General features: G+C 70.4%; 87 protein-coding genes and 1 pseudogene. 59 read left to right on the top strand and 29 right to left on the bottom strand.

Annotated elements, in window-relative coordinates; genetic code table 11:
- Window positions 1-30: 30 nt before the first annotated feature.
- Window positions 31-1,287: an erythromycin esterase family protein gene (locus ACFWX1_RS09760; RefSeq protein ID WP_378385705.1), complete on the bottom strand. Its 1,257-nt coding sequence runs from the start codon at window positions 1,285-1,287 to the stop codon at window positions 31-33.
- A gap of 208 nt (window positions 1,288-1,495) precedes the next feature.
- Here ACFWX1_RS09760 and ACFWX1_RS09755 point away from each other — a divergent pair, with 208 nt between their 5' ends.
- Window positions 1,496-1,981, top strand: coding sequence for an SRPBCC family protein (locus ACFWX1_RS09755; RefSeq protein WP_378385703.1), 486 nt, complete (start codon window positions 1,496-1,498; stop codon window positions 1,979-1,981).
- Here the strand turns inward: ACFWX1_RS09755 and ACFWX1_RS09750 are convergent, their stop codons facing one another.
- From ACFWX1_RS09750 to ACFWX1_RS09740, 3 genes are read right to left on the bottom strand one after another with little or no spacing between them, the layout of a single operon-like run.
- Window positions 1,982-2,980, bottom strand: coding sequence for a methyltransferase (locus tag ACFWX1_RS09750; RefSeq protein WP_378385701.1), 999 nt, complete (start codon window positions 2,978-2,980; stop codon window positions 1,982-1,984).
- Window positions 2,981-3,014: 34 nt separating this feature from the next.
- Window positions 3,015-3,338 (bottom strand): GerW family sporulation protein, encoded by a 324-nt coding sequence (locus ACFWX1_RS09745; RefSeq protein WP_378385699.1) that lies wholly within the window; start codon window positions 3,336-3,338, stop codon window positions 3,015-3,017.
- Between the two features lie 59 nt (window positions 3,339-3,397).
- Entirely contained in the window at window positions 3,398-4,672 is a 1,275-nt protein-coding gene (locus ACFWX1_RS09740) for an MFS transporter (RefSeq protein WP_378385697.1), read from the bottom strand.
- A 109-nt stretch (window positions 4,673-4,781) separates the two neighbouring features.
- Here ACFWX1_RS09740 and ACFWX1_RS09735 point away from each other — a divergent pair, with 109 nt between their 5' ends.
- The 13 genes from ACFWX1_RS09735 (at window position 4,782) to ACFWX1_RS09675 (ending at window position 18,959) form a co-directional block, all read left to right on the top strand.
- On the top strand, window positions 4,782-5,573 hold the full coding sequence (locus ACFWX1_RS09735) for an IclR family transcriptional regulator (protein ID WP_378385695.1): 792 nt from the start codon (window positions 4,782-4,784) through the stop codon (window positions 5,571-5,573).
- A 125-nt stretch (window positions 5,574-5,698) separates the two neighbouring features.
- A complete protein-coding gene (locus ACFWX1_RS09730) occupies window positions 5,699-7,276 on the top strand; it encodes an ABC transporter substrate-binding protein (protein ID WP_378385693.1) in 1,578 nt (525 codons plus the stop codon).
- A 22-nt stretch (window positions 7,277-7,298) separates the two neighbouring features.
- Window positions 7,299-8,261, top strand: coding sequence for an ABC transporter permease (locus tag ACFWX1_RS09725; RefSeq protein ID WP_378385691.1), 963 nt, complete (start codon window positions 7,299-7,301; stop codon window positions 8,259-8,261).
- Window positions 8,258-9,136 (top strand): ABC transporter permease, encoded by an 879-nt coding sequence (locus ACFWX1_RS09720; RefSeq protein ID WP_378385689.1) that lies wholly within the window; start codon window positions 8,258-8,260, stop codon window positions 9,134-9,136. The genes ACFWX1_RS09725 and ACFWX1_RS09720 overlap by 4 nt, the downstream gene beginning before the upstream one ends.
- Window positions 9,133-10,710: a dipeptide ABC transporter ATP-binding protein gene (locus tag ACFWX1_RS09715; RefSeq protein WP_378385687.1), complete on the top strand. Its 1,578-nt coding sequence runs from the start codon at window positions 9,133-9,135 to the stop codon at window positions 10,708-10,710. Before ACFWX1_RS09720 ends, ACFWX1_RS09715 begins: the two co-directional genes overlap by 4 nt.
- On the top strand, window positions 10,707-11,690 hold the full coding sequence (locus ACFWX1_RS09710; RefSeq protein ID WP_378385685.1) for a Gfo/Idh/MocA family protein: 984 nt from the start codon (window positions 10,707-10,709) through the stop codon (window positions 11,688-11,690). Before ACFWX1_RS09715 ends, ACFWX1_RS09710 begins: the two co-directional genes overlap by 4 nt.
- A complete protein-coding gene (locus ACFWX1_RS09705) occupies window positions 11,687-12,409 on the top strand; it encodes a creatininase family protein (protein ID WP_378385683.1) in 723 nt (240 codons plus the stop codon). The genes ACFWX1_RS09710 and ACFWX1_RS09705 overlap by 4 nt, the downstream gene beginning before the upstream one ends.
- Window positions 12,406-13,170, top strand: coding sequence for an amidohydrolase family protein (locus tag ACFWX1_RS09700; protein ID WP_378385681.1), 765 nt, complete (start codon window positions 12,406-12,408; stop codon window positions 13,168-13,170). Before ACFWX1_RS09705 ends, ACFWX1_RS09700 begins: the two co-directional genes overlap by 4 nt.
- Window positions 13,167-14,279: a mandelate racemase/muconate lactonizing enzyme family protein gene (locus ACFWX1_RS09695; protein WP_378385679.1), complete on the top strand. Its 1,113-nt coding sequence runs from the start codon at window positions 13,167-13,169 to the stop codon at window positions 14,277-14,279. Before ACFWX1_RS09700 ends, ACFWX1_RS09695 begins: the two co-directional genes overlap by 4 nt.
- Window positions 14,276-15,151 carry an amidohydrolase family protein gene (locus ACFWX1_RS09690; protein ID WP_378385677.1) on the top strand — a complete coding sequence of 292 codons (876 nt, stop codon included), beginning with the start codon at window positions 14,276-14,278 and terminating at the stop codon, window positions 15,149-15,151. The genes ACFWX1_RS09695 and ACFWX1_RS09690 overlap by 4 nt, the downstream gene beginning before the upstream one ends.
- Window positions 15,148-15,912 (top strand): amidohydrolase family protein, encoded by a 765-nt coding sequence (locus ACFWX1_RS09685; RefSeq protein WP_378385675.1) that lies wholly within the window; start codon window positions 15,148-15,150, stop codon window positions 15,910-15,912. Before ACFWX1_RS09690 ends, ACFWX1_RS09685 begins: the two co-directional genes overlap by 4 nt.
- The gene (locus tag ACFWX1_RS09680) at window positions 15,909-16,841 is read left to right on the top strand and encodes a dihydrodipicolinate synthase family protein (RefSeq protein WP_378385673.1); all 933 of its coding nucleotides are present in this window, start codon (window positions 15,909-15,911) and stop codon (window positions 16,839-16,841) included. The genes ACFWX1_RS09685 and ACFWX1_RS09680 overlap by 4 nt, the downstream gene beginning before the upstream one ends.
- A gap of 27 nt (window positions 16,842-16,868) precedes the next feature.
- Window positions 16,869-18,959: a hypothetical protein gene (locus tag ACFWX1_RS09675; protein WP_378385671.1), complete on the top strand. Its 2,091-nt coding sequence runs from the start codon at window positions 16,869-16,871 to the stop codon at window positions 18,957-18,959.
- Between the two features lie 3 nt (window positions 18,960-18,962).
- On the opposite strand, the gene ACFWX1_RS09670 is transcribed toward ACFWX1_RS09675, so the two are convergent.
- The 3 genes from ACFWX1_RS09670 to ACFWX1_RS09660 all read right to left on the bottom strand — a co-directional run bounded on the left by ACFWX1_RS09670 (window position 18,963) and on the right by ACFWX1_RS09660 (window position 20,466).
- Entirely contained in the window at window positions 18,963-19,193 is a 231-nt protein-coding gene (locus ACFWX1_RS09670; RefSeq protein ID WP_378385669.1) for a hypothetical protein, read from the bottom strand.
- 48 nt (window positions 19,194-19,241) lie between these two features.
- On the bottom strand, window positions 19,242-19,550 hold the full coding sequence (locus ACFWX1_RS09665; protein ID WP_378385667.1) for a hypothetical protein: 309 nt from the start codon (window positions 19,548-19,550) through the stop codon (window positions 19,242-19,244).
- 133 nt (window positions 19,551-19,683) lie between these two features.
- A complete protein-coding gene (locus tag ACFWX1_RS09660) occupies window positions 19,684-20,466 on the bottom strand; it encodes a BTAD domain-containing putative transcriptional regulator (RefSeq protein ID WP_378385665.1) in 783 nt (260 codons plus the stop codon).
- A gap of 218 nt (window positions 20,467-20,684) precedes the next feature.
- Here ACFWX1_RS09660 and ACFWX1_RS09655 point away from each other — a divergent pair, with 218 nt between their 5' ends.
- From ACFWX1_RS09655 to ACFWX1_RS09635, 5 genes are all read left to right on the top strand, one after another.
- The gene (locus ACFWX1_RS09655; protein WP_378385663.1) at window positions 20,685-21,110 is read left to right on the top strand and encodes a hypothetical protein; all 426 of its coding nucleotides are present in this window, start codon (window positions 20,685-20,687) and stop codon (window positions 21,108-21,110) included.
- Between the two features lie 117 nt (window positions 21,111-21,227).
- Window positions 21,228-22,166, top strand: a complete 939-nt coding sequence (locus ACFWX1_RS09650; protein WP_378385661.1) for a hypothetical protein — start codon at window positions 21,228-21,230, stop codon at window positions 22,164-22,166.
- 37 nt (window positions 22,167-22,203) lie between these two features.
- Window positions 22,204-23,364, top strand: a complete 1,161-nt coding sequence (locus ACFWX1_RS09645) for a hypothetical protein (RefSeq protein ID WP_378385659.1) — start codon at window positions 22,204-22,206, stop codon at window positions 23,362-23,364.
- 135 nt (window positions 23,365-23,499) lie between these two features.
- Window positions 23,500-25,065: a methionine--tRNA ligase gene (locus tag ACFWX1_RS09640; RefSeq protein ID WP_378385657.1), complete on the top strand. Its 1,566-nt coding sequence runs from the start codon at window positions 23,500-23,502 to the stop codon at window positions 25,063-25,065.
- A 116-nt stretch (window positions 25,066-25,181) separates the two neighbouring features.
- A complete protein-coding gene (locus tag ACFWX1_RS09635) occupies window positions 25,182-25,385 on the top strand; it encodes a hypothetical protein (protein ID WP_378385655.1) in 204 nt (67 codons plus the stop codon).
- Between the two features lie 9 nt (window positions 25,386-25,394).
- Here ACFWX1_RS09635 and ACFWX1_RS09630 read toward each other — a convergent pair whose 3' ends face one another.
- The 5 genes from ACFWX1_RS09630 to ACFWX1_RS09610 form a co-directional block, all read right to left on the bottom strand.
- Window positions 25,395-26,582 carry an NAD(P)/FAD-dependent oxidoreductase gene (locus tag ACFWX1_RS09630; protein WP_378385653.1) on the bottom strand — a complete coding sequence of 396 codons (1,188 nt, stop codon included), beginning with the start codon at window positions 26,580-26,582 and terminating at the stop codon, window positions 25,395-25,397.
- Entirely contained in the window at window positions 26,579-26,905 is a 327-nt protein-coding gene (locus ACFWX1_RS09625; RefSeq protein ID WP_378385651.1) for a bifunctional 3-phenylpropionate/cinnamic acid dioxygenase ferredoxin subunit, read from the bottom strand. The genes ACFWX1_RS09630 and ACFWX1_RS09625 overlap by 4 nt, the downstream gene beginning before the upstream one ends.
- A 125-nt stretch (window positions 26,906-27,030) precedes the next feature.
- A complete protein-coding gene (gene betA, locus ACFWX1_RS09620) occupies window positions 27,031-28,713 on the bottom strand; it encodes a choline dehydrogenase (protein ID WP_378385649.1) in 1,683 nt (560 codons plus the stop codon).
- A gap of 19 nt (window positions 28,714-28,732) precedes the next feature.
- The gene (locus ACFWX1_RS09615; protein WP_378385647.1) at window positions 28,733-30,295 is read right to left on the bottom strand and encodes an amino acid permease; all 1,563 of its coding nucleotides are present in this window, start codon (window positions 30,293-30,295) and stop codon (window positions 28,733-28,735) included.
- 39 nt (window positions 30,296-30,334) lie between these two features.
- Complete coding sequence (locus tag ACFWX1_RS09610; RefSeq protein ID WP_378385645.1) at window positions 30,335-31,801, bottom strand: aldehyde dehydrogenase family protein; 1,467 nt, start codon at window positions 31,799-31,801, stop codon at window positions 30,335-30,337.
- Between the two features lie 203 nt (window positions 31,802-32,004).
- On the opposite strand from ACFWX1_RS09610, the gene ACFWX1_RS09605 reads away from it, so the two are divergent.
- From ACFWX1_RS09605 to ACFWX1_RS09590, 4 genes are all read left to right on the top strand, one after another.
- Window positions 32,005-32,580, top strand: coding sequence for a TetR/AcrR family transcriptional regulator (locus ACFWX1_RS09605; protein ID WP_378385643.1), 576 nt, complete (start codon window positions 32,005-32,007; stop codon window positions 32,578-32,580).
- Window positions 32,581-33,303: 723 nt separating this feature from the next.
- Complete coding sequence (locus ACFWX1_RS09600; protein ID WP_378385641.1) at window positions 33,304-34,389, top strand: S-(hydroxymethyl)mycothiol dehydrogenase; 1,086 nt, start codon at window positions 33,304-33,306, stop codon at window positions 34,387-34,389.
- Window positions 34,389-35,018, top strand: coding sequence for an MBL fold metallo-hydrolase (locus ACFWX1_RS09595; RefSeq protein ID WP_378385639.1), 630 nt, complete (start codon window positions 34,389-34,391; stop codon window positions 35,016-35,018). Before ACFWX1_RS09600 ends, ACFWX1_RS09595 begins: the two co-directional genes overlap by 1 nt.
- A 46-nt stretch (window positions 35,019-35,064) precedes the next feature.
- The gene (locus tag ACFWX1_RS09590) at window positions 35,065-36,183 is read left to right on the top strand and encodes an aromatic ring-hydroxylating dioxygenase subunit alpha (RefSeq protein ID WP_378385786.1); all 1,119 of its coding nucleotides are present in this window, start codon (window positions 35,065-35,067) and stop codon (window positions 36,181-36,183) included.
- 2 nt (window positions 36,184-36,185) lie between these two features.
- Here the strand turns inward: ACFWX1_RS09590 and ACFWX1_RS09585 are convergent, their stop codons facing one another.
- On the bottom strand, window positions 36,186-36,833 hold the full coding sequence (locus ACFWX1_RS09585) for a GntR family transcriptional regulator (RefSeq protein ID WP_378385637.1): 648 nt from the start codon (window positions 36,831-36,833) through the stop codon (window positions 36,186-36,188).
- Between the two features lie 59 nt (window positions 36,834-36,892).
- Between ACFWX1_RS09585 and glyA the strand changes: the two genes are divergently transcribed.
- The 10 genes from glyA to ACFWX1_RS09535 all read left to right on the top strand — a co-directional run bounded on the left by glyA (window position 36,893) and on the right by ACFWX1_RS09535 (window position 49,564).
- Window positions 36,893-38,203, top strand: a complete 1,311-nt coding sequence (gene glyA / locus ACFWX1_RS09580) for a serine hydroxymethyltransferase (protein WP_378385635.1) — start codon at window positions 36,893-36,895, stop codon at window positions 38,201-38,203.
- Complete coding sequence (locus ACFWX1_RS09575; protein WP_378385633.1) at window positions 38,200-39,429, top strand: sarcosine oxidase subunit beta family protein; 1,230 nt, start codon at window positions 38,200-38,202, stop codon at window positions 39,427-39,429. Before glyA ends, ACFWX1_RS09575 begins: the two co-directional genes overlap by 4 nt.
- Before the next feature lie 16 nt (window positions 39,430-39,445).
- Window positions 39,446-39,724, top strand: coding sequence for a sarcosine oxidase subunit delta (locus ACFWX1_RS09570; RefSeq protein ID WP_378329788.1), 279 nt, complete (start codon window positions 39,446-39,448; stop codon window positions 39,722-39,724).
- Window positions 39,721-42,570 carry an FAD-dependent oxidoreductase gene (locus ACFWX1_RS09565; RefSeq protein ID WP_378385631.1) on the top strand — a complete coding sequence of 950 codons (2,850 nt, stop codon included), beginning with the start codon at window positions 39,721-39,723 and terminating at the stop codon, window positions 42,568-42,570. Before ACFWX1_RS09570 ends, ACFWX1_RS09565 begins: the two co-directional genes overlap by 4 nt.
- Entirely contained in the window at window positions 42,560-43,153 is a 594-nt protein-coding gene (locus ACFWX1_RS09560; RefSeq protein WP_378385629.1) for a sarcosine oxidase subunit gamma, read from the top strand. The genes ACFWX1_RS09565 and ACFWX1_RS09560 overlap by 11 nt, the downstream gene beginning before the upstream one ends.
- Before the next feature lie 6 nt (window positions 43,154-43,159).
- Window positions 43,160-44,020, top strand: a complete 861-nt coding sequence (purU, locus tag ACFWX1_RS09555) for a formyltetrahydrofolate deformylase (protein ID WP_378385627.1) — start codon at window positions 43,160-43,162, stop codon at window positions 44,018-44,020.
- Window positions 44,021-44,053: 33 nt separating this feature from the next.
- The gene (locus ACFWX1_RS09550; protein WP_378385625.1) at window positions 44,054-46,519 is read left to right on the top strand and encodes an FAD-dependent oxidoreductase; all 2,466 of its coding nucleotides are present in this window, start codon (window positions 44,054-44,056) and stop codon (window positions 46,517-46,519) included.
- A 33-nt stretch (window positions 46,520-46,552) separates the two neighbouring features.
- A complete protein-coding gene (locus ACFWX1_RS09545; RefSeq protein WP_378385623.1) occupies window positions 46,553-47,173 on the top strand; it encodes a cyclodeaminase/cyclohydrolase family protein in 621 nt (206 codons plus the stop codon).
- A complete protein-coding gene (locus ACFWX1_RS09540) occupies window positions 47,170-48,021 on the top strand; it encodes a bifunctional 5,10-methylenetetrahydrofolate dehydrogenase/5,10-methenyltetrahydrofolate cyclohydrolase (RefSeq protein ID WP_378385621.1) in 852 nt (283 codons plus the stop codon). Before ACFWX1_RS09545 ends, ACFWX1_RS09540 begins: the two co-directional genes overlap by 4 nt.
- A gap of 127 nt (window positions 48,022-48,148) precedes the next feature.
- Window positions 48,149-49,564: an MFS transporter gene (locus tag ACFWX1_RS09535; protein ID WP_378385619.1), complete on the top strand. Its 1,416-nt coding sequence runs from the start codon at window positions 48,149-48,151 to the stop codon at window positions 49,562-49,564.
- A 5-nt stretch (window positions 49,565-49,569) separates the two neighbouring features.
- Here the strand turns inward: ACFWX1_RS09535 and ACFWX1_RS09530 are convergent, their stop codons facing one another.
- Together ACFWX1_RS09530 and ACFWX1_RS09525 are read right to left on the bottom strand one after the other, a co-directional pair.
- Window positions 49,570-50,547, bottom strand: coding sequence for an aldo/keto reductase (locus ACFWX1_RS09530; protein ID WP_378385617.1), 978 nt, complete (start codon window positions 50,545-50,547; stop codon window positions 49,570-49,572).
- A gap of 2 nt (window positions 50,548-50,549) precedes the next feature.
- Window positions 50,550-51,350, bottom strand: a complete 801-nt coding sequence (locus ACFWX1_RS09525) for an SDR family oxidoreductase (RefSeq protein ID WP_378385615.1) — start codon at window positions 51,348-51,350, stop codon at window positions 50,550-50,552.
- 305 nt (window positions 51,351-51,655) lie between these two features.
- Between ACFWX1_RS09525 and ACFWX1_RS09520 the strand changes: the two genes are divergently transcribed.
- From ACFWX1_RS09520 to ACFWX1_RS09495, 6 genes are read left to right on the top strand one after another with little or no spacing between them, the layout of a single operon-like run.
- A complete protein-coding gene (locus ACFWX1_RS09520; protein WP_378385613.1) occupies window positions 51,656-58,030 on the top strand; it encodes an SDR family NAD(P)-dependent oxidoreductase in 6,375 nt (2,124 codons plus the stop codon).
- A gap of 5 nt (window positions 58,031-58,035) precedes the next feature.
- Window positions 58,036-62,109, top strand: coding sequence for a beta-ketoacyl synthase N-terminal-like domain-containing protein (locus ACFWX1_RS09515; protein ID WP_378385611.1), 4,074 nt, complete (start codon window positions 58,036-58,038; stop codon window positions 62,107-62,109).
- Window positions 62,106-62,405 (top strand): phosphopantetheine-binding protein, encoded by a 300-nt coding sequence (locus tag ACFWX1_RS09510; RefSeq protein WP_378385609.1) that lies wholly within the window; start codon window positions 62,106-62,108, stop codon window positions 62,403-62,405. The genes ACFWX1_RS09515 and ACFWX1_RS09510 overlap by 4 nt, the downstream gene beginning before the upstream one ends.
- A gap of 4 nt (window positions 62,406-62,409) precedes the next feature.
- Window positions 62,410-63,195, top strand: coding sequence for an alpha/beta fold hydrolase (locus ACFWX1_RS09505; RefSeq protein WP_378385607.1), 786 nt, complete (start codon window positions 62,410-62,412; stop codon window positions 63,193-63,195).
- Window positions 63,192-64,328, top strand: coding sequence for a glycosyltransferase (locus ACFWX1_RS09500; protein ID WP_378385605.1), 1,137 nt, complete (start codon window positions 63,192-63,194; stop codon window positions 64,326-64,328). The genes ACFWX1_RS09505 and ACFWX1_RS09500 overlap by 4 nt, the downstream gene beginning before the upstream one ends.
- Window positions 64,329-64,330: 2 nt before the next feature.
- Window positions 64,331-64,753, top strand: coding sequence for a DUF302 domain-containing protein (locus tag ACFWX1_RS09495; RefSeq protein ID WP_378385603.1), 423 nt, complete (start codon window positions 64,331-64,333; stop codon window positions 64,751-64,753).
- A gap of 483 nt (window positions 64,754-65,236) precedes the next feature.
- On the opposite strand, the gene ACFWX1_RS09490 is transcribed toward ACFWX1_RS09495, so the two are convergent.
- Window positions 65,237-66,496, bottom strand: a complete 1,260-nt coding sequence (locus ACFWX1_RS09490; RefSeq protein WP_378385601.1) for a DUF222 domain-containing protein — start codon at window positions 66,494-66,496, stop codon at window positions 65,237-65,239.
- A 206-nt stretch (window positions 66,497-66,702) separates the two neighbouring features.
- On the opposite strand from ACFWX1_RS09490, the pseudogene ACFWX1_RS09485 reads away from it, so the two are divergent.
- From ACFWX1_RS09485 to ACFWX1_RS09475, 3 genes and pseudogenes are all read left to right on the top strand, one after another.
- Window positions 66,703-67,150: pseudogene (locus ACFWX1_RS09485) on the top strand (helix-turn-helix domain-containing protein); the annotation flags it as partial.
- Window positions 67,069-67,767 carry a class I SAM-dependent methyltransferase gene (locus tag ACFWX1_RS09480; RefSeq protein ID WP_378385599.1) on the top strand — a complete coding sequence of 233 codons (699 nt, stop codon included), beginning with the start codon at window positions 67,069-67,071 and terminating at the stop codon, window positions 67,765-67,767. The pseudogene ACFWX1_RS09485 and the gene ACFWX1_RS09480, both read left to right, overlap by 82 nt.
- A gap of 72 nt (window positions 67,768-67,839) precedes the next feature.
- Window positions 67,840-68,364: a DUF6228 family protein gene (locus tag ACFWX1_RS09475; RefSeq protein WP_378385597.1), complete on the top strand. Its 525-nt coding sequence runs from the start codon at window positions 67,840-67,842 to the stop codon at window positions 68,362-68,364.
- A 2-nt stretch (window positions 68,365-68,366) separates the two neighbouring features.
- On the opposite strand, the gene ACFWX1_RS09470 is transcribed toward ACFWX1_RS09475, so the two are convergent.
- A complete protein-coding gene (locus ACFWX1_RS09470; protein ID WP_378385595.1) occupies window positions 68,367-69,218 on the bottom strand; it encodes an ABC transporter permease in 852 nt (283 codons plus the stop codon).
- A complete protein-coding gene (locus ACFWX1_RS09465) occupies window positions 69,218-70,159 on the bottom strand; it encodes an ATP-binding cassette domain-containing protein (RefSeq protein ID WP_378385593.1) in 942 nt (313 codons plus the stop codon). The genes ACFWX1_RS09470 and ACFWX1_RS09465 overlap by 1 nt, the downstream gene beginning before the upstream one ends.
- 278 nt (window positions 70,160-70,437) lie before the next feature.
- On the opposite strand from ACFWX1_RS09465, the gene ACFWX1_RS09460 reads away from it, so the two are divergent.
- The 13 genes from ACFWX1_RS09460 (at window position 70,438) to ACFWX1_RS09400 (ending at window position 81,820) form a co-directional block, all read left to right on the top strand.
- Window positions 70,438-70,809 (top strand): DUF6801 domain-containing protein, encoded by a 372-nt coding sequence (locus ACFWX1_RS09460; protein ID WP_378385591.1) that lies wholly within the window; start codon window positions 70,438-70,440, stop codon window positions 70,807-70,809.
- 257 nt (window positions 70,810-71,066) lie between these two features.
- The gene (locus tag ACFWX1_RS09455) at window positions 71,067-71,837 is read left to right on the top strand and encodes a hypothetical protein (protein ID WP_378385589.1); all 771 of its coding nucleotides are present in this window, start codon (window positions 71,067-71,069) and stop codon (window positions 71,835-71,837) included.
- Window position 71,838: 1 nt separating this feature from the next.
- Window positions 71,839-72,642 (top strand): MlaE family ABC transporter permease, encoded by an 804-nt coding sequence (locus ACFWX1_RS09450; protein ID WP_378385587.1) that lies wholly within the window; start codon window positions 71,839-71,841, stop codon window positions 72,640-72,642.
- A 4-nt stretch (window positions 72,643-72,646) separates the two neighbouring features.
- Window positions 72,647-73,486 carry an MlaE family ABC transporter permease gene (locus ACFWX1_RS09445; protein ID WP_378385585.1) on the top strand — a complete coding sequence of 280 codons (840 nt, stop codon included), beginning with the start codon at window positions 72,647-72,649 and terminating at the stop codon, window positions 73,484-73,486.
- Window positions 73,483-74,706, top strand: coding sequence for an MCE family protein (locus tag ACFWX1_RS09440; RefSeq protein WP_378385583.1), 1,224 nt, complete (start codon window positions 73,483-73,485; stop codon window positions 74,704-74,706). Before ACFWX1_RS09445 ends, ACFWX1_RS09440 begins: the two co-directional genes overlap by 4 nt.
- On the top strand, window positions 74,703-75,719 hold the full coding sequence (locus tag ACFWX1_RS09435) for an MCE family protein (protein ID WP_378385581.1): 1,017 nt from the start codon (window positions 74,703-74,705) through the stop codon (window positions 75,717-75,719). The genes ACFWX1_RS09440 and ACFWX1_RS09435 overlap by 4 nt, the downstream gene beginning before the upstream one ends.
- Window positions 75,716-76,726: an MCE family protein gene (locus ACFWX1_RS09430; RefSeq protein ID WP_378385579.1), complete on the top strand. Its 1,011-nt coding sequence runs from the start codon at window positions 75,716-75,718 to the stop codon at window positions 76,724-76,726. The genes ACFWX1_RS09435 and ACFWX1_RS09430 overlap by 4 nt, the downstream gene beginning before the upstream one ends.
- On the top strand, window positions 76,726-77,730 hold the full coding sequence (locus ACFWX1_RS09425) for an MCE family protein (RefSeq protein ID WP_378385577.1): 1,005 nt from the start codon (window positions 76,726-76,728) through the stop codon (window positions 77,728-77,730). The genes ACFWX1_RS09430 and ACFWX1_RS09425 overlap by 1 nt, the downstream gene beginning before the upstream one ends.
- Window positions 77,727-78,710, top strand: a complete 984-nt coding sequence (locus tag ACFWX1_RS09420; RefSeq protein WP_378385576.1) for an MCE family protein — start codon at window positions 77,727-77,729, stop codon at window positions 78,708-78,710. The genes ACFWX1_RS09425 and ACFWX1_RS09420 overlap by 4 nt, the downstream gene beginning before the upstream one ends.
- Window positions 78,710-79,816: an MlaD family protein gene (locus ACFWX1_RS09415; RefSeq protein ID WP_378385574.1), complete on the top strand. Its 1,107-nt coding sequence runs from the start codon at window positions 78,710-78,712 to the stop codon at window positions 79,814-79,816. The genes ACFWX1_RS09420 and ACFWX1_RS09415 overlap by 1 nt, the downstream gene beginning before the upstream one ends.
- A 14-nt stretch (window positions 79,817-79,830) precedes the next feature.
- On the top strand, window positions 79,831-80,346 hold the full coding sequence (locus ACFWX1_RS09410) for a hypothetical protein (RefSeq protein WP_378385572.1): 516 nt from the start codon (window positions 79,831-79,833) through the stop codon (window positions 80,344-80,346).
- Between the two features lie 14 nt (window positions 80,347-80,360).
- Complete coding sequence (locus ACFWX1_RS09405; RefSeq protein WP_378385570.1) at window positions 80,361-81,083, top strand: hypothetical protein; 723 nt, start codon at window positions 80,361-80,363, stop codon at window positions 81,081-81,083.
- Window positions 81,080-81,820, top strand: a complete 741-nt coding sequence (locus ACFWX1_RS09400) for a hypothetical protein (RefSeq protein WP_378385568.1) — start codon at window positions 81,080-81,082, stop codon at window positions 81,818-81,820. Before ACFWX1_RS09405 ends, ACFWX1_RS09400 begins: the two co-directional genes overlap by 4 nt.
- Before the next feature lie 2 nt (window positions 81,821-81,822).
- Here the strand turns inward: ACFWX1_RS09400 and ACFWX1_RS09395 are convergent, their stop codons facing one another.
- From ACFWX1_RS09395 to ACFWX1_RS09375, 5 genes are all read right to left on the bottom strand, one after another.
- Complete coding sequence (locus ACFWX1_RS09395) at window positions 81,823-82,191, bottom strand: hypothetical protein (RefSeq protein WP_378385566.1); 369 nt, start codon at window positions 82,189-82,191, stop codon at window positions 81,823-81,825.
- A 296-nt stretch (window positions 82,192-82,487) separates the two neighbouring features.
- Complete coding sequence (locus tag ACFWX1_RS09390; RefSeq protein ID WP_378385564.1) at window positions 82,488-83,723, bottom strand: helix-turn-helix domain-containing protein; 1,236 nt, start codon at window positions 83,721-83,723, stop codon at window positions 82,488-82,490.
- Between the two features lie 77 nt (window positions 83,724-83,800).
- Window positions 83,801-84,991 (bottom strand): helix-turn-helix domain-containing protein, encoded by a 1,191-nt coding sequence (locus ACFWX1_RS09385; RefSeq protein WP_378385785.1) that lies wholly within the window; start codon window positions 84,989-84,991, stop codon window positions 83,801-83,803.
- A gap of 333 nt (window positions 84,992-85,324) precedes the next feature.
- A complete protein-coding gene (locus ACFWX1_RS09380; protein WP_378385562.1) occupies window positions 85,325-86,317 on the bottom strand; it encodes an alpha/beta fold hydrolase in 993 nt (330 codons plus the stop codon).
- A 415-nt stretch (window positions 86,318-86,732) separates the two neighbouring features.
- The gene (locus ACFWX1_RS09375) at window positions 86,733-87,953 is read right to left on the bottom strand and encodes a PucR family transcriptional regulator (protein WP_378385560.1); all 1,221 of its coding nucleotides are present in this window, start codon (window positions 87,951-87,953) and stop codon (window positions 86,733-86,735) included.
- Between the two features lie 301 nt (window positions 87,954-88,254).
- Here ACFWX1_RS09375 and ACFWX1_RS09370 point away from each other — a divergent pair, with 301 nt between their 5' ends.
- On the top strand, window positions 88,255-89,448 hold the full coding sequence (locus ACFWX1_RS09370; protein WP_378385558.1) for a helix-turn-helix domain-containing protein: 1,194 nt from the start codon (window positions 88,255-88,257) through the stop codon (window positions 89,446-89,448).
- On the opposite strand, the gene ACFWX1_RS09365 is transcribed toward ACFWX1_RS09370, so the two are convergent.
- The 3 genes from ACFWX1_RS09365 to ACFWX1_RS09355 are packed head-to-tail and all read right to left on the bottom strand — an operon-like array spanning window position 89,391 to window position 91,822.
- Entirely contained in the window at window positions 89,391-89,939 is a 549-nt protein-coding gene (locus ACFWX1_RS09365; RefSeq protein ID WP_378385556.1) for a GtrA family protein, read from the bottom strand. The genes ACFWX1_RS09370 and ACFWX1_RS09365 overlap by 58 nt on opposite strands.
- A 43-nt stretch (window positions 89,940-89,982) precedes the next feature.
- On the bottom strand, window positions 89,983-91,212 hold the full coding sequence (locus ACFWX1_RS09360; RefSeq protein ID WP_378385554.1) for a lipase family protein: 1,230 nt from the start codon (window positions 91,210-91,212) through the stop codon (window positions 89,983-89,985).
- A gap of 31 nt (window positions 91,213-91,243) precedes the next feature.
- Entirely contained in the window at window positions 91,244-91,822 is a 579-nt protein-coding gene (locus ACFWX1_RS09355; RefSeq protein ID WP_378385552.1) for a hypothetical protein, read from the bottom strand.
- Between the two features lie 497 nt (window positions 91,823-92,319).
- Between ACFWX1_RS09355 and ACFWX1_RS09350 the strand changes: the two genes are divergently transcribed.
- Window positions 92,320-93,555: a DUF6801 domain-containing protein gene (locus ACFWX1_RS09350; RefSeq protein WP_378385550.1), complete on the top strand. Its 1,236-nt coding sequence runs from the start codon at window positions 92,320-92,322 to the stop codon at window positions 93,553-93,555.
- A 65-nt stretch (window positions 93,556-93,620) separates the two neighbouring features.
- Complete coding sequence (locus ACFWX1_RS09345) at window positions 93,621-94,754, top strand: DUF6801 domain-containing protein (RefSeq protein ID WP_378385548.1); 1,134 nt, start codon at window positions 93,621-93,623, stop codon at window positions 94,752-94,754.
- On the opposite strand, the gene ACFWX1_RS09340 is transcribed toward ACFWX1_RS09345, so the two are convergent.
- The 3 genes from ACFWX1_RS09340 to ACFWX1_RS09330 form a co-directional block, all read right to left on the bottom strand.
- Complete coding sequence (locus tag ACFWX1_RS09340; RefSeq protein WP_378385546.1) at window positions 94,744-95,532, bottom strand: trypsin-like serine peptidase; 789 nt, start codon at window positions 95,530-95,532, stop codon at window positions 94,744-94,746. The genes ACFWX1_RS09345 and ACFWX1_RS09340 overlap by 11 nt on opposite strands.
- A 217-nt stretch (window positions 95,533-95,749) precedes the next feature.
- Window positions 95,750-96,778: a sensor histidine kinase gene (locus tag ACFWX1_RS09335; RefSeq protein WP_378385544.1), complete on the bottom strand. Its 1,029-nt coding sequence runs from the start codon at window positions 96,776-96,778 to the stop codon at window positions 95,750-95,752.
- 17 nt (window positions 96,779-96,795) lie between these two features.
- Window positions 96,796-97,455, bottom strand: coding sequence for a response regulator transcription factor (locus tag ACFWX1_RS09330; RefSeq protein ID WP_378385542.1), 660 nt, complete (start codon window positions 97,453-97,455; stop codon window positions 96,796-96,798).
- A gap of 101 nt (window positions 97,456-97,556) precedes the next feature.
- Between ACFWX1_RS09330 and mptB the strand changes: the two genes are divergently transcribed.
- Window positions 97,557-98,783, top strand: a 1,227-nt coding sequence (mptB, locus tag ACFWX1_RS09325) for a polyprenol phosphomannose-dependent alpha 1,6 mannosyltransferase MptB (RefSeq protein WP_378385540.1), incomplete at its 3' end; no start/stop codon positions are given.

Below are 98,783 nucleotides of genomic sequence, written 5' to 3'. Positions count from 1 at the left end.
TCCCCGGGGTGGGGCGCACACGGCACTCGCTCAGCCGACCTCCTTGAGAAAGGCGATGCCGTCGGTTTTCTCGAAATGTCCGGGGTCGAGCGGGAAGTAACCCGGGTGGACCGGCGTTTCGACACGGGGCGCCGGAGTGACACCCGCCTTTCGCAATGCCTCGGCCAGCCGCGAAGAGTCGATGAGGTACCCGTTCTCCGGAAGTGACGCCAGCACGCCTTCGAGGGTGTCCTCTCGCGGCGAGCCGAGGCCGTGCGCGGGCGCGCTGCCCACGGCCATGGCGATGAAGGCGTACCGATCGTGCAGCCGCGTACCGGCGAGCGCGCCCGCGCTCCACCAGTCCAGTACCCGCCCGCCCATGGTCATCCTGCTCTTGTCCCGTTGCAGGTGGAGGTTGTGGGCGAACACCATGGCAGGCCCCCGCCGCTGCTGTTCGTCCACAATGGATTCGAGATTCGCGGCCATCATGCCGTCACGCAGGCTGGTCAGCCGGGTCAGCCGTGCGGGCGAGGGATCGGCCATCGCCGCGTGGTAGCGGAGCAGGCCCGTGGCCGTCCTGGCGTACAGCTGTGCTTCCCACCACGCGGTGGGTGAGGTCGCGGCGAGCAGGTGCGGGGATTCCGTGTGGCACAACGCCTGCAGGTCGTCGGCGATCAGGCGCAGCTTGGCGACGTCCTCGGAGGAGCCGACCGAGGCCGCGGGGTCGTACATCGCCGCCGGATCGGTCCAGCGCTCGTCGGCGCCGGCGAGTCGTTCGATGGTTTCGGCGGTGCAGGGCAGCAGCGCGGGATCGACGTGTGCCGCGAGGTAGCCGTGGAGTGCGGTGAGCGCCTGTCGCGGGCCGGCGGCGCCGGTGATCTCCGTCGGCGCGTCGAAACCATAGAACCGCAGCCGGTCTTCGTCCGCGCGGCCCTGGTTGTGGTCGCGCATCCAGCGGACGAGTTCGCGGTTTCCCGCCGCGGCGCCGAAACCGTGACTGAAACCGTCCCGCATGACGTCGTCGAGGTTTCCGGTTCCGCCGGCGACGAACCGGTCGACGATCATCCCCGCCAGGCAGTCGCTCTCCAGGGCGATCGACCGGTACCCCTCGTACTCGGCCAGGTGCCGGAACAGCCGGTTGCGCAGCAGGAGAAACGATTCCTCCCCGTGCAGGGGCTCGCCGAAGCCGAGCAGGCGAGGGCGGGTGGTGAGCGAGGGCAGGAACTGGGCCAGCACGGCTCCGATGTCGGTGCCGTGGCCTTCGGCGAAGGCCCAGCCGGCGTCCTGGATCGAAGGGCCAGAGGTCATCTCGAATCCTGTTCTTCTCGGGGTTCTGCGATGCCTTCGACCGTATCGTTGAACTATAAGTATAAACTTTCTTCGCTTCTCTGGTGGCTGACGCTGACCAACCCTCAACAGCGGGGCGAGGCTTGAGGTCAGGTGACGTGTTCTCCCGCGTTGCGGCGCCGGGCCGCGCGTATTGTCGCGTGCCGGGGCCGCTGGTTACTTTTCCCGGGTGGATCCGACGATTTCGCGCAGTGTGTACGTCGCCGCCGAGCCGCGAGCCGTGTGGTCGATGGTGACCGACCTGCCGCGGATGGGGCGCTTCAGCCCGGAGAACGCGGGCGGCGCCTGGGTCGGTGGTGCCACCGGACCCGCGCTCGGTGCGAAGTTCCGCGGCACCAACCGCAACGGTGCCAAGCAGTGGTGGACGCGGGTCACCGTCATCGCCTGCGAACCGGGTCACTGGTTCGCCTTCGACGTGCGCAGCCCGTTCGGGATGCGGGTTTCCCGCTGGGCCTACCAGCTCACCCCGGCCGAGGGCGGCTGCGTGCTCACCGAGCACTGGTACCGGGTCGGCAACTGGTTCGTCCGCCGGTTCCTCGGCCCGAAGGTGACCGGCCGCGCCGACCGGCCGGGGTTCAACGCCGGCTCCATCGAGCACACCCTGGCCGCGGTCAAAACCCTTGCCGAAGCGGCGAAACCGGTGAGTCCTTCCTGATCAGCCGGTGCGGCGGAATTCCAGCAGGCAGCGCTGGCCGGTCAGGTCGGTCACGGCGTCGAGCACCAGCCCGTGGGCCGCGGCGAGAGCCCGGAACTCGTCGACCCGGCGCTCGCGGCCGCCGAAGATCACGAGCATGGCCAGGTCGAACTCGGTGTCGGCGTGCCGTCCGCCGACCGGTTCGATGACCAGCACGCGGCCGCTCCGGGGAACGGCTTCGACGCAGCGAGCCAGGATCCGGTGCGCGTGCTCGTCGTCCCAGTCGTGCAGGATGTCGCACAGCAGATAGGCATCCGCCCCGGCGGGAAGCGGATCGAAGAAGCTGCCCGCGGTCACCTGGGCACGGTCCCCGACGTCGTGCGTGGTGAAGGTGCGGAGGGCTTCGGTCGCGGTGGGATCGACGTCGAGGAGGTGCCCGCGGAGCCGGGGATGCGCGGCCAGGATCGCGGCGAGGAGCGTGCCGTGGCCACCGCCGACGTCGACGATGGCGGGGAAGCGATCCCAGTCGTAGCCGGCCACGATCCCCGGGATCTGGGTGCGGAAGCGGTCGGTCATCTGCTGGTCGAAGGACGCGCGGAGACCGGGATTCCCGGCGAGGTCCGCCCAGAAATCCTGGCCGTAGCGCCGTGCGTAGCCGCCATCGCCGGTGGTGACGCTGTGCAGGAGTTCGGTGAACGCCAGCTCGGCGCGGCCGCCTGCCATGTCCAGGTGCAGGAAGTTGGTGAGGCCGTTGCCGGCGTCGGTGCAGAGGGCCGTCCCGTAGCCGGTCGTCCGGTAGCCGGTGGGCGTGTGCTCGACGACTCCGAGGGTCGCGAGATGGCCCAGCAGGAGACCGAGCGCGACCGGTGACACGCCGGATTCCGTCGCGACCTGCTCGGTGGTGGCGCCGTCACCGCGCAGCCGGTCCGGCAGGCCCAGTGTCACCGCGACACGCAGCGCCATCGGCGTGGCGAGTCCGGCCAGCTTCCGGATTTCGGCGATGTCGTCGTGTTCCGTCACGAAGATCAACGATGCCAGGCCGGTCAACCGGAAATCAGCCGCGTTTCGCCCGCACGATGCTCCGGTGGGCGAGCAGGCAGGTGATCACGGCGGCCCCGGCGGTGGTCACCAGCCGGGTCACGTCGACGGCCGGCACCCAGCGGACCCGGCCGCGTTCGACGACGAAGGCACCGACCGGCCGCGCGAAGTACCCCAGGCCGAGCCCCTCGCCCTCCGGGAGGTCCTGTCCGCCGCCACCGCCGCCGAACACCCGCGCCGCCGGGATCACGGTCACCTCACCCTGTTCGACCGGCTCGCCGAAGACGGCCCGCGCCGAAACCGCCGTGCGCAGGGTAGTCATCAGATCTTCGAGTTTCATCGCCCACCTCCCGAGCGGGCGAGCTTAGCGCCCGGCGGCACGTTTTCGCTGCCGCCGGATCACGTCGTCACGGGTGGAGCGACGTCGGCGGAGTCGGTGTAGGCCCGCTCGACGGTGGCGCGGTCGAAGACGTGCCAGGTCGCCGCGGTCACGATCGCGGCGACCACGAATCCCGCCCAATACGGTGTGGTGAGGCCGAACTTCGTCGCGACAACGCCGCCCAGCAGCGCGCCGGCGCAGTTGCCGCCCGCGATGACGAACAGGCTGGTGCTGCCGACCCGGCCCAGCATGCCGGGCGGGGTCAGGCGCTGCTGCAGGGAATTGCCGACGATGCTCCACAGCGATCCGTGCATACCGAACAGGAAGAGCACGAAACCGATGAACCAGGCGTTCCGCGAGGCCGCGAGGGCGAGGTGGGTCCCGGCCTCGACGACCAGGCCGAGCCGGAGCGTCCAGGTGGCGGTGACCCGGCGGATGATCCGGTCGCCGACGAGCGAGCCGAGCACGCCGCCGACGGCCATGCAGGTGAACAGCAGGCCGTAGCCGACCGAATCGAGCCCGAGCCGCTCCCTGGCGAGCAGGACCAGGACGGCGGTCGCCGCGGTGAGGGTCAGGTTCAGCAGGCCGATCAGCGTCACCATCGTCCGCAGCAGCCGCTGGCCCATCAGCCAGCGGAACCCCTCGGCGAGTTCCCGGCGTACCGACCGCGGTGGCGCGACGGCTGCCGTGTCCGGGGGACGCCGTTCGGCGCGGTAGACGCCGGTGACGAGAGCGATCAGGATCGCGCTCACCGCGTACGTCGCCGCGTTGACGAAGAACGGGATGCTCGCCGCGACGACGAACAGGAAACCGCCCAGCGGGCCCGCGATCATGTGCTGCATCAGCGTGACGCCGCCGAGCAACCAGCCGTTCGCCCGGTCGAGGCGGGCACGCGGGACGACCGAGGGGAGCATCGCCCTGCTCGCCGAGCGGAACACGACCTCGCCGGTGTTGACGACGAACAAAACCGTGTACAGCAAGGGAATTCCGCTGGTGCCGGTGGCGATCGCGACGGCCAGCACGAGCAGCGCGGCGACCCGGGCCCAGTCGATCACGATCATCAGCCGCCGCCGGTCCACCCGGTCGACCAGCACACCGCCGGGCAGCGCGAACAGCAGCCACGGCAACCAGGACACCGCGGCCGCGGCGGACACCACCAGCGGGTCGTTCGTGCGCGACGCGACGAGCAAGGGCGCGGCGACGGTCGCCAGGCCGCTGCCCAGCGCCGACGTCGTGCTCGCGGCCCACAGCCTGGCGAAGCGCCCGCCCAGCCGCGCCGTCCCCTCCCCGGTCACGAGATCGACGCTAGCAGGGCCCGGTGCCGCTCACCGGAGGTTTCTCTGTCGGCGGACACGTAGTATCCCTATTCCGAAAACGGCTTCGGGAATACGAAGGATCGCGGTGATGGGGATGGCAGCGGGCAAGGGGACGCCGGAGCGGCCGGCCTCGCCGTCGGCGGACCGCGTTCTGACGGTGCTGGAAACACTGGTCGCGGCCGAGGGCGGGCTCACCCTCACCGCGCTCGCGAAGGCGACGGACATCTCGCTCGCCACGTGCGCGTCGGTGGTCTACACCCTCGAACAGCGGGGCTACGCCGCACGCCGGGTGGTCGGCCGCAGTCATTTCTGGCGGCCGACGATGCGGCTCTACGACCTCGGCGCGTCACTCGTCCGGCAGGGGGATCTCGCCGGCATCGCGGGTCCGCATCTGCGAGTGCTCGCCGACGAGCTGAAGATGCCCGCGCACGCCGGAGTTCTCGACGGCGCGTCGGTGGTGTACGTCGCGAAGGCGGCGACGTCCGGGTTCATCCAGTTCGACACCTATCCCGGCAAGGTGTCGCCGTTCAACCTCACCGCGCTCGGCCGCGCGATCGCCGCGCACCTGCCCGAAGCGGACCTCGAGCCGCTGCTTTCCCGGCTGACGCCCGGCACCGGACCCAAGGCGAAAAGGCCGACGCCACGGGCGTTCCGTGCCCAGCTCGCCAAGGTGCGCCAAGCGGGTTACGCGGTGGAGGACGAAGAGGAAGAGGCCGGGATCGCCTGTGTCGCCGCACCGGTTTTCAACGCCGAAGGCCGGGTCGTAGGTTCGATCGGGGTCACCGGTTTCTCCCGCGAACTCGTGAAGCGGCGTCTCGCCACGGCGGCGGGACTCGTGGTCGGCCAGGCCGGGGAGATCTCCGCGGGACTCGGCTTCTGAACCGGTGCCGAACCAGTACGGCCTTGCGTCGCCGGACGCGGGCGGCTTACTCTTTTTCAGCTGGCAGAAGATATTTTCGAAATGGCGAGAGTTTCCCGGAGCGGCGTCCCTGTGTGGAGGTAGCTGTGCGGGCACAACGTGGTTTCGCTGTCCTGGGTGTGTCGGTGGCCGTCGCGGCCGTGCTCGCGGCGTGCGGTGGGGGTGGTCCGGGCGGGCCCGAGGTCACGGCGTCCGCGAAGAGCGGGCAGGGCGCGATCAAGGACGGCGGCACACTCGTGTACGGCCAGACCGACGGCGTGACCCAGCTCGATCCGAACAAGATCTCCAGTGCCGCGCAGACCCAGTTGCAGACGTTGCTGTGGAACGGGTTGACGAGGTGGGCGCCGGACAACTCGGCGCGCCCCGACCTCGCCGACTCGTGGACGCACACCCCGGACTTCCGGCAGTGGACCTTCCGGCTGCATCCGGGAGTCCAGTACCACAACGGAAAACCGTTTACCGCCGGGGCGGCGAAGAAGAACTTCGACCGGGTGCTGGCCCCGGATTCGACGGCGCAGGTGGCCGCGAAGATCGCCATGGTCTCCAAGGTGACGGCGCCGGACGACACCACGCTGGTGCTCGACCTGAAGTCCCCGAATCCCGAACTCGCGGTCGATGTCATCGACGTCAAGATGACCGATGTCGACGACATCGCGAACGTGAACAGCACGGCGAACGGCACTGGTCCGTACAAGCTCAAGGCGTTCGTCCCCGACCAGACCGTGGACCTGGTGCGCAACGACGCCTACTTCCGGGGCAGGCCCCATTTCGACGGCGTCCGGATCGCCCGCTACGCCGACGCCACCGCGGCGCAGACGGCGGTGCGCTCCGGCGACCTCCAGGTACTCGGCGCGGTCGCGCCCGACACGGTCAAGAACCTCGCCACCGGCGGCCGCCAGCTGCTCACCGCCGCCGAACCGGCCGGGTACGTCGTGTGGGAGCTGGACACCACGTCCCCGCCGTTCGACAAACCCCAGGCGCGGCAAGCACTTTCGTACGCGGCGAACCGCGCGGTGATGATGGACGCGGCGTACGTCGGCTACGGCGTCCCGGCACCGGGGAACGTGCCGGTCAACCCGAAGAACCGGTTCTACGACGCGGCCTTGCCCGCGCAGGGGTTCGATCTCGAGAAGGCGAAGCGGCTGTTCGCCGAGGCGGGTGTCCACGAGGGGAGCACGCTGGTCTTCTGGACCAAGGCGGGCAGCAACCCGGAGTGGACCACGATCGCGCAGATCCTGCAGGAGGACCTCAAGAAGATCGGGATCGGCCTCGACATCCGCAGCACCGAGAACAGCACGTGGAGCGCGAAGTTCTACCCCAAGGGCAAACGGTACCCGAACACGATCGCGGCCAACTACGTGTCCTTCACTCCGCTGCCCGACGCCTATGCGTTGTCCTGGTTCGCGGGCCGATCTGGGACCTGTGAGTGCAACTGGGTGGCCCCCAGGGAATACGACGACGCCGTCGCGGTCGTCGAGTCCACAGGGGACGGTCCGGCGCGGGACGCGGCGTTCCGGACCGCTCAGGAGGTGCTGAACCGGGAGAGCCCGGTCGTGGTCCTCGGCAGCACCGCGTTTTTGTCGGTGGCCGCCGCTAACGTGCGTGGTGCCTGGGTTCAGGCCGAAGGAACGCTGCATCTGGAGGAAGCCGGGTTCGCGGCGTAACACGTACGGAGAGGGGGCGGCGATGGGCAGGTACATCCTGCGGCGCGCGGGCGTCAGCGCGCTGATGCTCGTCGGCGTGTCCGTGCTCGTCTTCGTGGTGCTGCGCCTGCTCCCCGGTGATCCGACGGTGACGAAAGTCGGTGCGGCGCAAGGCATCGACCCGAAGGCACTGCTGCGGCTGCGCACCGAGCTCGGGCTGGAGGACCCGCTGCCGGTGCAGTACTGGCACTGGATCACCGGTCTGCTCACCGGTGATCTCGGCCGGTCGTACTTCAGCCAGTTCGACGTCGGCACGCTCATCGGGCAGCGGCTGGGCCCGACGCTGGAACTGTCCTTCGCCGGCGTGCTGCTCGCGGTCGTGCTCGCGCTGGTCCTGTCGGTGCTGCCGACGATCCTGCGTGGTCGCTGGCTGGGCCGTCTCGTCGGCGGGTACACCACGCTGGGCATGGCGGCTCCGCCGTTCGTGTTCGGGATCGTGCTCATCGCACTGTTCGTCGTCAAGCTAGGCTGGCTGCGCAACGAAAACTACGTCGCCCTTTCGGCGGACTTCGCGGGCAATCTCCGGGTGCTGCTGTTGCCCACGCTGACGCTGGGCATCTGCCTGTCCGCCCCGCTGATCCGGTACCTGCGCGCCACACTGTCCGAAGTGGAGGATTCGCGGCACGTCCGCACCGCGGCCGGCAAGGGCCTCCGGCGGCGGGCGGTGGTGCTGCGGCACGTGCTGCCGAACGCGTTGCTGCCCGCGCTGACCTCGCTGGGCGTCACCGTCGGGCAGGTGCTCTCCGGCGCGGTCGTGGTGGAGTTCGTCTTCCGCTGGCCGGGGCTCGGTTCGCTGATCGTGGACTCGGTGTACAAACGGGACTACGCGGTCATCCAGAGCACGGTGCTGTTGCTGGCGGCGGTGTTCGTCCTGGTGAACCTTCTCGTCGACGTGCTGTACGGCGTCCTCGACCCACGGCTGCGAGTGGGGGAGGCGGTGGCGTGAGCACTCTCGATCTGTCCGATATGGACGGTGTCGGCACCGCGGGTCGCGGTGTCCTGCGCCGGTTCCTGGCCCGGCCACCCGCCGTCGCGGCGCTGGCGGTGCTCGGTGTGTTCGTCCTGCTCGCGATCATCCAGCCGTTCGCACTGGCCTCTCCGACGCGGATCGAGGCGCGGAACAAGTTCGCGGCGCCGAGTCTCGCGCATCCGTTCGGCACCGACGAACTGGGCCGGGATCTGCTGTCCCGCGTCGCGCAGGCCGGTCAGCTGTCGCTCGGGTTCGCGGCGGGCGCGACGGCGGTCGCGATGGTGCTGGGCGTCGCGTGGGGGATCCTCGCCGCGGCCCGGCCGGGCTGGCTCGACGAGGTGCTGATGCGCGTCGCCGAGGCCGCGCTGGCGATCCCGACGTTGCTGTTCGCGCTGGTGTTCGTGGCGGCGTTCGGGTCGGGCATCCTGGCCATGACGATCGTCGCCGGGCTGCTGATGTCCCCGCTCACCGCGCGGATCACGCGGTCCGCGGTGCTCGCCGAGCTGAAGGCGGAGTACGTGCACGGGCTGGCCGCGGTCGGCGCGTCGCGGCTCCGGATCCTGTTCGCCGAAGTACTGCCGAACGCGGTCCCGGCCCTGCTGGCGCAGGCCTCGCTCAACGTCGCGACATCCCTGATGCTGGAGGCCACGCTGAGCTTCGTCGGGCTCGGCATCCAGCCGCCCGACGCCTCGTGGGGCACCCTGCTGAAGGTCGGCTACGACCGGCTGTACGAGTCGGTCTGGTACCCGCTGATGCCCGCGTTGCTGATCATCGCGGCGATCGCGGCGCTGAACACCGTCGGCGACCAGCTCCAGCGCACGCTGCGGAGCAGCTTCCGGAGCGGCCGATGACGCACGAAGTGCTGCGGCTGGAAGAGCTGTCCGTCGGCGTGCGCGGGCGGCCGATCGTGCACGAGGTGAACCTGACGCTGCGTTCGGGCGAGCGGGCGGCGCTGGTGGGGGAGTCCGGGAGCGGCAAGACCATGACGGCGCTGGCGGTCCCGCGGCTCAACCCCGCGGGCGTCACGGTCACCGGCGGCCGGATCCTGCTCGACGGCGCCGACCTGACGGCCGCGAGCGAACGCGAACTGGAAGGAGTGCGGGGCCGCCGGATCGCGATGGTCTACCAGGATCCGTTGTCCTGCCTCAATCCCGTGCGCACGATCGGTGCGCAGCTCGCCGAGGCGATCCGCGCGCACCGGGACGTCCCCGCCGGGGAGGCCCGCGCTCACGCGGTCCGGTTGCTGGAGGAGGTGGGGGTCCCGGACGCGGCGAAGCGGGTTCGGGACTATCCGCACCAGTTCTCCGGCGGGATGCGGCAGCGGGTGATGATCGCGATGGCGATCTCGTGCGAGCCGGACGTGCTCATCGCCGACGAGCCGACCACCGCGCTGGACGTCACCACCCAGGCCAGGGTCCTGCGGCTGCTCGGCACGCTGGCCGAACGGCGGGGGATGGCGGTCCTGTTCATCACGCACGACCTCGCGGTGGCTTCGGCGCTGTGCCAGCGGATCCACGTGATGCGGGCGGGCCGGATCGTCGAATCGGGCGGGCTGCGGGAGGTGCTCGCCGCGCCGCGGCACGAATACACCCGGCAGCTCGTCGGCTCGGTGGTCACCCTGGACGCGGCCCCGGCGAAGGCGCGCCCCGCGGCCGACGACGTGCTGGTCGAGGCCGACGGGCTGGTCCGCCGGTTCGGCACCGGGGTCACGGCCGTGGACGACGTGTCGCTGAGCGTCCGGCGCGGGGAGACCTTCGGGCTGGTGGGGGAGTCGGGGTCGGGCAAGTCGACGCTGAGCAGGCTGCTGCTCGGCCTGGACACCCCGACGGCGGGTTCGGTGCGGTTCCGCGGCACGGATCTGGCCTCGCTGCGGCGGAGCGATCTGCGGCGCCTGCGCCGGGAGATGCAGATCGTCCTGCAGGACCCGGTCGGCTCGCTCAACCGGCGCAAGACCGTCGAGCACATCGTCGGGCTTCCCCTGCTCGTCCACCGGAAGGCGGCGAAGCGGGAGCTGCGGCGGCGGGTGGCCGAACTGCTGGACCTGGTCGGGTTGCCCGCGTCGTTCGCGGGCCGTTATCCGCACGAGCTGTCCGGCGGTCAGTGCCAGCGGGTGAACATCGCCCGCGCGCTCGCCCCCGAGCCGTCGTTGCTCGTGCTGGACGAGGCGGTCTCGGCGGTCGACGTGGTGATCCAGGCGCAGATCCTCGAACTGCTCCGCGAACTCCAGGCCCGGCTCGGGCTGACCTGCCTGTTCGTCTCCCACGATCTCGCGGTGGTGCGGTACCTGGCGCCGCGGCTCGCGGTGATGTACCGGGGCCGGATCGTCGAAACCGGTACCAGGGAGGAGATCTTCGGCGCACCGAAGCACGCCTACACCCGGTCGCTGATCGCCGCGATCCCCGCGCTCGAGGGGGTGACGGGATGATCGGCGTGGCGCTGGTGGGGCTCGGGGACATCGCCCTGCGGGCGCATCTGCCCGCCCTGCTGCGGAATCCGGACGTCGAGGTGGCGGCGCTGGTCGATCCCGACCCGGCCCGTCGGGCGCTCGCGGCGGCGCACGCCCGTGCCCCGGTGGCGAAGGACGTCCGTGCCGTGCTCGGCGATCCGGCGGTGCGGGGCGTGGTGCTGGCGACGCCGCCGTGGGCGACCACGGAGTTGATCACCCAGGTGGCCGCGGCGGGCCGGTACGTGCTCGCCGAAAAGCCGGTCGCGACGTCGCTCGAAGCGGCGAGAACGCTCCTCGAACTACCCGAGGAGCAGCGGCGACGCGTCCAGGTCGGCCTCACCTACCGGCACGATCCGGCGCTGGAGCTGCTCGGCGACTGGCTGCGATCCGGCTTGCTCGGCACGCCGCTGCTCGTCCGCACACACATCTACGACGAACGACGCGACCCGGCCGACCCCGCGCACGCCCGGCGCATCGAGGAAACGCTGCGGCACGGGCTGCCGCTGGTCCACGAGGGCGCGCACGTCTTCGACTGGTTCCGCGTGCTCTTCGGCCCACCCGAGGGCGTCGACGATGCCTGGACGCTGGCCACCCGGGACGGCCTGCCCGCGCCGAACCTGTGCGGGGCGCGGCTGCGCTATCCACAAGGGACGGTCGTGCTGGCCGAGTTCGGCTGGCTCACCGACGCGCCGCCCCGGTGCGAGATCAGCGTCCTCGGCGATCGTGGCCACGTCCTGCTGGACGGGCGGACCTTCGAGATGGAGCTCAGCACCGAAAGGGGTGTCGAACGGTTCGGCTTCGAACCGGACCGGACGACGCGGTGTTTCGACCGGCAGCTGGCCCGGTTCGCCGAGCTGATCACCGGCGTACGCGACGAAGCCGTCCCCGATCTCGAAGCTGGTGTCGCCACGCTCGTCCTCGCCGAACGCATCACGAAGCTCCTGGAGGGACGACGATGACGCTGCTGTTCTGGGCCGAAAGCACCCGCGAGGAACTGCGGGAAGCGCTGCCGGAAAGCCTGGTCGTGCTGCCCATCGGCGCGACCGAGCAGCACGGCCCGCATCTGGCCACCGGGACCGACGCCGCGATCGTCAAGACGATCTGCCGCTTCGCCGTCGTCCGCGCGGCCGATTCGGCGCGGCTCGTGCTCGCGCCGGCGCTCCGGTTCGGTGTGTCGGACCATCATCTGCCGTTCGGCGGAACGTTGTCGCTGTCCCCGGAGACCGCGATCGGCGTGCTCACCGACCTGGCCCGGTCCATTGCAGAGTGTGGCGGGCGCAGGCTGGTGATCGTCAACGGCCACGGCGGGAACAGGGGCGTGGCCCAGGTGGCCGCGGCGAAGATCGCCTCCGCCTGCGACATGACCGTGTCGGTGATCCACTACTGGGAGCTGATCGCGGACGGAGGAGGCACGCCGATCCCCGGGCACGCGGGGGAGTTCGAAACGGCGATGCTGTTCGCGCTCCGGCCGGAGTTCGTCCGGCGACGACGGCCGAGAACACTGCCGGATGAGTCCGATGTGGACGGTGTAGAGGTGCACGAGGCCGCGGCGTGGCGGCGGATCGACGGCTACACCGACGATCCCACGCGGGCGACGCACGAGCGGGGGATGGAGTGGCTGGACGAATGCCTCGGCGCGCTGGCCGAACGGCTGATCGCACTGGCGAACCGGCCATGATCGACTTCCACACCCACACCCCCGCGTGGCACACCGGCACCTGGCTCGGCGGCACCGAGTTCGGCCCGCCCGAGTTCCTGGCCTTCCTCGACACCGCCGGCATCGACGCCGCGGTGCTGCTCGCCCACGACGGGCTGTTCAACGCCACCCCCGAGTCGAACGACGAACTGGCCGCGTTCGCCGCCGCGGACCCGGCCAGGATGATCGGCTTCGGCACGGTGAACCCGCGGCACGCGAACGCGGTGGACGAAACGCGCCGGTGTTTCGCGGAACTGGGCCTCGGCGGGCTGAAACTGCATCCGTGGCTGCAGGGCTTCAGCATGCACGAGAAGGCGCTGGACCCGATCTGCGAGGTCGTCACCGAGGCGGGCGGCATCCTGCTCTCGCACGACGGCACCCCGCCGTACTCGACACCCGCGCAGATCGCCGCGCTCGCCCGCCGTCATCCCGCGCTGCCGGTCGTGCTCGGCCACGGCGGGCTGCACGACTGCTGGCGAGAGGCCCTCGTCGTGACGTGCGAAACCGAAAACCTGTACCTGTGCCTGTGTGGCACTCCGCCGTACGCCGCCCGGCGCATCCTCGCCGCCGCGCCGCCGGGCAAGGTGCTGTTCGGCACGGACGCCGGGCTGTCGGACAAGGCCGGGCAGGACTACGCCGTCGCCAGGGTCGCCGAGATCGACGGCTGGGGCATCACCGAACGGCAGCGCGAGGACATGCTCGTGCACAACCCCCGGCGCCTGCTGGGAGGGAGGCTCCGGTGAAGCCCCATACGGCCAGGATCGCGGCGGTCCAGACCGCCCCGGTGACGATGGACGCCCATCCCGATCTCGTGGTGCACGGGGCGAAGGGAGCACACGACCGGTCGGATTTCCTCCTGGTCCGGGTCGTCACCACCGACGGCGTCGAAGGATACGGCGAGGTCAGCGCGACACCGCTGTGGAGCGGTGAGGACGGCGTGAGCGCGCGGCACTTCATCGCGCAGCTGCTCGCGCCCGCGCTGCTGGGCAGGCCGCTGGCGCCGGTGGGTGCGCTGGAGTCCATTATGGACACGGTGCTCGCGGCGAACCCGTTCACCAAGGCCGGAGTGTCGATAGCGCTGTGGGACGCGTTCGCGCGCACGCTCGGCCTCCCGCTGTCCGTGGCGCTCGGCGGCCCGTACCGCGACGAGGTACCGATCAAGCTGTCCCTCTCCGGCGATGGTGACCGCCTGGACAAGGCGTACGAAACGGCGTCACGAGCGGGATTCCGCGCGTTCAAGGTCAAGGTGGGGCTCGGTGTGCCGGGAGATCTGGCGCGGATGGCACGGGCACGCGAACTGGCCGGGCCGGACGCGTTTCTGGGCATGGACGCCAATGGCGGCTGGAGCCGGGCCGAGGCCGGGGCGGCGCTGCGCGGGCTGGCGGAGTCCGGCCCGGCCTTCATCGAACAGCCGGTCGCGCCCGGCGACCTGGCGGGCATGGCGGCTCTCCGCTCGGCAGGCTTGCCGGTGGTGGCCGACGAGGCGGTGTTCGGCACCGGCGACCTGCTGCGGCTCGCGCGCGCGGACGCGGCCGACGTGGTCAGCGTGTACGTCGGGAAGGCGGGCGGGCCCGGTCGCGCGGTCGCGCTGGCGCGGCTCGCCGAGGCGTCCGGTCTCGACGTCCTGATCGGCTCCAACGGTGAGCTGGGCATCGGCGCGGCAGCACAGCTCCACGTGGCGTGTGCGTTACCCCGGCTGTCGGCGTTCCCCTCGGACATCATCGGGGCGCATTACTACGCCGAGGACGTCCTGGCGGAACCACTGGACAGCGACGGCACCCGGGTCCGGCTCGGCGACGGCGCCGGGCTGGGTGTGGTGCCCAGGAACGACCTGCGCGGGAGGTTCACGTGATCGTCGACGTCCACACGCATACCCCGACCCACCGGGACGCGGTGCCGGAAAGCGAACGCCGGGTGTACGAGAACTGGCGTACCGACCGGCCGGTGACGACCACGAACTCGTGGGCCGATTACGACACCGCGATGGCCGAAGCCGACGTCGCGATCGTCTTCAACATCGCGGTGGACGATCCCGAAACCATGACAGGGCTACCGTACCCGCCGGAGCGCACCAACGACGCGACAGCGGAGTTCGTGGCCGCCGACCCGGCCCGCCGCATCGGGTTCCTCTCGGTGAACCCGTTGCGGGACAACGTCTTCGAGGAGACCGAGAGGTGCAGGGAACTCGGCCTCGCCGGGGTCAAGCTCGGCCCGAACTACCAGGACTTCGATCCGCTGGGGGAGCCCGCGCTGGCCTTCTACGCCTACTGCGAGCGGCACGGGCTGCCGATCCTGTTCCACCAAGGCGCGTCGCCGATGCGGCACGCGCCGCTGCGCTACACCTATCCGCTGGTCACCGACGAGGTGGCGCTGCGGTTCCCGGAACTGCGGATCGTCATGGCGCATATGGGACATCCGTGGGGCACCGAGACCGTGGTGACCATCCGCAAGCATCCGCACGTGTACGCGGACGTGTCCTCGATCTACCTGCGGCCCTGGGTGTGCTACCAGTCGCTGCTGGCCGCCGTCGAATGGGGCTGTACCGGGAAACTGTTGCTGGGCAGCGATTTCCCGATCGCGGACACCGGCGAGGCGATGGCCGGGCTGCGCCGGGTCAACGACATCCTCGCAGGCACGAAGCTGCCCCGGGTGCCGGAGGAGACCATCGAGCGGATCATCCACGCGGACGCGCTCGGCGCGCTCGGGCTGGAGGTTCCCTCGTGACTCCCGTCATCGACGCGCACGTCCGGCTCGGCACCGGCCGCGAGGTCGCCCTCGACGCCGAAACCCTGTTGTCCACTATGGACAGTATCGGCATCGACCGGGCCCTGATCGCCCCGGACGAACGGTGCACCGCGGTCGCCAACGCCGAGGGCAACGACGTGGTGACCCAGGCGGCGCGGGAATCCGGCGGGCGGTTGTCCGCCTACGCGGTGGCGAACCCGTGGCGGGGCGCGGCGGCGCTCGCCGAGCTGGCACGAGCGGCCGAGGCGGGTGCGGTGGCGCTGGCGGTCGACCCGGTGCTGCAGGGCTTCGACCTGCTCGACGGGCTCGTGGACCCGCTGCTCGCGTTCGCCGCCGAGCGCGGCTGGTTCGTCTACGTCCGCACCGGCACCCCGCCGAGCGCGCTCCCGCTCCCGCTGGCGAGTCTTGCCCGGCGGCATCCCGGCGTGCGGTTCCTGATGGGCCGCAGCGGTGCCACCGACTTCTGGATCGACGCCGCGCCTGCGCTGTGGTACGCGCCGAACCTCTACGCCGACACGGCGTACGCACCGTGGGACACCGTGCTCAGCGAGTTCGCGCGAGACCCCGGGATCGGGACATCACGGGTGATCTTCAGTACGGATTCCCCTTATACCGTCCCGAAAACCGAGGTGACCCGAGTACGGGACTGGACCATCGGCGAGGACGAGCGCGCGGCCGTGCTCGGCGGGACGCTGCTCGGCTTGCTCGGGGCAGCGCAGCGAAGGGAGGAGCGCCGATGACCGCCACGCAGGCACCGCCGGTGCGGGGAGTCTCGCCGGTGTTGCAGGTGCCCTTCACCGAGGACGGCGCGGTCGACGTCCCCGGCTTCCACCGGGTGGTGCGGCATGTGCTCGGCACCGGCGTGACCAGCGTGATGTTCCCGGGCTTCGCCTCGGAGTTCCACAAGCTCGACGAGTCCGAGCGCACCCGGCTCACCGCGATCCTGCTGGCGGAGACCGCGGCGGCGGACGGCGTCTCCGCGATCATCGCGGTGCAGGACCACGCGACCCGGCTGGCGGTCGCCAGGGCCCGCGCCGCGGTGGACGCGGGCGCCGACCTGGTCAACCTGCTGCCGCCGCATTTCCTCGCCCCGTCCCGGCGGGCGATCCTCGAGCACGTCGGCGCGGTGCTGGCCGCGGTCGCGCCGACCCCGGTCGTGCTGCAGTACGCGCCGTCCGAGACGGGCACCAGCCTCGACGGCGCGGCACTGTCCGCACTGGCCCGCGAACACCCGAACCTGCGGCTGGTGAAGGTCGAGGCCAGCCCGCCCGGCGCGTTGATCGCCGAACTCGCCGCGGGTGATCCACCACTGCCCGCCGTGGAGGGGTATGCGGGTGTGCAGCTGCCCGACGCGTTCCGCCGCGGCGCGGTCGGGACCCAGCCCGGCTGCTCGTTCACCGAGATCTACGTCGAGATCTGGCGGCGGTTCGCCGGCGGCGATCACGCCGGCGGGGACGAGCTGCACCGGCGGCTGCTGCCCTACATCTCGTACTGGATGCTCGACCAGGAGCTGATCATCGCCGCGGAGAAGCTGATCTCGGTGCGGCGCGGCCTGTTCGGGAGCGCTCACTGCCGCGAGCCGGGGCACCGGCTCGACGGCGAGGAGACCGCCATGGTCGGCCGGTTCCTCGCCGAGTTCGAAGACCTGTTGCCCCCACTGGATTTCTGAGAGGTACCGACCAGGCTGGAGGAAACCATGCGCGGTCCCCACCGTACGTCGACACTGGCTCTCCTACTCGGCTCGTGTGTGGCGCTCGCCCTCACGGCGTTCGCGCCGGCTGTGGCGGCCCAGCCCGATCCGGGCACCCGGCGGGTCAAGGCCGCTTCACTGGCCGAAATCCGCCGGTCCGTGGTGCCCGAAGGCGGGATCAAGGCGGCGATGACGGGCGGGAACACCGTCTACGCCGACGTCCGGGAGCGGAATCCCCGCGCCGACGGCTACCGGCACATCGACTCGCCGCGGCTCGTGGCGAAGCTGAGACGCGAGGGCCTGAACACCTACGTCTACGGGATCTGGGATTCGCCGACGGACTGGGACGACCTGCGCACCGAGTTCGCTCCCGCGGCCGCCGCCGCGGGCATCAGGATCTGGGTGTACGTCGTTCCGCCGTCGGAGTGTTTCGACGATCCGGTCCCGTCCCGCAGCGGGCGGTGTTCGCGACCGTACAAACTGGACTTCGTCCGCTGGGCGAGCGAGATCGCCCAGCTGTCGGTGCGGTACCCGAACGTGGTGTCGTGGGCGATCGACGACTTCATGATCGGCGAGAACAGCAAGCTCTTCACCCCGGAGTACATGCACAAGATCGTCGACGCGCAGGACGCGGTCAACCCGAAACTGGGGTTCTACACGACCGCCTACTACTCGGACGCGATCAGCCCGGCGTTCTACGAGCGCTTCGCCCCGTTCATCGACGGCATCGTGTACCCGTACCTCGGCTTCAACAGCAACACCCAGGACCCCACGGCGGTCAAGCCGAACCTGGACGCCATAGTGGCGCAGGCGGCACCTCGCGACATGGGAGTGCTGTTCCTCTTGTACACCAACAGATTCCTGGACGCCGCGTTGCCGCCCGACGAGACGTACGTGGCCGCGTCGATCGAGGCGGCCATGCCCTACGTGCGGGACGGCCGGATCCTCGGGATCAACAACTACGGCCTGCCGCTGGGGGACAAGCCGAACATCACGGCGGGCAACAGGGCCGCCCACGGCATCGGCAGGCTGAGCGTGGCGCTCGCCTCCTTCAGCGGGACCAAGCCCGGGGATTACGCCGGAGCCGAGCAACGCGTGCGAGTCGACGAAGCGGCGCCCCGCAAGTCGTTGTCCTTTGTGGACTACGACGGCTATTACGGTAACCTCGGCGGCGCCGGCCACCACTTCAAGCAACTGCTCGTCGATGGGGCCGTCGCCTGGGAATCCGATGTCGCCGATCCGGGCGGGTTCGGCTGGGTACGGCACACCGTGGACCTGACGGAAGCCTTACGGGGCAAGACATCCGCGACCATCGTGCTGCGGATCCTCGACAAGAACGGCGTCGGCGACTTCCCGCTCGACGTCGGCTTCGACGACGTCACCGGTGAAGGCGTCGAGGTGGTGAACGGCGGTTTCGAGGGTGACCGCGGCTGGAAGCTCGTCGCCGACAACCACGCGCTGCTGCCGTCGTTCGACCGCTACGCCAAGGATCGCCCGGCCCGGATCCGGGAGGCCGTGGCGACGACGTTGCGCGGGCTGCCGTTCGTGAACCGGCCCTTCCCGCCGGAACCGCCGACGCGCGGCTACCGCACCGACAACAGCGCGATGTACGGCGACGGGAGGCTCAGTTTCTCCGTCCCGGAACGGACTCCGACGAAGGCGGGCGCCTGCGCTTCGGCGAGCCAGCTCGTCACGGTGGACAAGGGCTCGGCGCGGTACGAGGTGTCGTTCTGGGACCACGACCAGTACGCCAAGACGCCGGTAGCGCAGGGCCATTTGTTCAAGCGCGTGCTGGTGGACGGCAACCTCGTCTACGACCACGACGTCGCCGACTGGTGGGCGGGGCTGTGGATGAACGGCGAGTCCGCGCAGGGCCCGATCGACGTCACCGAGTTCGTACGGGGCAAGGACAAGGTGACCTTGTCGTTCCAGCTCTGCACCGGCACCCCGGCGGCCGACCTGGCCATCGACGTCGGAGTGGACAACGTCGAAACGATTGGGCTCGCGGTGCGCAATCCCGGTTTCGAAACCTCCGGCGGATGGACGCTGAAAACCGAAGATCCCGCGGTGACCCCGGCCATCAGGATCGTGCGCTGAGGATCAGGGGTTCCGCTCACCCTCGAGGCGGGCCTGCTCGGTCAGTTCCGGGTAGGCCTCGCCGTCCTCGGGATCCTCCTGGAGCAGGGAAATCGACCACGGGATGGGGCACGGCGGAGTGTGGCCGGGGTCGGGACACAGCATTCTCGCGATGCGTTCCCTGATCTCCTCGGCCTGCCGCCGGGTGGTGTGCATCCCCAGCCGGATTTCCCAGATGCTTGCTTCTTCGGACATCCCCTACCCCATGGTTGAACGGGGCGAGCCGGGCTCGCCCCGCCGACGTTACCAGGTCCGCTTGGCGTCGCAATGACGCTTGTAGTGTCCCTGCGGGACCGGGACGTTGCGCTTGGCGTCCTTGATGGCGTCCTCCCGGGTCTTGCCCACGCCGTCGGCACGCTCGTACCCCGTGACGTGGTTGTCGCTGATGCGCACGATCTGGCACTGCACGGTGGCGTGCCAGGTCTTCAGGATGCCGGCCCCGGTTTCCGGGGCGGCCGGTGCGAGCGTGCCCGCTGACGCGGCCGGTGCGGCGAGCCCGCCGATCGCGAGCGCGAGAGCCCCGGCGATCAGCCCGTTGCGAAGCATTTTCACGATGGTTCCTCCTTGTCGGTGTGGTGTCCGGGCACCTCCGACCTTTGCAGCCCGGCCGGCCGCCGGGGACCGTTGGCAGTGCGATTGGCAGTCCGCTGGCAGCTGTGGCGTCCACTGTGGACGGAATAGCGGGTCACCGGGAAAGGAGCTGGGGCACCTCCACGGCGGGCGCGGCCACCCGGCCGGACAGCGGTGCGGACAGAGGTGCGGCCAGCGTCGGGTCCGCGGCGAGGATCTGCCGGTGCAGCTCGCACAGCCGGGCTTCGGGATCGACACCGAGGTTCTCGAGCAGATGGGTGCGGATCCGCAGGTAGTGGTTCAGCGCGTCGGCGACGCGGCCCGACCGGTAGAGGGCCAGCATGTACTGGGCCGCCACCCGTTCGTCCAGCGGGTACTCCGCCGTGCGGGCCGACAGCCCGGCCACCAGGTCTTCGCCGTGCCCCAGCCGAAGCAGCGCCTCCGTGTAGTCCCCTTCGGCGTTCAGCCGGGCCTGGTGCAGCCGGTTGCGCTCGACCTCGGCCCATTCCCCGCCGAGCCCGGTCAGCGCGTCGCCCCGCCACAGGCCCAGCGCCTCCGCCAGCAGCTCGGCGACTCTGCGATCGTGCCCGGCACACGTGTGGGCGGCCGCGCACAGGTCGTGGAAGCGCTGCCGGTCGATCGCCGCCGGGTCGGCCGCCAGCAGATAGCCGCCCGACCGCCGGACCACGCTCACCGCGTCCAGCCCGGCGAGCGCGTGCCGCAGGCGGGACAGGTAGTTCGACAGTGTCGCCCTCGCGCGCAACGGCGGGTCCTGCCCCCAGACCCGCTGGATCAGCCGATCGACCGACACCACGTGATCGACGTCCACCGCCAGCGCGGCCAGCACACACCGTTGTCTCGCCGGCCCCAGCTCGATCGCGCGGTCATCGACGGACACGCCGAATTCCCCCAGAAAATGAAACTTCACCATCTCAGCCACCCCCTGTCGCCGATACCTCCCAAGGCTTGGATACCGGACCTGGCCTGCGCGTTGTAGAAACCTGGCGATGGTTCACACGATCGGTGGCACACCATTGCCTCGGTGTCCGGGCGCCGCGCGCGATCCCCCCCGCGGGCGGTTTTTACGCGGATACCTTGATGCGAGGGAGAAAATCGATGCCGAGTTCGAGGAATACCGTGCTGGCGGCGATCTTCGCCGTCTGTGCCATGGTGGGTGGTGCGCTGCTGGCGCCCGGTGTCGCGGGTGCCGCACCGGCTGTCACCGGTCCCGATGCGGCGCGACCGGCCGCCGCGACGGCGAAATCGCCGCTCTGCGTCGCACCGGACCGTGGCTGGGTCCTGTTCTACCAGCACTCCGGATGCGGGGGCGCGTATCAGGGCTGGGCGAGATGCGGGAGACACGACTTCACCGGTGCGATGTTCCGCGGGGCCAGTTCGTACTGGGACAACCAGACCGGTGGTGCGTACGCGGACGTCTACGACGGCGGGGGTCTCGCCTTCACCACGCATCCGCAGACCGGTATCCGTGACGTCGCCTGGTGGGAGAACGACCGGAGCGAATGGGCCATCCTGCGCTGCTAGTACTTCCCGGCCGGGCCGCCTCCCGCGGCCCGGCCGGGCGGCGCGCCCCTTCGTCGCGGTCCACAAAGGACTCCATGGAAACGTCCCGCCCGAGTCGCCGATCATCAGGAGCGAGTCATGTCCAGTGCCATCGCCCTCCGCGTCGTCGCGTTGTCGTGCTCGCTGGTGCTGGCCGTCGGCGGCGGCCAGGCGTCCGCGGCGCGGCAGGCCACCGCGGGCGGTGCCGTCGATCCCGACCGGACGGTGTATCCGCTGGACGCGTTCGAACTCACCGAACCGGAACTCCAGGTCGCCGGTGGCGCGCGGTATCTGCTGACCCGTGAATGCGTCCACCGGTTCGGCGCCGGACTACCGGCGCGGCATCAGGGCCGCCTCGGCGCTTCGCGTGCCGACCGGTACGGCCTCGCCGACGAGGTCACCGCCCGGACCTGGGCGTACTCCCTCGATGCGCCGCCGAGGACGACACCGCCGTGGGAACTGGAGATCGACAGCAGGTCGTCCCTGTACCCGATCGTCAACGGCGTGGACGCCGACGGGCATCCCGCGCGGCTGACCGGCTTGCCGGACGGCGGATGCCGGGCCGCCGCGAACCGGGTGCTCGAACGGGACACCGGGGCCGTGGGCAAAAGCCCGGTTCCCGAACTCGACCGCCGGGCCTGGCAGGCGTCCCGGCAGGACCCGGCGGTGCGGGAGGCCGCCGACGGCTGGAAACGGTGCATGGCCGGGGCCGGGCTCGGCTACGCCGATCCGGTCGAAGCGCCGTACTTCCACTGGTTCGCGAAGAGAATGGCGGCCAACCCGCGTCCGTCCGAGGAACAGCGCAGGGACGGGATCCGGCCGACCGGCGAGGAACGCCGGGCCGCGCTCGAAGACGTCCGGTGCAAACGCGATTCGGGATTCCTCGTGGTGTGGGTGGCCGCGGACCAGGCCGCGCAGCGGAACCTGGTCGTCGCCGAGCGGGAGCGGCTGACCGCTTACCGTCATGCACTCGACCGTTTGGTGCACAACGCGACGCAGGTCCTGGCCGCCGGGGACGCCGCCGCGGCCGGTAATTGAATCGCCGTGCTCCGCGCGTTCTCCTAGCCTGTTCGGCGTGCGTGACGGTTCCTTCCCCTTGCTCTGGCTCCACGGCCCGTCCGGCGTCGGCAAGTCCACGGTGGCCTGGGAGATCTTCACCGAACTGAGCCGTTCCGGGGTGCGGACCGCGTATGCCGACATCGATCAGCTGGGTCTCTGCTATCCGGCGGACGGCGAGGATCCGGGCAACGACCGGCTCAAGGCGGCGAATCTCGCGGCGGTCTGGCCGGTCCTGCGGGACGCGGGCGCTCGCTGCCTGGTGGTGTCCGGAATTCTCGGCACCTCCGACGCTGTTCGCGCGTATGCCGATCGTATGCCGGGGATCGCGTTGACGTTGTGCCGCCTGCGTGCGGACGAGGCGGAGCTGCGAAACCGGATCGTCGCCCGGGGCTGGCAGACGCAGCTCGCGGACGCGGCCGTCCGGCATGCCGAGGCGCTCGACCGCGCCGGCGCCGGTGAGCTGTGTGTCGACACCGATGGACTGTCCGCAGTGGACGTCGCCCGGCTGGTGCGCGCGAAGACCGGATGGCCCGGACCCGCCGCCGAGATCACGAGCCCGGCGGCGGTCCGGGCCCACTCGTCTACAGTGGACGAAGCGGACGCGCCGATGTTGTGGCTCTGTGGTGCGCAAGGAGTGGGCAAGTCCGCCGTCGGCTGGGAGATCTTCGCCGATCTCTTGCGCTCAGGCGCCAAGACCGCGTACGTCGACTTGGGACAGCTCGGTTTCCACCGGCCCGTTCCGGACGACGACCCGGACAACCACGCTCTCAAGGCACGGAGTCTCGGTGCACTGTGGGCGAACTTCCGCGCCGCCGGTGCGCGAGGCTTGATCGTCACCGGCGGGGTCACCGACCCAGCCACCGTCGGCCGGTATGCCGCCGCGGTACCCGGCACGAAGCTGACGTTGTGCAGACTGCACGCCAGTCCCGCGGAGCTGACCGAGCGGATCCTGCGGCGCGGGCGCGGCGAGGGACCGCCGATCCCCGGTGACGAGCTGAAGGGCCTGCCCGCCGAAGCCCTGCACCGGCTCGCGGAGCGGGCCGCGCGCGAAGCCGACGAGCTGGACCGCACGGGGATAGGCGACTTCCGCGTGGACACCGACGACCTGCCCGCCGGGGACGTGGCGCGGCTGGTCCGCGCGAAAGCGGGGGAGTGGCCGGGACCGGTCATGCCGTAAACCGGTGGCCGGACGACGCCGAGTTCGCTAACCTGACGCCATGACGTCCGCCCGTACCGCCATGATGCCCCGCTCCCGGGGCCGGTAGAACGCGCGGACGATTCGTCCGAGGCCCTGTCCAAGGGGCCTCGCCGGATGTCGGAGCCCCGTGTCCACCCGGAGGTTCCGATTCCCCGCACCTACATCACCACCACCATCCCGTACGTCAACGCGCGGCCGCACCTCGGCTTCGCGCTGGAACTCGTCCAGGCCGACGTGCTCGCCCGGCATCGGCGCCGCGAGGGCGACCGGGTCCGGCTGCAGACCGGCACCGACGACAATTCGCTGAAGAACGTGCTGGCCGCCGAGGACGCGGGCGTGCCGGTACGGGAGTTCGTCGACCGCAACGCTGCGGCGTTCGTCGCGCTCCGCGAACCGCTTTCCCTTTCCACCGACGATGTTCTCCGCACGAGTCACGATCCTCGCCATCGCGTCGGGGTCGAACATTTCTGGCGTGCCTGCGCCGACGCCGGGGACTTCTACCGCCGGTACTACGAGGGCCTGTACTGCGTCGGCTGTGAGCAGTTCTACGCGGAGTCCGAATTGGACGGTGGACGCTGTCCGGAGCACGACGTCGCGCCCGAGCACGTGGCCGAGGAGAACTGGTTCTTCCGGCTTTCCCGCTATACCGGGCAACTGCGCGATCTCGTCACCAGCGGCCGGCTCCGGATCGAACCCGCGCAGCGGCGCAACGAGGTGCTCGGTTTCCTCGCCGGCGGGCTGGAGGACTTTTCGATCTCGCGCTCGGCGGAGCGGGCGCGCGGCTGGGGCATCCCGGTGCCCGGCGATCCCGGTCAGGTGATCTACGTGTGGTGGGACGCGCTCGGCAACTACCTCACCGCGCTCGGCTACGGCTCCGGTGGTACCGGGCACCAGCGGTGGTGGCTCGATTCCGACCGCCGGATTCACCTGGTGGGCAAGGGAGTTCTCCGGTTCCACGCGATCTACTGGCCTGCCATGCTGCTCTCGGCGGGCCAGCCGCTGCCGACCGACATCGTCGTGCACGACTACCTCACCCACGACGGCCGCAAGATCAGCAAGTCCGCCGGGAACACCGTCGATCCGGCCACCTTGGCGCGGGAGTGCGGTACCGACGCCGTCCGCTGGTGGCTGCTGCGGGAGGTGCCCCGTGTCGGCGACGCCGATTTCACCCACGCCAGGCTCGTGGCCAGGGCGAACGACGAACTCGCCAACGGACTGGGCAATCTCGTCCACCGCGTGGTCGCGATGGTCCACCGCTACCGGGCCGGGGCCGTTCCGCACGGGGGTCAGGAACCGGACGCGGAACGCCTGGACCACGCGTGCCGGGTGGCGCGGGCGGAGGCCGGAAAAGCCTTGGCGGAGTTCGATTTCCGGAACGCCACCGCGGCGGTCTGGGCGATCGTCGACGAGGCCAACCGCTTCGTCAACCAAGCCAAGCCGTGGGAACTGGCGAAGGCCGAACGCGAGGGCGCTGCCCCCGGCGCGCTCGACGCCGTGCTGGCCACGCTCGTGCGGGCGTGCCGGACGGTGGGCGAGGAACTGGCGCCGTTCCTGCCGGACGCGGCGGCACGGGTGACCGAGGCCTGCGCCGAACGGGACGGACGGCTGCCCGCGGCGTCGCCGCTGTTCCCGCGCCTCGCCGACGCCGACGATGGAACACTTGCGCAAGCGTTTGACTGATAGGGGTGACCTGGGGTTTACTGACGGGGCGGAACGTCGACCGGAGGAGGTGAGGGCCATGAGTCCGGAACACAGTCTCGGCTCACCCGCATCCCTCGAACCTCCGGGAGGTCATCATGACCATGACTACTCTCTTCCGCATCGCACAGCGCGGTAGCCGGGGCGACGGCTTTGCCCCCATTGCCCCCGCCGTCGCTCCGGCGCCGCGGCAGTCCATCGAGCGGCCCGCCGGGCGTCCGCCGCTGCGGATGACCTGGCGACCGGTGACCGACGAGCACGGCAAGCGTGTCCTGCGCGCGAGCTGGCACGCCGGACGGTGAGTTCAAGCGTCAGGCGACCGGTGCGGGCGGCCGGAGCGCCTGGCGCTTGAGCCGGTTGAACAGCTTCACGTTGTTCAGCGCGAACACCCCGACGGTGACGCCGTCCCGTTCGAAGGTCGCCACGAAGGAGGAATCCTCCGTGGTCCCTTCGACGAGGACGAGCTTGTCCCCTGGCGCGGGGTGCCCGGCGACCTGGATCCGGCCGCCGTACTGATCGGACCAGACGTACCCGCTCGCCGTGTAGCCCCGGATCGTCTGCCCGGCCAGCAGGTTGGCGATCGCGACACCGGCCTGCTCGGTCGCGTTCGTCCAGTGCTCGTGCCGCAGCCGCTGTCCGGCTTCGCCGCCGGCGTACTGCGCGACGTCGCCGATCGCGACCACGTTGGGCAGCTTGGTCACCAGCCCGTGGTCGGTGTGCACGCCGTTGCCGATGGTCAGCCCCGAGCCGATCAGCCAGTCGGCCGCGGGCGACATGCCGATGCCCATCACGACGACGTCCGCGGGCAGGTGCCCGCCGTCGGCGAGGTCGACCCCGGTGACCCGGCGGCCCCGCGGTCCATTGTCCACTGTGGTCAGTCCACTCACGACGGATCGGCAGCGCAGCCGGGTGCCGTGCTCGGCGTGCAGCCGGGCGCAGACCGCGCCCAGTTCGGGGCCGAACACCCGGGACAGGGGAGCGTCGAGGGCCTCCAGCACGGTGACGTCGAGGCCGAGGCCCCGGCAGGTGGAGGCGACCTCGGCGCCGATGAACCCGGCCCCGGCCACCACGACCCGAGGTGATCCGGCCAGCTCGGCACGCAGCCGCAACGCGTCGTCGAGGGTGCGCAGCACGTGCACCCCGGCGATGCCCTCGGCGCCGGGAAGCGTGCGGGCCCGGCCACCGGTCGCGATGACGACGCCGTCGGCGAAGATCTCCTCGCCGTCGGAAAGCGTCAGCCTGCCGTTGGCCGGGTCGAGCCGTTCCGCCCGGACACCGAGCCGGTAGGTGACGCCGAGCTCGTCGTCGGCGTCGAGCAGGTCGAGTGACTCCCGGTCACTCGTCCCTGCCAGGAACTCCTTGGACAGCGGCGGCCGGTCGTAGGGCCGGTGCGGCTCTTCGCCGACCATGACCACGTCGCCCTCGAAGCCCTGGCCACGCAGTTCCTGGAGCGCGCGGGCGCCGGCCAGCGACGCCCCCACGATCGCGACGCTCTTCACGCCGCGTCCTCCTGGCTTTCCGCCGCCTCGGTCCGGACGTAGATGACGCCCTCGTCGACCACGACGGAGTAGGTGCGCACCGGCTTCTTCGCGGGGAGGCACGAAGGCATGCCGGTGCGCAGATCGAAGAGGGCGGCGTGGAGGGGGCATTCCACGAAGCAGCCTTCGAGCCAGCCCTCGGAGAGGGAGGCGTCCTGGTGGCTGCACGTGTCGTCGATGGCGTACAGCTCACCGTCGGCGTTGAACACCGCGATGGGCACGGCCCCGGGGATCCTCACGGATTCCCCGGGGGGCAGTTCGTCCACCGTGCACGCGCGCATCATGTCGGACCTCCGGGATGTGCCGGGCTGAAGTTCGGGGGAGCGGTTGAGTTGCACTGTGCTGAGTTGCGGACTGCGGAACTCGAACCGGGATACGCAACAAGTTTGAATCCCGTGTCAGGATCTCGTCAAGAGCTACGGCCAGGTAGTTTCGACGAGTTTTCGTGGCGGTAGAAGGGCTGCTTGATCGGGGACAGGGGAGTGTTGCCGAGGATCAGATCCGCGGACTTCTCGGCGGTCATCATCACCGGGGCGTAGATGTTCCCGTTGGGGATGTAGGGCATGACGGAGGCGTCGGTGATCCGCAGCCCCTTGAGGCCGTGGACGCGCATGGTCTCCGGGTCGACGACCGACCGGTCGTCGACGCCCATCTTGGCGGTGCACGAGGGATGCAACGCCGTTTCGGCGTCGCGCGCGACCCAGTCGAGGATCTCCTCGTCCGTCTCGACGCCGGGCCCCGGCGAAATCTCGCCGCCGTTGTACGCGTCGAGGGCGGGCTGGTTGAGGATCTTCCGCGCCACCCGGACCGCCTCCACCCACTCGCGCCGGTCCTGCTCGGTCGACAGGTAGTTGAAGCGCAGTGCCGGGTGCTTGCGCGGATCGGTCGAGGTGATCTTGACCGTGCCGCGGGTGTCGGCGTACATCGGCCCGACATGCACCTGGTAGCCGTGTCCCGCGGTCGGCGCCGAGCCGTCGTAGCGGATCGCCACCGGCAGGAAGTGGAACATCAGGTTCGGGTAGGCGACCTCGTCGTTGCTCCGGACGAACCCGCCGCCCTCGAAGTGGTTGGTGGCGGCCGGGCCGGACCGCAGGAACAGCCACTGCGCGCCGATCTGCGGCCGCTTCCACTTCGCCAGCGACGGCATCATCGACACCGGCTGCTTGCAGGCGTACTGGATGTACACCTCGAGGTGATCCTGCAGGTTCTCGCCGACGCCGGGCAGGTCCGCGACGACGTCGACGCCCAGCTTCTCCAGCTCGGCGGCGTTGCCGACGCCGGAGAGCTGGAGCAGCTGCGGGGTGTTGATCGCGCCGCCGCACAGGATGATCTCCTTGCCGTACACCTCGGAGGGTGCGTGGCGCCCGTGTGCGTATTCGACGCCGATCGCGCGGTCGCCGTCGAACAGGATCTGCGAGACGAACGCTCGCGTGTGGACGGTGAGGTTGGGCCGGTGCATGACCGGCCGCAGGTACGCCCCGGCCGCCGAAAGCCGCCGCCCGCGCCGGACGTTGCGGTCGAACGGGGCGAATCCCTCCTGCCGGTAGCCGTTGACGTCGTCGGTGCGCGGGTACCCGGCCTGCTCGGCGGCGTCGAAGAACGCGCCGAACAGCGGGTTGGTGGCCGGGCCGCGTTCCAGCTCCAGCGGTCCGGAATGGCCGCGCCACGGCCCGTCCGGGGCGTCGGCAAGGCAGTTCTCCATCCGCTGGAAATACGGCAGGCAGTGCGCGTAGTCCCAAGTGGACATTCCGGGATCGGCGGCCCAGCGCTCGTAGTCCAGCGGGTTCCCGCGCTGGAAGATCATCCCGTTGATGCTGCTGGAACCACCCAGTACCTTCCCGCGGGCGTGGTAGATCCGGCGGCGGTTCATATGCGGCTCGGGCTCGCTGCGGTAGCCCCAGTCGTAGAACCGGCTGCCGATCGGGAAGGTCAGCGCCGCGGGCATGTGGATGAACACGTCCCACGGGTAGTCCGGGCGCCCGGCTTCGAGGACGAGGACCTTGTTCGCCGGGTCCGCGGACAGCCGGTTCGCCAGCGCGCTGCCCGCCGAACCGCCGCCGACGATGACGAAGTCGTACTGGGTGGAACTCATCGGGTGATTCCTCCTGGAGCTAGGGAGCGAGCGGTTCGGGAACGGCCTCGCCGGTGTGGGCGGCCGCCCAGCGCTTGCGGCGGACGTAGAGCAGGACGCCGCCGACCACGACGATCAGGCCGGTGACGAGCACCGCGCCCCACTGGAAGTACCAGTGGTCGTTGCCGTAGACCTCGGCACGCGGCCAGATCAGGTTGACCGTCATCGCGGCGCCGTAGAGCACGGCGATCGCGTTGACGAGCGTGCCCCAGCGGCCCAGCCTGAAGTACGGGCCGTGGCCGGGGCGGGGCCACTGACCGCGCAGGCGGCGCAGCAGCATCGGGCCGGTGACCATCAGGTACGGGATGTAGAACAGGATGATCGCGGTCGAGGTCAGCACGAAGAACGCGCGCTGGTTGCCGAGGTTGATCAGCAGGACGCCGATGGTGAGCGCGCCGGTGATCAGCGCGGGCACGATCGGGGTCTTCGACTTCGGCGACACCCGGGAAAGCGCTTTCGAGAACGGGAGCCGGTTGTCGCGCGCCATCGCGAACGTCATCCGGATCGCGGCGGTCTGCACCGCGAGGCAGCACACCGTGATGGCGATCGCCGAGCAGATGAGGAAGGCGTTGCCCAGTCCGTTGCCGAGCGTGCTCTTGAGCAGGTACGGCATTCCGGACGTCGAGAGCTCTTCGGCGTCGATGTTGCCGACGGCCATCATCCCGAAGAGCATCACCAGCCCGCCGACGACGAACGACGCCGTGATCGCGCGCAGGATCGCCCTCGGCGCGTGCTTGCGCGGCTGGGTCGTCTCCTCGGCCAGCGAGCCCGCGGTGTCGAAGCCGTAGAAGACGTACGCGCTCATCAGCGAGGCGACCAGGAACGCGCCGAGGTAACCGAGGGAATGGCCGCCGCCGGTGTCGTGGGTCTGGAACACCACCTGCGGTCCGCGCTTGATGTGCACGGCCAGCGCGATGATGAGCAGGATGACCGCGGTCAGCTCGACCGCCACCCCGAAGTTGTTGATCTTCGCCATGAGCTTGACGCCGATGACGTTGACGACGGTGGCGAACACGACCAGGCCGAGCGCCAGCAGGATCGCGTTCTTCGCGCCGCCGGGTGTGCTCGTCAGTCCGGCGTCCGACGGGCTCCCGACGATCTGGAACACCTGGGAGACCTGGGGGAGGATGATCTGGTAGGCCACGGCGACCGCGCCCGCGGTCACGATGGCGCCGATGATCATGATCCAGCCCGCCATCCACGACGTCGCGGGTTTCGCGATCTGCTTGGCCCACTGGTAGACCGACCCGGCGAGCGGGAACTGCCCGGCCAGTTCGGCGAAGCACAGCGCGACGGCCAGCTGGCCGAGGAACACGATCGGCCAGGTCCAGATGAAGGCGGGGCCGCCGGAGCCGAAGCCGAAGAAGAACAGCTGGAACACCCCGGTCATGATCGAGATGTAGCTGAACCCGGCGGCGAAACTGGAGAAGCCGCCCAGCGAGCGTTCCAGTTCCTGGCGGTAGCCGAACTTCGCGAGTTCGGAGCTGTCGGCGGCTGATGCGTTCTCGGACGGGGTATTCGGGGGCTTGGAGCGTGTCGTCATGGCCACGTCCTCGGTGGTGGGGGACTTCGGGAGCGGGCGTCAGCCCTTGAACCAGCGCTGCGGTGCCGGCGCGATGTTGTGGTAGACGTGCTTGGTTTCGCGGTACTCGTCGAGCCCGGACGGGCCGAGCTCCCGGCCGATGCCGGATTTGCCGAAGCCTCCCCACTCGGCCTGGGGCAGGTAGGGGTGGTAGTCGTTGATCCACACCGTGCCGTGCCGGAGCTCGCCCGCGACGCGTTGCGCGCGCGAGGCGTCCGACGTCCATACGGCCCCTGCCAGCCCGTAATCGGTGTCGTTCGCCAAGGCCACGGCTTCGGTCTCCGTGCGGAAGCGCTCCACGGTGACCACCGGGCCGAACACCTCCTCTCGCACGACCGCCATGTCGGCGGTGCAGTCACTGAAAACGGTGGGACGCAAGAAGAATCCGTCGCGCAGCGCGGGGTCCTCCGGCCGTGAGCCGCCCGCGCGCAGCACCGCGCCCGCCGCGAGCGCGTCCGCGATGTGCCGCTCGACCTTGGCCCGGTGCCCGGCCGAGACCAGCGGACCGGTCTCGGTCTCCGGATCGAGGCCGCTGCCGAGCCGGATGCGGTCGGCCCGCGCGGCGAGTTCGGCGACGAACCGGTCGTGGATCCCGTCCTGCACGATCAGCCGGGATCCGGCCGAGCAGACCTGTCCCGAATGGACGAACGCGGCGGCCAGCGCGTAGTCGAGCGCGGTGTCGAAATCGGCGTCGTCGAAGACCACGTTCGGGTTCTTGCCGCCGAGTTCCAGCGCCACGCGCCGGACGCCCTTCGCCGCCGCGGCCATGATCTTCTCGCCGGTGGCCAGGCCGCCGGTGAACGAGATCAGGTCGACGCCGGGGTGTTCGGTCATCGCCGCGCCGACCCGGCCCGGCCCGAGCAGGAGGTTGACCACGCCCGGCGGGATGCCGGCCTCTTCGAGCAGCGCGACGAGCTTGATCGTGGTCAGCGGGGTGACCTCGCTCGGTTTGAGCACCAGCGTGTTGCCCGCGGCCAGTGCCGGGGCGACCTTCCAGGACATCTGGAGCAGCGGGTAGTTCCACGGCGCGATCAGCGCGCACACGCCGACCGGCTCGTGCACGATCCGGCTGACGACGGTGGCGCTGCCCGCGTCGACCACCCGTCCGGCGTCCGCGTCGGCGAGCCCGGCGTAGTAGTGGAAGACGGCCGTGACGTCGTCGACGTCGATACGTCCTTCGGCGATCGTCTTGCCGGTGTCGAGGCTTTCGGTGCGGGCCAGTTCGTCGCGGTCGCGGACCAGGAGTTCGGCCACGCGACGCAGGATCCGGCCGCGCTCGGCGGCGCTGGTCCGCCGCCACGGGCCGTCGTCGAACGCTCTTCTCGCCGCCGTGACCGCCGTGTCGACGTCGTCGGGGCTCGCGACGGCGACGGTGCAGAGCACTTCGGCGTTGAAGGGATTGAGCACGTCGGAGCGGGTCCCGTCGGAGGATTCGGACCAGTTTCCGTCGAGGTGGAGGTCTTTCATGCGGCCTTCCCGTCGGTGAGCGCTGCGGCCGTGGGACTGAGTGGATGTGACAGGCAGCACATCGAGTGCGTACATTTGTACGCGAAGCATGTACGTATGTCCACATCGCGGGGCGGGGCAATTTCCGCACCGGGCGTCGTGCGACGATCACCGCCGGTGGCTCGACGGCCGCCGAAAACCGCGAGGGAGCTGGGGCCGGGACGATGGCGAAGATCGAGGAGAACGGGCGGAAGCGGCTGCGCGGGCCGAACGATCCCGATCGGCGGGCGAGGATCGCGCGGGCGGCCATCGCCGTCGTCGCCGAGCGGGGGATCGACGGGCTCACGCACCGGGCGGTGGCCAAGGTGGCCGACGTCCCGCTCGGGTCGACCACCTACCACTTCGCGACGCTGGACGATCTGCTGGAAGTCGCGCTCAACGAAGCCGCCGACAACAACGTGCGGCAGCTGCGGGAGTGGGAGAAGGGCCTCGACCCGGACGCCGATTTCGCCGTCGAGCTGGCCGCGCTGGTGATGAGCTATCTCGAAGACGCGTCCCGGCACACGATCGTCGAATACGACCTGTACGTCGCCGCCCTGCACCGGCCGAGGCTGCGCCCGGCGAGCGCGGCCTGGGACAACGCGCTGATCCAGTTCTTCGGCTCCCGCACCGATCCGCTCACCGGCCGCGTGCTCGCGGCGATGTTCTGCGGCCTGGTGATGCAGGTCGTCCTGGCCGACCCGTCGCCGACCCACGCCGAGATCGAAGCGCTCTTCCGCCGCGCCATCGAAGGCCCCTGACCGCCCGCGCCCCGGTGAGCCGAGGGACGCCCTGGGTGCGTTGGCCGCACCGAGGGACGCCCTTGGTGCATCCAACGCACCGAAGGCGTCCCTCGGTGCGCGGGCTCGGCGCATGATCCGGCGGCGCCCGTGTCCCGAACGACGCGTTGAGGACGTTCAGCGTCTCGAACGGAGCGTTCGAGACGTGTCAGCGCGGCGGCAGTGCGCCAAGGTGATGTCCCGAACGACGCGATGGGGACGTTCAGTGTCTCGAACGGAGCGTTCGCGGCGTGCCTGGCAGCGGGTGGTCCGTGAGGAGCCGTCCCGGACGACGCGTTGAGGACGCTCAACGTCCCGAACGGTCCGTTCGGGACGGCCGCCCGTCGCCCGCGCTCCGGTGAGCCGAGGGACGCCCTGGGTGCGTTGGCCGCACCGAGGGACGCCCTTGGTGCATCCAACGCACCGAAGGCGTCCCTCGGCGCATCCCCAGCCGCGGTACCGCAAACCGTTACCGCCGGGTAGTTCTGCTCCGATCGTGGCTCGCCGGAAAACGCGTCTTGACACCGGCCTGATGCCCAGTCATCGTTTGTTTCCGATAGGGCAACCCCGTGCGTAATACGCAACTCAATCCCGAACTCGATCATCCCCGCAGCTCCTGATCCCGCCGGCGCGGCCGTCCCGGGAGACGGCGTGCTGCCCGTTCCCGACCCGGTACGTCCGGACCCGTGGAGAGGAGAAGAGCCTGTGCCCCAACAGGTTCGTGGCGTGGTGGCGCTCAAGCAGGGCGCGCCAGTGGAAGTGGCCGGCATCGTGATTCCCGACCCCGGTCCCGGCGAGGCGGTGGTCCGGGTGCAGGCCTGCGGGGTCTGCCACACCGACCTGCATTACCGCGAAGGCGGCATCAACGACCAGTTCCCGTTCCTGCTCGGGCACGAGGCCGCCGGCGTCGTCGAGTCGGTCGGCGACGGGGTCACCGATCTGGCCGTCGGCGACTTCGTGGTGCTGAACTGGCGTGCCGTGTGCGGTGTGTGTCGGGCCTGCAAGCGCGGCCGTCCCTGGTACTGCTTCGACACGCACAACGCGAAGCAGCCGATGACGCTGACCGACGGCACCCCGTTGTCCCCGGCGCTCGGCATCGGCGCGTTCGCCGAGAAGACCCTGGTCGCCGCCGGGCAGTGCACGAAGGTCGACCCGAACGTGCCGCCCGAGGTCGCGGGCCTGCTCGGCTGCGGCGTGATGGCCGGGATCGGCGCCGCGATCAACACCGGCCAGGTCGGCCGCGGCGATTCGGTGGCCGTGATCGGCTGCGGGGGTGTCGGCGGGGCCGCGATCGCGGGGGCGCGGCTGGCCGGTGCCCGCGAGGTCATCGCGGTCGACATCGACGACGCGAAGCTCGCCAAGGCCGTCGAACTCGGTGCCACGCAAAGGATCAACGCGAAACAGGCCGATCCGGTGGAAGCCATTCGCGAGCTCACCGGCGGCCACGGCGCCGACGTCGTGATCGACGCGGTCGGCAGGCCGGAGACGTTCGAGCAGGCGTTCTACGCGCGCGACCTGGCGGGCACCGTCGTGCTGGTCGGGGTGCCGACCCCGGACATGCGCCTGGAACTGCCGCTGGTGGACGTCTTCTCGCGCGGCGGCGCGGTCAAATCGTCGTGGTACGGGGACTGCCTGCCCAGCCGGGACTTCCCGATGCTCGTCGACCTCTACCGCCAGGACCGCTTGCCGCTGGGCGCGTTCGTCAGCGAGACGATCGGGCTCGGCGACGTCGAGAAGGCGTTCGCGAAGATGCACCACGGCGAAGTCCTGCGCTCGGTGGTGATCCTCTGATGGTCGCGCGGACCGACCTCGTCCGCACTTCGGGCGAGTTCACGCTCGACGGCGGCACATTCGAGGTGGAGAACAACGTCTGGATTCTCGGCGACGACACCGAATGCCTGGTGATCGACCCGGCACACGACCCCGAGCCGGTGCTCGACGCGATCGGCACGCGCACGGTGTCGGCGATCGTCTGCACGCACGCGCACAACGACCACATCAACGCCGCCGTCCCCCTGTCCGACAAGGCCGGTGCCCCGATCCTGCTGCATCCGGCGGACCGGGAGCTGTGGGACGCCGTGTATCCGGACCGCGCACCGGACCGGTCGCTGTCCGACGGCGAGCGGCTCACCGTGGCCGGGCTCGACGTCCACGTGCTGCACACGCCGGGACACACCTGGGGCGGTGTCAGCCTGCACGTTCCCGAACACGGCTGGCTCTTCTCGGGCGACACGCTGTTCCAAGGCGGCCCCGGCGCCACCGGAAGGTCCTATTCGGACTTCGAGGTCATCATCGCCTCGATCACGAACCGGCTGCTCGTCCTCGACGGCGCCACCACTGTCCACACCGGACACGGGCCGACCACGACCATCGCCGCCGAGGCCCCGCACCTCGGCGAGTGGATTGCCCGCGGCCACTGACCGACTTCCCGCCACCGAGAGGAGCTTCGTGGTGACCAGCACCGACCTGCCCCGCACCGGGCTGCCCCCGAGTCTCATCGCGACCCTGCCCGGCCACTACTACACCGACCGCACCATCTTCGCGCTGGAGCAGGCGCGGATCTTCGAGACGTCGTGGTTCTGCGCCGTGCGCAGCGCCGACTTGCCGGCGCCGGGCACCTTCGAGACCGTCCAAATCGGACGGGAGAGCGTGCTGATCTCCCGGGGCCGCGACGGGAAGCTCAACGCCTTCCTCAACGTCTGCCGTCACCGTGGCGCCCGGTTGTGCACCGAGGAGAGCGGCTCGGTCAAGCGGTCCTTCCAATGCCCGTACCACGCCTGGACCTACGGGCTCGACGGCAAGCTGATCGCCGCGCCCAACCTCACCGGGATGCCGGACATCGACCGCACCGAGTACGGGCTGACCCGCCTGCACCTGCGCGAGTACCTGGGCTACGCCTGGGTGTGCCTCGCCGACGATCCGCCGTCCTTCGAGACCACCGTGATGGCCGACATCAACGGCCGTCTCGGCGGCCCGGACGAGATCGCCGCGTACAACATCGACGAGCTGGCACTGGGCCGCCGGATCGAGTACGACGTGAAGGCGAACTGGAAACAGATCATCGAGAACTTCATGGAGTGCTACCACTGCGCGACCATCCATCCGGAGCTCACCGAGGTGCTGCCCGAGTTCGCCGACGGATACGCCGCGCAGTACTACGTCGGCCACGGCGCCGAGTTCGGCGAGGAGGTCCAGGGCTTCACCGTGGACGGCAGCGCCGGCGTCGAGCGGTTGCCCGGGGTGGGGGAGCACCAGGACCGCCGGTACTACGCGATCACCGTCCGGCCGCAGGTGTTCGTCAACCTGGTGCCGGATCACGTGATCGTGCACCGGATGTTCCCGCTCGCCCCGGATCGCACGATCGTGCGCTGCGACTGGCTGTACCTGCCCGAGGTCGTGGAGTCCGGAAAGGACCTCACCCGCTCGGTCGAGCTGTTCCACCGGGTGAACCAGCAGGACTTCGACGCGTGCGAGCGCTGCCAGCTGGCGATGGACTCGCGTTCGTACGCCAAGGGCGGGGTGCTCGTGCCGAGTGAACACCACATCGGCGAGTTCCACGACTGGGTCAAGGCGCGGCTCGCGTAACGCTAGATGAGGGCGCGGATGGCGCGTTCGAAACCTTGGACGTGCTCCAGCGTCAGCTCGGCCGCCTTGTCCGCGTCGCCCTCGATGATCGCGGTCAGCAGCGGGACGTGTTCGTCGACGTGCCCCGCCATGCTCCGCAGGCGGGGCACGAAGACGCACCAGATCCGCGTGGCCAGGTTGTCGTAGCGCAGCAAGGTGTCTTCGAGGAAGGGATTGTGCACGCAGCGGTAGACCGCGCGATGCACGCTCAGATCGGCTTTGAGGAGGTCGGCGTTGTCTTCAGTCGGTTCCGTGGCGTCCAGCTCCGTGCGCAGGATACGCAGCGCCTCGCGTTCGGCGGCCGAGGCGCGTTCGGCTGCCGCGGCGGTGGCCATCGGCTCCAGCGTCCGGCGCACCTCGGAGATGTGCGCGAGATCGGAGATGTTGACCTCGGTGGCGAACGTGCCGCGGCGCGGGAAGGCCACGACCAGCCGCTCGGTTTCGAGCCGCTTCAACGCTTCCCGGATCGGGGTGCGGCCCATGTCGAGGGCATGGCCGAGCCCCTCCTCGTTGATCGGCTCTCCCGGTTTGATGTCGAGCATGACCAGGCGATCACGGATGTGGAGGTAGGCCTTCTCGGCGAGGGAGGGGCTGTTGACCTGTGTGTTCACGCGAGCTAGTCTACACGACGACTGATATACCAGTAGTCGACCAGCAGAACAGGATTCCCATGACTGCGACGATCGACAGCCGCCGCGCGGTGCTGAACCGCTCGCTGGCGGAGTACGACCCGGCCGTGGCCGAGGCGATCAACGAGGAACTCGCCCGGCAGCAGGGCACGCTGGAGATGATCGCCAGCGAGAACTTCGCGCCGGGCGCGGTGCTCGAGGCCCAGGGCTCGGTGCTGACCAACAAGTACGCGGAGGGCTATCCGGGCCGCCGCTACTACGGCGGGTGCGAGCACGTCGACGTCATCGAGCGGCTGGCGCTGGAGCGGATCAAGGCGTTGTTCGGCGCCGGTTTCGCCAATGTGCAGCCACATTCCGGCGCGCAGGCCAACGCCGCCGCGATGGCCGCGCTGCTCGAGCCGGGTGACACGATCCTCGGCCTGTCGCTGGCGCACGGCGGGCACCTCACCCACGGGATGCGGATCAACTTCTCCGGGCTGCTGTACGAGGTCGTCGGCTACGAAGTGTCCACTGAGGACTTCCGGATCGACATGGCCGAGGTCGCCCGGCTGGCGCGGGAGCACCGGCCGAAGCTGATCATCGCGGGCTGGTCGGCCTATCCCCGGCAGCTGGACTTCGCGCGGTTCCGCGAAATCGCCGACGAGGTGGGCGCGTACCTCATGGTCGACATGGCGCATTTCGCCGGGCTGGTCGCGGCCGGGCTGCATCCGTCGCCGGTGCCGCACGCCCACGTCACGACGACGACCACACACAAGACGCTCGGCGGCCCACGTGGTGGCGTGATCCTGACCAACGACGCGGCACTGGCCAAGAAGGTCAACTCGGCGGTGTTCCCCGGCCAGCAGGGTGGTCCGCTCGAACACGTCATCGCCGCGAAGGCCGTCGCGTTCAAGATGGCCGCCGAACCGGAGTTCGCGGAACGCCAGCAACGGACGTTGCGGGGCGCGAAGATCCTCGCCGAACGTCTGCTCGCCGAGGACGCCGCCGCGGCGGGCGTCTCGGTGCTGACCGGCGGCACCGACGTCCACCTGGTCCTCGCCGATCTCCGGAATTCCGATTTGGACGGTCAACAGGCGGAGGACCGGCTGCACTCGGTCGGGATCACCGTGAACCGCAACGCCGTCCCGTTCGATCCCCGGCCGCCGATGGTCACCTCCGGCATCCGGATCGGCACCCCGGCGCTGGCGACGCGCGGCTTCGGCGACGACGAGTTCCGCGAGGTCGCCGACATCATCGCCACCGCGCTGCTCCCGGCGTTCGACGACGCGGTCGCGGCCGCGCTGCGTGCCCGGGTCGCTGCGCTCGCGGACGCTTTCCCGTTGTACTCGCACCTGCAGGAGGCCGCGCGATGACCACCCCGCCCGGGGCACATCTGCCCGAGCACCCCGACTTCCTGTGGGACAACCCGGATCCCGCGCGTTCGTACGACGTCGTGATCGTCGGCGGCGGCGGGCACGGGCTCGCCACCGCGTACTACCTCGCCAAGGTGCACGGCATCACCAACGTCGCGGTGCTGGAGAAGGGCTGGCTCGCGGGCGGGAACATGGCCCGCAACACCACGATCATCCGCTCCAACTACCTGTGGGACGAGAGTTCCGGGATCTACGAGCACTCCCTGAAACTGTGGGAAGGACTCGAAGAGGATCTCGGCTATCCGATCCTGTTCGATCAGCGTGGCGTGCTGAACCTCGCGCACAGCCTCCAGGACGTCCGCGACAGCGTCCGGCGCGTCAACGCGAACAGGCTCAACGGGATCGACGCCGAATGGGTGGACGCCCAGGGCGTCAAGGAGATCTGCCCGATCGTCAACATCTCGCCCGACGTGCGGTACCCGGTCATGGGCGCGACCTTCCAGCCCCGCGCCGGGATCGCCAAACACGACTACGTGGCTTGGGGCTTCGCCCGCGCGGCGGCCGAGCTGGGGGTCGACCTCATCCAGAACTGCCAGGTCACCGGGATCGAGACCAGCCAGGGCCGGGTCACCGCCGTGGAGACGACGCGGGGCCGGATCGCGGCGGGCAAGGTCGCGCTGTGCGCGGCCGGGCACTCCGCGGTGCTCGCCGCGATGGTCGGCCTGAAACTCCCGGTGACCTCGCATCCGTTGCAGGCACTGGTGTCCGAGCTGCTCGAACCCGTGCATCCCACGGTCGTCATGTCGAACGCCGTGCACGTGTACGTTTCGCAGGCACACAAGGGCGAACTCGTGATGGGCGCCGGGATCGACAGTTACAACGGCTACGGTCAGCGGGGTTCGTTCCACATCATCGAACAGCAGATGTCCGCCGCGCTGGAGCTGTTCCCCGTTTTCGCCAGGGCACATCTGCTGCGCACGTGGGCGGGCATCGTCGACGTCACGCCCGACGCGTCGCCGATCGTCGGGCTCACCCCGGTCTCCGGGCTGTACCTCAACTGCGGCTGGGGGACCGGCGGGTTCAAGGCCACCCCCGGCGTCGGCGACTGTTTCGCGCACACCGTCGCGAAGGACAAGCCCCATCCGTACGCCGAGCCGTTCACCTTGGACAGGTTCACGACCGGTGCCCTCGTCGACGAACACGGCGCCGCCGCCGTCGCCCACTGAGCCACTGGAGTTCGCTGTGCAACTGATTCCCTGCCCCTGGTGCGGGCCCCGCGAGGAAGCCGAGTTCCACTACGGCGGCCAGGCCCACGTGGCGTATCCGGAGGACCCGTCGGCGTTGTCGGACGAGGAATGGGCGCGGTACGTCTTCTTCCGCGACAACCCCGCCGGGCCGTTCGCGGAACGCTGGAGCCATTCCGCCGGCTGCCGCCGCTGGTTCAACGCCGTCCGCGACACCTCCTCCCACGAACTCCTGGCGGTCTACCGCCTCGACGAAGCCCGGCCGGTGATCTCATGACCGCTCCCTTCCGGCTGCCCTCGGGCGGCCGCATCGACCGCGACACCCCCGTCGAGTTCCTCTTCGACGGTCAGGTGCTCACCGGCTACCGGGGTGACACGCTGGCGTCCGCGTTGCTGGCCCACGGCATCCACCGGATCGCGACCAGCGTCAAGTACGGCAGGCCACGCGGCATCATGGCCGCCGGGGTCGAGGACGCGAACGCGCTGGTGCAGATCGAAAAGCCGTTCCCGGAGCCGATGCTGACGGCCACCACGGTCGAACTGCACGACGGTCTCGTCGCCAGGGGGCTGCCCGGCCAGGGCAAGCTCGCCGAGGAGCCCGATCCCGCGCGGTACGACCACAAGCACGTCCACTGCGACGTCCTGGTGATCGGCGCCGGGCCCGCCGGGCTCACCGCCGCGCTGGCGGCCGCACGCGGCGGGGCCCGCGTGGTGCTGGTCGACGACCAGCCCGAGGCGGGCGGATCGCTGCTCGGTTCGAACGAGTTCCTGGACCTCGAGCCCGCGCAGGAGTGGATCCGCGGTGTCGTCCAGGAGCTGTGGTCGCTCCCGGATGTCCTGGTGCTGGAGCGCACGACGGCGTTCGGCGCCTACGACGACGGGTTCTTCCTCGCGCTCCAGCGGCGGACCGACCACCTGGGAACGATCTCGGAAACCGTTGCCCGACAACGCGTTTGGCGTATTCGCACCAAACAGGCCGTGCTCGCCACCGGCGCGCACGAACGCCCCGTGGTGTTCGAGGGCAACGACCGGCCGGGCATCCTGCTCGCCGCGTCCGCCCGTACGTACCTGCACCGCTACGGCGTCGTGCCCGGCCGCCGGGCCTTGCTGTTCACGACCAACGACAGCGCCTACGCCGCCGCGATCGACCTTGCCGACGCCGGTGTCGAGATCGCGGCCGTCGTCGACGCGCGACCCGAGGCGCCGGCCGGGTGGGCCGCCGAGTGCGCCGAGCGGAGTATCGACGTCCATTGTGGACATTTCGTCGCCGGGACCTCGGGCACGGACCGGGTGTCCGCGGTCGAGATCGCCGCACCCGGTGGTGCTTCTTCGACGCTTTCGTGTGACACGCTATTGGTCTCGGGCGGCTGGAACCCGGCCGTGCACCTGTTCAGCCAGGCGCGCGGAAAGCTGGAGTACGCGCCCGCGCTGGGAGCGTATGTTCCGGCCGAGTCGCTGCCCGCGCTGCGTGTCGCCGGGTCCGCCGCAGGGGTGCTCGACCTGGCCGGATGTGTGCGGCAGGGACGCGAGGCGGGAGACGCCGCCCTCACCGCGGCCGGGTTCGGCGTGGCCGCGGACTTCCCGCTGCCGGTGTCCGACGCGCGCCCCGAACAGGTCGCGACCGCGATCCTGTGGAAGGTTCCCGACGGACGGTCCCTTGTGGACGATGACACGCGGTTCGTCGACCTCCAGCGGGACGCGACCGTCACCGACGTCCTCCGCGCGACCGGTGCCGGGCTGCGCTCGCTGGAGCACATCAAGCGGTACACGACCATCGGCACCGCCCACGACCAGGGCAAGACGTCCGGCATGATCGCGGCAGGCATCGTCGCCGACGAACTCGGCACGGACCTCGCCCACGGCAGGCCGACGACGTTCCGCCCGCCCTACACGTCGGTGCCGTTCGCCGCGCTCGCCGGGCGTGATCGCGGGGAGCTGCACGATCCGGTGCGGGTCACGGCGATCCACCCGTGGCATGTCGCGCACGGCGCGAAGTTCGAGGACGTCGGGCAATGGAAACGGCCGTGGTACTACCCGCGTGCCGGGGAAGGCATGCACGAGGCCGTCCTGCGGGAATGCCGCGCGGCTCGTGAAGGCGTGGCCATGATGGACGGTTCCACGCTCGGCAAGATCGACCTCCAGGGCCCGGACGTCGGCACGTTCCTCGACCTGCTCTACACGAACATGATGAGCACCTTGAAGGTCGGCCGGATCCGATACGGCGTGATGTGCGGCGTCGACGGCATGGTGATCGACGACGGCACCGTCATCCGCGTCGCCGAGGATCGCTGGCTGGTCACCACCACGACCGGCAACGCGGCCATGATCCTCGACTGGATGGAGGAATGGCTCCAGACGGAATGGCCGCACCTCACCGTTTTCGCGACCTCGGTGACCGAGCATTGGGTCACCGTGCCGCTGGTCGGGCCGCGATCCCGTGACGTGCTGGCCGCCGTGGCGCCGGATCTCGACGTCAGCAACGACGCCTTCGGGTTCATGACCTGGCATGACGCCGAGGTAGCCGGGATTCCGGCCCGCGTGTGCCGGATCAGCTTCTCCGGTGAGCTGGCGTACGAGATCAACGTCAAGTCGTGGTACGGCGTCGCGCTGTGGGAGGCGCTGATGTCGGCGGGGGAGCCGTACGGGATCACGCCGTACGGCACCGAGACGATGCACGTCCTGCGTGCGGAGAAGGGCTACCCGATCATCGGGCAGGACACCGACGCGACGCTGACCCCGCAGGATCTCGGCATGTCCTGGGCGGTGTCGAAGAAGAAGGCCGACTTCATCGGGAAGCGGTCGTTCGCCCGCGCCGAGAACCAGCGTCCCGACCGGAAACAGCTCGTCGGCCTGCTGCCTGCCGATCCGTCCGTGCTGCTGCCGGAAGGCGGGCAGGTGATCGAATCCGACCACCTGCCGGAGCCGCCGGTGCGCATGCTCGGCCACGTGACGTCGAGCTACCGCAGCGCCGCGCTGGGACGGACCTTCGCGCTGGCCGTGGTGCGGTCCGGACGCGAGCGGATCGGTTCGACGCTGTACGTGCCGGTGGGTGACGGGGTGGTCCCGGTGACGGTCACCGATTCCGTGCTGTACGACAAGGAAGGGGCCCGTCGTGACGGTTGAGACCCTGCGGCGTTCGCCGCTCGCCGAGCAGGCCACGCGGTTCGCTTCGCTCTCGCCCGCGTTGCGGGTCGCGGAGGAGCCGTTCCTGACACAGCTGACCGTGCGCGTTCGCGATGACGCCGCGATCGCGCGGCTGGGCGCGGCGCTGGGCGTCGCACTGCCCGTCACGCCATGCACGTTCACCCGCGGGCCGGGAGCGGTGGAGATCTGCTGGCTGGGGCCGGACGAATATCTCGTGCTCGGTACGCGTCCGGAGCTGGAAGACGTGGTGCGCTCGGCGCTGGGCGACGCACCGGGCGCGGTGGCCGACGTGTCGGGACAGCGGACGCTGGTCACGCTGTCCGGGCCGCGGGTCCGGGACGTGCTCGCGCACGGCTGCTCGGTGGATCTGCATCCGAACGTCGCGGTGACCGGGACCTGCGTGCAGACGCTGCTCGCGCGGACCGGCATCGTCCTGCTGGTGCGTGACGCCGCGCGCGACGAGTTCGCCGTGCTGGTCCGCTCGTCGTTCGCGGCCTACTTCGGTGCGTGGCTGATCGACGCCGCGATCGAATACGTCCCCTTCTCCGGCGATCAGGAGTGAATTCCCGTGGCACAATCCTTCACCCTGACCCTCAAGTGCCCCGAGCGATCCGGCATCGTGCACGCGGTGACGGCGTTCCTCGTCGGCCGGGGCTGCGACATCGTCGAGCATCAGCAGTTCGATGACGACGTGCGGGGCTTCTTGTTCCTCCGCACCTCCTTCACCTGCCCCGGCGACGGAACCGACGAGACCACAGTGGACGGTCTCGCTCAGGATTTCGGCCCGGTGGCACGGGAATTCGCGATGGAGTTCGAGTTCTCCGACGGACGCCCGGACCGGATCCTGGTGATGGTCTCGAAGTTCGGGCACTGCCTCAACGACCTGTTGTTCCGCTGGCGGGCGGGCAGCCTCGGCGCGGACATCGCGCTGGTGGTGTCCAACCACGAGGACCTGCGGCCGATGGCGGAGGCCGCCGGGCTCCCCTTCGTACACGTGCCGGTCACGCCGGAAACCAAACCCGAGGCGGAGCGGCGGCTGCTCGAACTGGTCGACGAGTACCAGGTCGACCTCGTCGTGCTCGCGCGGTACATGCAGGTGCTGTCCAACGACCTGTGCCTCAAGCTCCAGGGCCGGGCGATCAACATCCACCATTCGTTCCTGCCCGGCTTCAAGGGCGCCAAGCCCTATCACCAGGCGTACGACCGCGGCGTCAAATACGTCGGCGCGACCGCCCACTACGTCACGCCCGACCTCGACGAGGGCCCGATCATCGAGCAGGAGGTCCAGCGCGTCGACCACAGCTACGGTCCTCGCGCGCTGGTGACCGTGGGCCGCGACGCGGAGGCGCTGGCGTTGTCCCGCGCGGTCCGCTGGCACTGCGAACGCCGAGTCCTGCTCAACGGCAACAGCACCGTCGTCTTCCGCTGACCCATCCCCGAACTCCGACCCAGGAGGATTCCCATGACCGCATCGCCTCGTGTCGTGATCATCGGCGCCGGGATCGTGGGCGCCAACCTCGCCGACGAGCTGACCAGCCGGGGGTGGGCCGACGTCACGGTGCTCGATCAGGGCCCCCTCCCGCTGACCGGCGGCTCGACCTCGCACGCGCCGGGGCTGGTGTTCCAGACCAACGCGTCCAAGACGATGACGGAGTTCGCGCGGTACACCGTCGAGAAGTTCTCCACGCTGGAAGTCGACGGGCTGCCGTGCTTCAACCCCGTCGGCGGGATGGAGGTGGCGACGACGCCAGCGCGCTGGGAAGACCTCAAGCGCAAGCACGGCTGGGCGACGTCGTGGGGCATCGGGTCCCGGCTCATCGACCCGGACGAATGCCTCCGCCGCTATCCGCTGCTGGACGTCGGCAAGGTGTTCGGCGCGCTGTACGTGCCGACCGACGGGCTGGCGAAGGCCGGCCGCGCGGTCGTCGCCCTGACCCGCCGGGCCGAGGAGCGAGGCGCCCGCTTCGTCGGCTCCACCCGGGTCACCGGCGTGCTCCAGAGCGGCGGCCGGGTGACTGGGGTCGAGACCGACGCCGGCGTGTTCGACGCCGACATCGTGGTGTCCTGCGCCGGGTTCTGGGGCCGCCGGATCGGCGCGATGGCCGGGATGGAGGTGCCGCTGCTGCCGCTGGCGCATCAGTACGCCAAGACCGGGCAGGTGGCCGAGCTCGTCGGGCGCAACACCGAGATCTCCGAGGCGAGCCTGCCGATCCTGCGGCACCAGGACCAGGATCTCTACTTCCGCGAGCACAACGACCGCCTCGGGATCGGGTCCTACGCGCACCGGCCGATGCCGGTCGCACTGTCCGATGTGGACGAAGGCGGCGAGATCGGCGAGCACGCGATGCCGTCCATGCTCCCGTTCACCGATGAGGATTTCGCGCCGTCGTGGGAAGAGAGCAAACTTCTGCTGCCCGCGCTGCGGCAGACCAAGGTGGAGGAGGGCTTCAACGGTATCTTCTCCTTCACCCCCGACGGCCAGTCGCTCGTGGGCGAATCGGCGGACGTGCGCGGGTTCTGGGTGGCCGAGGCCGTCTGGGTGACACATTCGGCGGGCATCGCGAAGGCCGTCGCCGAGCAGCTGGTGCACGGGCGGTCGGAGACCGACCTGCACGAGGTCGACGTCAACCGCTTCGAGGAGGTCCAGCTCTCGCAGGAGTACGTCGACGAGACCTCGCAGCAGAACTTCGTCGAGATCTACGACGTCCTGCATCCCTTGCAGCCCAAGCTTTCCCCTCGCGATCTGCGGGTCACGCCGTTCCACGCGCGGCAGCGTGCGCTCGGCGCGTTCTTCCTGGAGGCGGCGGGCTGGGAACGGCCGCACTGGTACGAGGCGAACGCGCCGCTGGTCAAGGAGATGCCGCACGACTGGCTGCCCCCGGCCCGCGACGCCTGGTCGGCGCAGTTCCATTCGCCGATCGCGGCCGCGGAGGCGTGGCGCACCCGCACCGCCGTCGCGCTCTACGACATGACGCCGCTCAAACGCGTCGAGGTGAGCGGGCCGGGCGCGCTCGCCTTCCTCGAACGGCTCACCACCAACAAGCTCACCAAGTCGGTCGGCTCGGTCACCTACACGCTCATGCTCGACGACGCGGGCGGCGTCCGCAGCGACGTCACCGTGGCCCGGCTCGAGCGCGACGTCTTCCAGGTCGGCATCAACGGCAACCTCGACGTCGACCACTTCCGCAAGAACCTGCCGGACGACGGGAGCGTCCGGGTCCGCGACATCACCGGCGGGACCTGCTGCCTCGGCGTCTGGGGCCCGGCGGCGCGGGACCTGGTCCAGCCGCTGAGCCGCGAGGACTTCTCGCACGAGGGCCTCAAGTACTTCCGCGCCCGGCACGCACGGATCGCCGGAGTCCCGGTGACCGCGATGCGACTGTCCTATGTGGGCGAACTCGGCTGGGAGATCTACACCAGCGCCGACAACGGGCTCCGCCTGTGGGACGCGCTGTGGGCCGCCGGTCAGGATCTCGGGGTCATCGCCGCGGGCCGTGCCGCGTTCAACAGCCTGCGGCTGGAGAAGGGCTATCGCCTGTGGGGCACGGACATGACCATCGAGCACGATCCGTACGAGGCCGGGGTCGGCTTCGCGGTCCGCCCCGCCAAGGGTGAGTTCCTCGGCAGGGAAGCCATCGACGGCCGGAGCGAGGAGACCGCGACGCGCCGGCTGCGCTGCCTCACCATCGACGACGGTCGTTCGGTGGTGCTCGGCAAGGAACCGGTGTTCGTGGACGGACGACCCGCGGGCTACGTCACCAGTGCCGCCTACGGCTTCACGATCCGCAAGCCGATAGCCTACGCGTGGCTGCCCGCGACGGCCGAGGTCGGCACGCCGGTGGAGATCGAGTACTTCGGCCGCCGGATCGCGGCGACGGTCGCCGCCGAACCGCTGTTCGACCCCGGGATGGAGCGTATCCGCCGCTGACCGCGACCGTACGACCCCGGAGGACGAGGCCCGATGCGTGATCAGATCCTGAGCGAGTTCCTGGACCGGCTGGCGGCCCGGGTCCCGGCCCCGGGCGGGGGCGCGACGGCGGCCCTGCACGTCGCGCAGGCCGCCGCGCTGGTCGGCATGGTCGCCCGGTACAGCGACGGCCCGAAGTACGACGGGGACCGCGAGGTGATCGACGCCGTCGTCGCCGAGTCCGACGAGCTGCGGCAGCGGGCGCTGCGACTGGCCGAAAAGGACGCGTCGGCGTTCACCGCGGTCACCGCGGCGTACGGGTTGCCCAAGGGCACCGATGACGAGAAGAAGGCCAGGTCGCACGCCATCGCGGACGCGCTGCTCGGCGCGTGCCTGCCACCGGCCGAGGTCGTCGGCGCGGCCGCGGCGGTGGTGACGCTGGCCGAGCGGCTGCTGCCGGTCGGCAACCGCAACGTCGTCACCGACATCGCGGCGGCCGCCGAGGCGGCACGGGCCGGGGCCACCACCGCGCGGGTCAACATCGAGGTCAACCTCGCCGGCGTCCGCGACGAACAGGCCCGCGCCGAGCTGGTCGCCACCAAGGACGGCGTCGACGGGATCTGCGAACGGGCGGACAGGGTCACCGCCGAGGTGCGGGCGGGGCTGAGCGCGTGACCGCGATTTCGTTGTCCGGCAAGGAACTCGCCGCGTCGATCCGGGCCAGGGTCAAGGAGACCGCGGACGCGCTCACCGCCGCCGGGACACCGCCGAAGCTCGCGGTCGTGGTGGCCACCGACGACGGCTCCAGCCTCTGGTACGTCCGTTCGATCGCGAAGGCCGCCGCGAAGTCCGGGATCGAATGCGACGTCGTCGACCTCGGCGCGGACACCACGGCCGAGGAGATCCGGCGCACGCTCGGGACGCTGAGCGCCGACGACACGGTCCACGGCATCATCCTCCAGACACCGCTGCCCGAAGGGGCAACGGCGGCTGACCTCGCGGGCACGATCGACCCGGCGAAGGACGTCGACGGGGCCAATCCGGCGAGTCTCGGCAGGCTCGCCGCGCGGCTCCCCGCGTTCGCGCCCGCCACCGCCGAGGCGGTCATGGCGCTGCTCGACCACCACGACGTCCCGTTGGCCGGACGGCACGCCGTCGTGATCGGACGGTCCACTGTGGTCGGTGTGCCCGCGGCCCAGCTGCTGCTCGCGCGCGATGCCACCGTCAGTGTCTGTCATTCCCGCACGGCCGACCTGCCGGGCATGACCCGCCAGGCCGACGTGCTGGTCGTGGCGGTGGGCCGGGCCGGGATGGTCACCGCCGGGCACGTCGCCCCCGGCACCGTCGTGATCGACGTCGGCACCAACCCGGCCGAGGACGGTGGCCTGGCGGGCGATGTCGCCGCGGAGGTGTCCGAAGTGGCCGGCGCGCTGACCCCGGTGCCCGGCGGTGTCGGGCCGGTCACCACAGCGCTACTCCTCGGGCACACAGTGGACGCCGCCTCCCTCCTCAGTCAGCGGTGACGAGCCGCGTCAGGTAAAACGGTTTCCTGGCGTGGAAGGAGACCGCGGGGGTTTCACGGGTAGGTGAGGCCGCGATCGGCGGTCCGGCGCAGTGCTGCCGGCCGCATGGGAGACGGGAGAGTGGTCCGTGGGAAAACCGGACGAAGTCGCAGGTGAGCGGCCCGCCGAGGCGGGCAGGGTCACGGTGACCGAGCCGGGGGTGATCCGGCGGGCCATCGGCGCGGCGGCCATCGGCAACGTGACCGAATGGTTCGACTTCGGGGTGTTCGCGTACCTCGAGACGACCATCCGGAAGGTCTTCTTCACCGGCGCCAACGAGACAGTCGGGACAATCGGGACACTGGGGCTGTTCGCGGTCGCATTCCTCGTCCGCCCGTTCGGTGGCATGTTCTTCGGCCCGCTCGGGGACCGGATCGGCCGGACCAAGGTGCTCTCGATCACGGTCATCCTGATGGCCGTCGGCACGTTCGTGATCGCCTTCATCCCCAGCTACGGCGCGATCGGCGCCGTCGCGCCGATGCTGATGCTGGCCGCGCGGCTGCTCCAGGGCTTCTCCACCGGCGGCGAGTACGGCGGCGCGATGACCTTCATCGCCGAGTACGCCCCGGACAAGCGGCGCGGTTTCCTCGGCAGCTGGCTGGAGTTCGGCACGCTGACCGGGTACGCGCTCGGCGCCACCATCGCGACCGTGGTGACCACCGTGCTGCCCGAGGACGAGCTGCTCAGCTGGGGCTGGCGGATCCCGTTCCTGATCTCCGGCCCGCTCGGGCTGATCGGTCTTTACCTGCGGCTCAAGCTGGAGGAGACCCCGGCGTTCAAGGCGCTCGCCGCCGAGTCGCAGGGCCGAGAAGGCAACCAGACGCTGCGGGAGATCCGCACGATCTTCGTCAAGTACTGGCGCCCCATGGTGGTCTGCGGCGGGCTGGTGCTGGTTTTCAACGTCACCAACTACATGCTCACCTCGTACATGCCGACGTACCTGGCGGGGCTGCCGGACCACGGCGGGATCAGCGAGACCACGTCGCAGGTGCTGCAGATCGTCGTGCTGCTGCTGATGATGGTGTTCATCACCTTCGTCGGGCGCCTGTCCGACCGCATCGGCAGGCGGCCGGTGATCTTCGCCGGGTGCGCGTTCATGGTGGTCCTGTCCGTGCCGTCGGTGCTGCTCATGCGGGCGGGCGGGGTCGGGCCCGTCTTCGGCGGGCTGGCGATGATGGGCCTGATGCTGCTGTGCTTCAACAGCACCATGCCTTCGACGCTGCCCGCGTTGTTCCCGACCGAGATCCGCTACGGCGGCCTGTCGATCGCCTTCAACATCTCGGTGTCGCTGTTCGGCGGGACGACGGCGGTGGTGACGGCTTCACTCGTCGCGGTCACCGGCGACCTGAACTGGCCGGGCTACTACCTCATCATCGCCGGGATCATCGGCGCCGTCGCGTGCTTCTTCACCAGGGAGTCCGCGCGCAGGCCGCTGCCGGGCTCGCCGCCCGCGGTGTCGACCGAGGCGGAGGCGCGGGCGCTGCGGGAACACGCGGCCCCGTAACGGGTTCACACGTTCGCGGGCGGGGACCAGGTCAGCCGCGGGTCGGTCTGCACGAAGCTGCCGAGCAGCTGATCGACCTGCGTCAGCACGTCGAGGTCCAGCGAGACCCCGGACGCCTTGGCGTTTTCGGTGACCTGTGCCGGACTGCTCGCGCCGGCGACCACCGACGCGACGGTGTAGTGCTGGAGTGTCCAGGCCAGCGCGAGCTGGGCCATGGTCAGCCCGGCCTCGTCGGCGACCCCGCGCAGCAGGGCGACGCGTTCGAGCAGATCCGGCATCAGCAGTGGCCGGACGGCTTTCTGCGCGTCGCCCGGCACCGCCGCGCGCGATCCCGGTGGGACGTGGCCCGGCCGGTATTTGCCGGTCAGTATTCCCTGCGCCAGTGCGACCGACGCGAACTGGCCGATGCCCTCGCGGGCGCACACCGGCATCACCTGCGCCTCGGCGACCCGCCACAGCATCGAATAGTGCGGCTGGTTGGCGATCAGCGGGACGTCGAACCGCCGCGCGAGCGTGCTGGCCTGCAGCAGCTGGTCGGCCGTCCACTCCGCGGTGCCGACGTACAGGATCTTCCCCTGCCGCACCAGATCCGACAGCGCGAGGAAGGTTTCCTCCAGCGGGGTCCGGTAGTCGAACCGCAGCAGCTGGTAGACGTCGACGTAGTCGGTGCCCAGCCGCCGCAGCGAGCCGTGCAGCGACGTGACCAGGTGCTTGCGGCTCAGCCCGGCGTCGTTGGGGCCGGAGCCCTCCGGCCAGAAGACACCGGTGCACAGGACGAGGTCGTCGCGCCGGGCACCGGCGAGTGCGGTGCCGAGCGCCTCCTCGGCCGCGCCGCTGCCCCAGGCCGCCGCCGTGTGGAACGTCGTGATGCCCGCGTCCAGCGCGGCGGCGACGCGGTCCGCGCTGCCGGAATGGGTGAGCCAGTTGCCGTACGAGATCTCGCTGACGGACAGTCCGCTCGCGCCGAGCCTGCGGTATTCCATGCTCAGCCCTTCCTCGCGGTGGTCTCGATGATGGTGCGGTCGATCCATTCGTCCGGCGCCTGCGCCTTGCGCGCGTAGGTGTCCCGCACCGATTCGTGGGGCAGGATCAGGAACTCCTCCGACGCCAGGCCGCGCACGACCGAGGCGGCGACGTCGTCGGGCTCCAGCAGCGGTGCCGCCGCGGCGATCGCGAGCGCGGCGGGATGGCCGGCGGCGATACCCGGTTCGAGCAGCGCGGTGCGTACCCCGAGCGGGCACAGCGCGCTGACCCGCACGCCGCGCGGCCGGTAGGTGATGGCCAGCCATTCGGCAAGCCCGACGGCGGCGTGCTTGGTCACCGAGTACGGCGCGTCGCCGGGGGTGCCGAGCAGCCCGGCGCCCGACGCGGTGATCAGCAGGTACCCCTCGCCCCTGCCGAGCATCGCGGGCAGCGCGACCTGCGCCGCGTGCACGTGCTGCATGACGTTGATCGCCCACGACCGCGCCCATTGCTCGTCGGCGGCGTGGACCCCGGTGCCGAACGCGGCGCCGGCGTTGGAACAGAACAGGTCGACCGGGCCGAACTCGGCGCGCGCGTCGGCCACCAGCCGCTTCAGGTCCTGTTTGGACGTCGCGTCGGCGTGCCGGGCGATCGCCGTGCCACCCGCCGCGACGATGCCCGCCGCGACCTCCTCGGCGGCGGCGAGATCGAGGTCGGAGACGACCACCCCGGCCGCGCCGTCCGCGGCGAACCGCCGCGCCATGGCCGCGCCGATCCCGTGTGCCGCGCCGGTCAGCACGATGACTCGTCCTGTTACTTCCACGTGCGCTCCAGTGCCATTTTTGTCGTACTTCGGTGACCATTACTTCGATTTGTGACGCCGGTGAGTAAATTGTCGCGGAAAGCTGGGAGGTGCATGATAAAAGTGCTGGTCAGCGGCTTGTTTCGGGTAGGCGATGTATTCGTCGGCGGCGCCGCGACTTTAGCATGGATTCACTTGTTTCCCGAGTTTTCCTGCGGCAGTATTGCACTCCCTACGGCAAGTAGGTTATTTCTTGGGGACCCCCGGTGAAGATCGTCGAATCCTCGAGGTCCTCCCCGGGCGGGAGGTGAACAGGAGGCCTGCCGATGAGTCACGCGACGGCGCGGACGCGGGTGCTCGGCGTGCACCCGCTCGGGCGGCCCGACCCCGGGCTGGCGGCCGCCGTCGCGCGCGGTGGCGGGCTGGGGATCGTCGACCCCGGCGGCACCCCGGCCGCCTGGGAGTCCATTGTGGACGCGGGATTTCCGTTCGGGGTCCGGCTCGGCGCGGGGTGCCCGGTACGGCCCGAGGTGGTGCGGGACAGCGGCGCGGGGCTCGTCCTGCTCGCCGAGGGCGCGCCTTGGCCAGGCGGCGGCGCACCCGTGCTGGCCGAGGTGACCGGCGTCGAGCAGGCCGTCCGCGCGCTCGACGCCGGTGCCTCCGGCCTCGTCGCCCGCGGCAGTGAAGCGGGTGGCTCGGAACTCACGACGTTCGTGCTGCTGCAACGGCTGCTGGAGCGGTTCGGCGACGACGTCCCGGTCTGGGCGTACGGCGGCATCGGCCCGCGCACCGCGGTGGCCGCGGTCGCCGGGGGAGCGGCCGGGGTCGTGCTGGACGCGCTGGGCCTGTTCGCCGAGGCGGACGTCCCGCGCGCGGACAGGAACGAGCTGGCCCGTGCCGACGACGGCCTCGCGGCACTGTTCGCGAACCGGTTCCAGGACGCGGAAAGCGCTGTCCGCTCGGTGGTGCGCTCCCTCGCCGCGCCGCCCGCGGATCCGGCGGACCAGGGTGCCCGGCTGTGCCGCACACTGGGCACCACGCTGCCGGTGGTGCAGGGCCCGATGACCAGGGTGAGTGATCAGCCCGGTTTCGCCGCGGCCGTCGCCGGGCACGGCGGGTTCCCGTTCGTCGCGGTGGCCACCGCCGATGGGGCCAAGACGGCCGAGCTGCTGAGGCGTACCGCCGCCCGGCTCGGCGACCGGCCGTGGGGCGCGGGCATCCTCGGGTTCGTTCCCGAGGCACTGCGTGCCGAACAACTCGGCGCGGTGCGGGCCGCGCGGCCGCGGTGCGTGCTGATCGCGGGCGGGAAACCCCCGCAGGCCAAGACCTTGGAGGCCGACGGCATCGCGACCTTCCTGCACGTGCCCTCGCCGATCCTGCTGCGGCAGTTCCTCGACGCCGGGATCCGCCGGTTCGTGTTCGAAGGCGCCGAATGCGGCGGGCACATCGGGCCACGGTCGAGTTTCGTGCTGTGGGAACAGCAGCTCGACGTGCTGCGCGAGTACGGTGGCGCCGATATCAAGGACGTCGAAGTGCTGTTCGCGGGTGGTGTGCACGACGCGCGTTCGGCCGCGATGGTCGCCGCGATGGCCGAGCCGCTGGCCGCGCGAGGCGCCGGGATCGGGGTGCTGATGGGCACCGCGTACCTGTTCACCGAGGAGGCGGTGACCCACGGCGCCATCACGGGACTGTTCCAGGACCGCATGCTCGGCGCCGACGCCACGGTCACCCTGGAAACCGCGCCCGGTCACCTCACCCGCTGCCTGCCCAGTCCGTACACCGGGGAGTTCGCCGCGCTGAAGGACCAGCTGCGGGCGCGGGGCGTCGCCCCACAGGAGAGCTGGCAGCGGCTGGAGGAGCTGAACACCGGGCGGCTCCGGATCGCGAGCAAGGGGATCCGCCGTGAGGGCGCGGATCTCGTCGCGGTCGGCGAGCAGGTTCAGCTCGCCGAGGGGATGTACATGGCGGGCCAGGTCGCGGTGCTGCGCGGGGAACGCACCGGGATCGCGGCCTTGCACCGCGAGGTCACCGAAGGCGCGGCGGAACTGCTCCGCGCCAAGGGGGCGGTCCCCGCGTCCGGGGAGTCCGTTGTGGACGGTGACATCGCGATCGTCGGCATGGCCTGCGCGTTCCCCGGCGCGCCGGATCTGCCCGCGTTCTGGTCGAACATCCTGCGGGGTACCGACGCCGTGACCGAGGTCCCGGACCAGCGCTGGGACAAGAACGTCTACTTCGGACAGCAGGCCGACGGCCAGTCCGCGTCGAAGTGGGGTGGCTTCCTGCCTCCGCTGGACTTCGACCCGCTTGCCTACGGCATCCCGCCGACGTCGATGGGCAGTATCGACCCGGCCCAGCTGGTGTCGCTGGAGATGGCGCGGCGAGCGCTTGTCGACGCGGGTTACGGTGAAGGTGGCTTCGACCGCGAGCACACCAGCGTCATCTTCGGCGCGGAAGCCGGGGGCGACCTGGCGAACGCGGGCGTGCTGCGGGCGTTGCTGCCGAGCTACCTGGAGGACGTCCCCGAAGAGCTGCTCGCCCAGCTGCCCGAGCTGACCGAGGACTCTTTCCCCGGCACGCTCGCCAACGTCATCTCCGGCCGGATCGCCAACCGGCTCGACGTCGGCGGCGCGAACTACACCGTCGACGCGGCGTGCGGTTCCTCGCTGGCCGCGCTGGACCTCGCGGTGAAGGAGCTGCGGGCGGGCACCAGTGCGATGGTGCTGTGCGGCGCGGTCGATCTGCACAACGGCATCAACGACTACCTCATGTTCACCTCCGCGGGCGCGTTGTCGCCGACCGGGCGCTGCCGTCCGTTCGACGCGGCGGCGGACGGGATCGCGCTCGGCGAGGGTGTCGCCTGTCTCGTGCTCAAGCGCCGGGCCGACGCCGAACGCGACGGTGACCGAATCTACGCCGTGGTCAAGGGGGTCGGCGCGGCGAGCGACGGCAAGGCGCTCGGGCTGACCGCGCCACGTCCGGACGGGCAGCGCCGCGCGCTGGAACGGGCCTATCGCGACGCGGCGGTGTCCCCTGTGGACGTTGCGATGGTGGAGGCGCACGGCACCGGCACGGTCGTCGGCGACGCCACCGAGCTGACCACGCTCACCGAGTTCTTCACCGACGCCGGGGCCGCGCCGGGCAGTTGCGCGCTCGGTTCGGTGAAAAGCCAGATCGGGCACACGAAATGTGCCGCGGGACTGGCCGGGCTGATCAAGGCAGCGCTGGCGCTGTGGCACGAGGTCGTGCCGCCCACGCTGCACCTGAGCAGGCCGAATCCCGCCTGGGACGCGCAGCGCAGTCCCTTCACGTTCTCCACCGCAGCCCGGCCGACGCCAGTGCCGCGCGAACGTCGGTTCGCCGGAGTGAGCGCGTTCGGGTTCGGTGGGACCAACTTCCACGCGGTGCTCGGCGCTCCCGGGGTGCGGCCGGACCGGCGGCACGGGCCGCGTGACTGGGCGGCCGAGCTGTTCCTGATCCGTGGCTCCGATGTGGACAGTGCACGCGGGACACTGCGCGAACTGATGGCGGCCAACGAGGGACGCCCGCTGCGGGAACTGGCGGCGCTCGCCTCGGAGCGCGCCGACGCGGGGACCGAGCCGGTGCGGCTCGCCGTCGTCGCGGGCGATCTCGCCGAACTGCGGGACGCTGCCGAGGGGCGCGGCGGGATCACCGCCGAGAGCGGCGAACCCGGCAAGGTCGCGTTCCTGTTCCCCGGTCAGGGCAGCCAGCGGACCGGGATGCTGGCCGAGCTGTTCGTGCACTTCCCGGAGCTGGCCGAGGTGCTGCGGCTGGCCCCCGACGTCGCGGCGAAGACGTTCCCGCCGCGTGCGTTCGACGAGGAAACCCAGGCGGCGCACGAGGAATCGCTCAAGGACACCCAGGTGGCGCAGCCCGCGCTGGGCCTCGTCGAATCGGCGGTCTGCCGTCTGCTCGCCGACCTCGGGGTCCGGCCGGATCTGCTGGCGGGGCACAGTTACGGCGAACTGGCCGCGCTTTCGGTCGCCGGCGCCTTCGACACCGCGACGCTGGTGGCGCTCAGCCGGGCCAGGGCGCGGTCGATCGCCGGGGTGACCGGGGCCGACCCCGGGGCGATGGCCGCGGTCAAGGCGTCTCGCGACGCTCTCCCGGCTATGCTGATCGGCCCCGATGTCGTGGTGGCCAATCACAACGCGCCGGAGCAGACCGTCCTTTCCGGACCGACACCCGCGGTGGAACGCGCCATCCGGCGGCTGCGCGAACAGGGCGTCGCGGCGAAGCGGATCCCCGTCGCGTGCGCGTTCCACAGCCCGGTGGTGGCCGGGGCCGGCGCGGTGTTCGCCGTCGACCTCGACGCCGCGGAGATCGCGGAACCGGGCCTGCCGGTCTGGTCGAACCGCACCGCACGGCCGTACGCGCCGGACGCGGTGCGTGCCGAGCTGGCCGCGCAGATCGGCGCGCCGGTGCGGTTCGTGGACGTGATCGAGGACATGTATGCCGCGGGGGCGCGGACCTTCGTCGAGGCCGGGCCCGGCCGGGTGCTTTCCCGGCTGGCCGGGGAGATCCTCGGCGATCGGCCGCACACCGTGATCGCCTGCGATCCCGGCGGTCCCGGCCTGCGGGGCTTCCTGACCGCGCTCGCGCGGCTCGCCGTCACCGGGGCCGGCGTGCGCACCGAACGGCTTTTCCGCGGCCGGGTCCGGCTCGGCCCGCCGCCCGCTCGCGGCTGGACGGTGGACGGCCAGCTGGTCCGCGCGCCCGGTGGCGAGGTCCCCGCCCACGGGCTCGTGCCCGCCCGACGAATCCCGAGGACGACCATGAACCAGCCCGTGCCCGGCCGCGACCAGGCCGTCGTCGAATTCCTCCGCACCACCCGCGAACTCGTCGCGGCCCAGCGGGAGGTGATGCTGGGTTACCTCGGGGCGGCGGCCGCGCCTGCCGTGCCCGCCGCGCCGGTGGTGCTGCCGCCCCCGATCGAGATCACCGCTCCCGCCCCGGCGCCGGTTCCCGAGCCCGAACCGGTGGCCGTCGCCGAGGAGGTCGACGTCCTCGCGACGGTGATCGGCGTGATCAGCGAACGCACCGGCTATCCGGCCGAGATGATCGACGGCGATCTGGATCTGGAAGCCGATTTGTCGATCGACTCGATCAAACGCACCGAGATCGCGGGCACGCTGCTGGCGAAGCTCGGCCTGTCCGGGCGGGTCCACGACGACGGCCAGGACCAGCTGAGCCGGGATCGCACCGCCGCCGCGCTGGCCACCCGGCTGGAGAAATGGGTGACCCCGGAGCAGCAGCCGGTCGTGGCCGCGCCACCGGCTGCCGAGGCGCCTGCCGGGAAGGCGCCTGCCCGCTATGTACTCACCAGAATTCCCGCGCCGCTGGGGACGTTCGACACCGCACGGGTGCGGGGCAGGACGGTCGCGGTCGTCGGTGAACCCGGGCAGGACGAACTCGCGGAGTCCGTCCGGTCGGTGTTCGCCGGGGCGGGCGCGGAGGCGGGGGAGCCTGCCGAGGCGGACATCGTGGTGGTGCTGAATCCGCTGGCCGGTGCCGAGGAGCCGGTCGCCCCGCAGGTGTTCGGCCTGCTCAAGGCCGCGCGCGGGGCGGTGGTCGTGGTGGCGGCGGCCGGGGCGGACCACGGCGCCGGACTGCGGGGGCTGATCCGCGCGGCCGCGCGGGAGCGGGACCCCATGACCAGGCTGGTCGAGCTGGAGTCCACTGTGGACGTCGGGAAGGTGGTACTGGAGGAGGCGCTCGCCGACGGTCCCGCGGTGGTCCGGTACGACGCCGGGGGCCGCGCGACGATCGAACCCACGGCCGCCGACCTCGGCTCGATCGCCTACGCGGGCGCGGGCCCCGACGGCGGCGAGACCCGGGCACTCGGCCTCGGCGCGGACTCCGTGGTGCTGCTGATCGGGGGCGCGCGCGGGATCACCGCGCGGGCGGCGGTCGCGCTGGCGGCGAGCGGATGCCGGATCGAACTGGCCGGGCGCACGCCGTGGCCCGCCGAGCCCGAGGACGAGAAACTGCCGGGGGACGCGCAGGCCGTGCGTGCCGCGCTCGCCGCGCGGGGTGGTTCCGTCGCCGAGATCGAGCGCCGGGTCCGGACAGTGGTCGCCCAGCGGGAGATCGCCAGGACTCTCGACGAGATCCACGCCGCCGGGGGTAGCGGGGCCTACCGCACGCTGGACGTGCGCGACGGCGCCGCCGTCCGGCAGGTCGTGAAGGATCTGCACACCCGCTACGGAAGCATCGACGGTGTCGTCCACGCGGCCGGGGTGATCGACGACAAGCTCATGGCGGACAAGGACGAACAGTCGTTCCGCACGGTCTACGGGACCAAAGTGGACGGTGCGAGGGCGCTGCTGGACGCGCTGGAGCAGTCCGGGGTGCGGCCCGGGTTCGTCACCTTCTTCGGCAGTATCGCCGCGGTGCTCGGCAACCGGGGACAGACCGACTACGCGGCGGCGAACGACGCGCTCGAAACCCTCGGCGAGCACTGGGCGAACCGCACCGGCGGCCGCGCGCTGACCGTCCACTGGGGACCATGGGCCCCGGCGGACGACCACGGCGGCATGGTGTCGTCCGAACTCGCGCGCGAGTACGAGCGCCGCGAGGTCGCGCTGATCGACCCGGCCGAGGGCACCGCGGCGTTGTTGCGTGAGCTGGCCTATGGCTCGCCCGAGGTCCGCTCGGTGCTGTACACGGCGTCACTGTGGTGAGCGCTGTGGGGCGCCAGGAGGCCGTGGCGATCGTCGGGATGGGCGTGTTCCTGCCCGGTTCGTCCACTGTGGACGAATACTGGCACAACATCGTCTCCGGCACGGACGCGGTCACCGAGATCCCGGCACACCGGCGGGACCCGAGCTTCCACGCCGGTGACGGCGGCGCGCCGGACCGCACCTACGGGCGGCGCGGCGGGTTCGTCGCCGACACCCTCGAGTTCGATCCGGCGGCGTGCGGCATCGTGCCGAGTTCGATCGACGGGATGGAACCGGACCAGCTGACCGCGCTGGCGGTGGCGGTCGCCGCCGTCGACGACGCCGGTGGCCTGGCGAAGCTCGGCGATCCCGAACGAGCCGGGGTGATCCTCGGCCGCGGCGGCTACCTTTCGCCGGGGCTGCTGCGTTTCGAGCAGCGGGTCCGGTCGGTCCGGCAGATCACCCACACCGTCGGCGAGCTGCTGCCCTCGGCGCGGCCGGAGGTCCTCGACCGGCTGCGGACCGCCTTGCTCGAACCGCTCGGCGAGTTCCGGCCCGACACGGCGATCGGGCTGGTGCCGAACCTGGCCGCCTCGCGGGTGGCGAACCGGCTCGACCTCGGTGGCCCGGCGTACACAGTGGACGCCGCGTGCGCGTCCTCGCTGGTGGCGGTGGACCAGGCGATCGGGGAACTCGCGCGGCGCCGCTGCGACGTCGTGCTGGCGGGCGGGGTGCACCACTGCCACGACGACACGTTGTGGTCGATGTTCACGCAGCTCGGCGCGCTGTCGCCGAGCCAGCGGATCAGCCCCCTTTCCCGTACCGCCGACGGCCTTCTGATCGGCGAGGGCACCGCGGTCGTGGTGCTCAAGCGGCTCGACGACGCGCGGCGTGACGGCGACCGGGTCTACGCGGTCGTGCGCGGCTCGGGGACGTCGAGCGATGGAAAGGGTGCGAGCCTGCTCAGCCCCGCCGTCACCGGTCAGACGCTGGCGTTGCGCCGCGCGTGGGCGTCGGCCGGGCTCGATCCGGCGGCGCCGGGCGCGCTCGGACTGCTGGAGGCACACGGGACGGCGACGCCGACCGGGGACGCGGCCGAGCTGGCCACGGTCGCCGAGGTGTTCGGCCCGCCCGCCGGGCCACGCGGGGTGATCGGCTCGGTCAAGTCGATGATCGGGCACACCCTGCCCACCGCGGGCGTCGCGGGCCTGGTCAAGGCCGCGCTCGCGCTGCGCCACGCCACCCTGCCGCCCACGCTGCACTGCGCGGATCCCCACCCGCTGCTGGAAAAGACCCGGTTCCGCGCCTTGTCCGAGGCGCAGCCGTGGGACGGCGGCGGCGTGCCCCGCCGGGCCGCGGTCAACGCGTTCGGCTTCGGCGGTGTCAACGCGCACGTCGTGCTGGAGGAGGGTGATCCCGCTCCGGCACGGCGTCGTCGCACCCGGGTCGGTGGCGAACCCGAGCGGGTGCTGCGGCTCGCGGCGTCCACTCCGGACGCGTTGCGGGAGCTGCTCGATCGCCCGGAACAGTCCGATGTGGAGGGTGCGGGCCCGTGCCGGATCGGCATCGTCGGCCCGGACGAGAAGCGGCTCGCGGTGGCCCGCCGGGTACTGGCGAAGGTCGCCGCCGAGGGTAAGTCCTGGCACGGCCCCAACGACATCTGGTGCTCGGTCGACCCGCTTTTGCGTCGGCCCGGGGCGAAGACGGCGTTCGTCTATCCGGGGCTCGAAGCCGACGCGGAACCGCACTGCGCCGACGTCGCCCGGCACTTCGGGCTCGAACGTCCGGAGTGGTCGACGGCGAGCGTGCTCGACCGCGCGTCGAGCGTGTCCCAGGTCGGGCTGATGCTCGACGCCGCGTTGCGGCGGATCGCCGTCACGCCGGACGCGGTGGCCGGGCACAGTGTCGGCGAATGGACGGCGATGCAGGCCGCCGGGATGTACCCCGCACAGTCCACATCGGACCTTATGGCGCAGTACTGGCCGCAGGGTTTCACCTTGCCGGAGGCGGATTTCCTGGTGCTGGGCTGTTCGGCGGAGCGCGCGGCCGAACTGATCGCCGGTGAACCGGAACTGATGATCTCGCACGAGAACGCGCCCCGGCAGACCATCGTGTGCGGCGACCCCGCGGCCGCGTCCCGGCTCGCCCGGCTGTGCGCCGGACGCGGAATCGTCGCGAGGACGCTCCCGTTCCGCTCCGGTTTCCACACCCCGCTGCTGCGTTCGCGGCTCGGCCCGTTCACCCGGCTCGTGGCGGAACTGGAGCTGAGCGCGCCGAGGATCCCGGTGTGGTCGGCGACCACCGCCCGGCCGTATCCGGCGTCGGCGGTCGAGGTTCGGGAGCTGTATCTGGCGCACCTGGTGCGCAAGGTCCGGTTCCGCGAACTGGTCGACGCGCTGTATGACGACGGCGTCCGCGTGTTCGTGCAGGCCGGCGCCGGGCAGGTCGGCTCGTTCGTGGCGGACACGCTGGGGGAGCGGCCGCATCTGGTCGTCGCGGCGGCGTCGGGTTCGCGTTCCGGGCTCGGCCAGCTGCGCCGCGTCGCGACCGCGGTGTGGGCGGAGGGCGGGCAGCCGCGGTTCGCCGCGCTGGAGCCCCGGCGGATCCGGCTCGACACGGCCGGTGCGCTGCTTTCGGTCGCCGAAGAAGCCAAGGGGATGCTGGAAGGCAGCGAGGCGCTGCCGGAGATTCCCGACGGCGTCCCGGACGCGATCGTCGCCGAGTTCACCGCGCTGCTCGCCGAGACCCGGCGAACCGCGGCAAGCGTCGTCAGCGCCGCGGCCAGGCGGGATCCCGAACACGCGGCGTCCACTGTGGACGTTTCGCTCGCCGCGATGCCGTATCTGGCCGACCATCGGTTCTTCCGGCAGCGGGAGGGCTGGCCGGACGAGGCGGACTTCCGGCCGGTCGTCCCCGCGACGACACTGGTCGACCTCGCCTGCCGGACGGCGGAACGGACGTGGCCGGGAACGGTGGCGACCGGAGTGGACAACGCGGCGTTCTCGCGCTGGCTGATCGCCGCGCCCGCCCAGCGCGTCCCGCTCTCGATGACCCGCGAGGGCGATCGGGTGCACGTCGAGATCGGGCCCTACGCCACGCTGAACGTCCACTTGGGACAGCGATATCCGGCGGCCCCGCTGCCTTTCCCGGTGCCGGGATCGGAAACCGCGCCCCCGTTGACCGCGGCCGAGGTCTACACCCGGCGGGAGATGTTCCACGGCCCGGCGTACCAGGGGCTGGTGCGGCTGAGCGGGATCGGCGAGCAGCACATCCGTGGCGAGCTCGTCGTGCCGCCCGCCCCTGGTGCGCTGCTGGACAACGTCGGCCAGCTGCTCGGCTGCTGGCTGATGAGCACCTGCCCCGACGGGCTGCTCGCGTTCCCCACCTCGATGGGCCGGATCACCTGGTACGGCCCCGAACCCGGGCCGGGGACGCGGCTGGGCTGCCTGGTCCGCGTCCGGCAGCCGCGGCCGGACGTGCTGGAGATGGACGCCGAACTCGTCCGCGACGGGAAGGTCCTCGCGAGGATCGAGCAGTGGCGCGACATCCGTTTCCCCTGTGACCGAGCCGCCCACCGCGTCTACGCCTTCCCCGACCGGCACCGGCTTTCCGAGACGCACGAGGGATCCTGGACGCTGGTCACCGACCGCTGGCCGAGCGTCGCGGCGCGCGACATCTACGCGGGGGTGTACCTCGGCGCGGGTGAACGGGCCGAGTACGCGGCCTGTGCGCCCCGGCGGCAACGAGGCTGGTTGCTGGAGCGGGTCGCGATCAAGGACGCCGTCCGCGCGCGGCTCGCCGCCGACGGCGTGGACGCGGTGTATCCGGCCGAAATCCGCGTGCACCCCGACGCGACCGGTGTTTCGGGGCTGTACGGCAGGAAACTGCCGGACCTCGCCGTCGCGGTCGCGCAGACCGGCGATCTCGCGGTCGCCCTCGTCCGCGACCGCGGCGACCCGGTGCCGCCCCGCATCGCCGTCCGGTCGGAGGAGGACGCGAGCGGGCTGGCCGACGAGATCGGGGCCGGCATGGAGTCGGCCGGGATACCGGGCCACGTCGTGGCCTGGAACCGTTGTGGGACAAACAGGAGCACGACATGACGATCGAACAGCAGTTGCCGGCTTCCGTCTTCGCCACCGTCGCCGAGTTGCTGGGCGAGCTGGTCGGCGACACCGAGGTGCTGGGCATCGAGATCACACCGGAGACCACGTTCCACGAGGACCTCCAGCTGGAGAGCATCGACCTGGTGACCTTCGCGAGCATCCTCGCCGAGCACTACGGCGAGGACGTCAACCTCGCGGAGTTCCTGGCGGAGAAGGATCTCGACGACGTGATCGGACTGCGGGTCGGCGACATCGCGGACTACGTCGCCGACCGGCTCGCCAGGCGAGGGTGACCCGATGCCGACGATGACCGTCAACGGGCTGCGGACGAACGTGCAGCTCGTGCCCGCCGGGGGCACCGAGACCGTGGTGTTCCTGCACGGGATGGGCACCGACAGCCTGGCGAGTTTCTACCTCACGCTGGCGCCGCCGATCGCCGCCGCCGGCATCGACGTGATCAGCTACGACCTGCGCGGCCACGGTAAGACGGAGCGTCCCGAAAGCGGGTACACCATCGCCGACTTCGTGGCCGACCTGGACGACCTGCTGCGCCAGGTCGCGCCCGAGCGGCCGGTACACTTGGTCGGGAACAGCTTCGGGGGCACGCTCGCCTACAGCTACGCGGCCGCGAATCCGGAGCGGGTGCGCAGCATCGTGTGCATCGAGTCGGAGCCCGCGACCGCGCTGTGGGCGGACAAGATGACCCAGATCCTCGAACACACCGTGCGGTTCCTGCAGGTCGAGGAGAGCTTCGCCTGGATCGAGGCGAACTACAGCGCCCACCACCGGCGGCTCGCGCGGATGGCGGCGGAGCGGATCATGTCGACCACGATGGCCGAGGAGGTCCCGCTCGGCCCGCTGCTGACCGCCGAGCAGGTGGCCGCGATCGACTGTCCCGTACTGTCCATTTTGGGCAGTCACGGCTATCAGTCCGACGACCTGGAAGCACTGACCTCGCTGCTGCCGCGCGGCGAGCTGCACGTGTTCGAGGGTCAGGGACACTCCGTGCTGGTCGAGCAGCACCGGGAAGTACGCGAACTGCTGATCAAGTGGATCGACCGGCACGGCGGGGCCGGGGGATGAGCCGGTTCCTGCTGGTCGTCCCGCCGCTCACCGGGCATGTGGCGCCGCTGCGCGCGGTGGCCGGTGAGCTGGCGGGCCGCGGCCACGAGGTCGCCTGGTGCGGTCCGGAACCCGCGACGTCGGAGCTGACCGGGGCGGCCGGGGTGTTCGCCGCCGGTGACGCGGAGCCGTTCGCGGTGGAACGGCGTCCCGAGGGACTGCGGGGCTTCGCGGCGTTGAAGTTCCTGTGGGAGCGATACTTGATCCCGCTCGCCGACGCCATGGTGCCCGGGGTCGCCGAGGCGGTGGTGGACTTCGGCCCGGACGTCGTCGTCGCCGATCAGCAGGCGTTCGCGGGCGCGCTGGTGGCGAGCCGATGCGGGCTGCCGTGGGTGACGTCGGCATCGACGTCCACCGAACTCCTGGACCCGCTCCGCGCGTTGCCCAAGATCGCCGCGTGGATCGACGATCTGCAGGACGGCCTGCGGGCCCGGCACGGCGTCACCTGCGGTGATCTGCGGTTTTCGCCGGAGCTCGTGCTCGCCTTCACCACCTGTGCGCTCGCGGGGCAGGCCACGCCCGGATCGGTGCGGTTCGTCGGCCCGGCGCCGGCACCGGCGCCCGCGGTGGATTTCCCCTGGCACGCGCTCGACGGCCGCCCGCTCGTCCTGGTCACCCTCGGCACGGCCAACGCCGAGGTCGGCCGCCGCTTCCTGGCCGAATGCGTCGACGCGCTGGCCGGGATGCCGGACGTGCAGGGTGTGGTCGTCGACCCGTCCGGTGACCTGATCGGCGACGGGGTGCTGCTGGCCACCCGGATTCCGCAGGCCGAGGTCGTGCGGCAGGCGTCGGCGGTGGTGTGCCACGGCGGCCACAACACGGTGTGCGAGTCGCTCGGCTCGGGTGTCCCGCTGGTGGTCGCGCCGATCCGGGACGATCAGTCGATGCTGGCGCAGCAAGTGGTGGCCGCCGGGGCGGGCGTGCGGCTACGCTTCGACCGCGCGAAGGCACCGGACATCCGGAAGGCGGTCGCGGCTGTGCTGTCCGAACCCCGCTATCCGGCCGGAGCCGCCGCGATCCGGGCTTCGTTCGCCGCCGCCGGGGGCGTCACGGCCGCCGCCGGCCAGCTGGAGTGTGTTGTGCCGAGGAGGTAGCCATGGGCGACGCCGGTCTGGTCACCGTCGCGTGCGAACTCCCGGTCCGCGAGACGATCGACCGGCTCGCCGAGGCCGTCATCGCCGCCGGTCTCATGGTGTTCGCCAGGATCGACCACGCGGGCAACGCCGCGCAGGCCGGACTTTCCCTGCGGCCGACGGAGCTGCTGATCTTCGGGCATCCGCGGGGCGGGACGCCGCTGATGGCCGACCGGCAGACCGCGGGCATCGACCTCCCGGCGAAGGCGCTGGCCTGGGAGGACGCGGACGGCCGGGTATGGCTGACCTACACCGAGGCCGCCTGGCTGGCCGAACGGCACGGTCTCGGGCCGGAGAGCAGGGCCGCCGTCGGGGCCATCGATCTCGGGCTCGCGACGGTGATCGGGCACGCCGCCGCGGGCGGCGATCCTCCGCCGTCGCGATGAGTCCACGAGTAAGACGCACTCCGCGGCGTCGCGAACGCTCCGTTGGGGCGTTGGGCCTGGTACCACTGGTCGGGTTTGCGCCCGCAGAGCCTTTTCGCACGTGACGAGACACGAAAGGCCCCTCAGCGCCGGGGATCGCGTTCGGCTTTCCTGCATCGGTAATCACAGCGGTCCCCTTTCACCGCATGAGTCGCATACTTGGAAGCGTCCACAATGCCGTGAAGGGGCCCTTACCGGCGCTCAGCGCCGGTAAGGAGGCCTTCACGTCCCATCAATCCACAAAGGATAAATAGGGGTAGTGCCCCACTCGTCGGGAGAAGTGCCGCGAGTAATGCTGCGCCTCGCAAGTCGCGCATTCCCCCGGTTCGCCGAATGCTCTCATGGGGCTTCATGCGTGACGATCCACAAAGGACGCGTCCGGCTGCCTTGCCGTTGAGGGCGTCCGGCGTAGCAGCCAACGCCGAGGCGTGATCGCGCGCGGGCTCAGGTTCTGAGGTGGATGGTGTTGCGTCGTGGTGTGCGGGTGGCGTCGAGCCAGGCGGGCGGGATGAATTCGGGGAGTCCGTCGGTGGTGATGCGGACTTCCCATTCGGAGCTGTGGATGAGCTTGTGGTGGACGGAACATAAGAGCACGAGATTGTCCACTTTGGTCTCACCATGATGTGCCCAATACACCACATGATGCGCCGTACAACGGTAAGCGGGCGCATCGCACCCCGGGAACGCGCAGCCGCCATCGCGGCGGATCAATGCCCGTCGGATGGCCGGGGTGGCGAGGCGTTGTGCCCGGCCGACGTCGAGGGGTTCGCTGTGTGAGCCCAAGACCATGGGGATGATCTTGGCGTCGCAGGCGAGTCGTCGTGCTTCGGCGGCGGTGATTTCGCCGAGTAGGTCGAGGGTGGCTTGTCCGATCCCGGATCGCAGCTGTTCCAGGCTGACGGTGACGACGATGTGGGTGGCTTCTCCGGCTTGGGTGGGTAGGTCGGGGTGTTCGGCCCACATCCGTACTAGTTCGGAGAAGGCGCAGCCGCGCCGTTCCCACTGGGTTCGGGTGTCGCGTCCGTCTTCTTCGGTGGCGGGACGGGGTTTCGCGAGTGGATCCAGCATCGCTTGCAGGCGTGCGGAGGTCTCGTCATCCACGCGGGCTTTGATCTGATGTCCGCCATCGCGGTGTGGGGCGATGGAGAACTCGGGTTGGAAGGGTTTCGGGTCCCGGGTTTTGGGCTCTTTCCCGTCGGGGTCGAGCTGGCTCAACAGGCGTCGCCCGGCGGCGCGGATCTCCCGGGGTCCGGCGGCGCGGGCGAGTTCGGCGAGGATTTTCTCTGCCTGCTCCCGATCTTCCGCTGACACGGTCTTGGGGAGTTTGTCGAGCACGCGGAGGATTTCGTCGATCTGGGCGGCGCCGACCGCGCCCTCGGCAGCGGCCTGCGCGGTCGCGGGCGCAGTAGGTGGCTGCTCGCCGGAAGTCAGGTCGCGGGTGCCGTTCAACGCCAACGCTCGCGCCGCCCGTGCCTTCGCTTCGGCGTAGGGAATGTTCAACGTCTCTTGCAGTAGCCGCACAAGACTTCCGTAGCCGGTGGTGTCGCGTATCCCGCGGCGTTCGAGTTCGGCCATGACCTCGCCCTGTACCGCGGCCTCACGACGCTGCACACACTCGGACTCCAGGAGCCTGTCCAGCAGGCAGCCCACATCCTCGCGCCACCACTCGGTGCGCGATTCCTGGGTGCTGCCGCTGGTACTCACAGCATCGACTTTACCCCGATTCTCGAACATATGTTCTACACGATCGAGTGAAGCTGTAGGTCGGGCTTGTCATCTTGCAGGACATGGGTGACGGTTCTGCATCAGGAGATCGGTGACAGTTCGGGCGGGGTTGGTGGTGACACTTTTGCCGTGAGGCTCGGGCTGTGGCTGTCAGTGAACCCATCGATGCTCGTGTCCGCCTCGCGATCTCGCAGTGGCCTGAGGACGCGCCCCGCAGGGCGGTCTCGACGTTCTGCGCCGAGCACGGCATCTCCCGCAAGTCGTTCTACGAGCTGCGCAAGCGCGCGAAGGCCGACGGGCCCGCCGCGGTGCTCGAGCCCCGGACCCGGCGCCCGAGGTCGAGCCCCTCGAAGCTGAGCGACGAGATCAAGCAGCAGGCCGTGGCGGTGCGTGCCGCGCTGGAGGCTTCCGGCCTGGACCACGGACCCATCAGCGTGCACGAGAAGATGCGCGATGGGCCTGGACCAGGTCCCCTCCACGGCGTCGCTGGCGCGCATCTTCCGCGAGGCCGGCGTCGCTCGCCGCGAGCCGAAGAAGAAACCGCGCTCGGCATGGCGGCGAATCGTCTACCCTGCCCCGAACGTGTGCTGGCAACTGGACGCCACCGAGTACGTCCTGACCGGCGGGCGGCGCAGGAACTGCCCTTTCCCGGCGGCGATTTCGACGCGTGTGTCTCGCATCTGGCGTTCATGCTGATGCCCGACATCGACCGGGTAGCCACGGAGCTGGCGCGAGTCCTGGTCCCCGGCGGGCGGCTGGCCTTGGTGCTCGACAACGCCCCAGCCGACCAGCAGATGCCACAGCTGGGCGACCGGCGCACCCGGGACCGCGAAGGCATCGACGAGATTCTCATCCCGGCCGGATTCGCGCCGGTCGAATGGACCACCAAGACGCTCGACCTGGGCGGCAGCGCCGAGCAGGTGTGGGCGTCCGTCTCGGCGATCTACAACTTCCTGCCGCTGGACCCCGCAGTCGTGAAATCGCTCAAAAGGAGTTTCTGGGGTTCCCCCAGCTCGCCGGACAGGGGGTGGCGTTGCCTCCGTTCTCCGGACCGGCGGCAGAGCCACCCGCGGCGACGATTGGTGACAAGTGCGGGTGGGGGCCGTTCTCTGCCTTGCCCTTGTGGCATAAGCGAAACCGAGCAGCCAGAGCGATGGGGCGTTCAAGGGACGGGAGTGTCACCACGACCGCGGCGATCGCAAAAGTGTTTCCGCGGAACAGCTTCGCGCTCCCGGCGCACCTTGCCGTGATCCGTCACAGTCCCAGGACGCGGTGTGATCACGTCGGCCACGAGTGTGCCGGGCGGCGAGTAGACTCACCGGGTGATCACGAAGTGCCCGCACGCCTGGTTGCGGCCCGAGACGGAACTGGCCTGCCTCGACGACGCCGAGGTCGTGGTCCGCTGCGAGCAGGACCCGGCAGTGTCGGTGTCCTTCGGGGAACGTCACGCGGCGGTGCACCCGTTGGACCGTCGTATGTTCTTCGTCGTCCGGGCTCAGGCGCCGGGGCTGGACGCCCGGCTGGAGAGCGTCACCAACTTCGTGATGGGCCGGGGTCTTGCGCGCTTCGTGGACGAACTGGACTTTCGTGGCTGGGAGGGCGAACAGCGGTGGGTCAACGCCGACCGTGACCTGAAGGTCGGTGCTGTCTACGGTTCTCGTGGGCACATCGCGCTGACGTGGACGCTGAAGCCGTGGCGTTCGGTTTACGGTGACTGGGAGGTCGCCGTCACCACGTGGCTGGAGGCCGGTGCGGCCAAGGACGAACTGGCCGCGCGGCTGCACGATTTCCTGACCGCGGACGGCTTTCCGGTCGACTATCACGAGAGTGCCAACGAGTTCCACTGACGTTACGGCAGCACCGCGCCGCGTGACGAGCGGAACGTGCGGGCCGCGACCCAGCCGCCCGCCACCGCGGCGACCGCTCCGATGCCCAGCGCGATCGGGATCGACCAGCCCGAGGGCCTGCCCAGTGCGAGCGCCCGGGCCGCGTCGATGGCGTAGGTGAGCGGGTTGACCGCGGAGATCACCCGCAGCCAGCCGGGCATGGTGTCGAGCGGCATGTAGGCGCTGGAGGAGAACATCAGCGGGAACATGACCACAAAGGACGCCATCTGCAGCGTCTCCGCCTTGCGCAGCCAGGTCGTGATCGCGACGAACACCCAGCTCAGGCACCAGCCGACGACGAGGGTCAGCACCAGCGCCGCGGTGACGCCGAGTATCCCGCCGGTCGGCCGGAAACCGAGCAGGGCCACGCTCGCGACGACGGTCACCAGCAGCTGGACACCGAGCCGCGCGGAATCGGCGATGGTGCGGGCCACCAGCACGGCCGAAAGGCTGATGGGCAGGCACCGCAGACGCCCGGTGAAACCGCTGTAGATCTCCGCGAGCAGGCCGGCGCCCGAACTCATCGCCGTGGTCATCGCGATGTTCACCAGGGTGGCCGGGACGAGGAAGTTCACATAGCCCTGGTAGGCCGCGACGCCGGGAAGCGTGCTGACACCGCTGAAAACCTGGCTGAACAGCAAAAGTAGCACGATCGGCTGCAGGAGCCCGAAGAACACCAGCCGCCGGTCGCCGAACGCGGTCCGCAGCGACCGGGCGGCGAGCACCCGGACCTGGGTGCCGAAACCGCTGTCCGGCCAGGCCGCGGGATTCGTCAGCGCGACTCGCGAGGTCGCCCGGTGCCGTGCCTCGGTCATCACGGTACCGCCGGATTCTGGTGCAGGGAAAGGTAGACGTCGTCCAGCGTCGGCTCGGCGACGGTGAGATCCCGCAGCGGCGCGCCGGCCGCGTCGAGGGCTCGGACGAGCACCGGCACGTCGGCCGGGCCTGACAGCGCGACGCCGAGCACCAGGCCGGACGCTGCACTGGTGCAGCGCATGCCCAGTTTGCTCAACGTGGTCAGTGCGCGGCGAGCCGCGAGGTCCGTGCCGAAGGTCAGGGTCGCGGTCCGCTCGCCGAGGCGGGCCTTCAGCTGCGCCGGCCGCCCGGAAATCGTGACGTGGCCCAGGCCCAGCACGACGACGTGGTCGGCGAGCCGGTCGGCTTCTTCGAGGTACTGCGTGGTGAGCACGACAGTGGTGCCTCGCGCGGCCAGCCGCTCGACGGTGCTCCACAGTCCGGCGCGGCTGATCGGGTCGAGCCCGGTGGTCGGCTCGTCCAGGAAGAGGACTTCCGGGTCGCCGACGAGGCCCGCGGCGAGATCGAGGCGCCGCCGCATGCCACCGGAGTACGTCTTCGCCGGGCGGTTCGCCGCGTCTTCCAGGCCGAACGCGGCGAGCAGCTCGGTCGACCGGGCACGGGCCTGGCGCGGGTTCGCACCCAGCAGCCGGGCGACGAGTTCGAGGTTGCCGCGTCCGGACAGGGCGTCGTCCACCGCGGCGAACTGGCCGGTGACCCCGATCCGTTTCCGCACCTGCCGCCCGGCACGCACGACGTCGAAACCGCACACCCGCGCGCTGCCCCCGCTCGGCCGGGTCCGGGTGCTGAGGATGTCGATGAGCGTGGTCTTCCCCGCGCCGTTGTGGCCGAGGACGGCGAGCACCGTGCCGCGCCCGACCCGCAGGGTGACGTCGGCGAGGGCGGTCACTTCCCCGTACTTCTTGGCGAGGCCGGTCACCTCGATGGCAGCCTGCTCCATCGCCGCTCCCTGGTTCGGTTCGGCCGAAAGTACCCAGCGGCCCGGTGTGTCCGCAATGAATTCCCGGCTACTGGCGGCCCGCGTGACAATTCCGGCCCGCGATCCCCGTATGCGGATCACAAAAACCGCGACGGCTTCCGGAGTGACAGTTCCGGCGCACGGGGCACTGACCGGCGTGACAAAAGCTCCCCGGGGTGATTGCCGGGGTGTGGTACCGGAGGTACTTTGGCCGCTGGCGTGTTTCGGCTCCGTCGCCGTGATTATCTCGTTTTCCGGGAGTGACCGATGTGAAGTTCTCGCCGAAGTCGAAAAGACCCTTCCACGCGACGGTGGCCGGTGCCGCGGCCGTGATCGCGGCCACCCTGGGCATCGCTGGGGCGGACCCGGGCCATGCGGCGTCGCTCACGCTGAAGTGCACCTGCCCGTTCCCGTTGATCGGCGAGCAGACCCTCGTGGTGAAGATCGGCACCGGACTGCCCGGTGACGCGGTGGCGGGGAAGACGGCAGGCCCGATCACGTTCGAGGTGGGCGTCGCCGTTCCCGCGGACTCGGCCGCCGGGCTGGCACTGGGCGGCGCCACCACGATCGAGCCGTGCCCCGGCGTGCTCGCTTCGGGTGCGGGAAACCTCCTCGAAGCGAACCAGGCGTAGCAGTGAGTCTCCCGCGGTAGTTCAGGAACAGGCCGCCGCGTGTGCTCCCGGCGCACTCGTGGCGGCCTTTCCGGTGTCCGGGGCGGCGAAATTTGTGATCCAGCACGAGAAAGGAGCATCCCCGGACAGTCAGTCGGATAACAAGAAAAACCCTTTCCCCGGCGAAGTGTCGGTATTCCTTGTTTCCGTGCTGGCCCGCCAGTAACGTGCTCTTCCAGTGGCCGATCGGCCGGGGAATTCGAAGTGAGGAAGCCCGAATGTCAGCGATGATAGGGCGCGTTTCGCGCGCTTTCCTGTTCCCGGCGGTGCTGGGGCTGGTCACGCTGTCGCTGGCTTCCGCGTCCTCCGCCGATCCCGCGCCCGGCGCGGTGGCAGCCGCCCCGCAGGCGCCTGCCGCCGATTTCCGCCTGCCGTTCGGGTTCTACGTCGGGGACGAGCAGCAGCCGACGACGAGTCACGTCGCCAAGCTCGGTTCGGACATCACCTTCCCGCAGGGCCGGTTCGACGGCGCGATCCTCGGCATGTCCGGGCGGGTGCCGATCACCGGGAAGCTGTCGATCCCGGTGACGTCGAGCTACTTCGTGTCGTTCCGGTTCATGCCCGCCACCGGCACGGTCGAGCTGGTCCCGGATGGCGATTCCACCGGCACCGTGCTGATCCTGCCCAGCGACCAGTGCAAGGCGGTCGGGACGAGCCTCTGCGCCGACTCCGAGGTCACGTCGAAGGTGTTCATCAAGCTGTCGAACGTCAAGGTGGACGGCAAGGTCCTCGACGTCGGCCCGAACTGCCGCACCGCGCAGCCCGCGTCCGTGACGATCAAGGCGATCCTGCCGTTGCAGGCGAACAACCCGCCGCCCGCCAAGGTCACCACGACCTTCGCGACACCGCCGTTCGCGGGCTGTGGCGTTCGTGAGGACCTCAGCCCGTTGCTCACCGGCCTCGTTTCGGGGCCCGGCAACACCCTGGTGACGAACCTCAAGCTGCGCTGTATCGGCTCCGGCGGTCCGCCGAACGGTTGTGGTGCCTGACATGACGAGCCCAGCCACCCTGCTTGCCCGCGCACCGGAGAAGGCCGCGAACGCACTCCGCGAATTCGGCCGGATGTGCGCGATGGGCCTCGACGTCATCCTCGCGATGTTCCGGCGCCCGGTGCAGATCCGCGAGTTCATCCAGCAGTTCTGGTTCATCGCCAGCGTCTCGATCACGCCGGCGATCCTGGTCTCGATCCCGTTCGGCGCGGTCCTTTCGCTCCAGCTCGGCTCGCTGACCAGCCAGATCGGTGCCCAGCAGTTCAACGGCGCGGCCAGCGTGCTCGCCGTCGTGCAGCAGGCGAGCCCGATCGTGACGACGCTGATCATCTCCGGCGCTGGTGGCAGCGCGATCTGCGCCGATCTCGGCGCCCGCACCATCCGCGAGGAGATCGACGCGATGGAGGTGCTCGGCGTCTCGCCGATCCACCGCCTCATCGTGCCGAGGGTCCAGGCCGCCATCGGGGTTTCGGTGCTGCTCAACGGATTGGTCAGCGTCGTCGGCGTGCTCGGCGGCTACTTCTTCAACGTCGTGGTGCAGGGCGGGACCCCTGGTGCGTACCTGGCCAGCTTCAACGCGCTGGCCCAGCTGCCCGATCTGGCGGTCAGCACGATCAAGGCGTTCATCTTCGGCTTCCTCGCCGGGGTGGTGGCCTCCTACCGGGGACTCAACCCGAAGGGCGGGCCGAAGGGGGTCGGCGACGTCGTCAACCAGTCGGTGGTGATCACGTTCCTGCTGCTGTTCTTCGTCAACACCATCCTCACCGCGCTGTACCTGCAGCTCGTCCCGGCGAAGGGAACCTGAATCCGTGACCAGCGTTCCCGAACGCGCCCGCGACGCGCTCAAGCGGCCCGGCAACAGCCTCTTCGAGCTCGGCGACCAGCTGCTGTTCTACGTGCGCGCGCTCGCCGCCACCCCGATGGCGGTGACCCGTTACTTCCGTGAGGTGGTGCGGCTGCTGGCCGAGGTCACCTTCGGCAGCGGCGCGCTCGCCGTCATCGGCGGCACCGTCGGTGTGATGGTCGGCCTGTGCGTGTTCACCGGGATCACGGTGGGCCTGCAGGGGTTCAGCGCGCTGAACCAGATCAACATCTCCGCGATGACCGGCTTCCTGACCGCGTACTTCAACACCAGGGAGATCGCGCCGCTGTCGGCGGGGCTCGCGCTGTCCGCGACGGTCGGGGCCGGGTTCACCGCGCAGCTGGGCGCGATGCGGATCTCCGAGGAGATCGACGCGCTCGAGGTGATGGCGGTGCGCAGCATGCCGTACCTCGTCACCACCCGGATCGTCGCCGGGTTCATCGCGATCATCCCGCTGTACGTCATCGGCCTGCTGATCTCCTACCTCGGTTCGCGCGTGACCACGGTGGTGTTCTTCGGCCAGTCCGGCGGCACCTACGACCACTACTTCACGCTGTTCCTGCCCCCGGGTGACGTCCTGTGGTCGTTCGGGAAGGTGCTGGTGTTCAGCGTCGGCGTCATCCTCACGCACTGCTTCTACGGCTACCGCGCCTCCGGTGGCCCCGCCGGGGTCGGCGTCGCGGTCGGCCGCGCGGTCCGGACGTCGATCGTGCTCATCAGCGTCCTGGACCTGTTCCTCAGCCTGGCGATCTGGGGTTCCACCACGACGGTGAAGGTGTCCGGATGAGCAGGCGGTTCCGGACCCAGACCGCCGGGGTGGCCTTCCTCGCCATCCTGGTGCTGCTCGGCTGGTTCGCGGTCGCGGTCTACAACAAGGACTTCGAGCGCGTCGAGGTGGTCACGCTCAAGACCGACCGGGTCGGCAACCAGCTGGCGCCGCCGGCGGAGGTGAAGGTCAAGGGCGTGCCGTTCGGCGAGGTGCGGGCGGTGCGCAGCAGCGCGTCCGGGGCGGAGATCGACCTCGCGCTCGACCCCGCGAAGATCGCTCAGCTCCCGCGGAACGTTTCCGCGCGGCTGCTGCCGAAGACGGTGTTCGGCGAGCGGTACGTCAACCTCGTGCTGCCCGACCAGCCCGCGGGCGGGTCGCTGCGCTCCGGCGACGTCATCGTCCAGGATCACTCGGCCAACGCGATCGAACTGGAGCGGGTGCTCGGCGACCTGCTCCCGCTGCTGCGCGCGGTGCAGCCGCAGAAGCTCAACAGCTCGCTCGGAGCGATCTCGCAGGCGCTCGACAACCGCGGGAAACCGTTGGGGGACAGCATAGTCCAGCTCAATGATCTGCTGGGGAAGGTGAACCCGCTGATGCCGCAGTTCAAGGCCGACATCACCGGCCTCGCCGACGCCGCGGATCTCTACACCGGCGCGGCGCCGGACATCCTGCAAGCGCTGTCCGACCTTTCCACCACCGCCAAGACCATTGTGGACACCCGGGCCGACCTCGACGCGCTGTACAAGAGTGTCACCACCGCGTCCGGCGACCTGAACGGGTTCCTGGTGAAGAACAAGGACAACATCATCGGCGTCAGCGTCAAGAGCAGGCCGACGCTCGAGCTGCTTTCCCGTTATTCCCCGGAGTTCCCGTGCCTGTTCGACGCGGTGAACCGGCTGAAACCGGTGATGGAGAAGGCACTGGGGAAGGGCACGAACGAACCGGGCCTGCACGTGAAGCTGTCGGTCCACGATCCGCGGGACAAGTACGTGCCCGGCCGGGACAACCCGGTCTACAACCAGAAGGGTGGCCCGCGTTGTTACGGCGGAGGCGGTACCTCGGCCGCGCCCGCCTTCGCCACCGACGGTGATCTCGGCCCGGCGAACTCGGCGGGGGAGCGGGGGCTGGTCGCCGAGATCCTCGCGCCGTCGCTCGGGGTGCGGCCGCCGGAGGTCCCGGACTGGAGCAGTGTCCTGGCCGGGCCCGCGTTGCGGGGCACGGAGGTGACCGTCCAATGAGGAATGTCGTGGGCCCGGCGATCAAGGGCCTGATCTTCTTCGTGATCACCGCGGTCGCCACCGGGATCCTGGCCATCACCATCGCGAACTCCGGGGTGGGCACGACGATCGGCTACACCGCGAGGTTCACCGACGCGACCTCGGTCAACCCCGGGGACGAGGTCCGCATGTCGGGCGTGCGCATCGGCCAGGTCGACTCGGTGGCGGTGGTGGAGCACCGGCTGGCGGACGTGAAGTTCTCGGTGGACGTGAAGCACCGGCTCTGGTCGTCGGCGTCGGTCACCATCCGCTACCGCAACCTCGTCGGACAGCGGTACCTGGCGGTGGATCCCGGGGAAACCGGCACCTCGACCACCTTGGCCGAGGACGCGCTGATCCCGCCGGAGCGCACCCATCCCGCGCTGGACCTCACCGCGTTGTTCAACGGGTTCAAACCGCTGTTCCAGGCGCTCTCGCCGAACGACGTCAACCAGCTGTCCTTCGAGATCGTCCAGGTCCTGCAGGGCGAGGGCGCCACGATCGACAGCCTGCTCAAGCACACCGCGTCGCTGACCTCCACGCTGGCGGGCAAGGACGAGGTGATCGGCAAGGTGATCGGGAACCTCAACACCGTGCTCGACACGCTCAACTCCCAAGGCGACCAGTTCGACAAGCTCGTCGACACGACGGCGCAGCTGGTGACGGGTCTCGCCGGCGACGCGAAGCCGATCGGACAGGCCATCGGCGGCCTCGGCGAGCTGAGCACCGCCACCGCGAACCTGCTCCAGGAGGGCCGTCAGCCGCTCAAGGACAGCATTACCACCCTGGGCGACCTGTCGAAGAACCTCGCCGACAACACCCCGGTGTTCGAGCAGTTCATCGCGAACCTGCCGAAGAAGCTCGACCGCATCGGCACGCTCGTGTCCTACGGCTCGTGGTTCAACTTCTACCTGTGCTCGGTGCGTTCCGACGCGGCGCCCGCTCCGGGCGGCCCGCCCGTCGGGATACCGGTCACGCAGGGACGGTGCCGATGAAAGCGCCTCGTATCAAGCCTTTCCGCGCGCGTAATCCGATCGCGGTCGGCGCCGTGACGGCGTTGCTGATGGCGATCCTCGGCTCGGCGACGTTCTTCTCCGACGACCTGCCGTTCATCGGCGGCGGGACGACGTACGCGGCGGAGTTCCACGAGGCCGCCGGTCTCAAGCCCAACGACGAGGTCCGCGTGGCCGGGGTGAAGGTCGGCGAGGTCACCGACGTCCAGCTGGCCGGGGATCACGTCAAGGTGCTCTTCCGGGTCAAGGACACCTGGGTGGGCAACCGGACCACCGCCTCGATCAAGATCAAGACGTTGCTGGGACAGAAGAATCTCGTGCTCGACCCGGTGGGCAACGCCGAACTCGACCCGGATCAGCCGATTCCGCCGGAGCGCACCACGGCGCCGTATGACGTCACTGCGGTGTTCAACGATCTCGCCAGCACCGTCGGCGCGATCGACACGAACCAGCTCGCGGAGGCGTTCCGGACCTTGTCGAGCACGCTCGGCGCGTCGGCGCCGCAGGACGTGCGGACGGCCTTCGACGGCATCACCGCGCTGTCGAAGACCCTCGCGTCGCGCGACGACGAGCTGGTGAAGCTGTTCGCCAATACGAACAAGGTGTCCAAGACCCTGGGCGAACGCTCGCAGCAGATCGAGTCGCTCATCCGCAACGGGAACACCCTGCTCACCGAGCTGAACGCGCGCAAGGACGCCATCGCGAAGCTGTTCAGCGGGGTGAAGAACCTGGCGGTGCAGCTCAAGGGGCTGGTGGCGGACAACCAGAAGACGCTCGGGCCCGCGCTGGATCAGCTCGACCGCGTCGCGACCGTGTTGCAGCGCAACCAGGACAAGCTCAACGACAGCCTGCGGCTGGCCGGGCCGTTCTACCGGCTGCTGGGCAACGCGGTCGGCAACGGGCGCTGGATCGACACCTACATCTGCGGGCTCGTCCCGACCGGCACCACACCCGGCAGCTGCATGCCGTCGAGGAACGGGGGACGCTGATGGCCCGTCATCTCATGCTCGTCGATCTCGGCGCGCGGGACCGCCGCCGAGCCTGGCTGCGGCGGCTCGCGGTCGTCGTCGTGGCCGGGCTGCTGGTCACCGCGGTGTGGCCGTTGGTGACGAAACCCGCCGACCGGACGCTGATCGCGTCCTTCACCGCGGCGGTCGGGATCTACCCGAACTCCGACGTCCGGGTGCTCGGCGTCGCGGTCGGCTCGGTGACCAAGGTCGAGCCGAAGGGCACCGACGTCGAGGTGACCATGTCGCTGCGGCCCGAGCTGAAGCTGCCCGCCGACGTCGGCGCCGTCGTCATCACGCCGAGCCTCGTCGCCGACCGGTACGTGCAGCTGACGCCGGTGTACACGAACGGGCCGGAACTGGGTGCGGGCGGCCGGATCCCGCCCGCGCGCACGGCGACGCCGGTGGAGGTGGACCAGCTGCTGGGCAGCCTCCACCAGCTGATGACCGCGCTCGGGCCGCAGGGCGCCAACAAGGACGGCGCGGTGAGCGACGTGCTGACCAACGCCGCGAAGTACATGGACGGCAACGGAAAGCCGCTGGGGCAGGCGATCAAGAACCTCGGCGAGTTCGCCCGCACGGCGAGCGATTCCAAGGACGACCTGTTCAACTCCGTCGACAACATCAGCAAGTTCACCGCCATGCTCGCCGCGAACGACGGCCAGGTGAAACAAGCCATCCAGCAAGTGGCGTCGCTCAGCAAGATCCTCGCCGACCAGCGGGACCAGTTCTCCGGAGCACTCAACGAGCTGACCCAGGCGCTGGGCGTGGTGCAGGGCTTCATCAAGGACAACCGCGGCAAGGTCAAGTCCGATGTGGACAAGCTGGCCGAGATCACCAAGGTGCTCGCCCAGCAGAAGGCGTCGCTGGGCGAAGCGCTCGATACCGCGCCGAACGCGCTGACGAACCTGCTCGGCGCGTACAACCAGGCGGACGGGACCATCGACGGCCGCGGGAACCTGACCGAGTTCTCGGGGGTGAAATGAAACGGCAGCTGAAGGTCGCCGCCGTGCTGGCGGTCACGCTGGCCGCGACGGGGTGCAGCGCCGGGGTCGACGTCTACGACATCCCGCTGCCCGGCGGTGCCACGCTCGGCGAGCACCCGATCCACGTCACGGCCAGTTTCACCAATGTGCTGGACCTCGTGCCGCAGTCCGGGGTCAAGGTCAACGACGTCCCGGTCGGCCAGGTGCGGACGGTCGAGCTGGCGCCGGACGGCCGCAGCGCGGTGGTGGGGCTGCTGATCAACGGCGACGTGCGGCTCCCGGCCAACGCCGTGGCGCGGCTGCGGCAGGCGAGCATCCTCGGCGAGAAGTTCGTCGAACTCGCGGCGCCCGGCGATGCCAGCCCGCACGGGCGGCTGGTCGACGGCGCGGTCATCCCGCTCGACCGCTCGTCGCTCACCCCGGAGATCGAAGAGGTCTTCGGCGCGCTTTCGCTGCTGCTCAACGGCGGTGGCGTCGCGCAGGTCCAGAACATCAGCCACCAGCTCAACGACGCGCTCGGCGGCAAGGAGACGGCCGCGCGCAGCCTGCTGTCCAGTTTGGACACCTTCGTACGCGGTCTCGACGAGCACAAGTCCGAGATCACCCGCGCGATCGAGAGCGTCAACAAGCTCGCCGGGACGTTGAACGCGAACACCGACAAGATCAAGACGACGCTCAACGGGCTGACGCCGGGCATCGACGTGCTCAACCAGCAACGCCAGGCGCTGGTCGGGATGCTGAAGTCGCTGGACGGGCTCACCTCGGTGGCGGTCGACACCGTCAACCGCAGCAAGAACGACCTCGTCGCCGATCTCAAGGCGCTCGAACCGATGCTGCGGCGGCTGGCCGACTCGGGGGACAAACTGCCGAAGGCGATGGAGATGATCTTCACCTACCCGTTCCCCGACGCAGCGCTCGACGCCATCCGCGGCGATTACCTGAACGGGTTCCTCGACTTCAAGGCACAGGGTGGCCGCTGATGCTGACCAAGCTCGTCCGGGCGCAGGTGGTGGTGTTCGTGATCATCGCCGTGCTCGGCGTCGCCTACGTCGGGGCGACCTACGCCGGGCTCGACAAGCTGGTGCTCGACCGCGGATACACCGTCAAGGCGCGGTTCACCAGTGGCGGCGGGATCTTCACCAACGCCGAGGTCACCTACCGAGGGGTGCCGATCGGGCGTGTCGGCGACCTGCGGCTGATCGCCTCCGGGATGGAGGCGGACCTGACCATCGACCCGGGCACCCCGCAGGTCCCGGCCGACACCGAAGCGGTGGTCGCGAACCGGTCCGCCGTCGGCGAGCAGTACGTCGACCTGCGCCCGCGCCGCGACAACGGCCTGATGCTGCACGACGGGTCGGTGATCACCCAGGACGACACGAAGATCCCGCTGCCGGTGGACGTCGTTCTGTCCAGTGTGGACTCTTTCGCCGCGTCGGTGCCGAAGCCGGCGCTGCGCACCGTGGTGGACGAGCTGTACAACGCGACGTCGGACGCCGGCCCGGCGCTGGACCAGCTCGTGGGCAGGGGCATCGAGTTCGTCAAGGCGGCGAGCGCGCACGTCGCGCCGCTGACGACGTTCGTCACCGACGCGCATACGGTGCTCGACACCCAGATCCAGCAGGCGGAGGCGATCCGGAGCTTCGGCGCGAACGCGAAGCTGCTCGCCGAGACGCTCAAGAACTCCGACGGCGACCTGCGGAAGCTCATTCCCGCGGTGCCGTCGGCGGCGAACGAGGTGAGCACGCTGCTGCGGGAGGCCGGGCCGAATCTCGGTGTCCTGCTGGCGAATCTGCTGAGCACCGCGGATGTGCTGGAGTCCCGGCAGAACGGCCTCGAGCAACTGCTCGTCACCGCGCCCAAGGCCGTGGCCGCCGGTAACGCGATCGTCGGGCCCGACGGCGCGCACATCGGGCTGTCGCTGACGTTCTTCGACCCGCCGCCGTGCGTCACCGGTTACGGCACCGGCTACCGCGACGGGCTCGACACGTCGGCTCGGCCGCTGAACACCGCCGCGCGGTGCGCCCTGCCGAAGGGCGATCCGACGAACGTGCGCGGATCGCAGAACGCGCCGGTCGGAGGCCGGTGAAGGGAGTGAAGGCGATGACACGGGTCGTACGCTGGCTCGCACCCGGGGCCGCGGTGCTCGCGACGCTGCTGGCCGCGTGGTTCGGTTACGCCTGGTGGCATGCCGGGCACGACGACGGTGTCGCGCGGGCGAACGTGCGCGAGGACGCGCTGGCAGCGGGACGGCAGGCGGTGACCGCACTGACCACTTTGGACTACCGGCAGGCCGCGCAGGGCTACCAGCACTGGCTGGATCTCTCCGGCGGCGCGCTGCGCGACGAGCTGGCTCAGGACAGACAGGGCAGCCTCGACCGGATCGCTCAGGCGAAAACCGTGACCACCGGCCGGGTGGTCGACGCCGCGGTGACCGAAGTGGACAGTGGCGCCGGCACCGCCAAGGTGATCGCCTCGGTCGAACTGCAGGTACGGCCCGACGGCGGCGAGGCCGTGACCAAGCACAACCGGTTCCAGGCCGACCTGAACCGAACCCCGGACGGCTGGCGGGTCACCGCGCTCGGCCAGGTCCCGGTGTCTGACGTCGGCAAGTCGTGACGCGGAGGACGGGAATGCACACGAAACGAGCCGTGAAGCCGGGCAGGCGCGCGGTGAAGGTGGCGGGGAGTGCCCGCCGGACGCTCGCGCACGCCGAGCCGGAACCCGAGGACCCGCCGGACACGGAACTCGACGGTGTTCCCGGCGAGTCCGCGTCCGATGGTGCGTCCGCTGTCGTGTCCGAGCCGGAACCGTCCGCCGAGCAGGAATTGCCTGCCGAGGCGGAACTGGCACCTGTCCGGCGCCGCCGATGGCCGCTCGTGTGCTGGGCGGTGGCGCTGGTCATGGCCGCGCTCGCGGGCTGGTTCGCCCTCGAAGCGCGGGACGCCACGGCAGTGGTCTCCCACAACACCGCACTGGCCGACGTCGCCGCCACCGCGGAGGTGAACGATCAGGTCGGCAAGGCGCTGGCCACGATCTTCTCCTATCGCTACGACGATCCCGGCAAGAGCGAGCAGGCCGCGAAGGAGGTGCTGACCGGGCCCGCGCTGGCGCAGTACGACCAGCTGTTCGCCCAGGTCCGCAAGCTCGCCGCCGAGCAGAAGCTGGTGGTCACCTCGGCGGCGGTGACCTCCGGGGTGAAACTGCTCGACGGGGATCGCGCCTCGTTGCTGGTGTTCCTCGACCAGACCGGTGTCCGCGGGGATGGTCAGCGCAGTACCGGTGCCGCGCAGCTGAGCGTCACCGCGGAGCGGAGCGGGGGCCGGTGGCGGGTCACCGCGCTGGCCGCGGCATGACCGGACAGGGGGCGAAGGCGATGAACGCCGAGCGGCCGGAGAACGACGACGAGCAGGGGCTCGCCGAGCAGGTGGAGCGGCTCGGGCGGGCCGCGCTCACGGGAACGCCCGCCCCGGGTTCCTTCGAGACGTGCTGGCCGGAGGTGCCACTGCCGGACGCGCCGCTGGCCGCGCCGAGGTCGTGGCTGCTGCTGACCGACGAGCATCCGTTGAGCCTGGCCCGCCTCATCACCCTGGCCATCGCCCTGGACGCGACCGGCGACGAGGCGCTGTCGCTGCCGAAGGACGACGTCGCCGAACTGCCGGGGCTGCTCGCCGAGCGTGCCGCCGACGCCCGTCCGGTGTGGGGGATCGTGCTCCTGGTCGGGCCGCCCGGCGCCTACCGCGATGCCGACGACGCCCGCGAGCTGATGCACGCGGTGACCGATCTCATCCGGAAGACGAGCCAGGCGCGCGGTACCCGGCTCTACGTCGTCACCCGCTCCGTCACCGACCTCGGCGCGGCGGAGCCGGGGCTCGATTTCCTGCGAGGGCTCATTCGCGTTCTGGTGCTGGAACATCCCGGCCTCCGGGTCGGTCTCGTCGATCTGGATCCTCAGTCCGAAGTGGACGCTCTGGTGCGTGAGCTGCGAGCGGACACAGGGGACGACGAGGTCGCGTGGCGCCGCAACGTCCGGCACGCCGCCCGGCTCGCGTGGGCGCCGGGGGAGCCGAGGACGACACAGCTGGGCGGCTGACCTCATGGCTCTCCCCGCCCATGACCGGCCTCCCCCAGGGGCAGGACGGCGAAGGCGTCGGCGAGCGCGGCGGCCTGGGGTTCGGTGATCTCGCCGCGTTCCATCGCGGCGAGCGTGCCCGGCAACCGCCGTACCAGGGTTTGGGCGAGGGCGATCTTCCGCTCGGCCTCCGTTGCCGTCACCGACAGCGTGCGCGCGACCTTCGCGGTGGCGGCTCTTCGCGATGCGGCCTTCCGGGAATAGAGTTCCAGCGCGCGCAGCTGCCGTGCTTGGACCTTGGCTATCTCCTCCTCGAGAATCCAGTAGGTGGACAGGGCCGCCGCGACCTCGGCGAGGTCGGGCGGGGTCGGGGTGGTGCTCGGGCTGATCATGTCTTCGACGCTACGCCGAACACCTGTGCGATGGCATCACTCGTATCGGTGAACCTTCGAGTGTCCGTCCATAGTGGACTGAAAGTGCGGGGAGTTGTTGTGCGGTAACGGAGTTCTCGCGTGAGTGAGTGGAGTTTTCGCGTGATTGGACGGAGATCTCGTGTGTGGGGAGCAAGTGGTGGGCTGGTGCTGGCGCCGCCTATCCGCTGCTTTGTCGCGAACGCTCCGTTGGGGACGATGAGCGTCTCGAACGCGTCGTTCGCGACACCGGCCCGGCTCCGCCGGGAATCTCGCGGTCAGGGGGTGGTGCGCAGGGCGAGGATCATTTCGAAGCGGTGCTCCGGGTCGCGGAGGCGGTCGGCGAACAGCGCTTCCAGTTCCTGCGCGCGGGAGCGGACGGTCTGCGGATGGACGGCCAGCCGGTCGGCGACCTCGCGGACGTTGCCGCACGTTTCCAGCCAGGCCAGCAAAGTACCGGCGAGGCGGGTGTGCTGTTTCTCCGTCAGCCCGGCGAGCGGGCCGAGCCGCCGGCGGGAGAGTTCCGCGGCGAGGAACGGTTCCTTGAACAACCACAGGCGCGAAAGATGCGCGTCGCACCACGTCACCGGTTCGTCGTCGAGGATTCCGGCGTCGACGAGGCGGAGCGCTTCCCGCGCGGCACGCAGGGAACGCGCGGCGAGGGCGGGCGGCACGGCGGGGCCGATCGCGGCTCGCCAGCCGGTGAGGCCCTCGGCCAGCCGCTGCCGGTCCTCCGGCGCCGGGAGCACCAGGCACGGCGCGCTGCTTTCGAGGTCGGCCAGCGCGTCCGTGGCGGCCGCGGGTGGTTCGTCGCCCGGCCGGTCGAGCGCCACGGCGACGAGCCGGTCCGGCAGCCGCCACCGGGCCAGTTCGGCGGCCTCGGTGACCATGCCAGGGGGCGACGGCGGCTCGGTGAGCAGGAGTTCCATCAGCCGGTGACGACGGCGTTCCAGCGCGCCCGCGGCCTTCTCCCGCGCCTCCGCGTGGCCGGCGACCGACAGCGCGGACAGTTCGTCGATGTAGGCGAAGATGGCCTCCGCGAGCAGGCACAGCGTCGCCGACGGCACCCCGGCGCGGGTCCCGGTCTCGGCCATCCGCCGCCAGGTCACCCGCGCGCCGACCCGGTACGCGGCCTGGAGAACGTCGACGTTGCGGCCTTGGGCGTACTCGTGCACGCCCAGCTTGACGAACACCGTCCGGCGGTCCTCGGCGGGCGTGTCCGGGGCACCGATGCGGTCGAGGAACTGCAGGAACGCCGCCTGGACACCGGTTTTCAGCGCCTTCCCGAACGCGCCGTCCAGCGGGCGCGCGTAGTCCGGGATGGTCCGCTGGATTTCCCGGACCACCTCGCCCGCCACGTCGGGCAGGCCCGGCCGGAACACCGCCGCCAGTTCGCGGGGCAGCAGTGCCCACAGCTGGACAAGGCGCGTGCCGTCCCCGGCGGTGCGGGCGGGCCCGAGCAGGGGGCCGAACGTCGCCTCGACGCCGCCGCGGCCACCCTGCGATCGGGTCACCTCATCACCTCGTTGTGAGTGAGCATTGTGAGTGAGCGCGGTACGAGAGTGGTGCTGCGCGGGTGCGAGCGCTTTCTTCAGTCCGTGGCGAGCAGGGCCTCCGCACGCAGCGCGATTTCCATGTCGAGCCGGTCGTCCGCGTTGTTCAGCCGGTCGCCGAACAGGTCGATCAGCTGGTGCATGCGGTACCGGACGGTCTGCGGGTGGACCTTGAGCTTCTTCGCGATCTCGGGCGCGCTGCCCCGGGACTGGAGCCAGATCAGCAGTGTCTCGCCGAGCCGGGCGCGCTGTTTCGGGGTGAGATCCTCGAACGGCGCGAGGCTGCGGGCACACAGTTCGCGGACCAGGAACTCGTCGGCGAGCAGCCACAGTGTGGACAGGTGGTCGCTGCACCGCGTGACCGGGTTGTCCGGGAGGACGCCGCGCTGGACCAGCCGCAGCGTGCGCCGGGCCCACAGCAGCGACCGCGGCGCGTCGGTGAGCCGGACGGTCGGCCCGATCACCGCCCGCCAGCCGGGCAGCCGTTCGGCGAGGTCCTTCAGGTGCTCCCCGGGGTCGCCGGTGACCAGGCAGGGTTCGGCGCCTTCGAGATCGACCAGGACGTCGTCGTGCAGGTCGGGGGCGGCCGGGCCGTGCGGCCCCGGCCTCCGTTCCAGCGCGACGACCGTGACCTCCGCAGGCGTCGGCCACTGCGCGTTCGCGGCCTGCGCCGTGATCGACTGGGGCGAGGAGGGCGGGTCGGCGAGCAGGAGTTCGAGCAGCCGGCGGCGCCGCCGCGCCCTGGTGCCGGCGGCCCGTGCCTGCGCCGCCGTGTAGCCCTCGATGGAGAGCGCGGAAATCTCGTCCACGTAAGCGAAAATGGCTTCCGCCGCGGTGCACAGGGTGTCCGCGTCGCTGCCGATCGCCTGGCCGAACTCCGAGACGTGCCGCCAGGCGACCCGGCCGCCGACGCGGTAGGCCGTCTGCAGGCAGTCGAGGCTGCGGCCCTCGTTGAACTCGACCTTGCCGAGATTGCGGAAGACGGTGGTCCAGGTGTCGAGCGCGACCGTGCCGACGCCGATGCTGTCGAGACAGTGCAGGATCGCCTGCCGGATACCCTGCGTGATGATCTGGCCGAACGCGCCCTCCAGTGGCTGCGCGTATTCGGGTACCGCTCGCTGCACCTCCTGCAGGATGGCCCTGGCCATCGGGTCGACCCGTGGCCGGAACTTCTCGCCCAGTTCCCTCGGCAGGGACGCCCACAGTCCATTCGCACCGGTGCTGCGCACGGATCGGGTCTCCACAGGGGTTCGCGGGGCCGGGGTGAAGGCACGTGGCCGCATGCCCGGCGATTGACGGTGCGGTGGGACGGGGTACCGCACGTCCGGGTCCGGCCGTGCCGTACGCAGATCGTGCCGCGAGAACCCGGTGTCCAAGTCGGTCATGTTTTTATCCTTGCTGGCAACAAAATCAGCCTCTTCAACGGTGAAGCCGATCCAGATTTTGTGGCTCAGGCAACATAAAATCCGGCCGGGAGAACTGTCAACGACTTCCGGGAGCCGCTGAGGTAACCCGTCCGGACTACACCCGAACGGGTGGCTCGAAGCGGTGGCGAGTGACATTTAGCGGCGCTGAGGATGATGTCCGGGTGACAACTTTTCCGGGGCCGTTTCCAGGGGCGTGACGCGGTTCGCGGCGACGAGGACGGCCACGACCTCCTCCAGCTTCAGCCGGGCGGGCGTCGTCTCGGCGAGGAAGCGCTCGAGCGTCAGGCCGAACCGGGCGGGATCGGCCACATGTGGAAAGTGTTTCGCATTTTTGAACACCGTCAAGCGGCTGTCCGGCAGCACCTCGGCCGCCCTTCTGGCGTGCTCGACGGGGATGAGCGGGTCGCGCGTGCCCCACACCAGGAGCGTCGGCACCTGCTCGGCGAGGTACAGCTTGTCGACCGCGCTCGCCCGCTGGCCCCGCAGGTCGATGAGGCTGCGGGCGATGAACAGGAAGGCTCGCCTGCGGCCGGGGTCGGCCAGCGAGGCCAGATGCCGGGTCAGCTCCCTGGTCTCCGGCGAGAGGCGGCCGCCGAGTTTGCGGCCGGCCGCGGCGAAGGCACGCGCGACGGCCAGTGTGACCCGGTTGACCGTCACGGTGAGTGTCGCCCTGGCCCCGGGCAACGCCGTCGCGCGCAGCACCGCGGTCACCTGTGGCCCGAGGCCGGCGCTGCCCACGAGGACGAGCCGGGAGCACATCTCGGGGAACTGGTAGGCGAACTGCATCGCGATCCCGCCGCCGAGCGAGTGCCCGACGATCGTGGCGTGCCGGTGCCCGGTGATCGCGAGGAGGTCCCGGACGACGCTCGCGAGCGCGCCGAGGCCGTAGTCCGCCCGTGGCGCACCGGAATCACCGTGCCCCGGCAGATCGGGGACGAGGACGCGGTGGCCGAACCCGGTCCGTTCGAGCTGTTCCAGCAGGGGGAGCCAGGTCTCGCCGCTGCCCGAAATACCGTGCAGCAGCACCAGGACGTCGTCGTCCGGGGCCGCCGCGGGGCGGGGCGGGACGTATTCCCGCAGCCGGACTTCCTGACCGTGGAGGGTCACGGTGTGTACGTCGAGTGTCATGTGCCGCCTTTCCGCTCCGGGCGAAAATAACGTAAAGAAGCCCTGTTCCGGCAGCCTGCCGCAGGGCGGATGAATCGGTTGCGATCGGCGTGACAACAACGCTTCTCGCCGACCGCACGCGGGTGCTAGATTCGGGCACCGCCAAACAATGGTGTATCGACTTTTGCCTGCCGCCCCGGTATTCAGGAAACTGTTCGCCACCACCCCGGCAGTACGGGAGAAACGCATGGATGCGACGACGCGCCGTGCCGGAACGACGGCCGCGGGCTGATGGCCTGCCGGGCGAGTTTCCATTTCGGCCCCGAGTACCCGCCCTCGCGCGGCCGTCGCCGGGGCCGGGGCTGGCGGCGGGTGCTGCCGACGGTGCGGGTGCCGGAGCAACGCGCCGGACGGCCCGCCCGGGAGCCCGAAGAGGTCAGTTCCCCGGTTGTTCCTCGTCGCGACGGTGTGCGCGCATGAGCCGCTGGGCGCGCAGGGCGAGCTGCATGCCCAGCCGGTCGTCGGCGTCCTTGAGCCGGTCGCCGAACAGCCGTTCCAGCTGCCGGAGGCGGTTGCGCACGGTCTGGGGATGCACGCCGAGGCGCTGCGCGACCTCGGGTGCCCCGCTACGGGTTTCCAGCCAGGCCAACAGGGTTTCGCTGAGCCTGTCCCGTTGTTTTTCGCTGAGCGAGGCGAAGGGGTCGAGGCTCTGCTTGGCCAGTTCGGCGCCCAGGAAGTCCTCGGCGAGCAGCCACAGCGACGCGAGATGGTCGCGGCACCAGATGATCGGGCCCGGCACGTCCTCGCCGGACAGCCGCAGCGCGCGGCGGGCGGTGTGCAGTGCGGCGGGCGCGTCCGCCAGCGGGACGACGGGGGAGACGGCCGCTCGCCATCCGGTCATCGCGCCTTCCAGCGGGGCGAGTTCGGTGTCGGGATCGGCGGTGAGCAGGTACGGCTCGGTGTCGTCGAGATCGAGCAGGACGGCCTCGTCCAGCAGGTGCGCGGGGAAGGCGGGGGCGCCGGGAGCCCGTTCGAGCGCGACCATCGCCGCGGTCTCCGGGAGCCGCCAGTCCGCCCCGGCCGCCAGGCTCGTGATGCTGCTCGCGGAGGTTTCCGGTGCCCGCGCGATCAACGTCAGCAGCCTGCGGCGGCGGATCGGGACGGCACCCGCGGCCTCGGATTTGGCGGCCAGATAGCCCTCCGCCGCCGTGGCGCATAGCTCGTCGACGTAGCTGAAGACGGCTTCGGCGGAGAGCGCGACGATCTCGGGCGGGACGTCGAGCCCTCGCACGACGGGCTGCATCGCGCGCCACGCGGCGCGGGCGCCGATCGTCGCGCTGTCCTGCAGGGGATCGAGGTCGCGGCCCTCCTCGAACTCCCGCCGGCCGCGTTCGCGGTAGAACGCGATCCACGCGTCGTGGGAGATGTCCGGATTGCCGATGCAGTCGACGTAATGCTGCACCGCGCGCTCGACCGCGACGACCACGACGCGGCCGAAGACACCCCGCAGCGGCATCGCATACGCCGGGACCGCACGCTGGATCTCCTGGATCATCGCGGCCGCCGCGTGGCCGGTGTGGGGCCGCAACTCGTCGCCGAGCCGGCGCGGCAATGCCGCCAGCATGCGGAAACTGCGGTACTCGACCACGAAGACCACCTGTGATTTCGCCGAAGGGGGACGCGAGCTTCATTGCTCGAGCGCATCGGGCCGCCGGAACCCGTCCAGGAGTGTTTCTACTCGATGACGCGCGCGAGTGCACCCGGAACGTGACGAACAATTGTCACGGAATTCCGCGGGACGTCGCCCGCTGTGACATATCGGGTTGTGTCGCACCGGATTTTGACACGGACGAGCGATCGGTTCTACGCTCCGTGCATTCGAGGGCGCCGCGGCGCCGAGGCGAGAGGGAATTGGGGCCCGAAATCGTCGGCATACTTCCCCGGCCCGGGGCGATCACGTGAGCGGGCGGCCCGCGGGTTCGTTGTGGGCGCGGCTGCCGAGGGAACTCGGCGACGTCATGCGGCCCCGTATCCCGGCGATAGCCCGCCGGTGCGTAGAGGACGTCGTGGCCGAAATCGGCGAATGCGCCGAGGTGTTCGGGGACAGCAGGCTGCGCGCGGGTGCCGTCGAGCTCACCCGGCGCGGCATCGAACGGGCCATCGACCGGGTCGGGGTCCCGGAGCTGCTGCAGTACGACTCGCTCGCCGAGTTCCGCGCGCAGGGCAGGGCCGCCTTCGAACAGGGCCTGAGCAAGGAGGCGGCACAGGCCGCGTTCCGGGTGGCGAGCCGGGTGCTGTGGCGGTCGATCGCGGACGCCGGCCGTCAGCTCGGCTTGTCCGGTGAGGTGCTCTACGGCGCCGCGGAAGGCCTGTTCGGCGACGTCGTCGAGGCGACGATGGCGCTGACCGAGGGCTACCACGCGGCGGAGTCCGGCGCTGTCGGGCCCGTCGAACAGCGTGCCCGGCTCTTCCGGCTGCTGACCGGTGAAGCGGACTACGCGCGGGCCGACGCCGACGCGCTGGCCGCCGCGATCGGCTGGCGGCCGCCGGAGCGGGTCACCGCCGTCGTGTTCCGCGCGGCGCCCGGCGCTCCCGCGTTCCCGGCGGGGCTGCTGCCCGCGACGGCACCCGCCGATCTCGCGGGCGACCGGCCGGGCGCGCTGGCCGGCTGTCCCGAGGCGGAACTGGGCGGGCTGCGGGAACTGCCCACGGGCTGGTCGGCCGCGGTGGGCCCGCCGGTGCCGCTCTCACGCGCCGCCGAGTCGTTCCGGATCGCCCGCCACGCGGGGGAACTGGCCGCACGCGGGCTGATCACCGTCGTCGGCCCGGTGCTGTGGTGCGGCGAGCATCTCACCACCCTGCTGCTGCTCGCCGACGAGTTCCTCCTGGAGCAACTGGTCGAGGAGGTGCTGGCGCCGTTCGCCGGGCTCCCGCCGCGGCAGCGCCAGGAACTCGCCACGACACTGTTGCTGCTGGTGCAGACGCGGCGGAGCGCGCCCGAGATCGCCCGGCAGCTCGCCGTGCACCCGCAGACGGTGCGTGCCCGGCTGCGGCGGCTCGGCGAACTGTTCGGGGACCGGCTGGACGATCCGGATCAGCGGCTGCGGATCGAACTCGCGTTGCGCGCGGAACGCTTGCGCACCACGGGATGACGGGCGCCGGCGACCGGGAAGACCCAGCGCCGGTACCCCCACCACCGGAACGCCGAACCGGCCGCCGTGCCCAGCAGCATGCCGCTGACGAAGTCGGCGATCTCCTGCGCGGCGAAACTCACCTCGGGCACCTCGAGCCGCAGGACGTACCGGGAGATCAGCGGCGGGCACAGGTTGAGCGTCACGGCGATCGCGTTGACCGTGAAGAACAGCACGGCCTCGTGTGCCCGTCGCCTGCCGCCACGGGTGGGGAACGCCCAGCGCCGCGACAGCAGATAGGCGAACGCCGTGGCCACCACGGTCGCGACGGCCAGCGCGGTCACCGGTTTCGCTTGCAGGACAGTGAGTTTCAGGCCGTAGTTCACCCCGAGCGTGAGGCCGAACGCGGCCAGCCCGACGGTGGCGAACCGGAGAAGCTCCCGGAGCTTCCCGGTGTCGCCGTCGCCGGGCAGGCGCGTCCCGCGTTCCGCTGTGTCCTCTGTGGAGAGCATTGTGTCCACAGAGGACACAGGTGCGGGTCTCGGCATCGAGGGCTCAGCAGTTCGAGGTGGCCGGTGTGCCCGCGACGCGGTCCTTGAGGAACGCGAGCACGTCGGCGTTGCCGGTGTAGATGGTGGTGATGTGGTCGCTTTCGTAGGTCTTCCAGGTTTCCTTCACCCCGGCCGCGCAGTAGGCCTTGTGCAGCGCGTCGCCCTGGCCGAACTGGACGAGCTGGTCCTGCGTGGCGTGGTAGAGGAACAGCGGGACCTTGATCGGCATGCCGCCGAGCTTGTTCTCGTTGAGCCGCGCCACCCATTCCGGCTTCACGTAGCCCGCGCTGGTGGTGTAGTCGGCGATCTTCTGGTTCGCGTACGTCGTGAGCAGCTCGAACGTGCAGGCGCTCTGCTGCATCTCCTTCAGTTTGGCGCGCCCGTTGTCGCTGAGGAACGAGTCGAGTTTCAGCTCGGGGTAGGCGTTGTCGAGGCCGACGAGCGCGTAGGCCATCACCCCGAAGCCGAACTTCCCGTCGAGCTGCAGGGTGACCTGGACGAGGTCGGCGGGCACTCCGCCGGCGGCGACCCCGATCAGGTTCAGCTCCGGTGCGTAGGACGGCTGGAGCTGCCCGGCCCAGGCCGCCGCGCCGCCACCCTGGGAGTAGCCGCGGAAGAGGACCTTGGCGCCGGGGGAGAGTTTCGTCTCGGACAGCCGTTGTGCCGCGCGGACCGAGTCGATGACCGCCGGGCCTTCGGACTTGCCGACCACGTATGTCGTCTTCGGATCCTGGTGGTAGCCCTCGTAGTCGGTGACGGCGACGGCGTATCCGGCGTCGAGCAGGTCGTCGAGGCCGGGCTGCTCGTAGAACGCGCCCATGTCGATCATCGACGAGGGGGTGCAGCCGAACGCGGGCCCGTGCGTGCCGGGCGCGAAGGCGACGATCGGCGCGGCGGCCGGGTCGGCGTTCTTCGGCACCAGCACCGTGCCGGTCACCGCGTCCGGCTTGCCGAGCGCGTCGGTGGACAGGTACATGACCTGCCACGCGTTGACGGAATCCTTGCGCGGCCCGGCTTTCGAGGCACGCCAGCGGATGACGTCGCCGGGTTTGCCCGCGGGCAGCGGGGAGGGCGGGGTGTAGAACGAGTCGTCGAACGGGCCGGTCCCGGCCGTGGCGGACGGGACGGCCGAATTCGCCGGGCTGGCGCCAAGCAGGGCCGCCAGACCGGTGGCGAGGACGACGGCCAGCACGGCGGCGAGCGCCTTGCGGGACGGGCGGGGGAACGAGAGCACGGCCGGGCCTCCTGGAAGGGGACGGGACGGGTCAGGCGTTGCCGTAGACCCGTTTGCAGGTCGGGGACTCGGCGAAGGCGAGGTTCAGTTCGGGATTGGCCTTGAGGTCCTTGATCGGGCCCTCCGGCTCGCTGAGTTTGCTCATGGTGCCGTCGGCCTCGCCGATCGCCTTCTGCAGGCTCGTCTGGTCGGTGACCTTCGCGTCCTGCATTTTCGCCTTGGTGTCGGCCACCTTCGACTTGGTGTCGCCCAGCGTCGTGGTGGCCTTGTCCACCGCCGACTGTCCATCCGGGACGGGTGGGACACCGGCGGCGCGGATGCCGCCCGCCATGTCGTCGAGCGCGGCGGTGAGCGAGGTCAGGAACCCGACCATCGCGTCCTTGGACCGCTGCGGGTCGCCGGGGTCCATGGCGGGGGGCTGGGACAGCTTCGCCGAGCCCGCCGCCACGCCGGTGCACACCTTGTCGGCCCAGGCGAGCGCGGCGGGATCGGCGTGGTGGCCGGCGTCGGCGGGCTTCGACGCCCCGCAGGCGGTCAGCAGGACCGCGAGGGCCACGGCCGACGCGGGGGCGAACGCGATTCTCGACGCCGTGCGGCGCATTCTTTTCATGGTGTCCTCGTCGAATTCGCGAAGGGAGGGAGTCGGCGGGGCGCACGGCCGGGCAGCGCATTCTGCGCCGGTCGCCGGTGACCGACGGGTGCGAACTGCGAGGTTACTCACGAAAGCTTCCGCCGGGCAAGCGCATCGGTGCAGGCTGAGTGTGCGGAAATGATGATTGGCATGTGCGAGCTAATTACGCGCGGTGTTTTTGTTACGCGCGTCAGCGGTTCTCGTGAGCGTTCCAGAGGGCGCTGTGCTGGGGAAACTCGCCTGCCCCTGCTAGGAACCCCCGCCGGGCGACGTTCTGGGATGACAATTTACCGCAGGGGCGTCAAGTTTTCCGGGGAAGCCCTTGATCGGCGCCAGGTGCCGTCGTTAGTTTACTGTTCGGTTGCGATCCGTCAGACATCGTCGCTACCCGGAAAATTCCCTGGGGTCTGGTTTGCAGGCGACATGGGGAATTATACGCCGTTTCGTATCATCGTTGATACCACGGAAGGACGATTGTGAGTCACCGAAGAGGAACCAAGAGGGCGGTCGCCGCCGCCGCTGCCGGTGCCGTGGGGCTTGTCGCCTCGGCACTCGTGGCCGGGGCACAGACCAGTGCCGCCGACCCCGTCTCGCTCACCCTGAACTACCACTGCACCTACCCCCTGGTGGGTTCCCAGGCGATGAAGGTGGTGATCAACTCCGATCTGCCGAAGACGGTCAAGACCGGGCAGCCGACCGGAGCGTTCGACATCAAGGCGAAGGCCACGATCAACGCGGACACCGTCAGCGGGCTCAACCTGATCGGGGCGGCTACCCTGGAGGGACAGGCGATCGCGAGTGCGGCGGTCGCGGCGCCGAGCCTGAACCTGCCGGTCAAGGTGCCGATCGACGTGCCGAAGGCAAACATCCCGCCCTCGGGTGAGATGACGCTCGACGCCAGCGGCAAGACCCCGTCGCTCACCTTCACCCAGCCCGGCGAGGCCAAGATCACCGTGGGCGACCTCGAGCTGAAGGTCACGCCGCGCAAGGCCGACGGCTCGGTCACCGGCATCACGCCGGACGGCAACATCGACGCGCCGTGCACGCAGGATCCAGGCCAGAACAACACGCTGGCCACGGTCACCATCGGTGACGGCGGCGGGACCACGCCTCCCACCACTCCGCCGACCACGCCCCCCACCACCCCTCCGACGACGCCGCCGACCACTCCGCCGACGACGCCGCCGACCAGCACTCCCGGTGGGGGCGGGCTGAAGTACTCCTTCGGCATCAAGGGCCAGACCGCGCTGAAGGCGCTCGGCAGCACCGCGCCGATCAACGGCGGCTTCGACGCGGATGTGGACCTCGCGAAGAAGACCTTCACCGGTGACCTGAAGCTCGAACCGTCGCACACCGACTTCAAGCTGTTCGGGTTCATCCAGGGTGGCTCGGACATCAAGGTCGAGCAGGTCGGTCAGCAGACCGGTGAGCTCGAGGGCACCGGGTTCAAGGCACACATCAAGTTCAACGTGTTCCTGCCCTCGGTGCAGGTCTTCGGGATCCCGATCAGCAGCGACCCGAAGTGCGGCACGGTCAGCCCGTCGACCAGCGAGATGAAGACGGGCCCGGACTTCGACCTGCTCAAGGGCGGGAAGCTGACCGGTACCTATTCGCTGTCCGCGCTGCAGAACTGCGGTCAGCTCAACGATTGGATCAGCGCGTTCGCCAAGAGTGACGGCAACACGCTCGATCTGAACCTCACCAAGAAGTAGCCAGGTCAGCCGGTCCCCGCCGCCACCCGCGGCGGGGGCCGGCGCCGTGCCACCGGAAGGCGATCATGCCCCTTCGACTCTCCGTCCGGGCGCTGCTCGCGACGGGCCTCATCCTGCTGCTCACGGCCGCCGGGCTGCTTCTCGTCGCCGTCCGCGGCGCGGCCGCGTCCACCCCCGTCGACAAGAAGCTGTCGTTCACCTGCCCCTTCCCGCTGATCGGCCTGCAGAAGCTCGACGTGGAGGTCAAGGCCGACTTCGACATCCCGAAGCAACCCGGCGGCACGCTCACCACGTCCGGGCTGAACATCGCGGTGACCGTGCCGGACAAGGCGTCGCGCGGGCTCACCCTGGTCGGCGCGGCCAGCATCGAGGGCACCGCCGCGGCCGGGGTGACGCTGGTCAACGGCGACGCCAAGCCGCTTCCGGTGAAGATTCCCCTGAACGTGGCCAAGACCTCGATTCCGCCGAACGGGACGTTCACCACGCAGGCGACGGGTTCGGTACCCGCCATCAAACTCGCCAACCCCGGCAAGACGACGTTGACGATCGGCGACTTCAGCACCCGGTTGACACCGAAGAAGGCGGACGGCTCGTTCACCGGGATCGGTGCCTTCACCTCGGACTGCACGCTCGACCCCGGCCAGGACCCGGTGCTGCTGTCCTTCGACCTCGCCAATTCGACGACCACCGCGTACGACTACGCGGTCACGGGCAAGACGACCATCAAGGCGCTCGGGGCCACCGCACCCGTCACCGGTGGATTCGGCTTCACCGGCAACTCGGCCGAGCAGACGTTCAGCGGCGGGCCGGCGCTGGACAAGGCGCACGCGGAGTTCCGCCTGTTCGGCTTCCTGCCGGGGACGGCCGATCTGGTCTACACGCCCGCAGGCCCGCAGACCGGGGAACTGACGGCGACCGGGTTCACCGCGCACAGCCGCTTCGATCTCTCCCTGCCGCAGGTTACGTTCTTCGGAATGCCGGTCGGCGGCGGCCCCGACTGCAAGACGTCGAGCCCCGCGACGGCGGATCTCCGTACGGGAGAAGGATTCGCGATGGCCTCCGGTGGCACGCTCACCGGTACCTACACGCTGCCGCCGCTGACCGGCTGCGGCGCGTTCACCGGTTACCTGAGTTCGCTCGTGCAGGGCGATGGCAACACGTTCGACCTGGCACTGGCGCCCCGCGCGCTCAACCGGTGACGGTCGCGAACAGGTTCTGGATGTCGGTGTCGAAGTAGGCGCTGTAGGACACGTCCGGGGTGGCGCCGCCCAGCTGGTACCCGCCGATCACGCCGACGACCTCACCGAGCCCGGTCGCCGGGTCGGCCCCGGCCACCCACGGCCCGCCGCTGGTGCCGTCGGGGAAGCCGGGGCATTCGACGCGCTGCTGGAAGGGCCCGGACTGGGTGGTGGTGTTCCGGCAGGTCACCGGTGAGTCGGTGGTGTCGGGGTAGCCGGTGAGCGTGACCGTGTTGGTGAAGCCGCGGCCGGCGCCCAGCGTGTTGGCGCCGGTGACGCTTTCGATCGCACGGGTGTCGCCGGGACGGTGGACGGTCAGGAACGCGAAGTCGAGGTCGGGGTCCGCCGACGTGGTCCATCCGTTCGCCACGAAGACGCCGGTGACCTGCCACTGGCCGTAGGGCGCGATGCCGTCGTGGTAGCCGGGCGCGAACGAGAGCCCGGAACGGCCGTTGACGCAGTGCGCGGCGGTGAGGACGACGTCGCCCGCCACGCTGTGCACCACGCTCGCCGAGCAGAAGTGACGGCCGCCGGCGAACAACGCGCCCGCCGCCGTGCTCGCGACGGGTGCCGGGGCGGCCTTCGCCGCCGGGCTCGCGATGGCCGCCGAGGTGACCTTCGCCGCCGTGGCAGGGTCGGCGGCCGAGGTGTCCGTGACCACGTCGGTGCTGCTCGCCACGAGCACCAGGAGAGCCGAAACCAGGAGCACCGTCGCGGCGCGGAGGTTCTTGACCGTCACCCGTTCACATCACCACAGCGATGTCCGGGCGGCATCCCGGCGAAGCGGATCCACAGCCCGGTCACAGCGATTCACAGGCAGCACACGGGCATTCTCCGCAACCGGCAGCACGGGGTGTGCCCTGGACGGGGGAGCGGACGTTCACCCTCCCGAGCGACGCACTGGGGTGCGCCCGAACTGTCCACTGTGGACTTCACCGCCGGACCCCTGGCCCGGGTCAGGGCAGGATCACGTCGACGCGCAGGCCGCCGTCCTCGCCGGGGGCCGCGGACACCCGGCCGTGGTGCGCGGCGGTGATCGACTGCACGATGGTCAGTCCGAGCCCGGCGCCGTCGTGGTGGTTCGTGCGGTCGGCGCTCGCCCGGCGGAAGGGCTGGAACAGCGGGTCGACCGATTCGGCGGGTACGCGCTCGCCGGAGTTGCGCACGCTCAGCGCGGGTTCGGCGCCGACGACGACCTCGATCCAGCCGCCGGGGCGGTTGTACTTGATGGCGTTGTCCACCAGGTTGGTGATCAGCCGTTCCAGCAGGACCGGATCGCCGGGCACGGTGCGTTCCGCCCGGTCGCCGCGCAGGGTCAGTTCGTGCTCGGCCAGCGGTTCGGCGTACCGCGCGAGGACTGACTCCGCCAGTGTGTCCAGCCGCACCGGCACAGTGCCGGGCAGCCCCCGGTCCGCCTCGGCCAGCACGAGCAGTCCCTCGATGAGCTGCTCGTTGCGTTCGTTGACCACCAGCAGTTGCGTCGCGAGCCGCCGCACTTCGTCGCCACCGCCGGTGACGACCGCGACCTCGGCGAGGGTCCGTTGCACCGCGAGCGGGGTACGCAGTTCGTGCGAGGCGTTCGCGGCGAACCGCCGTTGTCCCTCGAAGCCGATGGCCACGCGGTCGAGCATCCCGTTCACCGCGGCGGCGAGCGCGCGCACCTCGCCGTCGGTCTGGTCCAGCCGCATGCGCTGGCCGAGGTTCCGCGGCCCCACCTCTTCGATGGTGGCCGTGAGATCGGGCAACGGCCGCAGCACCCAGGACGCCACCGGGCGGCGCACGGCGAGCACCAGCACGACCACGGCGATCAGCGGCAGGAGCCAGCCGATCCCGCCCGCCGTGCTGTGGCAGCCGGTGTTCCGCGGGCAGAAATCCCCGTCGACGAACGTCCCGAGCACCATCCCCAGCGTCTTGCCGAGTGGATACAGCAAGGCGAGGCCGGCGACCAGGCCGCCGACGAGAACCAGCCCGATACGGCCGCGCATGGACGCCAGCGCCCGCCTCAGGCGTCCAGACAGTAGCCCGCCCCGGGTACGGTGCGGATCACCTGCGGCGAGCCGAGCTTCTTCCGCAAGGTCATCACCGTGACCCGCACCGTGTTCGTGAACGGGTCCGCGTGTTCGTCCCATGCCTTCTCCAGCAGTTCTTCCGGGCTGACGGCTCGTCCCTCGGCCCGCAGCAACACCTCCAGGACGGCGAATTCCTTGGGAGACAACGACAACGGCCGCCCGTCCCGCGAGGCGAACCGCTTCGCCGGGTCCAGTTCGACGCCGGCGCGGTCGAGCACCGGCGGCAGCGCCGGACGTGCACGCCGGGCCAGCGCGTGTACCCGGGCGACGAGTTCGGCGAAGGCGAACGGCTTGGTGAGGTAGTCGTCCGCGCCGAGGCCGAGCCCGTCGACGCGGTCGCGGATGCCCGCCGCGGCCGTGAGCATCAATACCCGGGTCTCGCCGTCACCGCCGGCGATCTTCCGGCAGACCTCGTCGCCGTGCACCACCGGCAGGTCGCGGTCGAGCAGCACGACGTCGTACCGGTGGACCGCGACGCGTTCGAGCGCGGCGTCGCCGTCGTAGCAGACGTCCACCGCCATGCCCAGATGCCGCAGGCCCTCGGTGATGGAGTCGGCCAGCATCCGCTCGTCTTCGGCCACGAGTACCCGCATCAACCGCTCCTCATGATCCTGAAGTAGAACGCCGGGCGGATAAAGATCGGATAAAAGCCGATCTTAACGGCCCGGGATCACCCGCCGGTTAGACCTGCCGCATGATCTTCGTCGGAAAGAGCGCGGCTGTCCTGGGGCTGGGCGGATCCGTGCTGGTTTCGCTCGGTGCGTTCGGGGCGGGCGCGACGCTGCGGCACGATCCCGTGCTGTCCGGTACCTGGCTCGGCGCCGTGCTGTCCTGGCACGGCCGGTTGCCCGCGATCGCGGTGCTGTATCTCGGCCTCGCCGTGGTACTGGCGGCCTGGGTCCGGTTAGGACACTCGGTGCGCGCGGGCCGGACGAGCGCACGCGAGGTCGGGTGGACGGCCTGGCTGTGGTGCGTTCCGCTGCTCTGCGCGCCGCCGTTGTTCAGCACCGATCTGTACACCTACCTCGCGCAGGGCGCGGTGGCGCACGCCGGTCTCGACCCGTACACGCACGTTCCCGCCGAACTTCCCAGCGCGATCACCGACAACGCCGCAGGCGGCTGGATGTACATTTCGTCGCCGTACGGGCCGCTGCAGATCCTGATCGTGAAAAGCGTGCTCGTCGTGACCGGGGACAACGTGCTCTTCGGCGCCTTGCTGACCCGGCTGGCGATGGTGGCCGGGCTGGCGTTGCTCTGTTACGCCTTGCCCGTCCTGTGCCGTCATCTCGGCAACCGGCCGGAACGCGCGCTGTGGCTGACGGTGGCGAATCCGTTGATGGTGCTGTGCGTGGTGTCGGGCGGGCACAACGACCTGCTGATGACCGGACTGCTCGCGGCGGGGACGGCGCTCGTGCTCACTCGTGCGCCGGGGGCGGGGTTCGCGGTGGTCGCGCTGGCCGCCGCGGTGAAGGCGCCCGCGGCTGTGGCGTTGCCGTTCCTGGTGTGGGTGTGGGCGGCGCGGCGATCGGGCGGGCGGGTTTCGGCGCGTGGCTACGTCTTCGCGTTCGCGGCTTCGGTGTCCATTGTGGTCGTCGCGTTCGGACTGTGCAGCGTCGCCGCCGGGGTAGATCTCGGCTGGCTCCGGACGCTGGGCGGGAATTCGGTGCTGGAACCGTGGATGTCGCTTCCGACCTCGGCAGGGAAGATCGCCGGTGCGGTGCTGCCCGGCTCCTCGGGGTCCGTCGCGGTGTGCCGGGCGGCGGGCTGGGTCGTCCTCGCCGGTTCGGTGACGTGGTTGTGGTGGCGGTCGCGGGCGGGTGGCGGGGCCCCGCGGCCCGGGGGCGCGGGGGCCCCCCCGGGCCCCGGGGGGGGGGGCGGGTTTTCACAAAAAAGCCCGGCGCCCCCCCAGCCACGGGAAGAC

The sequence above is a fragment of the Amycolatopsis sp. NPDC059021 genome (assembly GCF_042739895.1).
In the GTDB taxonomy this organism is placed as follows: Bacteria; Actinomycetota; Actinomycetes; order Mycobacteriales; family Pseudonocardiaceae; genus Amycolatopsis.
The sequence above is the reverse complement of the archived record's forward strand: the minus strand, read 5'-3'. Positions and strand labels throughout refer to the sequence as shown.

Coding starts and splice junctions, on each gene's coding strand:
- ACFWX1_RS09450 (WP_378385587.1), top strand. CDS start 71,839: ATGACGAGCCCAGCCACCCTGCTTGCCCGCGCACCGGAGAAGGCCGCG.
- ACFWX1_RS09670 (WP_378385669.1), bottom strand. CDS start 19,193: ATGTCCGAAGAAGCAAGCATCTGGGAAATCCGGCTGGGGATGCACACC.
- ACFWX1_RS09565 (WP_378385631.1), top strand. CDS start 39,721: ATGACCGCTCCCTTCCGGCTGCCCTCGGGCGGCCGCATCGACCGCGAC.
- ACFWX1_RS09760 (WP_378385705.1), bottom strand. CDS start 1,287: ATGACCTCTGGCCCTTCGATCCAGGACGCCGGCTGGGCCTTCGCCGAA.
- ACFWX1_RS09610 (WP_378385645.1), bottom strand. CDS start 31,801: ATGAAAGACCTCCACCTCGACGGAAACTGGTCCGAATCCTCCGACGGG.
- ACFWX1_RS09330 (WP_378385542.1), bottom strand. CDS start 97,455: ATGCGGGTACTCGTGGCCGAAGACGAGCGGATGCTGGCCGACTCCATC.
- ACFWX1_RS09735 (WP_378385695.1), top strand. CDS start 4,782: ATGGGGATGGCAGCGGGCAAGGGGACGCCGGAGCGGCCGGCCTCGCCG.
- ACFWX1_RS09420 (WP_378385576.1), top strand. CDS start 77,727: ATGAAACGGCAGCTGAAGGTCGCCGCCGTGCTGGCGGTCACGCTGGCC.
- ACFWX1_RS09495 (WP_378385603.1), top strand. CDS start 64,331: ATGGGCGACGCCGGTCTGGTCACCGTCGCGTGCGAACTCCCGGTCCGC.
- ACFWX1_RS09605 (WP_378385643.1), top strand. CDS start 32,005: ATGGCGAAGATCGAGGAGAACGGGCGGAAGCGGCTGCGCGGGCCGAAC.
- ACFWX1_RS09640 (WP_378385657.1), top strand. CDS start 23,500: ATGTCGGAGCCCCGTGTCCACCCGGAGGTTCCGATTCCCCGCACCTAC.
- ACFWX1_RS09655 (WP_378385663.1), top strand. CDS start 20,685: ATGCCGAGTTCGAGGAATACCGTGCTGGCGGCGATCTTCGCCGTCTGT.
- ACFWX1_RS09530 (WP_378385617.1), bottom strand. CDS start 50,547: ATGGAATACCGCAGGCTCGGCGCGAGCGGACTGTCCGTCAGCGAGATC.
- ACFWX1_RS09725 (WP_378385691.1), top strand. CDS start 7,299: ATGGGCAGGTACATCCTGCGGCGCGCGGGCGTCAGCGCGCTGATGCTC.
- ACFWX1_RS09480 (WP_378385599.1), top strand. CDS start 67,069: ATGGCGGCGAATCGTCTACCCTGCCCCGAACGTGTGCTGGCAACTGGA.
- ACFWX1_RS09545 (WP_378385623.1), top strand. CDS start 46,553: ATGCGTGATCAGATCCTGAGCGAGTTCCTGGACCGGCTGGCGGCCCGG.
- ACFWX1_RS09365 (WP_378385556.1), bottom strand. CDS start 89,939: ATGCTCTCCACAGAGGACACAGCGGAACGCGGGACGCGCCTGCCCGGC.
- ACFWX1_RS09415 (WP_378385574.1), top strand. CDS start 78,710: ATGCTGACCAAGCTCGTCCGGGCGCAGGTGGTGGTGTTCGTGATCATC.
- ACFWX1_RS09745 (WP_378385699.1), bottom strand. CDS start 3,338: ATGAAACTCGAAGATCTGATGACTACCCTGCGCACGGCGGTTTCGGCG.
- ACFWX1_RS09405 (WP_378385570.1), top strand. CDS start 80,361: ATGCACACGAAACGAGCCGTGAAGCCGGGCAGGCGCGCGGTGAAGGTG.
- ACFWX1_RS09710 (WP_378385685.1), top strand. CDS start 10,707: ATGATCGGCGTGGCGCTGGTGGGGCTCGGGGACATCGCCCTGCGGGCG.
- ACFWX1_RS09425 (WP_378385577.1), top strand. CDS start 76,726: ATGGCCCGTCATCTCATGCTCGTCGATCTCGGCGCGCGGGACCGCCGC.
- ACFWX1_RS09410 (WP_378385572.1), top strand. CDS start 79,831: ATGACACGGGTCGTACGCTGGCTCGCACCCGGGGCCGCGGTGCTCGCG.
- ACFWX1_RS09595 (WP_378385639.1), top strand. CDS start 34,389: ATGGTCGCGCGGACCGACCTCGTCCGCACTTCGGGCGAGTTCACGCTC.
- ACFWX1_RS09625 (WP_378385651.1), bottom strand. CDS start 26,905: ATGATGCGCGCGTGCACGGTGGACGAACTGCCCCCCGGGGAATCCGTG.
- ACFWX1_RS09345 (WP_378385548.1), top strand. CDS start 93,621: ATGCCCCTTCGACTCTCCGTCCGGGCGCTGCTCGCGACGGGCCTCATC.
- ACFWX1_RS09510 (WP_378385609.1), top strand. CDS start 62,106: ATGACGATCGAACAGCAGTTGCCGGCTTCCGTCTTCGCCACCGTCGCC.
- ACFWX1_RS09395 (WP_378385566.1), bottom strand. CDS start 82,191: ATGATCAGCCCGAGCACCACCCCGACCCCGCCCGACCTCGCCGAGGTC.
- ACFWX1_RS09430 (WP_378385579.1), top strand. CDS start 75,716: ATGAAAGCGCCTCGTATCAAGCCTTTCCGCGCGCGTAATCCGATCGCG.
- ACFWX1_RS09400 (WP_378385568.1), top strand. CDS start 81,080: ATGACCGGACAGGGGGCGAAGGCGATGAACGCCGAGCGGCCGGAGAAC.
- glyA (WP_378385635.1), top strand. CDS start 36,893: ATGACTGCGACGATCGACAGCCGCCGCGCGGTGCTGAACCGCTCGCTG.
- betA (WP_378385649.1), bottom strand. CDS start 28,713: ATGAGTTCCACCCAGTACGACTTCGTCATCGTCGGCGGCGGTTCGGCG.
- ACFWX1_RS09335 (WP_378385544.1), bottom strand. CDS start 96,778: ATGCGCGGCCGTATCGGGCTGGTTCTCGTCGGCGGCCTGGTCGCCGGC.
- ACFWX1_RS09635 (WP_378385655.1), top strand. CDS start 25,182: ATGACCATGACTACTCTCTTCCGCATCGCACAGCGCGGTAGCCGGGGC.
- ACFWX1_RS09470 (WP_378385595.1), bottom strand. CDS start 69,218: ATGACCGAGGCACGGCACCGGGCGACCTCGCGAGTCGCGCTGACGAAT.
- ACFWX1_RS09680 (WP_378385673.1), top strand. CDS start 15,909: ATGACCGCCACGCAGGCACCGCCGGTGCGGGGAGTCTCGCCGGTGTTG.
- ACFWX1_RS09705 (WP_378385683.1), top strand. CDS start 11,687: ATGACGCTGCTGTTCTGGGCCGAAAGCACCCGCGAGGAACTGCGGGAA.
- ACFWX1_RS09650 (WP_378385661.1), top strand. CDS start 21,228: ATGTCCAGTGCCATCGCCCTCCGCGTCGTCGCGTTGTCGTGCTCGCTG.
- ACFWX1_RS09465 (WP_378385593.1), bottom strand. CDS start 70,159: ATGGAGCAGGCTGCCATCGAGGTGACCGGCCTCGCCAAGAAGTACGGG.
- ACFWX1_RS09550 (WP_378385625.1), top strand. CDS start 44,054: ATGACCGCATCGCCTCGTGTCGTGATCATCGGCGCCGGGATCGTGGGC.
- ACFWX1_RS09715 (WP_378385687.1), top strand. CDS start 9,133: ATGACGCACGAAGTGCTGCGGCTGGAAGAGCTGTCCGTCGGCGTGCGC.
- ACFWX1_RS09380 (WP_378385562.1), bottom strand. CDS start 86,317: ATGACACTCGACGTACACACCGTGACCCTCCACGGTCAGGAAGTCCGG.
- ACFWX1_RS09435 (WP_378385581.1), top strand. CDS start 74,703: ATGAGGAATGTCGTGGGCCCGGCGATCAAGGGCCTGATCTTCTTCGTG.
- ACFWX1_RS09675 (WP_378385671.1), top strand. CDS start 16,869: ATGCGCGGTCCCCACCGTACGTCGACACTGGCTCTCCTACTCGGCTCG.
- ACFWX1_RS09505 (WP_378385607.1), top strand. CDS start 62,410: ATGCCGACGATGACCGTCAACGGGCTGCGGACGAACGTGCAGCTCGTG.
- ACFWX1_RS09575 (WP_378385633.1), top strand. CDS start 38,200: ATGACCACCCCGCCCGGGGCACATCTGCCCGAGCACCCCGACTTCCTG.
- ACFWX1_RS09455 (WP_378385589.1), top strand. CDS start 71,067: ATGTCAGCGATGATAGGGCGCGTTTCGCGCGCTTTCCTGTTCCCGGCG.
- ACFWX1_RS09615 (WP_378385647.1), bottom strand. CDS start 30,295: ATGACGACACGCTCCAAGCCCCCGAATACCCCGTCCGAGAACGCATCA.
- ACFWX1_RS09700 (WP_378385681.1), top strand. CDS start 12,406: ATGATCGACTTCCACACCCACACCCCCGCGTGGCACACCGGCACCTGG.
- ACFWX1_RS09355 (WP_378385552.1), bottom strand. CDS start 91,822: ATGAAAAGAATGCGCCGCACGGCGTCGAGAATCGCGTTCGCCCCCGCG.
- ACFWX1_RS09440 (WP_378385583.1), top strand. CDS start 73,483: ATGAGCAGGCGGTTCCGGACCCAGACCGCCGGGGTGGCCTTCCTCGCC.
- ACFWX1_RS09520 (WP_378385613.1), top strand. CDS start 51,656: ATGAGTCACGCGACGGCGCGGACGCGGGTGCTCGGCGTGCACCCGCTC.
- ACFWX1_RS09500 (WP_378385605.1), top strand. CDS start 63,192: ATGAGCCGGTTCCTGCTGGTCGTCCCGCCGCTCACCGGGCATGTGGCG.